Annotated in this window: 91 protein-coding genes, 1 tRNA gene, 1 other RNA gene and 1 pseudogene (2 of these 94 running past the window's edge); 36 read left to right on the top strand and 58 right to left on the bottom strand. The window is 57.9% G+C overall.

Annotated features, from left to right (window positions below):
- The 12 genes from glgC to cpdR1 form a co-directional block, all read right to left on the bottom strand.
- Positions 1 to 347, bottom strand: partial view of a glucose-1-phosphate adenylyltransferase gene (gene glgC / locus ASB66_RS16330; protein ID WP_060718285.1) — the start only. 919 nt of this gene lie to the left of the window's left edge; only the first 347 of its 1,266 coding nucleotides appear in the window; the start codon lies at positions 345 to 347; its stop codon lies beyond the left edge, outside the window.
- Positions 348 to 421: 74 nt separating this feature from the next.
- Complete coding sequence (glgB, locus tag ASB66_RS16325) at positions 422 to 2,671, bottom strand: 1,4-alpha-glucan branching protein GlgB (RefSeq protein WP_081089059.1); 2,250 nt, start codon at positions 2,669 to 2,671, stop codon at positions 422 to 424.
- The gene (locus ASB66_RS16320) at positions 2,671 to 5,139 is read right to left on the bottom strand and encodes a glycogen/starch/alpha-glucan phosphorylase (protein ID WP_060718284.1); all 2,469 of its coding nucleotides are present in this window, start codon (positions 5,137 to 5,139) and stop codon (positions 2,671 to 2,673) included. Before ASB66_RS16320 ends, glgB begins: the two co-directional genes overlap by 1 nt.
- Before the next feature lie 313 nt (positions 5,140 to 5,452).
- Positions 5,453 to 5,665, bottom strand: coding sequence for a hypothetical protein (locus ASB66_RS16315; RefSeq protein ID WP_060718283.1), 213 nt, complete (start codon positions 5,663 to 5,665; stop codon positions 5,453 to 5,455).
- Positions 5,666 to 5,759: 94 nt separating this feature from the next.
- Positions 5,760 to 7,046 carry a VWA domain-containing protein gene (locus ASB66_RS16310; RefSeq protein WP_188352315.1) on the bottom strand — a complete coding sequence of 429 codons (1,287 nt, stop codon included), beginning with the start codon at positions 7,044 to 7,046 and terminating at the stop codon, positions 5,760 to 5,762.
- Positions 7,047 to 7,250: 204 nt separating this feature from the next.
- Positions 7,251 to 8,129, bottom strand: a complete 879-nt coding sequence (locus ASB66_RS16305; RefSeq protein ID WP_060718281.1) for a transglutaminase family protein — start codon at positions 8,127 to 8,129, stop codon at positions 7,251 to 7,253.
- 14 nt (positions 8,130 to 8,143) lie between these two features.
- Complete coding sequence (locus tag ASB66_RS16300) at positions 8,144 to 10,534, bottom strand: circularly permuted type 2 ATP-grasp protein (protein ID WP_114386789.1); 2,391 nt, start codon at positions 10,532 to 10,534, stop codon at positions 8,144 to 8,146.
- Between the two features lie 260 nt (positions 10,535 to 10,794).
- Positions 10,795 to 14,139 carry a transglutaminase family protein gene (locus tag ASB66_RS16295; RefSeq protein WP_114386729.1) on the bottom strand — a complete coding sequence of 1,115 codons (3,345 nt, stop codon included), beginning with the start codon at positions 14,137 to 14,139 and terminating at the stop codon, positions 10,795 to 10,797.
- A gap of 233 nt (positions 14,140 to 14,372) precedes the next feature.
- Positions 14,373 to 15,800 (bottom strand): mannose-1-phosphate guanylyltransferase/mannose-6-phosphate isomerase, encoded by a 1,428-nt coding sequence (locus ASB66_RS16290; RefSeq protein WP_114386787.1) that lies wholly within the window; start codon positions 15,798 to 15,800, stop codon positions 14,373 to 14,375.
- Between the two features lie 271 nt (positions 15,801 to 16,071).
- Positions 16,072 to 17,214, bottom strand: coding sequence for a mechanosensitive ion channel family protein (locus tag ASB66_RS16285; RefSeq protein WP_060718279.1), 1,143 nt, complete (start codon positions 17,212 to 17,214; stop codon positions 16,072 to 16,074).
- 180 nt (positions 17,215 to 17,394) lie between these two features.
- Positions 17,395 to 17,469 (bottom strand) — tRNA-Val (locus ASB66_RS16280).
- A 264-nt stretch (positions 17,470 to 17,733) separates the two neighbouring features.
- A complete protein-coding gene (cpdR1, locus tag ASB66_RS16275; RefSeq protein WP_015917105.1) occupies positions 17,734 to 18,099 on the bottom strand; it encodes a response regulator CpdR1 in 366 nt (121 codons plus the stop codon).
- A gap of 299 nt (positions 18,100 to 18,398) precedes the next feature.
- Between cpdR1 and ASB66_RS16270 the strand changes: the two genes are divergently transcribed.
- Both ASB66_RS16270 and hisN read left to right on the top strand, forming a co-directional pair.
- Entirely contained in the window at positions 18,399 to 19,295 is an 897-nt protein-coding gene (locus ASB66_RS16270) for an N-formylglutamate amidohydrolase (protein WP_060718278.1), read from the top strand.
- A gap of 351 nt (positions 19,296 to 19,646) precedes the next feature.
- A complete protein-coding gene (gene hisN / locus ASB66_RS16265; RefSeq protein WP_060718277.1) occupies positions 19,647 to 20,420 on the top strand; it encodes a histidinol-phosphatase in 774 nt (257 codons plus the stop codon).
- Between the two features lie 130 nt (positions 20,421 to 20,550).
- Here the strand turns inward: hisN and ASB66_RS16260 are convergent, their stop codons facing one another.
- Complete coding sequence (locus ASB66_RS16260; protein ID WP_060718276.1) at positions 20,551 to 21,600, bottom strand: hypothetical protein; 1,050 nt, start codon at positions 21,598 to 21,600, stop codon at positions 20,551 to 20,553.
- Between the two features lie 214 nt (positions 21,601 to 21,814).
- Positions 21,815 to 22,822 (bottom strand): alpha/beta fold hydrolase, encoded by a 1,008-nt coding sequence (locus ASB66_RS16255; protein WP_060718275.1) that lies wholly within the window; start codon positions 22,820 to 22,822, stop codon positions 21,815 to 21,817.
- A gap of 420 nt (positions 22,823 to 23,242) precedes the next feature.
- On the opposite strand from ASB66_RS16255, the gene ASB66_RS16250 reads away from it, so the two are divergent.
- Entirely contained in the window at positions 23,243 to 23,710 is a 468-nt protein-coding gene (locus ASB66_RS16250; RefSeq protein ID WP_015917100.1) for an Hsp20 family protein, read from the top strand.
- Positions 23,711 to 23,805: 95 nt separating this feature from the next.
- Here the strand turns inward: ASB66_RS16250 and ASB66_RS16245 are convergent, their stop codons facing one another.
- Positions 23,806 to 24,852: a threonine aldolase family protein gene (locus ASB66_RS16245; RefSeq protein ID WP_060718274.1), complete on the bottom strand. Its 1,047-nt coding sequence runs from the start codon at positions 24,850 to 24,852 to the stop codon at positions 23,806 to 23,808.
- Between the two features lie 588 nt (positions 24,853 to 25,440).
- Here ASB66_RS16245 and gltB point away from each other — a divergent pair.
- From gltB to ASB66_RS16230, 3 genes are all read left to right on the top strand, one after another.
- Positions 25,441 to 30,162, top strand: a complete 4,722-nt coding sequence (gltB, locus tag ASB66_RS16240; RefSeq protein WP_060718273.1) for a glutamate synthase large subunit — start codon at positions 25,441 to 25,443, stop codon at positions 30,160 to 30,162.
- 87 nt (positions 30,163 to 30,249) lie between these two features.
- Positions 30,250 to 31,704, top strand: a complete 1,455-nt coding sequence (locus ASB66_RS16235; RefSeq protein ID WP_060718272.1) for a glutamate synthase subunit beta — start codon at positions 30,250 to 30,252, stop codon at positions 31,702 to 31,704.
- 355 nt (positions 31,705 to 32,059) lie between these two features.
- A complete protein-coding gene (locus ASB66_RS16230; protein ID WP_060718271.1) occupies positions 32,060 to 33,994 on the top strand; it encodes a HAMP domain-containing methyl-accepting chemotaxis protein in 1,935 nt (644 codons plus the stop codon).
- Positions 33,995 to 34,196: 202 nt separating this feature from the next.
- On the opposite strand, the gene ASB66_RS16225 is transcribed toward ASB66_RS16230, so the two are convergent.
- Both ASB66_RS16225 and ASB66_RS16220 read right to left on the bottom strand, forming a co-directional pair.
- Complete coding sequence (locus ASB66_RS16225) at positions 34,197 to 35,420, bottom strand: SGNH/GDSL hydrolase family protein (RefSeq protein WP_081089057.1); 1,224 nt, start codon at positions 35,418 to 35,420, stop codon at positions 34,197 to 34,199.
- A gap of 34 nt (positions 35,421 to 35,454) precedes the next feature.
- Positions 35,455 to 36,672, bottom strand: coding sequence for a lytic murein transglycosylase (locus ASB66_RS16220; RefSeq protein WP_060718270.1), 1,218 nt, complete (start codon positions 36,670 to 36,672; stop codon positions 35,455 to 35,457).
- Positions 36,673 to 36,929: 257 nt separating this feature from the next.
- Here ASB66_RS16220 and galU point away from each other — a divergent pair, with 257 nt between their 5' ends.
- The gene (galU, locus tag ASB66_RS16210; RefSeq protein WP_060718268.1) at positions 36,930 to 37,817 is read left to right on the top strand and encodes a UTP--glucose-1-phosphate uridylyltransferase GalU; all 888 of its coding nucleotides are present in this window, start codon (positions 36,930 to 36,932) and stop codon (positions 37,815 to 37,817) included.
- A gap of 61 nt (positions 37,818 to 37,878) precedes the next feature.
- Here the strand turns inward: galU and ASB66_RS16205 are convergent, their stop codons facing one another.
- Positions 37,879 to 39,390 carry an outer membrane beta-barrel protein gene (locus ASB66_RS16205; RefSeq protein WP_158544221.1) on the bottom strand — a complete coding sequence of 504 codons (1,512 nt, stop codon included), beginning with the start codon at positions 39,388 to 39,390 and terminating at the stop codon, positions 37,879 to 37,881.
- 191 nt (positions 39,391 to 39,581) lie between these two features.
- On the opposite strand from ASB66_RS16205, the gene ASB66_RS16200 reads away from it, so the two are divergent.
- Positions 39,582 to 40,577, top strand: coding sequence for a KpsF/GutQ family sugar-phosphate isomerase (locus tag ASB66_RS16200; protein WP_060718491.1), 996 nt, complete (start codon positions 39,582 to 39,584; stop codon positions 40,575 to 40,577).
- 241 nt (positions 40,578 to 40,818) lie between these two features.
- On the opposite strand, the gene ASB66_RS16195 is transcribed toward ASB66_RS16200, so the two are convergent.
- Positions 40,819 to 41,277 carry an NfeD family protein gene (locus ASB66_RS16195; RefSeq protein WP_060718266.1) on the bottom strand — a complete coding sequence of 153 codons (459 nt, stop codon included), beginning with the start codon at positions 41,275 to 41,277 and terminating at the stop codon, positions 40,819 to 40,821.
- A gap of 6 nt (positions 41,278 to 41,283) precedes the next feature.
- The gene (locus ASB66_RS16190) at positions 41,284 to 42,315 is read right to left on the bottom strand and encodes an SPFH domain-containing protein (RefSeq protein ID WP_060718265.1); all 1,032 of its coding nucleotides are present in this window, start codon (positions 42,313 to 42,315) and stop codon (positions 41,284 to 41,286) included.
- 197 nt (positions 42,316 to 42,512) lie between these two features.
- On the opposite strand from ASB66_RS16190, the gene queC reads away from it, so the two are divergent.
- The 4 genes from queC (at position 42,513) to ASB66_RS16170 (ending at position 45,628) form a co-directional block, all read left to right on the top strand.
- Positions 42,513 to 43,220 carry a 7-cyano-7-deazaguanine synthase QueC gene (queC, locus tag ASB66_RS16185; protein ID WP_060718264.1) on the top strand — a complete coding sequence of 236 codons (708 nt, stop codon included), beginning with the start codon at positions 42,513 to 42,515 and terminating at the stop codon, positions 43,218 to 43,220.
- A gap of 4 nt (positions 43,221 to 43,224) precedes the next feature.
- Positions 43,225 to 43,581, top strand: coding sequence for a 6-carboxytetrahydropterin synthase QueD (gene queD / locus ASB66_RS16180; protein WP_060718263.1), 357 nt, complete (start codon positions 43,225 to 43,227; stop codon positions 43,579 to 43,581).
- Complete coding sequence (gene queE / locus ASB66_RS16175; RefSeq protein WP_060718262.1) at positions 43,578 to 44,327, top strand: 7-carboxy-7-deazaguanine synthase QueE; 750 nt, start codon at positions 43,578 to 43,580, stop codon at positions 44,325 to 44,327. Before queD ends, queE begins: the two co-directional genes overlap by 4 nt.
- Before the next feature lie 125 nt (positions 44,328 to 44,452).
- Complete coding sequence (locus ASB66_RS16170) at positions 44,453 to 45,628, top strand: hypothetical protein (protein WP_060718261.1); 1,176 nt, start codon at positions 44,453 to 44,455, stop codon at positions 45,626 to 45,628.
- An 82-nt stretch (positions 45,629 to 45,710) separates the two neighbouring features.
- Here ASB66_RS16170 and ASB66_RS16165 read toward each other — a convergent pair whose 3' ends face one another.
- Positions 45,711 to 47,744 carry a methyl-accepting chemotaxis protein gene (locus ASB66_RS16165; protein WP_060718260.1) on the bottom strand — a complete coding sequence of 678 codons (2,034 nt, stop codon included), beginning with the start codon at positions 47,742 to 47,744 and terminating at the stop codon, positions 45,711 to 45,713.
- Positions 47,745 to 47,970: 226 nt separating this feature from the next.
- Between ASB66_RS16165 and ASB66_RS16160 the strand changes: the two genes are divergently transcribed.
- On the top strand, positions 47,971 to 49,215 hold the full coding sequence (locus tag ASB66_RS16160; protein ID WP_060718259.1) for a hypothetical protein: 1,245 nt from the start codon (positions 47,971 to 47,973) through the stop codon (positions 49,213 to 49,215).
- Between the two features lie 117 nt (positions 49,216 to 49,332).
- On the opposite strand, the gene hemH is transcribed toward ASB66_RS16160, so the two are convergent.
- The 7 genes from hemH to ASB66_RS16120 form a co-directional block, all read right to left on the bottom strand.
- Positions 49,333 to 50,367, bottom strand: coding sequence for a ferrochelatase (gene hemH / locus ASB66_RS16155; protein ID WP_060718258.1), 1,035 nt, complete (start codon positions 50,365 to 50,367; stop codon positions 49,333 to 49,335).
- A 275-nt stretch (positions 50,368 to 50,642) separates the two neighbouring features.
- A complete protein-coding gene (locus ASB66_RS16145; RefSeq protein WP_060718256.1) occupies positions 50,643 to 52,577 on the bottom strand; it encodes a 5'-nucleotidase C-terminal domain-containing protein in 1,935 nt (644 codons plus the stop codon).
- 183 nt (positions 52,578 to 52,760) lie between these two features.
- On the bottom strand, positions 52,761 to 53,129 hold the full coding sequence (gene omp10, locus ASB66_RS16140; protein WP_060718255.1) for an outer membrane lipoprotein Omp10: 369 nt from the start codon (positions 53,127 to 53,129) through the stop codon (positions 52,761 to 52,763).
- A 353-nt stretch (positions 53,130 to 53,482) separates the two neighbouring features.
- The gene (locus ASB66_RS16135; protein ID WP_060718254.1) at positions 53,483 to 54,925 is read right to left on the bottom strand and encodes a homospermidine synthase; all 1,443 of its coding nucleotides are present in this window, start codon (positions 54,923 to 54,925) and stop codon (positions 53,483 to 53,485) included.
- A gap of 185 nt (positions 54,926 to 55,110) precedes the next feature.
- Entirely contained in the window at positions 55,111 to 55,755 is a 645-nt protein-coding gene (locus ASB66_RS16130) for an aminotransferase class IV family protein (RefSeq protein WP_060718253.1), read from the bottom strand.
- The gene (locus ASB66_RS16125) at positions 55,740 to 56,957 is read right to left on the bottom strand and encodes an aminodeoxychorismate synthase component I (RefSeq protein WP_060718252.1); all 1,218 of its coding nucleotides are present in this window, start codon (positions 56,955 to 56,957) and stop codon (positions 55,740 to 55,742) included. The genes ASB66_RS16130 and ASB66_RS16125 overlap by 16 nt, the downstream gene beginning before the upstream one ends.
- Before the next feature lie 19 nt (positions 56,958 to 56,976).
- Positions 56,977 to 58,836 (bottom strand): M3 family oligoendopeptidase, encoded by a 1,860-nt coding sequence (locus ASB66_RS16120; RefSeq protein WP_060718251.1) that lies wholly within the window; start codon positions 58,834 to 58,836, stop codon positions 56,977 to 56,979.
- A 575-nt stretch (positions 58,837 to 59,411) separates the two neighbouring features.
- On the opposite strand from ASB66_RS16120, the gene ASB66_RS16115 reads away from it, so the two are divergent.
- Together ASB66_RS16115 and ASB66_RS16110 are read left to right on the top strand one after the other, a co-directional pair.
- On the top strand, positions 59,412 to 60,959 hold the full coding sequence (locus ASB66_RS16115) for a sigma-54-dependent transcriptional regulator (protein WP_060718250.1): 1,548 nt from the start codon (positions 59,412 to 59,414) through the stop codon (positions 60,957 to 60,959).
- A gap of 402 nt (positions 60,960 to 61,361) precedes the next feature.
- Positions 61,362 to 63,281 carry a peptidoglycan L,D-endopeptidase MepK gene (locus ASB66_RS16110; protein ID WP_060718249.1) on the top strand — a complete coding sequence of 640 codons (1,920 nt, stop codon included), beginning with the start codon at positions 61,362 to 61,364 and terminating at the stop codon, positions 63,279 to 63,281.
- Between the two features lie 319 nt (positions 63,282 to 63,600).
- On the opposite strand, the gene ASB66_RS16105 is transcribed toward ASB66_RS16110, so the two are convergent.
- From ASB66_RS16105 to ASB66_RS16095, 3 genes are all read right to left on the bottom strand, one after another.
- Positions 63,601 to 63,864 (bottom strand): DUF2312 domain-containing protein, encoded by a 264-nt coding sequence (locus ASB66_RS16105; RefSeq protein ID WP_015917069.1) that lies wholly within the window; start codon positions 63,862 to 63,864, stop codon positions 63,601 to 63,603.
- Positions 63,865 to 64,091: 227 nt separating this feature from the next.
- A complete protein-coding gene (locus ASB66_RS16100) occupies positions 64,092 to 64,403 on the bottom strand; it encodes a DUF1244 domain-containing protein (protein ID WP_041698200.1) in 312 nt (103 codons plus the stop codon).
- An 11-nt stretch (positions 64,404 to 64,414) separates the two neighbouring features.
- Positions 64,415 to 65,218, bottom strand: a complete 804-nt coding sequence (locus tag ASB66_RS16095; protein WP_060718248.1) for an N-formylglutamate amidohydrolase — start codon at positions 65,216 to 65,218, stop codon at positions 64,415 to 64,417.
- 512 nt (positions 65,219 to 65,730) lie between these two features.
- On the opposite strand from ASB66_RS16095, the gene ASB66_RS16090 reads away from it, so the two are divergent.
- Complete coding sequence (locus tag ASB66_RS16090) at positions 65,731 to 66,210, top strand: DUF1036 domain-containing protein (RefSeq protein ID WP_041697052.1); 480 nt, start codon at positions 65,731 to 65,733, stop codon at positions 66,208 to 66,210.
- On the top strand, positions 66,207 to 67,646 hold the full coding sequence (gene pyk, locus ASB66_RS16085; RefSeq protein WP_060718247.1) for a pyruvate kinase: 1,440 nt from the start codon (positions 66,207 to 66,209) through the stop codon (positions 67,644 to 67,646). The genes ASB66_RS16090 and pyk overlap by 4 nt, the downstream gene beginning before the upstream one ends.
- Positions 67,647 to 68,292: 646 nt before the next feature.
- On the opposite strand, the gene ASB66_RS16080 is transcribed toward pyk, so the two are convergent.
- From ASB66_RS16080 to ASB66_RS16055, 6 genes are all read right to left on the bottom strand, one after another.
- Positions 68,293 to 69,300: an alpha/beta fold hydrolase gene (locus tag ASB66_RS16080; RefSeq protein WP_060718246.1), complete on the bottom strand. Its 1,008-nt coding sequence runs from the start codon at positions 69,298 to 69,300 to the stop codon at positions 68,293 to 68,295.
- Positions 69,301 to 69,505: 205 nt separating this feature from the next.
- Positions 69,506 to 70,309, bottom strand: a complete 804-nt coding sequence (locus tag ASB66_RS16075; RefSeq protein ID WP_234613021.1) for a tetratricopeptide repeat protein — start codon at positions 70,307 to 70,309, stop codon at positions 69,506 to 69,508.
- A gap of 108 nt (positions 70,310 to 70,417) precedes the next feature.
- Positions 70,418 to 70,543, bottom strand: a complete 126-nt coding sequence (gene ykgO, locus ASB66_RS16070) for a type B 50S ribosomal protein L36 (RefSeq protein ID WP_003497670.1) — start codon at positions 70,541 to 70,543, stop codon at positions 70,418 to 70,420.
- 162 nt (positions 70,544 to 70,705) lie between these two features.
- On the bottom strand, positions 70,706 to 71,761 hold the full coding sequence (locus ASB66_RS16065) for a 5-(carboxyamino)imidazole ribonucleotide synthase (RefSeq protein WP_081089054.1): 1,056 nt from the start codon (positions 71,759 to 71,761) through the stop codon (positions 70,706 to 70,708).
- Positions 71,762 to 71,788: 27 nt separating this feature from the next.
- Positions 71,789 to 72,289 (bottom strand): 5-(carboxyamino)imidazole ribonucleotide mutase, encoded by a 501-nt coding sequence (purE, locus tag ASB66_RS16060; RefSeq protein WP_015917061.1) that lies wholly within the window; start codon positions 72,287 to 72,289, stop codon positions 71,789 to 71,791.
- A 16-nt stretch (positions 72,290 to 72,305) separates the two neighbouring features.
- Complete coding sequence (locus ASB66_RS16055; RefSeq protein WP_041697050.1) at positions 72,306 to 72,509, bottom strand: YdcH family protein; 204 nt, start codon at positions 72,507 to 72,509, stop codon at positions 72,306 to 72,308.
- Positions 72,510 to 72,850: 341 nt separating this feature from the next.
- Between ASB66_RS16055 and ASB66_RS16050 the strand changes: the two genes are divergently transcribed.
- Positions 72,851 to 73,024 carry a YdcH family protein gene (locus tag ASB66_RS16050; protein WP_015917059.1) on the top strand — a complete coding sequence of 58 codons (174 nt, stop codon included), beginning with the start codon at positions 72,851 to 72,853 and terminating at the stop codon, positions 73,022 to 73,024.
- A gap of 425 nt (positions 73,025 to 73,449) precedes the next feature.
- Here the strand turns inward: ASB66_RS16050 and ASB66_RS16045 are convergent, their stop codons facing one another.
- Both ASB66_RS16045 and ASB66_RS16040 read right to left on the bottom strand, forming a co-directional pair.
- Positions 73,450 to 73,710: an ArsR/SmtB family transcription factor gene (locus tag ASB66_RS16045; protein ID WP_060718245.1), complete on the bottom strand. Its 261-nt coding sequence runs from the start codon at positions 73,708 to 73,710 to the stop codon at positions 73,450 to 73,452.
- A 182-nt stretch (positions 73,711 to 73,892) separates the two neighbouring features.
- Entirely contained in the window at positions 73,893 to 74,660 is a 768-nt protein-coding gene (locus ASB66_RS16040; protein WP_060718244.1) for a sulfite exporter TauE/SafE family protein, read from the bottom strand.
- A gap of 350 nt (positions 74,661 to 75,010) precedes the next feature.
- Between ASB66_RS16040 and ASB66_RS16035 the strand changes: the two genes are divergently transcribed.
- The 6 genes and pseudogenes from ASB66_RS16035 to ASB66_RS16010 all read left to right on the top strand — a co-directional run bounded on the left by ASB66_RS16035 (position 75,011) and on the right by ASB66_RS16010 (position 82,383).
- Positions 75,011 to 75,673 carry a thiamine phosphate synthase gene (locus tag ASB66_RS16035; protein ID WP_060718489.1) on the top strand — a complete coding sequence of 221 codons (663 nt, stop codon included), beginning with the start codon at positions 75,011 to 75,013 and terminating at the stop codon, positions 75,671 to 75,673.
- A 299-nt stretch (positions 75,674 to 75,972) separates the two neighbouring features.
- Positions 75,973 to 77,022, top strand: a pseudogene (locus tag ASB66_RS16030) (tetratricopeptide repeat protein); the annotation flags it as partial.
- 413 nt (positions 77,023 to 77,435) lie between these two features.
- Positions 77,436 to 78,236, top strand: coding sequence for an inositol monophosphatase family protein (locus tag ASB66_RS16025; RefSeq protein ID WP_060718243.1), 801 nt, complete (start codon positions 77,436 to 77,438; stop codon positions 78,234 to 78,236).
- 184 nt (positions 78,237 to 78,420) lie between these two features.
- A complete protein-coding gene (locus tag ASB66_RS16020) occupies positions 78,421 to 79,434 on the top strand; it encodes a hypothetical protein (protein ID WP_060718242.1) in 1,014 nt (337 codons plus the stop codon).
- 3 nt (positions 79,435 to 79,437) lie between these two features.
- The gene (locus tag ASB66_RS16015; RefSeq protein WP_015917052.1) at positions 79,438 to 80,469 is read left to right on the top strand and encodes a peptidoglycan -binding protein; all 1,032 of its coding nucleotides are present in this window, start codon (positions 79,438 to 79,440) and stop codon (positions 80,467 to 80,469) included.
- A 255-nt stretch (positions 80,470 to 80,724) separates the two neighbouring features.
- Positions 80,725 to 82,383 (top strand): FAD-binding dehydrogenase, encoded by a 1,659-nt coding sequence (locus ASB66_RS16010; protein ID WP_060718241.1) that lies wholly within the window; start codon positions 80,725 to 80,727, stop codon positions 82,381 to 82,383.
- Between the two features lie 4 nt (positions 82,384 to 82,387).
- Here the strand turns inward: ASB66_RS16010 and ASB66_RS16005 are convergent, their stop codons facing one another.
- On the bottom strand, positions 82,388 to 84,190 hold the full coding sequence (locus tag ASB66_RS16005) for an ABC transporter transmembrane domain-containing protein (RefSeq protein ID WP_060718240.1): 1,803 nt from the start codon (positions 84,188 to 84,190) through the stop codon (positions 82,388 to 82,390).
- 190 nt (positions 84,191 to 84,380) lie between these two features.
- Here ASB66_RS16005 and rpmE point away from each other — a divergent pair, with 190 nt between their 5' ends.
- Positions 84,381 to 84,602 carry a 50S ribosomal protein L31 gene (gene rpmE, locus ASB66_RS16000; protein WP_015917049.1) on the top strand — a complete coding sequence of 74 codons (222 nt, stop codon included), beginning with the start codon at positions 84,381 to 84,383 and terminating at the stop codon, positions 84,600 to 84,602.
- A gap of 191 nt (positions 84,603 to 84,793) precedes the next feature.
- On the opposite strand, the gene rcdA is transcribed toward rpmE, so the two are convergent.
- From rcdA to ASB66_RS15985, 3 genes are all read right to left on the bottom strand, one after another.
- Positions 84,794 to 85,309, bottom strand: coding sequence for a protease adaptor protein RcdA (gene rcdA / locus ASB66_RS15995; protein WP_015917048.1), 516 nt, complete (start codon positions 85,307 to 85,309; stop codon positions 84,794 to 84,796).
- Between the two features lie 408 nt (positions 85,310 to 85,717).
- The gene (locus tag ASB66_RS15990) at positions 85,718 to 85,912 is read right to left on the bottom strand and encodes a DUF1192 domain-containing protein (RefSeq protein ID WP_060718239.1); all 195 of its coding nucleotides are present in this window, start codon (positions 85,910 to 85,912) and stop codon (positions 85,718 to 85,720) included.
- A gap of 3 nt (positions 85,913 to 85,915) precedes the next feature.
- Positions 85,916 to 87,199, bottom strand: coding sequence for an MFS transporter (locus ASB66_RS15985; protein ID WP_060718488.1), 1,284 nt, complete (start codon positions 87,197 to 87,199; stop codon positions 85,916 to 85,918).
- Between the two features lie 409 nt (positions 87,200 to 87,608).
- Here ASB66_RS15985 and ASB66_RS26490 point away from each other — a divergent pair, with 409 nt between their 5' ends.
- Positions 87,609 to 87,764, top strand: coding sequence for a hypothetical protein (locus ASB66_RS26490; protein ID WP_015917045.1), 156 nt, complete (start codon positions 87,609 to 87,611; stop codon positions 87,762 to 87,764).
- A gap of 119 nt (positions 87,765 to 87,883) precedes the next feature.
- On the opposite strand, the gene ASB66_RS15980 is transcribed toward ASB66_RS26490, so the two are convergent.
- The 7 genes from ASB66_RS15980 to ASB66_RS15950 all read right to left on the bottom strand — a co-directional run bounded on the left by ASB66_RS15980 (position 87,884) and on the right by ASB66_RS15950 (position 94,810).
- Entirely contained in the window at positions 87,884 to 88,210 is a 327-nt protein-coding gene (locus ASB66_RS15980; protein WP_060718238.1) for a hypothetical protein, read from the bottom strand.
- Positions 88,211 to 88,315: 105 nt separating this feature from the next.
- The gene (locus ASB66_RS15975; protein ID WP_060718487.1) at positions 88,316 to 89,473 is read right to left on the bottom strand and encodes an HPP family protein; all 1,158 of its coding nucleotides are present in this window, start codon (positions 89,471 to 89,473) and stop codon (positions 88,316 to 88,318) included.
- A 42-nt stretch (positions 89,474 to 89,515) separates the two neighbouring features.
- The gene (locus ASB66_RS15970) at positions 89,516 to 90,433 is read right to left on the bottom strand and encodes a PhzF family phenazine biosynthesis protein (protein WP_060718237.1); all 918 of its coding nucleotides are present in this window, start codon (positions 90,431 to 90,433) and stop codon (positions 89,516 to 89,518) included.
- 426 nt (positions 90,434 to 90,859) lie between these two features.
- A complete protein-coding gene (locus ASB66_RS15965) occupies positions 90,860 to 91,885 on the bottom strand; it encodes a class I fructose-bisphosphate aldolase (RefSeq protein WP_060718236.1) in 1,026 nt (341 codons plus the stop codon).
- A gap of 185 nt (positions 91,886 to 92,070) precedes the next feature.
- A complete protein-coding gene (locus tag ASB66_RS15960) occupies positions 92,071 to 93,273 on the bottom strand; it encodes a phosphoglycerate kinase (protein WP_060718235.1) in 1,203 nt (400 codons plus the stop codon).
- Between the two features lie 120 nt (positions 93,274 to 93,393).
- On the bottom strand, positions 93,394 to 94,218 hold the full coding sequence (locus ASB66_RS15955) for a TIGR00282 family metallophosphoesterase (protein WP_015917040.1): 825 nt from the start codon (positions 94,216 to 94,218) through the stop codon (positions 93,394 to 93,396).
- A 13-nt stretch (positions 94,219 to 94,231) separates the two neighbouring features.
- The gene (locus ASB66_RS15950; protein WP_060718234.1) at positions 94,232 to 94,810 is read right to left on the bottom strand and encodes a 5-formyltetrahydrofolate cyclo-ligase; all 579 of its coding nucleotides are present in this window, start codon (positions 94,808 to 94,810) and stop codon (positions 94,232 to 94,234) included.
- Positions 94,811 to 95,121: 311 nt separating this feature from the next.
- Between ASB66_RS15950 and ASB66_RS15945 the strand changes: the two genes are divergently transcribed.
- Positions 95,122 to 97,155 (top strand): methyl-accepting chemotaxis protein, encoded by a 2,034-nt coding sequence (locus tag ASB66_RS15945; protein ID WP_060718233.1) that lies wholly within the window; start codon positions 95,122 to 95,124, stop codon positions 97,153 to 97,155.
- A gap of 260 nt (positions 97,156 to 97,415) precedes the next feature.
- On the opposite strand, the gene ASB66_RS15940 is transcribed toward ASB66_RS15945, so the two are convergent.
- The 5 genes from ASB66_RS15940 to ASB66_RS15920 form a co-directional block, all read right to left on the bottom strand.
- The gene (locus tag ASB66_RS15940) at positions 97,416 to 97,901 is read right to left on the bottom strand and encodes a DUF4442 domain-containing protein (RefSeq protein ID WP_081089052.1); all 486 of its coding nucleotides are present in this window, start codon (positions 97,899 to 97,901) and stop codon (positions 97,416 to 97,418) included.
- Positions 97,895 to 99,046 (bottom strand): phosphotransferase family protein, encoded by a 1,152-nt coding sequence (locus ASB66_RS15935; protein ID WP_081089051.1) that lies wholly within the window; start codon positions 99,044 to 99,046, stop codon positions 97,895 to 97,897. Before ASB66_RS15935 ends, ASB66_RS15940 begins: the two co-directional genes overlap by 7 nt.
- A gap of 656 nt (positions 99,047 to 99,702) precedes the next feature.
- Positions 99,703 to 99,860, bottom strand: a non-coding RNA gene (gene ssrS / locus ASB66_RS15930) — 6S RNA.
- 64 nt (positions 99,861 to 99,924) lie between these two features.
- Positions 99,925 to 100,290 carry a cell division protein ZapA gene (locus ASB66_RS15925; protein ID WP_060718230.1) on the bottom strand — a complete coding sequence of 122 codons (366 nt, stop codon included), beginning with the start codon at positions 100,288 to 100,290 and terminating at the stop codon, positions 99,925 to 99,927.
- Between the two features lie 36 nt (positions 100,291 to 100,326).
- On the bottom strand, positions 100,327 to 100,596 hold the full coding sequence (locus ASB66_RS15920) for a DUF4164 domain-containing protein (RefSeq protein WP_060718229.1): 270 nt from the start codon (positions 100,594 to 100,596) through the stop codon (positions 100,327 to 100,329).
- Positions 100,597 to 101,027: 431 nt separating this feature from the next.
- On the opposite strand from ASB66_RS15920, the gene tkt reads away from it, so the two are divergent.
- The 5 genes from tkt (at position 101,028) to ASB66_RS15890 (ending at position 107,747) form a co-directional block, all read left to right on the top strand.
- Positions 101,028 to 103,004 carry a transketolase gene (gene tkt / locus ASB66_RS15915; RefSeq protein WP_060718228.1) on the top strand — a complete coding sequence of 659 codons (1,977 nt, stop codon included), beginning with the start codon at positions 101,028 to 101,030 and terminating at the stop codon, positions 103,002 to 103,004.
- 198 nt (positions 103,005 to 103,202) lie between these two features.
- Positions 103,203 to 104,210 carry a type I glyceraldehyde-3-phosphate dehydrogenase gene (gene gap / locus ASB66_RS15910; protein ID WP_060718227.1) on the top strand — a complete coding sequence of 336 codons (1,008 nt, stop codon included), beginning with the start codon at positions 103,203 to 103,205 and terminating at the stop codon, positions 104,208 to 104,210.
- 871 nt (positions 104,211 to 105,081) lie between these two features.
- The gene (locus ASB66_RS15905; protein ID WP_060718226.1) at positions 105,082 to 105,534 is read left to right on the top strand and encodes a hypothetical protein; all 453 of its coding nucleotides are present in this window, start codon (positions 105,082 to 105,084) and stop codon (positions 105,532 to 105,534) included.
- Positions 105,535 to 106,141: 607 nt separating this feature from the next.
- Entirely contained in the window at positions 106,142 to 106,681 is a 540-nt protein-coding gene (locus ASB66_RS15895) for a hypothetical protein (RefSeq protein WP_060718224.1), read from the top strand.
- 55 nt (positions 106,682 to 106,736) lie between these two features.
- Positions 106,737 to 107,747: a COG3904 family protein gene (locus tag ASB66_RS15890; RefSeq protein WP_234613031.1), complete on the top strand. Its 1,011-nt coding sequence runs from the start codon at positions 106,737 to 106,739 to the stop codon at positions 107,745 to 107,747.
- 487 nt (positions 107,748 to 108,234) lie between these two features.
- Here ASB66_RS15890 and ASB66_RS15885 read toward each other — a convergent pair whose 3' ends face one another.
- Entirely contained in the window at positions 108,235 to 108,876 is a 642-nt protein-coding gene (locus ASB66_RS15885) for a hypothetical protein (RefSeq protein ID WP_060718223.1), read from the bottom strand.
- A 168-nt stretch (positions 108,877 to 109,044) separates the two neighbouring features.
- On the opposite strand from ASB66_RS15885, the gene ASB66_RS15880 reads away from it, so the two are divergent.
- From ASB66_RS15880 to ASB66_RS15870, 3 genes are all read left to right on the top strand, one after another.
- The gene (locus ASB66_RS15880) at positions 109,045 to 109,587 is read left to right on the top strand and encodes a hypothetical protein (RefSeq protein ID WP_234613033.1); all 543 of its coding nucleotides are present in this window, start codon (positions 109,045 to 109,047) and stop codon (positions 109,585 to 109,587) included.
- A 326-nt stretch (positions 109,588 to 109,913) separates the two neighbouring features.
- On the top strand, positions 109,914 to 111,725 hold the full coding sequence (locus ASB66_RS15875) for a potassium/proton antiporter (RefSeq protein WP_060718222.1): 1,812 nt from the start codon (positions 109,914 to 109,916) through the stop codon (positions 111,723 to 111,725).
- A 137-nt stretch (positions 111,726 to 111,862) separates the two neighbouring features.
- Positions 111,863 to 112,735, top strand: coding sequence for an MBL fold metallo-hydrolase (locus ASB66_RS15870; RefSeq protein WP_060718221.1), 873 nt, complete (start codon positions 111,863 to 111,865; stop codon positions 112,733 to 112,735).
- 17 nt (positions 112,736 to 112,752) lie between these two features.
- Here the strand turns inward: ASB66_RS15870 and ASB66_RS15865 are convergent, their stop codons facing one another.
- Positions 112,753 to 113,256, bottom strand: a complete 504-nt coding sequence (locus tag ASB66_RS15865) for a pyridoxamine 5'-phosphate oxidase family protein (RefSeq protein ID WP_060718220.1) — start codon at positions 113,254 to 113,256, stop codon at positions 112,753 to 112,755.
- Positions 113,257 to 113,517: 261 nt separating this feature from the next.
- Here ASB66_RS15865 and ASB66_RS15860 point away from each other — a divergent pair, with 261 nt between their 5' ends.
- The gene (locus tag ASB66_RS15860; RefSeq protein ID WP_060718219.1) at positions 113,518 to 114,264 is read left to right on the top strand and encodes a YebC/PmpR family DNA-binding transcriptional regulator; all 747 of its coding nucleotides are present in this window, start codon (positions 113,518 to 113,520) and stop codon (positions 114,262 to 114,264) included.
- A gap of 96 nt (positions 114,265 to 114,360) precedes the next feature.
- On the opposite strand, the gene glmM is transcribed toward ASB66_RS15860, so the two are convergent.
- Positions 114,361 to 115,343: the 3' portion of a phosphoglucosamine mutase gene (glmM, locus tag ASB66_RS15855; RefSeq protein WP_060718218.1), read on the bottom strand. It continues 370 nt past the right edge of the window; 983 of the gene's 1,353 nt are visible here — the last part of the coding sequence; its start codon lies off the right edge, out of view — the gene reads right to left on this strand; it ends in the stop codon at positions 114,361 to 114,363.

The raw sequence follows: 115,343 nt of genomic DNA, 5'->3' as shown, positions 1-115,343 counted from the left end.
AAGACGGCATCGGCGGTGCCTTCATACCATTGCGTTTCAGAAACGCGCTGGCTGGCGGGCAGGATGTCGAAGCTTTCGTTGCGCTCGGGCCGCAGGAAATCCCAGCCGCGCTGCATGTGGCGGATCAACGAATGGGCTTTGTACTGGGTGGCGACGCCAATGCGGCGAATGCCTGAGTTCAGCGCATTCGACAGGGCAAAATCGATGATCCGGGCCTTGCCGCCGAAATAGACGGCGGGTTTCGCCCGCCGGTCTGTCAGTTCCTTGAGGCGGCTGCCCCGTCCGCCGGCCAGTACATAGGCCATGGCGTCACGCGCCAGCGGCTGAATTCTCTTTGTCGGCGTCATGCAATCTCCTCCCGCATGTCTCAAATACGTGTTCGTCCTAGAGATTGTCTGTTTCAATATGAACCTGACAAACTCTACTGTTCCAACTCCAGCATGATCACTGCCAGCGGCGGCAGTGACAGGGTCGCGTGCGCCCATGGTGCCTTGTCTGAGGCGGTTGCCGTATCAAGCACGGCCTCCACCCGCCCGCCATTGCCCTTGCCGCTACCGCCATAGATCTCGGCATCGGTATTGAGGATTTCCCGCCACCGCCCGGCCACCGGCAGCGGCACGTCGTAACGCTGGTAATAGACCGGCGTCAGGTTGGCGATAACAGCCACCGGCCTTTCACCGGGCGTCTTGCGCAACCAGGCAAACACCGATTGATCGGCATCCTCGCTGATCAGCCATTCAAACCCTTCGCCCTCACAGTCGCGGGCATGCAGGGCCGGCTTGTTGCGATAGGTAAAGTTCAGATCACGCACCAGGCGGCGCATGCCCTCATGCAGCGGATATTGCAGCAGGTTCCAGTCCAGCGACCGCTCCTCGCTCCATTCGCTCCACTGGGCAAATTCCTGGCCCATGAACAGTAGTTTCTTGCCGGGATAGCCCCACATGAAACCGTAATAGGCGCGAAGATTGGCGAATTTTTGCCAGTCATCGCCGGGCATTTTGGCAATCATCGAGCCTTTGCCATGCACCACTTCATCGTGGGAAATCGGCAGCATGAAATTTTCACTATAGGCATAGATCAGCCCGAAGGTGATTTCATGGTGGTGGTGCTTGCGATGCACGGGGTCGCGGGCAAAATAGCTCAGCGTATCGTGCATGAAGCCCATGTTCCACTTGAAGCCGAAGCCGAGGCCGCCTTCGTGGACCGGCTGGGACACTTTCGGCCATGAGGTGCTTTCCTCGGCAATGGTCATCACCTGCGGATGGGCGCCATAGATATGCTCATTCATCTTTTGCAGGAAGCGCACCGCCTCCAGGTTTTCCCGGCCGCCATATTCGTTGGGAATCCACTCGCCTTCCTTGCGGGAATAGTCGAGATAGAGCATCGAGGCGACAGCATCGACCCGCACGCCGTCCAGGTGGAACTTTTCCGCCCAGTAGAGCGCATTGTTGACCAGATAGGACAGAACCTCGATCCGCCCGTAATTGTAGATCGCGGTGTTCCAGTCGGGGTGGAAGCCCTTGCGTGGGTCCTCATGCTCATAAAGGGCTGTGCCGTCGAAAAAGCGCAACCCATGGGCATCGGTCGGAAAATGGGCCGGAACCCAGTCGAGAATGACGCTGAGGCCGACCTTGTGACAGCCGTTGACGAATCGGGCAAACCCCTCCGGCTCGCCGAACCGCGCACTAGGCGCGTAAAGACCTGTCGTCTGGTAGCCCCAGGAAGGGTCATAGGGATGTTCGGTGATGGGCAGAAATTCGATATGGGTAAAGCCCATCTCGGTGCAATAGGGGATCAGCCGTTCCGCCAGCTCGTCCCAGCTGAGGAAGGTGCCGTCGGGGCGTTTCTGCCAGGAACCGGCATGAACCTCATAGACCGAGATCGGCTGACGGCGTTTGTCAATGCTGCCCCAATGGGCCAGATGCGCCGCGTCCTCCCAGTTCTGGGAAAGCTCGGCGGCGGTGACGGACGCGGTTTGCGGACGAAACTCGCTGCGGCGGGCGAAAGGATCGGCCTTCAGCGGCAAAAGTTCGCCATTGACGCCGATGATCTCGAATTTATAGGCCGAACCTGGCCGGACATCGGGGGCGAAAATTTCCCAGATGCCGGTATCGCGCCGCAACCGCATCACATGGCGACGACCGTCCCACTCATTGAAATCGCCGACCACCGAGACCCGTCTGGCATTCGGCGCCCAGACGGCGAAATGAAAGCCATCAACGCCCTGATGCTTGATCGGATGGGCGCCCATTTTGTCGAACAGCCGCAGATGCGAGCCTTCGCGCAGGAAGTAATCGTCCATCGGCCCGAGAACAGGCCCGAAACTATAGGGATCGGTCAGCGACCATTCCACATCGCCCCGGCAGGCGCGGTAGCGGAGCGGCTGCTGGATCTTGATCGCCACCGGACCAGCGAAAAAGCCGGCGGGGTCGAGACAGGCCAGCTCTCCGGCAAGGCTGCCGTCGAGCGCGAGCGCGGTAATGCTTTCGGCACCCGGCACGAAACAGCGGGCAATAAAACCATTCGCGCCGGCATGAACGCCGAGCACCGAAAACGGATCGGTGTGCAGGCCCGAAACGATGGCTTCGATCTCGGCAGAAGGCAGATTGTCAGCTAAGGGCGGATGGCCGCTCTCAGCTGATGCCTGCGTCTGCCTGGTTGTTTTCTTCATCAGGCTCTCCAGATGTCGGCCGTATACTGTCTGATCGTCCGGTCAGAGGAGAACCAGCCCATGCGGGCCGTATTCAGAATGGCTTTGGATTGCCAGAGGGGCTGGTCGGTCCAGACCGCGTCCACCTGACGTTGGGCAGTGGCATAGGCATCGAAATCGGCAGCCACCATGAACCAGTCATGGTTATAGAGCCCATCCACCAGGCTGGCGAACCGGTCCCGATCGTCAGGCGAGAACACGCCGGACGCAATGGCGGCCAGCGCCTGTGACAGTTCGCGCGACCGTTCGATGATCGGGCGCGGGGTGTGCCCCTCGGCACGCACCTTGCCAACCTCTTCCGCAGTCATTCCAAAGATAAAGATATTGTCTTCTCCGACGTGATCGCGCATTTCCACATTGGCCCCATCAAGGGTGCCGATGGTCAGCGCACCGTTTAACGCGAACTTCATGTTCCCGGTTCCGGATGCTTCCATGCCAGCGGTGGAAATTTGTTCGGAGAGATCGGCAGCCGGCACCATGACCTCGGCCAGCGACACATTGTAATTGGGAATGAACACCACTTTCAGTAGGCCGCGCACCGACGGGTCGTTGTTGATCACCCGCGCCACGTCATTGGCCAGTTTGATTATCAGCTTGGCATTGTGATAGCTCGGCGCCGCCTTGCCTGCGAACAGCTTGACGCGCGGCGCCCAGTCGCGTTCCGGATGGGAGCGGATCTGGTCGTAGAGCGCCACGGTCTCGATGATGTTCAAGAGCTGGCGCTTGTATTCGTGGATACGCTTGATCTGGATGTCGAACATGGCAGAGGGATCGAGCCTGATGCCCATGCGGCTGGCGACCAGATTGGCCAGCTGCTCCTTATTGGCCCGCTTGACGGCGGCAAATTTCTGCTGGAAGGCGCTGTCCTTGGCAAAGGCATCCAAAGCGGTCAGCTTTTCGGCGTCGTCGAGGAAATTGTCGCCGATCGCTTCGCGGATCAGTGAGGTCAGGCCGGGATTGCACTGCATCAGCCAACGGCGAGGTGTGATGCCATTGGTCTTGTTGTTGATCCGGTCCGGGTAGAGCTTGTGCAGGGTGGCGAACACCGTTTCCTTCATCAGCTCGGTATGCAGGGCCGAGACGCCATTGATCGAATGGGAGCCCATGAAGGCCAGATTGCCCATCCGCACCCGGCGGTCGCCGCTTTCATCGATCAGTGACAGGCTGGTGATTTCCAGATCGGTAAAATTCTTCTGCTTGCGCGCTTCCACCAGGCATTTGGCGTTGATCGCGTAGACCAATTGCATATGGCGCGGCAACAGCCGCTCGAACAGCGGCACCGGCCAGCTTTCCAGCGCCTCGGGCAGAAGCGTGTGATTGGTATAAGAAAAGGTCTCGCGGGTCACGTCCCAGGCGGTGTCGAAATCCATGCCGTGGACGTCGGTCAATTGCCGCATCAGTTCAGCGACAGAGACGGCAGGATGGGTATCGTTCAGCTGGATCGCCACCTTTTTCGGCAGGTCGGTCAGCGCGTTGCCCTGTTGCAGGTGACGCCGGACGATGTCCTGAAGCGATGCAGAGCAGAAGAAATATTCCTGCCGCAACCGCAATTCCTGGCCAGCCGCAGTGGCATCGGCTGGATACAGCACCCGGGTCAGGCTTTCGGCCCGGTTGCTTTCGCGCAACGCACCAATATGGTCGCCCGCATTGAAGGCATCGAGCAGGATCGGGTCGATCGGTTGGGCCGACCACAGACGCAATGTGTTGATGCGCTCGCCGCGCCAGCCAACGATCGGCGTGTCATAGGCGGTGGCGATCACCCGTTCGCTCGGCTTCCAGACGTGGCGGATCTCCTCGCCGCTGGTGCCGTTGGAGGCGGTCTCGACGCCGCCGCCAAAACCGACTTCATAGGAGCTTTCGCGCCGCTCAAATTCCCAGGGATTACCGTGGGCGAGCCATGTTTCGGGCAGTTCCACCTGCCAGCCATCGGCCATCTGCTGGCGAAACAGGCCGTGCACGTAGCGAATACCATAGCCATAGGCCGGGATATTCACCGTCGCCATGCTTTCCATGAAACAGGCGGCCAGACGGCCAAGCCCGCCATTGCCCAGCGCCGCATCAGGCTCCAACCCGGCGATGACCCCAAGATCGACGCCGAGCGATTCCAGTGCTGCCTTGATCTCCTCGACCAGACCAAGATTGGTCATCGCATCGCGCATCAACCGGCCGATCAGAAACTCCAGCGACAGATAATAAACCCGCTTGGCATTGGTGGAATAGGTCTGGCGGGTGGATTCCATCCACTTGTCGATAATGCGGTCACGCACGACGAGAATGGTGGCGGTCAGCCAGTCATGCGGCTTGGCAACCTTCGCGTCCTTGCCGATACCATAGGTCAGCCGCTCGATGATTTCGGCGGCCAGCGTTTCCGGATTGGAGACGCGGGGCTTTGGAAGGGGGAGGTCGGCCTTTGGAAGAGTTTCATTCATGACTTCGCCACATGGTGAGGAGGAAAGGGCAGGGCGCGAGACCGATGGTCATGGGTTACCAACCACCGGCACATGCAATGTATGCATCCTTGGCGAATAGTTGCAACAGCGTATTTTTTTAAGGAGCAATCGTTGCTTCGTGTTTTTATGGCTCAGTTAAGCCCCGGATTATTCTTGAGATTATTGTGCGCCCGCACTTTGTGCGGATACTTCGGCCTTTGCGCCATCAGCAAAGCTTGCAGGGCCTGCATTTATCGCGGGATGTTGGTGATGGGCCGCAATACTGCGGCCAGCCCGCAAGCCATTCGCTCCGCTACTTGTCGGCCATAGACGGCAGAAAATCCTCGACCTGCTTCTTCTCGCCCGCTTCCAGCACCTCGATATGGTCCGCCCAGAATTTGGCGGCTTCCGCTGGCTCGCCTTCCCATTTGCGGGTATCGGTGATGTTGTCGTCCATCTTCAGTTTCCGGGTGCCGCCCAGTTCCAGATAGCGCTTTGCCAGTTTCAGCGAAGGTGTGTCTTCCATGACTTTCTCCTTGTGGTTCCAAGGAGGGTAAAGGCTGGCCAGAGGCGGAAAGTTCCAGACGTCTTGGCGTGGCTTGGCTTTGACCTTGCCAAAATCAATTCATCAGGCGGGTCGAGGTGGAGGTCGCTTTCTTGCCAATTTCCCCGAAGGCGGCGACAAGGCTTGCCGCATCGGTGGCCTCGTAATAGTGCGAGGCGTCGCTGGCGCAGGCACTGAGCAGCGACTTGCCATTGGCCGGTGCCATGAACGCAACCGTATAAATCTGGATGCCATCGGCCTTGATGCTGGTGCATTGGCTGCGCACGGCGGAGTCGATGCTGGAGCTCCAGCTGCTGCTGTTGCCGGTCATTTCCCCGTCCGTCATGAAGACGATGTAACGGCCAATCTTGCTGACGCTTGACACATTATGGGCGGTAATCTCTGTCTTGTTGGATGTTTGCAGCGCGCTATAGGCGGCACTCAGTGCGCCCCTGGCATCGGTCCCGCCGGTAGCGCTGAGCGCGTTGACGTAGGTGACGACATTGGCGGTTCCCCAGCTCATCGCCTGGGCGGTATCGGCACTGGCATTGTATGAATCGGCACCGGTGCGTACATATTCACTGTTTGGATCGGCCTTCTTGAGCTGTGCGGCCAGATCGGCGACGGCCAGCTTCAGGGATTCGATCTTCGTGTAGTTTTTCGTGCAGCTATAGCTCGTCGTCGTGGTCTTCTTGTTGCGGCCATAGCCAGACGTGGTGGTTGTGGTGCACGTCCCCGTGTAGGTCGTCGTCGTTTCGTCGTTCATCGAGCCTGACCGGTCAAGTACCAGATACATCGAGAGCGGGCTCTCCGATGCAGTGGTCGCGGCCTGGGCCTTGCCATAGGCTTTCAACGTCACCGTCTCCCACCCCAGGACCCTCGAAAGCGGGTTCATCGTCATGGTGTAGCTGCCTGTCAGTTCTACGTCATAGGAGGTCGATGAGCTGTTGACCTGGGTGGTCTTGACGGAAATATCCGGTTCCAGCTGTGTGATCTGGTCCACCAAACTGGTGTCCTCGTCTCTGGCCATGGTATTGGCCAGCTGCGAGGCAAGGAAGCTCTTGGCAAGGGCAATGGCGTCAGCCTCGCTCATGCCGTTGCTCATTGCCGAGGCGGCGGCAAGGGCTGCTGCATCCACAGAGCTTTGCAAGGCGCTTCTTGATTGCACCGTTTCCGTCGCATCCATCGCCAGACCTGCAACGCCGATGGAAACCGGCAGGAGAACCGCCGTCATCATGCCGAAATTGCCGCCGGTATGGCGCAGCAGGGGAATTGCCAAAGCGGCGGATCGCCGTACTTTTGAGGCAAGCAAACGACAGGCACGCAAACGAGGGCGAAGCGCCGAAATGACCATCATGTCCATCCGTGACGTTGATCCGGCACTTGTCATTTCCTGAGTGAAACGAAAGCACCGGTCGTGTTTCCTGCAACAGGACCGTGGCTTGACGATCCGCATCGCTGCTGAGGAATTGATAGGACACACTGCTTGCAACTGGCTTAATAGGGTTGCTCAAATGCAACCTATTCCTGAAATAGTGCGGTTGAAACGGAGGCGGTGCTCGCCTCGTCAGCCAATCGGAATCAGGTCCACCGCCTGGACGGTCGTGTGGTTGCCATAGCCTTTCAACACGCCGATAACAGGCGCAACATCGGAATAATCGCGGCCATAGGCGACGACGACATGGTCGGTGCCGGCGGCAATATTATTGGTCGGGTCAAGCTCGACCCAGCCGACGGTTTTGCCGCACCAGACCCTGACCCAGGCATGCATGGCGTCGGCGCCGGCCAACCGTTCCTTGCCCGGCGGCGGAATGGTGCGCAGGAAGCCGCTGACATAGCCCGCGGGAATGCCGAGGCTACGCAGCGCCACGATCATGATATGGGAAAAATCCTGGCAGACGCCCTTTTTCAGGGCAAAGGCCTGTTTCGGGGTGGTATCGACAGTGGTGGCCTTGGCATCGTATTTGAAATCCTTGTGGATACGGGCGCAAAGCTGTTCGGCGATCTGGCGCACCGTCATGCCGGGCTTCACGCCGGAGCGGGCATAGGCGGCGATATCGGGGTTTTCAGGCAGCCGTGGGCTCGATCCGGTGAAATGATGCGGGGAGGCTGGCTCCAGCGACCAATATTCGAAAAGCTCGACGGCAAGCCGGTCTGGTAGTGGCGAAAAATCCGCGGTGAACGGCTGGCTATCCACCTGGATACGGGCCTGAAGGCGGATATCCAGTTTGTCATGGGAAGACCGATAGGCAAAAGTCGTGGCCGGATGCGTGAAAAAATCGGCAAAACCAGTACGCTCATCCGGCTGCGGCTCGATGGAAATTGAACCGGCAATCAGCCTTTGCCGCTCCGGCAGCGAGATCGGCATGATGCGCAGGATGTGGCGTCCGCCAGCGGCGGCCACATCGTAGTCATAGCCCATATGCAGTGTCAGATCGTACAGCATCGATAGGTCTCTGCTCATCCGAGATAGGTTTGCGCCAAAAGATCAGACAGCAATTCCAGTTCTTTTTCCAGATGATTGTAGATATCAGGCGTCATCATTTCCGGCGTCATCACCGCCACGCTCGAATGCAGCCGGACGGTTTCGCGCAGGAAGCGCGACATTTGGCCGTTGACCTTGGCATTGGGCAATTGTTCCACTTCGTTGTGGATCTCGTTGAGTTGAAACAGGATGGAGCGCGGGTTGAGCGGGTCGAGCGCCAGAAGATCTGTCACGGTCAGGTGGGCGGTGTTGACATTATAGCGCCGCCGATGGGTCATGACATTGTCGCCGATCTCCAGCAGCATGTCGAGCGCACCGTCCGGTGCGTCCTGCCCCGCCATATGGCCAAGCAACCGGGTCATGTGCATGCCGCGCTCCAAATAGCGGCCGATGGCCAGGAACCGCCAGCCGGTGAAGCGATACATGTTTTCATGCACCAGACCGGCAAAGCCCGCCAGCTTGCGCAGCAGGATGGTCATGGCATGCGAGGCGTCGTCGCCGGGCTTGATCTTTTCATGGAAGCGGCGCGCGGTCTTGGCGAGATCATTCAGCGCCAGCCAGCCATCCGGCGAGAATCGGTCGCGGATATTGCTGGCTGAATAGACCGCGCTGTTGATATTGCCAAGCAGGCTTTCCGGCACGCCCTGGTCGGTATTGATGTCCAGTGCTTCCAGATAGTCGCTGACAAAGGCCAGAAGCGGCTGTTTCGGGTCGGCTGTTTCTGCAAAGCGGGCATTCCAGGCGCGCAGAATTCTGAGCGCCCCTTCGGCCCGCTCGATATAGCGGCCAAGCCAGAACAGGTTGTCGGCGGCGCGGCTGGGCAGGCTGCCCGGCATATTGCGGGTAAACTGTTCTTCGGCTGGCAGCAGCGTGATCCGCTCGACCGGCTTTTCCGAAACGATCCAGACATCGGCGGCAGAGCCTCCGGCCTGCATGGCCATGGCCGCCACATCGCTGCCGCTGCCGATCCGCCCAAACCCGCCGGGCATGATCTGCCAACCGTCCCTGGTGCGTGCCGCAAACACCCGCAGGCTCATCGGTCTTGGTTGCAGCCTGCCATCGACCATGGCGGGGGTGGTCGATAGCGTAACGGCTTCCTGACCGACCAGCTTGGCGCCGTCAGTTTCCAGCCAGCCGGCAATCGACTGCTGGGCGGTTTCCCGCAGGGTCGCGCCCAGCACCGACTGCCTGTTGTCATCGAAAAATGGCTGGCGCGAATAGGCCGGGCCGATCACCATTTTCTCGATATTGCGGGCGACGTGGTCGCGCTCCTGTTTTTGCCCGCACCACCAGGTGGCAATCGAGGGCAGCAACAGATCCTCACCAAGCATATGGCGACAGATGGTCGGCAGGAAAGCCATCAACGCCCGGGTTTCGAGAATGCCGGAGCCGAGCGCATTGACGAAGGTGACCGCATTGTTGCGCAGCGCCTGCACCACGCCCGGTGTGCCGATATGGCTAAGCTGGTTCAGTTCCAGTGGATCGGCAAAGGCCGCATCCAAACGACGCCACAGCACCCCGATCGGCTTCAGCCCGGCCACGGTGCGTACCATCACCTTGCCGTTGACCACGGTCAGATCCTCGCCCTCCAGCAGCATGATGCCGAGATAGCGGGCGATATAGGCATGTTCGAAATAGGTTTCATTGGCCGGGCCGGGGGACAACACAGCGATCCTGTCATCAGGGCTTTGCTTATGGCCCTGAAGCGCATCACGAAACGCCCCGAAGAACGAGGCGAGCCGGTGGACATGGGTTTCGGCATAGATGTCGGAAAAGGCCCGCGCCGTCGCCACCCGGTTTTCCAGCGCAAATCCAGCCCCGGATGGGGCCTGGGTGCGGTCAGCCAGCACCCACCAGGCACCATCTGGCCCACGGCCGATCTCGAAGGAACAAAAATGCAGGTAATGGCCACCCGCCGGCTTCACCCCGACCAGGGGCCGCAGGAATTCACCATTGGCGGCGATCAGTGCGGGCGGAATGAAGCCTTCCTGCACCAGCCTGTTATCGCTGTAGATATCGGCGACAACCCGTTCCAGCAATTCGGCCCGCTGCACCAGCCCTCGCGCCAGAACCTGCCATTCCGCATCGGCGATCAGAACCGGAATATGGGAGAACGGCCAGGCCCGCTCGGTGGGACCGGCAGACCCATAGGCGCGGTAGAAGACTCCGGCATCGCGTAGATAGCGGTCGGCACGGGCAAAGCGCTCGTGCAATTGCTCTTCATCCATGCCGTTGATGGCGGCGACGAAATTTTGCCAGACCGGACGGATGTTGCCATCCCGGTCCAGCATTTCATCGGCAGCACCGGGCAAGGCCCGGTAGCCATCGGCAAATGCCGCTCCGGGGTCCTTCTCCAGCCTGTCCATCTCAATGGCCGTACGCTTGGTCATCTTCATTCCTGCCGAAGCATGTCGTTCTCGTAAAACGGTTTCACATATTTACCGGAACGACATAGCTTCTTGTTGAAGCATGTCGTCTCCGTAAAACCGCTAGACACTTTTACGCAACATGCTTTCTCGCTGAAGCATGTCGTTCTCGCAAAACCGCTGCACACTTTTACGCGACATAGCTTCTTGTTGGCGCATGTCGTCTTCATAAAACCGTTTCACACTTTTACGCGACATGCTTAGATCCCGTGTGGTCGCCGCAAATCCAATGTGTGCGGAAATTCCGGCGAGACGGCTTCCGGCCACAGCGGATAAGATCCGGCTGTATGGCCCCAGGGTTCGAACCGCGCAAGCCGCCGGGCCTCCGCTTCATTACCATTCACAGGGAAAGTATCATAACTGCGACCACCGGGATGCGCGACATGATACACACAACCACCAATCGACCGCCCTGTCCATATATCATAAACGTCGAATGTTAGCGGTGTGTTTACAGGCAGGACCGGATGCAGCCCTGATGCCGGTTGCCAGGCCTTGTAGCGAACCCCGGCGACAGCGACGCCATTGGTACCGCTTTTCTTCAGGGGCAGGCGGCGGCCATTGCAGGCAATAGTGTACCGGTCGGGATTGGCGGTCTCCAGCTTGACCTGCAAACGCTCGACCGAACTATCGACATAGCGCACCGTGCCACCGATCGCACCTTCCTCGCCCATCACATGCCATGGCTCCAGCGCCTGGCGCAGCTCCAGTTTGCTGTCTTCGTATTCCACCTGTCCGACGAAGGGGAAGCGGAATTCGAGCTGTGCCGCAAACCATTCCGGCTTGAAGTCAAAGCCGTGTTCCCGCAGGTCTGACAACACTTCGAGAAAATCCTGCCAGAGATAATGCGGCAGCATGAAGCGGTCATGCAGCGCCGTACCCCAGCGCACGAAATTTCCACCGATCGGGTTCTTCCAGAACCGCGCGATCAGCGCCCGCACCAACAATTGCTGGGCCAGCGACATGCGGGCATTCGGTGGCATTTCAAAGCCACGGAATTCAACCAGACCCAGTCTGCCTGTCGGCCCATCCGGCGAGAACAGCTTGTCGATGCATATTTCCGAGCGATGGGTGTTGCCGGTGACATCGGTCAGCAGGTTGCGAAACAGCCGGTCGACCAGCCAGGGCAGGGGCGGGGCCGCGCCACTGTCTGGCATGGGAATCTGGGCCAGGGCGATTTCCAGCTCATAGAGCGTATCATGGCGGGCTTCGTCAAAGCGTGGCGCCTGGCTGGTCGGGCCGATGAACATGCCTGAGAACATATAGGACAAAGCCGGATGGCGCTGCCAATGCAGGACCAGGCTTTTCAGCAGATCCGGGCGGCGCAGGAACGGGCTGTCGCCGGGATTGGCACCGCCGACCACCACATGGTTGCCACCGCCGGTGCCGGTATGGCGGCCATCGATCATGAACTTGTCGGCGCCAAGCCGCGTCTGGCGGGCTTCTTCATAGATGATATCGGTGGTGGCCACGCAATCCTGCCAGCTATCGGCGGGGTGGATATTCACCTCGATAACCCCAGGATCGGGCGCGACGCGGATGACATTGATTCGCTCGTCCTGCGGCGGCGCATAGCCTTCGATGTGGATCGGCAGGCCAAGATTGCGCGCGGCGGTCTCGGCGGCGGCCACCAGTTCCAGATAGTCCTCGATCCGCTCCACCGGCGGCATGAAGACGCAGAGCCGGCCATCGCGCGGCTCGACGCTCATGGCGGTGCGCACCGCGCCGGTTATATCCCCAGCCGATCCTGAGATATTCTGTTCGTTGCGGTCCTGCTGGGTGTCGCTGGTCTTGCGCGATGCTTCCGACAGCGCCCGGCCTTCGCGGGTATCAGGTCCGAAATCCGGCAGTGGCGCGCGCGGAATGGACGGGTCAGCCGTGTGGATATAGGGATATTGCGAGGGGGGCACATAGGGCAGGGTGCCGAGCGGCATGCGAAAGCCGACAGGACTGTCGCCTGGAATGAGGAAAATCTTGCCGCGCCGGGTGCGCCATTTCTCGCTGATCCAACGCCGCCCGCTGGCCTTGGCGTTCCAGGCCTGGACCGGCAGAATATAGCCGGTCGGGATCGTCAAACCGCGCTCAAACACCTTGGCGATGCGGGCGCGCTCTTCCGGGCTTTCCAGCTTGGAATTGGACGGATCGACATTTTCCGGCAGGCTGCCTTCCTTGATGATCCAGGCTGCTGGATCTTCATAGGCCGGGAGGATCATGTCAGGCTCGATCTCCAACTCGGTGGCAATGCCAGCCATCAGCGCTTCGGCCTGCTCATGGCTCACATTGGTATCGGCCTGCTCGGTGGCGATTAGGTCCGGATTATGCCAGATCGGCTTGCCATCCTTGCGCCAGTAGAGCGAGAAGGTCCAGCGCGGCAGGCTTTCGCCCGGATACCATTTGCCCTGGCCGTAATGCAGGAAGCCACCGGGCGCAAAGCGGGTGCGCAGTTTTCGGATCAATTGATCGGCCAACGCCCGCTTCGTCGGGCCAACCGCGTCGGTATTCCATTCCGCCGACTGGAAATCGTCGATCGACACGAAGGTCGGCTCGCCGCCCATGGTCAGGCGCACGTCATGGGCCTTCAGATCGCCATCAACCTTCAGGCCCAGCGCATTCAGAGCTTCCCAGCTTTCATCGGAAAATGGCTTGGTGATGCGCGGATGCTCGGCAACCCGTGTTACCTTCATGTCGAAATCGAAATCGGTTTTGGCTTGCCCGAAATAGCCGCCGGAAATCGGCGCGGCGTTTTTGTAATGCGGGGTGGCGGCCAGCGGAATATGGCTTTCGCCGGTCATCAGGCCGGAGGTCGGGTCAAGGCCGATCCAGCCAGCGCCGGGAATATAGGCTTCCGCCCAGGCATGCAGATCGGTGAAATCCACCTTGGTGCCGGAAGGGCCATCCAGCGCTTCCAGATCCGGTTTCAGCTGGATCAGATAGCCGGAGACAAAGCGGGCGGCAAAGCCCAGATGCCGGAGGATCTGCACCAGCAACCAGCTGGTATCTCGGCAGGAGCCACGCGCCGAGGTCAGCGTTTCATCCGGTGTCTGCACGCCCGGCTCCAGGCGGATCACATAGCCGATTTCGCTTTGCAGGCGGGCATTGAGCCCGACGATCATGTCGACCGTGCCTTGGCCGGGCGTCATGTCGAGGGTCTTCAGATAGGCGTCGAGGGCGGGGCTGTCCGGCTCCGGCTTTTTGTAGATCGCCAGATCCTCGCGAATATCCTCCGGGTATTCGAAGGGCCAGGTGACGGCCTCTTCCTCCGTGAAGAAATCGAAGGGGTTGTAGATGCTCATATCGGCGGTGAGATCGACTTCGATCTTGAACTCGGTGACCGGATCGGGAAACACGAAACGGGCCAGATAGTTGCCGTAGGGATCCTGCTGGAGATTGACGAAGTGGTTTTCGGGCGTGACCTTGAGGGAATGGCTCAGAACCTTGGTTCTGGAATGGGGCGCCGGTTTCAGGCGAATAATCTGCGGCCCCAGGCGGATCGGCGTGTCATATTTATAATGGGTGAGATGATAAATGCTTGCTTTGATCGCCATGAAACCCCTCGTCCGTGATCCGGACCTAATGCCATTCTGATTGTGCCTGATCTTGTGCAATGCACAGAAATAAAGCAAGTCAGCTTCTTGGGAATTTGTTGGGCAGTGGTTTGGGAGGCTACAAACCGTCGCCCGAGCCACGGTTGTTGGCCCCTTTGCTCAAGGCGGCATCGAATGCTCTGTCGTGGCTGGATGCTCGGTACAAGGCTGAGCATCCAGCCACGTTAAAACCCTCAGGTCCGCCCAAACTCATCGATCAGCCGGACGATGTCGTCCTCACCCAGATAGGAACCGGTCTGGATTTCGATCATTTCCAGCATGATCTTGCCGGGATTGCCGAGCCGATGCACCGCCCCTTGCGGAATATAGATCGACTGGTTTTCGTAAAGCATCGTCACCTTGTCGTTGATCGTCACTTCCGCGGTGCCGCGCACGCAGATCCAATGTTCGGACCGATGGAAGTGCTTTTGCAGCGACAGTTTCTTCTCCGGGTGGACGAACAGCCGCTTCACCTGGAACCGGTCACCGTTGAGGATCGAGGTATAGCCGCCCCAGGGCCGCAGCGAGGTCGGGTGGGTCTCGGTGAGGCTCGCCGTCTTCTTGTCGCTGGCCAGAAGCTTGACCAGATTGCCGACTTCCTGGGCCTCGTCCAACCGACCAACGAAGACCGCGTCCTCGCTGGCAATCACCGCCACGCCGTCCATGCCCTGTACGGCCATGTGGCTGTTGCGGGAGATAACCAGTGAATTGCGGGTGTTATGCACAGTGGCATTGCCCTTGACGACATTGCCGTCGGCATCGGGCTCGCCGATTTTCCACACGGCGTCCCAACTGCCGAGATCCGACCATTGGATGGCGGAGGGGACGACAGCGGCATTGGCGGTTTTTTCCATCACCGCATAATCGAGGGAAATCGATGGGGCTGCGGTAAAGGCTTCCGTACTGAGCCGGATGAAATCGATATCCTTGGTGGCCTTGGCAACGGCCTCTGTCGCGGCTGCCATCACCTCTGGCGCGTAGCGTTCCAGTTCGTCGATGATATCTGTCGCGCAAAACAGGAACATGCCGGAGTTCCAGTAGTAATTTCCGGCATCGATCAGCGCTTGCGCCTTTTGCGCATCCGGCTTTTCAACAAACCGGCTGACGGCATGGGCGCCATTGCCGAGATCGGCTCCCAGTTCGATATAGCCATAGCCGGTGGCCGGTTCTGTCGGGGTGATGCCGAACGTGACGAGCTTGCCGCTTCTTGCGGCGGTGGCCGCAGCCGTGATCGAGGCGAGATAGACGGCATCGACGGTGATGGCGTGGTCGGACGCCAGCACGAGCAGGGCCGCATCAGGCCCGAACCGTTCCGCGACGACGCGGGCGGCGACAGCAATGGCGGCTGCCGTGTTGCGTGCCACCGGCTCCAGCAGGATGCCCGACAGCGCCACGCCCTGTTCGCGGGCCTGTTCGGCGACCAGGAAGCGAAACTCCTCATTGGTCACCACCAACGGCGCTTCATAGAGACTGGTATCGCTGACGCGCTGCAATGTGGACTGAAAAAGCGTTTCCTCGCCCACCACTTTCAGGAACTGCTTGGCGGCGGTGGCGCGCGATAGTGGCCACAACCGTGTGCCTTTGCCGCCTGCCATGATGACGGGGACGATTTTATCGGTCATTCTCGGTCCTTTCTGCAGAAAGCGCGCGGCCGCAATCCGGAAGGATCTGGTGGCGAAAGGCATGAAAGCGCTCCGGCCTCATAGCGGGTCTGGCGTGAAGGGGTTGTTGCATTTTTCTGCAAAACATCCAAGCGCTTCGTCGGCGACGAGCGCAGAATTCCTCGAATCGGGCCAGGATTGCCATCTCGATCAGGCAGAGGGTAAAAAATCGGCCTGAAAGGCCCATTATCGCCGACAACGGTTATTCCCGTTGCTATCGGTCGCCCAGATGTCAGGCGTCGATTTTCTCAGGTCGAGCGGTTGCGCCGGGCTGAATTGGTGCGAACGACCCATCCTTTAAACTCTCTGGCTTTTCCTGGTGAATGCGCAGGCGTGGCAAGGAGTCTGGATAATCTGTCTGAATGAAGTCCATCAGCTTTTCGCGCACATAGCAGCGCAAATCGAAAGCCTTTCCGGCGTTGGCGGCGGACACCAGAATCCGGATTTCCATCACCTGATCCTTCAGGTCCGTGACGGCAAGGTTGAAGACATTTCCATCCCATAACGGTGCTGACCTGACGATATCCTCAGTTTTTCGGCGCAGGGTGGAGACCGGAACGGAATAATCCATGTAGAGCATGACCGTGCCGATCAGCGCTGCACCTTCGCGGGTCCAGTTCTGGAAAGGCTTTTCGATGAAATAATTGAGCGGCAGGACCAGTCTTCGCCAATCCCAGAGCTTCACCACCACATAGGTGGCGGTTATTTCCTCGACATGACCGAACTCACCTTCAACAATCAGCGCATCATCGATGCGGATCGGCTGGGTGATGGCCAATTGCAGCCCGGCAAACAAATTTTTCAGCATCGGCTGCAAGGCGAGACCGAGAACGATACCCGCGACACCCGCCGAGGCCAGCAGGCTGACCCCATATTGGCGCACCGCCGGAAAAGACATCAGAACAGCTGCCGCCGTGAGTGCGACGATGCCGGTGGCGGCCACCCTTTCCATGATTCGGGATTGGGTAACGTGCTTGCGGGCTAGTAGATTGTCTTCGGCATCAAGCTTGAAGCGGCGAAGATAGACGGTGACCCAGATATGCAGGGCGGTGCGGGTCATCCATCCAACAACAACGACGAAGCAGAGCAACAGGGCATGTCGTCCGATGGTCGCTGCCGAATCGCTCAAAGGTGCGAGAGTGACGCCGATCGACAGCGTACAGGTCAGAATTGCAAGCCGCAGTGGCCGCCGGGTGCGTTGCACCAGCGAGCGCCAGAAAAGATCCCGATTTTCCGTCAGCCGTGTCAGGATGCGGAAGCCGAAGCGCTGAATTAACATGCCCGCCAGAAAAGCAAGAAGCAGGACACAAAGCGAAACAGCCCAATCCGGCATCCATGCGATGGCATGTTGCAATGTTTCAAAAATAGTCTGCATCCAAACCCATCTAGGGTGCAATGCGGTATAGAAAATAGGGAAAGGGCAAAAAAAATGCCCGGGAACGGTTCTTACAGACCAGCGCGGCAATGGCGAGCGAGGCAGTAGGCCACGATGAACCGGCCTACGGTCTTGATATGAACTAGGCTTGTCAACGCTATAAAAGGGAAGAAAGTCGGATGGTGGGCGTGACAGGGATTGAACCTGTGACCCCTACGATGTCAACGTAGTGCTCTCCCGCTGAGCTACACGCCCATCCGATGGCGGGGGTAAACCATGAAACCGCCGTTTCCGTCAATAGCTATTACGCGGTTTGGACCAAGAATTCGGCAAGCTTTTGTATCTGCTGTCTTTTCCGGGTTTATGCGCAGGCGCTTCACTGTGGTGATCTACCATGCGCCAGGATATGGCGCATGCATGGTTTGCCGCGCCGCTTGCGATGCGACGCATGATCGTCGCAAATCGCGGACGATCGGACGGTTCCAATCTGGGCGGCGCAGTCGCTGGAACCAGACGGCCTCAGGCGGCGGTCAGCAGCTTGTTGACCTCGTCTACCAGGTCGCGCAGATGGAAGGGCTTGGACAGGACCTTGGCATCCTTGGGCGCCTTGGAATCGGCGTTCAGCGCCACGGCGGCAAAGCCGGTGATGAACATCACCTTCAGGTCCGGGTCGAGTTCGGTGGCGCGGCGGGCCAGCTCGATACCGTCCATTTCCGGCATGACGATGTCGGTCAGGAGCAGCGAGAAGGGTTCTTCGCGAAGCCTGTCATAGGCGCTGGCGCCATTGTCATAGGAGGATACTTTGTATCCGGCCTTTTCCAGGGCTTTCACCAGGAAGCGGCGCATGTCGTTGTCATCTTCGGCAAGAAGTATTTTCTGAGTCATTGCTGGACCGTTACTCAACTGGGATCATGGTGTTAAGCTTTCCCAGATATTCCAGCCCGTGTAAACAGCAGGTGAAGACGGGAAAGCCGGGTGTGATTTTTCGCCACTACAGCGACCTGTCCGCGTCTTTGGCGGCGCAGACAGGTCGCTGTAGCGCATTATAATTGCTGCATAAGTGCTGCATGATTCTCTTACCATGCCGTATTCGGCTTCAAGATTAATGCAGTATGGACTTCGCGGTGGGCAACTGGCAACATATGTTTCATTATGAATTGCTGATTTGGTAAAGAAGGGGTGAGATGCAGCCGGAACGCGACGATTTCGAGCTGTTTGACGTGCGCGAACCCGAACAGCATAGCATTCCCTTTGTTTACAATTCCCCCCATAGCGGCAGAGATTATCCACAGGAGTTTCTCGCTCGTTCGCGCCTGGACAGGCTTTCCATCCGCCGTTCGGAGGATCACTTCGTCGATGAGCTGTTTGCGGCGGCACCCGATCATGGGGCGCCCTTGCTCTACGCGAAATTTCCACGCGCCTATATCGATGTCAACCGCGAGCCTTATGAGCTCGATCCGAAGATGTTTTCCGGCACCCTGCCGCCTTACGTCAATGCCCATTCGGTGCGCGTTGCCGGAGGGCTCGGCACAATTGCGCGGATTGTGGCCGAAAATATGGAAATCTACCGGGAGCGGTTGAGCGTGGAGGAGGGGATTGCCCGGATCGAGACGATCTACAAGCCCTATCACGCCTGCCTGCGCCGGCTGATTGCCCGCACCCATGCCCATTTCGGTGCGGCTATTCTGATCGATTGCCATTCGATGCCCGGCAATATCCGGTTGAGCGGCAGCGCCATTCGTCCTGATTTCATCATTGGCGACCGATATGGCACCAGTGCTTCGGCCGAACTGACCCATGCGGCCATGCAGGTGCTCAGCGATTTCGGATTTACGGCGGTGCGCAACAAGCCCTATGCCGGTGGCTTCATCACCGAACATTACGGGCGTCCCGCTAGGGGCCTGCACGCTCTACAGATCGAGATTAACCGCGCGCTGTATGTTGATGAGGCCACGTTGGAAAAACGACCGGATTTCGCCTTGCTTGCAGCCACGCTGTCGCGGTTCATCGGCCAGATGGCGGAGCTTTCCAAAGGCATTGCCACGCCCGGCCTCGGCGATGGCGCGCTCGCTGCCGAATAGAGCATTGTTCCGAAGAGTGGAAATCGGTTTTCAAGCCCTGCGATGCAAAGCGCGATAGGGCAAAAAAAACCGCGCTCGAGGCGCGGCAAGTCTAGGGAGGAAACACCCAAGGAGGGTATTTACAGTCGAAAGACTGTAAGATGTATAATATTTTGCATTGCACAAATGTCAAGGCAATTTTGACATTTTTTTAATCATGATTATTTTTTAAGCATTTGCATCAAGGAAATGCACGAATGGCGTGCAATTCGGCGCTCTGCCTGTCGTCTTGATAAATTTATGCTGGAGCGAATTCCGATCCGGCGTTTTATGCCGTAAGACACGTCTACATTCACCTACCGAGGAAGCCGCATGCGCCCCGACAAGACGTTTTTCGACAGCCTCGCCGAGGCCGCCAAGGCTGAGACCCTGCCACGCTTTCGCTCAATGCTCGATGTCGTCAACAAGGATGCGGGCGGCTATGATCCCGTTACCGAAGGCGATAAGGCAGCGGAAACTGCGATCCGCGTGCTGATTGAGGCCAAGTTCCCCGATCACGGCATTTTGGGCGAGGAACATGACAATATCGGCCTTGGCCGCGATTGTGTCTGGGTGATCGATCCGATCGACGGAACGCGAGCGTTTATTTCCGGTCTGCCCACCTGGGGAACGCTGATTGGTTTTCAGGAAAACGGTCATGCTGTGATGGGCATGATGGACCAGCCTTTTACCGGCGAGCGTTATTTTGCCGATGGGGAGAAAGCCTGGTACCGCGGGCCGGATGGCCAGCGGCAGATCGCAACGCGGGTCTGCACCAGTCTCTCGGATGCGGTGCTTTACACCACCTCGCCGGATATTTTTCTGGAAGACGAGCGCCCGCGTTTCGATGCGGTGCGGGCCAAGGTGCGGCTGACCCGCTATGGCGTGGATTGCTATGCCTATGCGCTGCTGGCGGCAGGCTTTGTCGATCTGGTGATCGAAACGGGGCTGAAGCCTTATGATGTCGGCGCGCTGATCCCGATCATCGAACAAGCGGGCGGGGTGATCACCACCTGGGACGGAGGCCGCCCGGAAGCCGGTGGCAAGATCATCGCGGCAAGCTCCATCGCGGTTCATCAGCAGGCACTGGCAATTCTGGCGGGTTGATCGCCGCCGGTGTCCATGCGGATCGTCCATTATGCAGCAAATAAACTGCTACAGCGTCCTGCGCCATATAATGGCGCAGGACGCTGTAGGGGCATTCTCAGGTCTGGCTCAGGTCTGGTGAGACCGGCGATTAGCCAAGTATGCCTGCTTGCGCTTCGATGGCCTCAATCTCGCTTGGAACGTCGCCTTGCGGCTGGTACTTCTGCAGGCCAGCATGGAACGGACATCCGGCAAATTTCGGATCGTCCTTGTAGAGCGAAACGTAATGCTCCGGAAACGCCTGATCAAGGGCTCGGATGCCGGCCTTGATGTCCGCCTTTTCATCCTTGCTCATTTTGTCGCGTGATTCGATATAGCTTTCCGTCGGATCGTCTAACTGGGTTTCCAGATACCAGAAGATCAGGCCCATCAATTTGGGCAGAACATCCTGCGCCATCGGATAGGCTGGTTCGATCTGCATGGTTTCAAGGGTTGTGGGCAGCGACATCGAGCGGAGCAGCTGGTGTCCGAGCCAATGCAATTCCTTGGGGAAAAAGCGGAAGACGAATTGCTCATAAATCGCCGTGGCGATGAGATTGCCGCGCTCGTGCTTCGGCCTATCCATTTCTTCTATCGCTTCGCAATAGCTGATCAGGCCCGCAAAATCCTCGGGATAGCCATGCAGCGGCTGATTGTTCTCGGCCACGAACAGCTTGGACATTTCCAGCCAAAACCGATGGGAGGCGATCTGTTCCTTTTCCGAAATGCCCGGCAGCCCCATGCGCAACCGGAGACGGTGCATGGTTATGGCCGTAAAGGCGCATGTATAGATATAATCTTCAGTATAGGAGAATCGACCTGGATATTTCTTGGCCCAATAGGCATGCAGGTTGTTAATGCCTTCGGCGGATTTCTTGGTGCGTTCATCATGGGGTCCATAGAACCACCACAAGGCGTTGGCGCTGCTGGTCTGTTCAACGCGACTCGTGGCACGATCAACCACCTTGCCGCCATCGTCGCGCCAGACAACTTCCGCACCCCATTCCGTCACCACGAAATTCGGAAAGGTCAGTGCGTAGATGAAGTTTTGCATAAAGTCGTTGAGGCCGTAGCTGCTCGACAGCCGCCAGATCCGCACATAGTCCTTCTCAGGATCGAGAGATTGAATTTCGTTCTGGATCCATTTCTTAGGCGCATTCATCGTATTTCTCCTCCCAGAAAGCAAATTGGGCGCTGAACGTCAGCACCCATCTTCACTAAACAATACGAATTCGTACATTATTGATGTTCTGAATTCTGTCAATTCGGATCGTTCGCCAGCAATAAAAATCCCTTAAGGAATGCCAGGAGAAGGGCCGGGAAACCGCGTGGGACGATCAACGATGGTTGTGGGATGCTTGAGGAGAGATGACGTGTCAAAGACCGACGAGTGCTGCCTCGCCGTCGATCTGCATTGGGTCACTGCCGGGAATGAAGGCATGGATGGCGGCAAGCGCCTGTTCGCGGTAGCGGTCCTGTTCCTGCAACACTTCATGACGGGCGCCGGGAATGGACAGCAATTGCGCGGCGCGGAAATGCCGGGCCAGATGTTCCTGCGCACTAAAGGGCACGACGCCGTCCAGCATCGGAGCAAGCAACAGAGTGGGGATGGTGATCCCCGTCAGGTGAGCGGGATCGTTGACCCGTCGGATGGCTTTTGCACATTCATGCAGCCAGCGGGCCGAAGGCGCACGGATCGAAAGCTCCGGCACGGCGGCAAAAATCGCCATATTGCGGTCGAAGCGGGCGGCATCCGAGGTCAGAACATTGGTGGCGAAGGTGTGCGGCTTGCTGGCTGATGACAAGGGTCGGTTGCCAAGCCCGAGCGTTGATGCCAGACGCGCTAGCGCAAACACCTTTGCCGCCGACAAAGCTTCACCATGCAGGCCGACAAAGGGGGCTGACAGGACCAGCCGTGAAATGCGCCCAGACAGCCGTGGCGCTGCGGCAAGGGCAATCAACCCACCGGTGGAATGGGCGATCATCGAGAAGGGCAGGCGGCAATCCGGCAGCACGACCTGCTCCAGGAACAGCTCCAGATCCTGCTCATAATCGGAAAAGCGCCGCACATGACCCCAGCGCTTTTCGCTATCTCCTCTGGATTTTGAGGACTTTTGCAGAAGTGTCCAGTCGGACAGGCCTTGGCCGCGCAGATCAAAGGTGGCGACCCAAAGACCCGCTGCGGTCAGGTCGCGGATGGTTTCAAAATATTTCTCGATGGATTCGCTGCGGCCATGCACCAGCACCACCGTGCCCTTAGCCGGGCTGATATCGCTCTTGAAGATCGCATAGCGCAGGCGAAGGCCGTCGTAGCTGGTGAAAAAGCCGGCGTGATGATTGTCAGGAATGGGATTGCCGTCCACGGCATGAAGCACGCTATCCATGGCCTTGCCTTTCCAAGCACAATCGTCAGTTTTTCATATCGCATATTTGCGCGCACCGAAATCGGGTCAAGGAAAAAAGCCGCCCATTGCTTCAAGACGATTGGGCTTTGAGACTAATGGGCGGCAGCAGGCACTGAAGACGCAGGGACGATATTCTTCAGCCACCAGGATCACTCCTGATAGGTGGACGCTAGTGCGGCCAAGGTGAACCGATGCCAAACCCGCCATTCATCAAAAATTCAGCCACAAAAAATCGGCCATCATGGTGCGTGCATGTCGAGGGGTCTTGAACTCGCAAATCGCCTTTCCCATCTCTTTGTTGCAGGCGCCGGAAGGGCCTGCACCATCCGGCAGACACCGCCACATCAGGGGTATCTGTCTTAGTCATTACCGCAACCGTCGCTTCTCAGGAGGACACCTATGCGTCACGTTGATTTTTCCCCGCTCTATCGCTCCACCGTTGGTTTCGACCGCCTGTTTACCATGCTGGACAGCCTGGGTCAGCCGGATCAGGCCCAGAGCTATCCGCCCTATAATATCGAGCGGACGGGCGACAATACCTACCGGATCACCATGGCCGTTGCCGGGTTCGATGAAACCGAGCTCAGCATCGAGGCCCATGCGCATGTGCTGGCGGTCAAGGGTGAAAAGGCCCAGGAAGACCAGGCCGAACAGACCGAGTTTCTGTATCGCGGCATTGCCAAGCGTGGGTTCGAGCGTCGTTTCCAGCTTGCCGACCATGTCGAGGTGACCAATGCTTCGCTGAAGAACGGCCTGCTGCATATCGATCTGCTGCGCAATATTCCCGAAGCCATGAAGCCACGCCGCATCGCGATTGCCAGCGAGCCGGTCGAAGCGCCCAAGGCCATCGAGTCTCGCGTCGTCTGATATAGCGTTCAGCGTTCGTGAGGAATGAAGAAGGGCGGCTTGGTGCCGCCCTTTTGTGTTTTTGGTGTTTATCGAAGCCGTCAGTCTTCAAATACTTAGAGAATCTCTAGAAACTGGTCGACGTCCTGCTCTGTCGTGGCAAAGCTGGTGACCAACCGGATCAAGACATTGTCCTGACCGACCAATCCGGGCTCATCACGGGGTGTCAGCCATTCGTAGAATTTCGCGCCGCGGGCTTCGGCCTGCTTGGCGGCATCCTTGCCGATCACTGCGAAGACTTCATTGCTCTCGGTCTTCCAGGCCAGACGGGCCTTGTTGTTTTTGCTGAGACCGGCGCGCATCCGGTCGGCCATGGCATTGGCATGGCGGGCCAGATCCAGCCACAGATCATCCTTGAAATAGGCTTCCAACTGGGCGGACACGAAGCGGGTCTTGGAAAACAGTTGCGCCGACCGCTTGCGGATATAGGGCATTTCCTCGGCCATGTCTGGGTTGAAGAATATGATGGCTTCCACACACCAGCAGCCATTCTTGGTGCCGCCAAAGGAGAGAATATCGACGCCGCGCTTCCAGGTCATTTCGGCGGGCGTCGCATCGAGCGCCACCAGCGCATTGGCAAACCGGGCGCCGTCCATGTGCAGGGGCAGGGATTTGGCGCGGGCAATGGCGCTGATCGCGGAGATCTCGTCCAGAGTATAGATAGTGCCAGCTTCGGTCGCCTGGGTAATCGTTACCGCCATGGGCCGACCCTGGTGGACGGAAGGCGTGTCAAAGCGCGAGACGGCGGTGTGAAGGGCTGCCGCACTCATCTTGCCGCCGCCGCCCTCAACCGGATAGAGCCGGCTGGCGTGGCTGAGATATTCCGGCGCGCCACCTTCGTCGGCATTCACATGCGCGTCGAAATGGCAGAAAGTGACGCCACCGGCCCGCGCCACACTGGCCAGCGCCAGCGAATTGGCCGCCGTGCCAGTGCCAACGAAGAACACCGAGACGTCGCGCTCGAAAATCTGGTTGAAATGCGCTTCGACGCGCCGGTCGAGATCGCTGGTGCCATAGGCGCTGGCATAGCCCGCCGCTTCCTTCATCAGACTTTCGGCAATGGCGGGATGGGCTCCGGCCCAATTATCGGATGCAAAGAACATGATGGCTTCCTGATTGGCTGTAACGCTTGTCTATCGGCGTGACTTTGACCCTAACGATTTTGCTGCCGTGTTCAATCCGGTCCAATCACCCGTCGCGGTCCGGACCGATTATCACCAGGGCGATTGTCTTCGTATTCCGCGCTCCGGTTTAGTTTCCTGCGCAAAGACCTCAACAGACGAAAGAATAATGCGGTAGATCGCCAAAAAAGACAGATTCTGTCGCGTCATCACCCGGCTTTTTAAGCTGATGGCTTGCGAAGCCGATTTGTTTCTGCCATATAGATTGCAGAAATAGGTCAATAAAACTGACATAATTTCGGAAATCGAGTGGCAGGTTTTGGTTTTCTGGGTCTTTCGTCCTCGCTCTCTTGCGCTATACTCACCGGGATATCTGCTTTTGCAGCGGTCGAGAGAAGCTGTGCAGAAAGGTCAGGTTTGTGACCTGTTTTGCATACGGCAAGCGGGGCGCCTCTAAAATCTGGCCCCTGGTTTGGGCAGCGACAAGCCCCCGTCGGTATTCGATTTTGTCAAATAGCTGTGTGCCGGATCGGATAGTTTCGACCGGACGGTTCAACTGGAGGGAAAGCGATGACGCATATGATGCCATCCGAAGCAATCGTGGCGGCCGATGCGGCGCAGGCGAACGCCGGTGCCGCTACGGTAAAGCGTTATGGTCTTCCGCAAAAGCAGGGCCTCTATGATCCGCGCAACGAGCATGATGCCTGTGGCGTCGGCTTCATCGCCCATATGAAGGGCGAGAAGTCGCACCAGATCGTCCGCGACGGCCTGTTCATCCTTGAAAACCTCACCCATCGCGGCGCGGTCGGCGCCGATCCGCTGATGGGCGACGGCGCTGGCATTCTGGTGCAGATCCCGGACCGGTTCTTCCGTGAGGAAATGGCTGCCCAGGGCGTCATTCTGCCCAAGGCTGGCGAATATGCCGTCGGTCATTTCTTCTTTCCCGCCGATGAAGAGCAGATCGCCCATTTCAAGAAGGTGATCACCGATGTCTGTCTGACCGAGGGCCAGCACCTGCTCGGCTACCGCGATGTGCCGGTCGACAATTCCTCGCTGTCCAAGGCCCCGGACATTGCCGCCACCGAGCCGCGCCATATCCAGGTGTTCATCGGCGCGGGCCGCGATGCCGCCAGCCAGGATGCGTTCGAGCGCCGGTTGTTCTTGCTGCGCAAGGTGATTTCCAACCGGATCTATGACGAATTCGGCGGTCAGGAAACCGGCTTCTATCCGGTGTCGCTGTCCTCCTCGACCATCGTCTACAAGGGCATGTTCCTGGCCTATCAGGTTGGCGCCTATTATAAGGATCTCGCCGATCCGCGCTTCGAATCGGCTGTGGCCCTGGTGCATCAGCGCTTTTCCACCAACACCTTCCCATCGTGGAAGCTGGCGCATCCTTACCGCATGGTCGCCCATAACGGCGAAATCAACACGCTGCGCGGCAATGTCAACTGGATGGCTGCCCGTCAGGCGTCGGTCTCCTCGCCGCTGTTCGGCGACGATATTTCCAAGCTCTGGCCGATCTCCTACGAGGGCCAGTCGGACACTGCCTGTTTTGATAACGCCCTCGAATTCCTGATCCGCGGCGGCTATTCCATGGCCCATGCGGTGATGATGCTAATCCCGGAAGCCTGGGCTGGCAACCAGTTGATGAGCAAGGAACGCAAGGCGTTTTACGAATATCATGCCGCGTTGATGGAGCCATGGGACGGCCCTGCCGCCGTGGCCTTCACCGATGGCCGCCAGATCGGCGCAACCCTGGACCGCAACGGTCTGCGTCCGGCCCGCTATCTGGTCACCGATGACGACCGGATCATCATGGCGTCGGAAGCCGGTACGCTGCCGGTGCCGGAAGAAAAGATCGTTAAGAAGTGGCGTTTGCAGCCGGGCAAGATGCTGCTGATCGATATGGAAAAGGGCCGGATCGTTTCCGATGAGGAAGTGAAGTCTGATCTGGCCGGAAGCCTTCCCTACCGGGAATGGCTGGATCGGACCCAGTTGATCCTTGAGGATCTGAAGCCGGTCGAGCCACGGGCGCTGCGCCGCGACGTGTCGCTGCTCGACCGTCAGCAGGCCTTCGGCTACACGCTGGAAGACACCCGTATCCTGATGTCGCCGATGGCGACCACCGGCCAGGAAGCCATCGGCTCGATGGGAACGGATACGCCGATTTCGGCGATGTCGTCGAAGTCGAAGCTGCTGTATACCTATTTCAAGCAGAACTTCGCTCAGGTCACCAACCCGCCGATCGATCCGATCCGCGAGGAACTGGTGATGAGCCTGGTATCCTTCATCGGCCCGCGCCCCAACATTCTCGATCATGAGGGGGCAGCCCGCGCCAAGCGGCTGGAAGTGCGCCAGCCGATCCTGACCAATGGCGATCTGGAAAAGATCCGCTCGATTGGCCATACCGAGGACCGGTTCGACACCAAGACGCTCGACTTCACCTATGACGTCGATCGCGGCGCCGAAGGCATGCCTGACATGCTCGACCGGCTCTGCGAGCGCGCCGAAGCGGCGGTGCGTGGCGGCTATAACATCATCGTGCTGTCGGACCGGCAGATCGGCCCTGATCGTATCGCCATCCCGGCGCTGCTGGCCACGGCTGCCGTGCATCATCACCTGATCCGCAAGGGCCTGCGCACCTCGGTCGGCCTGGTGGTGGAAACTGGTGAGCCGCGTGAAGTGCATCATTTCTGCTGTCTGGCGGGCTATGGCGCGGAAGCCATCAACCCCTATCTAGCCTTCGACACGCTGCTCGACATGCACAAGCATGGCGAATTCCCCAAGGAAGTCGATGCAAGCGAAGTTGTCTATCGCTATATCAAGGCGGTCGGTAAGGGCATTCTCAAGGTGATGTCCAAGATGGGCATTTCCACCTATCAGTCCTATTGCGGCGCGCAGATTTTCGACGCCATCGGGTTGAACTCCCAGTTGATCGATCAGTATTTCTTCGGCACGGCCTCCAACATTGAAGGCATTGGCCTCGCCGAGATTGCGCAGGAAACAGTGGCGCGCCATCATTCCGCCTTCGGCAAGGACCCGATCCTGGCGACTTCGCTGGATATCGGCGGCGAATATGCTTACCGCCTGCGCGGTGAAAACCACGCCTGGAGCCCGGATTCGATCGCCTCGCTGCAACATGCCGTGCGTGGCAACTCCCAGGAGCGCTACCGCGAATTCGCGGAAATGGTCAATGAGAGCGCCCTGCGGATGAACACCATTCGCGGTTTGTTCAAGATCAAGAAGGCGGCCGATCAGGGACGTCAGCCGATTTCGGTCGATGAGGTCGAACCGGCCGCCGAGATCGTTAAGCGTTTCTCCACCGGCGCCATGTCGTTCGGCTCGATCAGCCGTGAAGCGCATACCACGCTCGCCATCGCCATGAACCGCATCGGCGGCAAGTCCAACACGGGTGAGGGCGGCGAAGAGAGCGACCGTTATCTGCCATTGTTCAACGGTTCGCCCAACCCGGAACGCTCCGCCATCAAGCAGATCGCCTCTGGCCGGTTCGGTGTGACCACTGAATATCTTGTCAATGCCGATATGCTGCAAATCAAGGTGGCGCAGGGTGCCAAGCCCGGCGAGGGCGGACAATTGCCCGGCCACAAGGTGGACGCGACGGTTGCCAAGACCCGGCATTCCACACCGGGTGTCGGTCTGATTTCACCGCCACCGCATCACGACATTTACTCCATCGAAGATCTGGCACAGCTGATCTACGACCTGAAGAACGTCAATCCGGCTGCCGATGTTTCGGTCAAGCTGGTGTCGGAAGTCGGTGTCGGCACGGTGGCCGCCGGCGTTGCCAAGGCCCGCGCCGATCATATCACCGTGTCCGGCTTCGATGGCGGCACGGGCGCCTCGCCTCTGACCTCGCTGAAGCACGCCGGTTCGCCATGGGAAATCGGCCTGGCCGAAACCCAGCAGACGCTGGTGCTGAACGGCTTGCGCTCGCGCATCGCCCTTCAGGTCGATGGCGGTCTGAAGACCGGCCGCGACGTCATCATCGGCGCATTGCTCGGTGCCGACGAATTCGGCTTTGCCACTGCACCGCTGATTGCCGCAGGCTGCATCATGATGCGCAAGTGCCATCTCAATACCTGCCCGGTTGGCGTCGCCACCCAGGACCCGGTTCTGCGCAAGCGCTTCAAGGGTACGCCGGAACATGTCATCAACTACTTCTTCTTTGTCGCGGAAGAAGTGCGCGAAATCCTTGCCTCGCTGGGTTTTGCCAAGCTGGATGACATTATCGGCGCCTCGGAACTTCTGGAAAAGAATGACATGCTGGCCCATTGGAAGGCCGAGGGTCTCGATTTCTCGAAGATTTTCCACAAGGTCGATGCGCCCAAGGAAGCCACTTACTGGACGGCGCGCCAGCATCATCCGATTGAAGATGTGCTGGACCGCAAGCTGATCGAAAAGTCGATGCCTGCGCTGGAATCCAAGCAGCCTGTGGTGTTCGATGTCGATATCAAGAATGTCGACCGCTCAGCCGGTGCCATGCTGTCGGGTGAACTTGCCAAGCGCTGGGGCCATAAGGGTTTGAAGGATGACACTGTTCATGTGACGCTGAACGGCACGGCGGGCCAGTCCTTCGGAGCGTTTCTGTCGCGCGGCATCACCTTCGATCTGGTCGGTGACGGCAACGACTATGTCGGCAAGGGTCTGTCCGGTGGCCGGATCATCGTGCGTCCGCCGGAAAATGCGCGGATCGTGGCTGAACACTCGATCATCGTCGGCAACACCGTGCTCTACGGCGCCATTGCCGGGGAATGCTATTTCCGCGGCGTGGCTGGTGAACGGTTCGCGGTGCGCAATTCTGGCGCCATCGCGGTTGTCGAAGGCGTGGGCGACCACGGCTGCGAATACATGACGGGCGGCGTGGTGGTCGTGCTGGGCGAAACCGGCCGCAACTTTGCAGCCGGCATGTCGGGTGGCGTCGCCTATGTGCTGGACGAACAGGGCGATTTCGCCAAGCGCTGCAACATGGCGATGGTGGAGCTGGAGCCGGTGCCGGAAGAAGATGACATGCTGGAAAAGCTGCATCACCATGGCGGCGATTTGATGCACAAGGGTCTGGTGGACGTGTCAGAAGACATGACCCGCCATGACGAGGAGCGGCTCTACCAGCTGATCTCCAACCATCTGCATTATACCGGCTCGAACCGCGCCAAGCAGATCCTCGACAACTGGGCCGATTACCGTCCGAAATTCCGCAAAGTGATGCCGGTCGAATATCGCCGGGCACTGGAGGAAATGGAACGGATGCGCATGGGCGTTGCCGCTGAATAATTCGCCACCGCGCGATCCCGGCATCCGGGATCGCGATCACGCATGGCATGTCCGTGCAGTTGCAGGCTCATTGAGTAGGACGAGAATATGGGCAAGGTTACAGGTTTCATGGAAATCGACCGGCAGGTGGCGAAGTATCAGCCAGCCTCCGACCGCATCCGGCATTTCCGCGAATTCACCATTCCGATGTCGGAACCGGAAGTGCAAAAGCAGGCAGCGCGCTGCATGGATTGCGGCATTCCCTATTGCCACGGCCCGACCGGCTGTCCGGTGCATAACCAGATCCCCGACTGGAACGATCTGGTCTATAATGGCAAGTGGGAAGAGGCGATCCGCAACCTGCATTCCACCAACAATTTCCCGGAATTTACCGGTCGTGTGTGCCCGGCCCCTTGCGAAGAGGCCTGCACGCTGAACCTGGAAGATGCCCCGGTTTCGATCAAGACCGTTGAGCAGGCCATCGCCGACAAGGCCTATGAGCTGGGTTTCATCGTGCCGCAACCGGCCACGGTCCATACCGGCAAAAAGGTGGCGATCATTGGGTCTGGCCCATCCGGCATGGCAGCCGCCCAGCAGCTTGGCCGTGCCGGGCATGATGTGCATGTCTATGAGCGCGAAACCAAGCCGGGCGGTTTGCTGCGCTACGGCATTCCCGACTTCAAGATGGAGAAGAACTTCATCGACCGCCGCGTCGAACAGATGAAGGGCGAAGGCGTCACCTTCCATTGTGGCGTCAATGTCGGCGTCGACGTGACGGTGGAAAAGCTGTTGGCCGATTACGATGCCGTGCTCTATTGCGGCGGCTCTGAAACCCCACGTGAAGCTGGCATTCCCGGCGTCGATCTGCACGGCGTTTATGATGCCATGCCCTATCTGGTCCAGCAGAACCGCCGGGTCGGTCGTGAAAACATCGACAGCGTTGGCTGGCCCTCCGAGCCGATCATTGCCGGTGGCAAGCATGTCGTGGTGGTCGGTGGCGGCGATACGGCGTCTGACTGCGTCGGCACGGCTTTCCGCCAGGGCGCTGTGAAGGTTACCCAACTCGACATCCGTCCGCGTCCGCCGCAGACGGAAGACAAGCTGGCCGTCTGGCCGTTCTGGGCCACCAAGATGCGCACCTCCTCCAGCCAGGCCGAAGGCGCTGTGCGTGAGTTCCAGGTGGGAACGCTCGGATTCGTTGGCGAAGACGGCATGCTGACCGGTGTCAAATGCTGCCAGGTGGATGACCGTCGCCAGCCGATCGCTGGTTCGGAATTCATCATCAAGGCCGATCTCGCCTTCATCGCCATCGGCTTTTCCGGCCCCTTCACCGACAGCGTCGTCAAGGAGCTCGACGGCAAGCTGGACCTCAATACCGACCGGCGCGGCTCGACCAATGTTATCGCCAATGACAAGGACTACCGCACCTCCGTCGATAAATTCTGGGCAGCCGGCGACGTGCGCCGTGGCCAGTCACTGGTGGTCTGGGCCATCCGCGAAGGCCGCCAGGCAGCGCGCGCCATCGACGAGGCGCTGATGGGTACGACGGTTCTACCGCGCTGAGATTGGCCGGTTCCGAGTTCTATAAGGGGGGCTTTCGCCCCCCTTTTTTCGTAGGAATTTGTGGAGATCTCGCACGTTTGCCAATTGATTTCTAGGGGTAGAATGCAACTTAAGAGTTTTATTTTATTCAGAAATATCTATGCGTTATTTTGCATGGATTTAAGAAAATATCGAGCAATATCAATTGCAAACCCCGTATATTTGTAGTGATTTCCGGTTTGATCCAGCATATTTACCTTTAATAAATTAATGCCTTTTAAATCATGGATACAACCTATTGTAGCCCTCATGACGAGATGCTTTTCCTGTAGCAGCCTATCCAGATGTTTGGATTCCTGCCGACACGAGATCCCAAATGTCATTTCTCGACAATCTGAAAATTAAAACGAAGATTTTGTCTGTCGTGGTTTCAATTTGTGCATTGGGCATTGGCGCTTCTGTCATGCTGTCCCAAAGCTTGAATGCGGTTGATAAGGAGTATTCCGCTTTTATCGATCAGGACGCAGGTTCGCTTATGATGGTGGCGCGTTCAAGTCAGAGGCTGATGGCACTCGGCTATGACGCTTACCAAATCTTGGTTTATGACGATTCAAGTCCGGAAATTATCAGGGCGAAAAAGGACTATGATGAGAGCGTCAAGCGCATTATCGCCATGATCAATGAGGCAATCGCCCTTGATCCTGCGAAGGCCGACCGGCTCGCGGCAATTCGTACACGGTATGAGGCGATCATCACGATAACATCCAAAGTGATTGACCTGGATGCTAGAAAACAAGATACCGAGGCCCGCGCCGAATTAAGGCAGGCAGATAAGCTGATCGCCGAGACAGCTGACGAGACCCGCCGATGGGTGGTCGATGGTGCAAAAGAACTTTCCGATAAAAGTACGTTGATCTCGAATGAGACGCGCAATACAATTATTTCTACACTTGGCGGCCTGCTTGTCGCTTTCATTCTGGCGATTTTTGCCGCTTTGTGGATCGTCTCCCATGGCATTACCCGACCGATCGAACGCCTGCGGCTGCGCATGACGTCCCTGGCCAAGGGTGAAACGCGGGCTGAAATCGATGGTGCTGGACGCGGCGATGAACTCGGGCAGATGGCCGCCGCCGTCGCGGTGTTCAGAGACAATGCGCTCGACCGCGAGCGTCTGGAAGCCGAGGCCGAGGCCAGCCGTGGCTTGTCGGAAAAGGAACGGGCCGAGCGTGATGCGCAGCGGGCCAAGGATGCCGCCGACACCAAATTTGCCGTGGAGGCTCTGGCAGAGGGTCTGACGCGCCTGGCTGATGGGGATGTCAGCTATCGCATTACCGTGCCATTCGTGGCTGGCCTTGATGGGTTGCGGTCGAATTTCAACAGCTCTGTCCAGAAGTTGCAGCAAGCGCTTGTGACCGTCAGGCAGAATGCGCGTGGCATTGATGCAGGTGCCAATGAAATCCGCTCTGCCGCCGACGATCTTTCGCATCGGACGGAACAGCAGGCGGCTTCCGTGGAAGAAACGGCAGCAGCACTTGAGCAGATTACCACGACGGTCAAGGATTCGACCCGGCGGGCCGAGGAAGCCGGTTCTCTGGTTTCCAAGACACGTGACGGTGCGGAACGCTCCGGTGAGGTCGTGCGCAAGGCGGTTGCCGCCATGCAGGAAATCGAAAAATCCTCCAGCGAAATCAGCAATATCATCGGCGTGATCGATGAGATTGCCTTTCAGACCAATCTTCTGGCGCTGAATGCCGGTGTCGAGGCAGCCCGCGCGGGGGAAGCCGGCAAGGGTTTTGCCGTGGTGGCGCAAGAGGTACGCGAACTGGCGCAGCGCTCCGCCAATGCGGCAAAGGACATCAAAGGCCTGATCGTCTCTTCCGGGCAGCAGGTTCAGGCCGGTGTGCAGCTGGTGGCTGAAACCGGCTCTTCGCTCGAAACCATTGTTGGTGAGGTTCAGGAGATTAACCGGCATGTCACGGCGATTGTCGAGGCTGCACGCGAGCAATCGGTCGGGCTTCAGGAGATCAATACGGCAGTCAATACTATGGACCAGGGTACCCAGCAGAATGCTGCCATGGTGGAACAGACAACTGCGGCAAGCCACAGCCTAGCGAAGGAAGCGGCGACGTTGAGCGACCTGCTGTCGCGCTTCAAGCTTGAAGATCATGGCAAGGCTGTTGCGTTCGCGCAGACGAATGACGTTTCCGCATCTCGTCCCGCACCGTCGCCTGCTCGGAAACTGACGGAAAAGCTCCGGGGCGCCTTTCATGGATCGGCTGCGGTAAAAGAGAAGGATTGGCAGGATTTTTGACGAGAACCTTTCCAGGAAGACGGATGCCCCGTCTTCCTGGAAAGAACCACTGGGCGCGTGACGCGGTCTTTGACCGGTACCATTTTGGCTAGTTCGATACGTCTTACGTCAGCCCTTGTGAAACCGCCTTTGGTTTTCGGAGAGGACTAACGGTTTGCATTGGCGTCTGTCAGGTTTCATCTAAACCTGACAGACGCTCGTATTATTGTTTCGGCAAAGCCAAATTTATATTTGATGGGGACGCTAGCCGGTAATCGTCTACCCTGCCTTTTGGCGGTTCCGGCATGATGCCGGTCGAGACCAGAAGGTCGCGGGGCGAGGGGGGCGTTTGGGGAGCGGGCTTTTCAGCGCCGCCCAACAGGTGATCTGCGCCATCCAGCGCCGGATCGGAAATTTTCATCGGGGGAATACGGTCGGGGCCGTCAAGCTCTTCTGGCCCGGTCATATCCGGCAGGCTGGTCGCATCGAGCCGCACCAGCCCGGGGCTTGCCATGTCGCCCAGGAATTTGCGGGCGGATTTTTCCAGGTAGAAGGCCATCTTGCGCTTGCCGGCATCGGTCATGCTGATGCCATCGGGACCGCGCAACCGGGCCTGCTGGCCGTTGATGTCGGAGCCAGTCAGCACGAAGCCGCCGTCCGCATCGACGAAACCGTCCCAGATGTCGATAAATTCACCGCCTGCCGCTTCCGCCGCCTTGCGGTAGAGCGCGTTGAACTTGATCAGGTCCGCCGACATGCCCGGCGATTTCACCGGCGGCAGGCCAACCCAGATCAGCGGGATCTTTTTTGCCGTCACCAGCTTGGCGATGGTATCGATCCGCTTTTGATATTCGGCAAACCAGGCGTCTGAGGGAAAGCGCTGGTCGCCGCCACCTGGTGTCATCTGCTGGCGGTCATTGGCGCCAAGCTCGACGATCACCAAAGCTGGTTTGGTTTCCTCGAGCATTTTCGGCAATTGCCGTCGCCAGTCGAAATAATCGTCCCGCACCAGGCCGGAGGAGCCGTTGCTGCGGGTCTCGATGACAGTTCCGGGCGCATCGGCAAAGGCCTGCTGCAAGCCATCGCCGATGGCGCTGGCAAAGAAATCGCCGACAACAAGGATTTTCTGGGCATTGTCGATTTTGGCGGGAGCCGCCTCCTTTGGCGGGGCGGAAACCGGAACAGGACGTATCCGTGCCGGTGTGGCGGGAGCGGTGGCGGCAGGTTTCTTGCGGCTGCGCGGCCCTGCCGGACGTGGCGCGGCGGGATATTGCCGTTCATAGCGGCTGTCGTCCGAGCGGCTGCCGAACAGCATGTCGAGCAGGGTGCGGCGGCGGGGATAATCCTGTGCCAGGGCAGGGCCAACGACGCTTGTCGCAGCCACGACGATTGCAAGCGCAAAGGTCACATGTCGCCGCACGATCCGGTCTTTGTCTTTACCAGGCATGAGCAGTCTTCCCGTCACGGCCTATCGCTCCGAATCAATGCCGTCTGAGCATTTCCAGCAAGGGCTTGGACGGTTCGCCATCGCCCTGCATGCCCAGCCGCTGCTGGATGGCGGAAATCGCCGCTTTCGAGCCAGAGCCGAAATTGCCGTCCACTTCGCCATTATAATAGCCCAGCGCCTTCATCCGGGTCTGCAATTCGAATTTTTCCTTGATGTCCAGCGTGCCATCTGGACGCGGCCATTTCTGCTGCATGCCACCATAGCCGGCGATTTCGTCGGCAAGAAGACCGACGGCCAGCGCATAGGTATCGGCGGCATTGTATTTCTTGATGGTGAAAAAGTTGGATGTCATCAGGAAGCCCGGACCGTTGGCACCTGCCAGCAGCTTCAATTGCGCCCGCTCGCCAGGGTTGCGGAATGCCTTGCCGCCGGGGCGGGTGAATCCCAGTTTCTGCCACTGCGCCAGCGTCAGCGTTTTTCCGGCATATTTGCCAGCTCCCGCAGGCACCACGGCTTCATAGCCCCAGGTCCGTCCGCTGTCCCAGCCGTTCTTGGCCAGAAGATTGGCGGAGGTGGCGAGCGCATCGGGGATAGAATTCCAAATATCCTTATGGCCATTGCCATCCGCATCGACCGCATACAGCAGGTAGCTGGTCGGGATGAATTGTGTGTGACCCATGGCGCCCGCCCAGGAGCCAGTCATTTCCTTCGGGCTCACATCGCCGTTTTGCAGGATTTTCAAGGCGGCGATCAGTTGTTTACGGGCAAAACCGCCGCGTTTGGGATCGGCATAGCCAAGGGTGGCCAGCGCCTGCGGCACGTAATGCAGCCGGTCGTCCTTGGCGAGAACGGCCCCGTAATTGCTTTCCATCGACCAGATCGCCAGCAGAATATGGCGGTCAACACCGAAATATTTTTCCAGCGAGGCCAGCGTGCGGCCATGCTTGGCCAGCATTTCCCGACCGATTTTCACGGTATAAGGATTGACGCGGCTGTCGAGATAATCCCAGATTTCCGATTTGAATTCAGGTTGGTAAGCTGCCTTGCGCAGCACATCGGGATCGGGGTCCTTGATGCCGGCAAAGGCGCGGTTATAGGTTTGCGCGCTGATGCCCGAGGCGGCCGCCGTGGGATAGAAATCCCGGATCCATTTCTGGAAGCCGGCATCGGCATGGGCATGAAGCGGCGCAAGGCTCGCCATGAGGGAAAAGGCAAGCGCGCGAAGATGGCGCGAGGCGCGTTCTCTGGTCATTGGCATTCTCGTCCGTTCAGCTGGCTGTTGTCTCATCTGTCTATGCTGGTCGACACCGCCTGGTTGTGGCGGTGGGGCAATGCCCGGCTGGAATTGCGCAGGCATGGCCAGTCTGGTTCAGTCTATGACCATAGTCTCAACAAATTCTTTACCAATTTACCAAAATCGCAAACAGAATTGTAATTTCGTTGCAATTCTTTAGTAATCGGCGTTTGTGCGATTGCGTGCATATTTGAAAAATCCTCTAGGAGGGATGTGTGGGACAACTGAAAAAAATTCGTAAAGCCGTGTTTCCGGTTGCTGGTCTTGGAACTCGTTTCCTGCCCGCCACCAAGGCCGTGCCGAAGGAAATGCTGACTGTTGTCGATAAGCCAGTCATCCAATATGTGGTGGATGAGGCCGTGGAAGCCGGGATTGAGCATTTCGTGTTCGTCACCGGGCGCGGCAAAGGGGTGATCGAAGATTATTTCGATATCCAGTATGAGCTTGAACAGACGCTGAAATCGCGCAACAAAAATGCAGAACTGACACTGCTGTCCGAAATCCTGCCCAAGGCAGGCGCCACCAGCTTCACCCGTCAGCAGGAGCCGCTGGGTCTCGGCCACGCCGTATGGAGCGCCCGCGAAATTGTTGGCGACGAGCCTTTCGCTGTCCTGCTGCCCGATATGATCATGCGCGGCGAGACAGCCTGCATGAAGGGTATGGTCGATCTCTACAACAAGGCTGGCGGCAATATCCTCGCTGTCGAGGAATGTGCGCCCGACCAGGCCCATAAATACGGCATCGTCGGTGTCGGCGAAACGCTGGATGGCGGTTTCAAAATCACCCAGATGGTGGAAAAGCCAGCCAAGGGTACGGCGCCCTCGAACTTCTTCATCAATGGCCGCTATATCCTGCAGCCGGAAATCTTCTCGATCCTGGAAACCCAGGAGCGCGGCGCTGGCAACGAGATCCAGCTCACCGACGGCATGTTGAAACTGGCCAAGAGCCAGCAATTCGCCGGCTATCACTTCAAGGGCGAAACCTTTGATACGGGTGCCAAGGACGGGTTCATTCTCGCCAATGTCGCGTTCGCCCTGTCGCGTCCCGAACTTCGCGGTCTGGTGGAAGAGCCGATGAAGGCGCTGCTGGCTGCTTTGAAATAAGCGTTTTTCAGCAGAATGACATTTTCAAACGCCGTGCGTCCAACGCGCGGCGTTTTCTCGTTTACCGCCTCAGTTTCAGGCCGACGCCTGCCGTCAGGGTCTTGTCGTCGGAACTGCTGTCACTGGTGGATTTTTCCCAGGTGAGATCGGCGGTGAGATCCAGCCAGCGGTTGACCTTGTAAACCAGCCCGCCGCCCGCTGTGTAATACATGCCCGTACTCAGGCTGCCGCCGCGATAATTGCGCCAGGTGGTGCCGCCCGAAAGCTTGGCGATCAGATTGTCGCGCAATTCATGGGTGACGACGGCCGTCAGTGCATAGGCGACATCGCCGCTGACGCCTGCGGTGGTGGAGGGTTCAATGGAGGTGGCAAGACCCAGATCGACATTGGTGCCGCGCAACGGTGACCACGCGACATTGCCATCGACGGTCATCGCACCCAGATCGTCCAACCGCGTGTCGTCGAAACTGGCGAGCTTATAGCCAAGGGCGATTTCGCCGCGTAGCTTTTCGCCCATATCTGAGCTGATCCCGGCCTTGGCGCCGTAGATATTGCCGGAGCGGCGGTAGCCTGCGCTGTCCTCAGTCTGGTCATAGCGGGTCTTGCCAGCGGAAACCTCGACAAAGGGTGTCAGGGCCGGGGAGATTTCATAGCCGAGCCGCGAAGATAGAGTGACGGCATTGCGGTTTCGGTCGGAATTGGACAGCATGCTGCCATTGGCAAGCTTGGCATCGGTATAGACCCAGCGTTCGAAATCCAGCCCGACCGAGCCTTTCAACGGACCAAGCTGCCGTTCCAGCACGGCACCAGCACTGAACTGATTGACGCCGGATTGCACCGAGGCATTGCGCACGGCATTGGGGTCGGTGGTGCTTTCGCGGCTGAAGCCATAGCCCGCTGTCAACCGGGCGGCGATGTCATCGGCAAAATCCAGTCGCAATGCGGCATCGACCCGACCGGAGGGATCGCTGTCACGGTCACCAGCGATGCGTTGGCGCCATTGCCCGTCTCCGGTAATCACCAGTTGATGGCGTGACCAGTCGGAGGTCAGCGTACCCTTCAACCCATTGTCCCAATAGGTGGTGTTCTGCTTGCCGCTGCCGGTTGATTTGCGCTCGGTACTGATGCCTTGCGACAATTCCGGCCTGAGAATCATCGTGCCGACATGAATGCCGGTGCCGTCATCCTCGGTTTTGCGCAGCTGACGCCGTTCATCGACCGGCGATTCCCTGAGGTTGATGCGGTTGGCGTCCAGGGCGTCATTGGTGATACGGCGGAAACTGTCGGTATCCAGCGTGTCTTCGCGGTCGTCAGCCCTGGTTTTTGCCGTGGTCGATGACGTAGCGCTGCCTGCTGCCGTCGTGTCTTTGGTTGTTGCCGTGTCGTCGCTGCTCGCCGTGGAGCCGCGCAGGGTCGCAAGGCCCGCGCTTTGCTCTGTGGATCCCGATGTCACCTGTTGGGCGAGGGCGGGGCCAGCCATGACCAGCCACGCTGCCAGCAGGCCAGCGGACGACATCGGGCGAAAGCCCGCGCTGTGCTGCCGATCAGGGAAATGGGTCTGGCTATCCGTCATTGCGGCCTGTTGAAATCTATCTTTCGGCGGTGATGCCATTACCGAAAGGTAAATTCTCATGGTTAATTATTCGTTGCGATCAACGATTTGCACAGGTCAGCTTGCCAGAAACACCGGCCAGTCGTCATTTCTTACAGACTGTAGGCAAGGGTGAATGGACAGTTAAGTTCATTAGCGCTATGGACATTGCCATGAACAAGCTGGCTGTAAAACTCGTGGAAGCAAGCGCCATCAAGGCTGCATTGCGTGTCGTCGCAACCGAACAAAGCGGGCTGGCGGCTCTGGAAGAGGCTTTGGCAGGGTATCTTGCCGGACCGTTTTGCAACGCGATCGATGTTATCGGCAAAAGCTCGGGGCGGGTGATCGTCTCTGGCGTCGGCAAGAGCGGCCATATCGGCGGCAAGATCGCAGCGACTTTTGCCTCGACAGGCACGCCGGCTTTCTTCATCCATCCAGCGGAAGCCAATCACGGCGACCTTGGCATGATTGCCCGTGACGATGTGGTGATCGCCTTGTCCTGGGGCGGCGAGAGCACCGAGCTGAATGGAATCCTGTCCTTTACCCGGCGTTTTTCTATTCCGCTGATCGCCATTACTGCCGGTGAACAGTCCACTTTGGCGCGGGAAGCCGATATCGTGCTTTTGATGCCCAAGGTGCAGGAAGCCTGCCCGCATGGCCTGGCGCCGACAACATCGACCATGATGCAGATGGCGCTGGGCGATGCACTGGCACTGGCGCTGCTTGAGGCCCGTGGCTTCGGGCCGAACGATTTCAAGACCTTCCATCCGGGCGGCAAGCTGGGCGCGATGCTGACCCATGTTGGCGACATGATGCATATCGGCGAGGACGTGCCGCTGGTGCCGGAAGGCACATCAGTGCCGGAAGCCATTATCATGCTGTCGCAGAAGCGTTTTGGCTGCGTCGGCGTGACCGACAGCACCAACCGTCTGGTCGGCATCATCACCGATGGTGATATTGCCCGTAACCTCAACCGCAATCTCGGTGAGCGGATGGTGGAAGAGGTGATGACCCGTCATCCAAAGACGGTGCACACCGAAACACTTGCCACCACCGCGATGGCAATCCTCAACCAGCACAATATTTCGGCGCTGTTTGTCACCGATGAAGACGGTGTGCCCCATGGTATCATCCACTTCCATGATCTGTTGCGGATTGGTGTGGCTTGACGAGTGAGCGATAGCGTCGTCGGGTTCATACTGAGCCCATGGGCGTAAGAGTTTTGGTATTTCGGCTCCGCCGCCCCCTCTTGCCTCTGCCGCCACCTTCTCCCCGCTGGGGAGAAGGTGGCGGCAGAGGCAACAGCGTATTCGGATATCCTTTTCCGGTGGACATACGACTGCGGAGCAGAGACGATACAAAATATGACGTTTCGCTGAAGTCCCCGGTTTATTCTTTAAATAGGCCTCGTCAAACCGCATCAACCGTCAAATCTCGCCCATGGGCGGCGATGATCTTGACCTGGGTTCCAGTCTCCAGATCCGGTCCCGAAACCGTCCAGAACGTATCATCCAACCTGATCCGGCCACGACCCTCGCGGATCGGTTCCTGGAGTGTGGCGGTTCGCCCGACAAGGCTTGCGGTGCGCTGGTTGAGCAATGGCTCGTCGCTGCTTTTGGCGTCGGAGCGTACATATTTACGGCCGATCAGGATGGCAGCGATCGAAAAGGCGCAAAACACCAGCGCTTGAACCTGCCAGGGCCAGAAGGCATCACCCCAGAAAGCCAGAGATAGCAGGCCGGTGGCAATGGCACCCAGCCCGATCCAGATCATGAACATGCCAGGCATGACCAGTTCGACGGCCAGCAGCGCCAGTCCCAGCACCAGCCAGCTCCACGGTCCCCATTGATCGACCAGCGTGGCGAACATGGCGGTCTATTCCTCTGGCTTGGCGAAGGGATTGATCGCGGGCGTGGTGGTGACTGTGGTTTTTGGCACGCTTCTGGCTGAGGCAGCGGAAGAACGGGCAGGACTGCCGCCCGCCTGCGGCGCATCGCCGCCGAACACTTCGCGGGCGATGGCGCCAATGCCGCTCAGCGAGCCGATCAGCGATGAGGCTTCCATCGGCATCAGCACGATTTTCGAGTTGGAGGCGGTGCCGATGGCGGTCATCGCCTCGGTATATTTCTGGGCGACGAAGTAGTTGATGGCCTGGACGTCACCGGCAGCAATTGCCGCGGAGACGAGGGCGGTCGCCTTGGCCTCGGCTTCTGCCAGCCGCTCACGGGCCTCGGCTTCGCGATAGGCGGCTTCCCGCTGGCCTTCGGCCTGGAGAATTGCGGATTGCTTGGCGCCTTCAGCCCGCAGAATCTGGGCATTGCGGAAGCCTTCGGCTTCCAACACCTGGGCGCGCTTTTCGCGCTCGGCCTTCATCTGGCGGCCCATGGCATCGACGAGATCCTTGGGCGGCTGGATGTCCTTGATCTCGACGCGGGTAACCTTGATGCCCCAGGGCCGCACGGCTTCATCCACCACCCGCAGCAGCCGGTCATTGATGACTTCGCGGTTGGACAGCAGTTCGTCGAGATCCATCGAGCCCATGACCGAGCGGATATTGGTCATGGTGAGGTTGAGAATGGCGTTTTCCAGATTGGCAACCTGATAGGCGGCCTCGGCGGCGTTCAAGACCTGATAAAAGGCAACGGCATCGGCGGAGACGCTGGCATTGTCCTTGGTGATGACTTCCTGGGTCGGAACATCCAGCACCTGTTCCATCACGTTCATCCTGGCACCGATGGTCTCGATGAACGGGGTGATGATGTTGAGGCCGGGCTCCAGCGTGCGGGTATAGCGCCCGAAGCGTTCCACCGTATAGCGAAAGCCCTGCGGCACGGTCTTGATCCCGGCGATCAACACCAGGATGACGAAGCCCACCAGGGCTAGAACCAGAATATCGAAGCCGGACATATCTTCTCCCCGCAGCCATTTTGTTGAGTTCTATGTAAGCCTGGCCCCGCCCTGTTACCAGTGGCACGGATAATCTAGGGTCGTTGCCGTCGCAATTACCCGTCCGGGCGGGTTTGCAAAGCCGCGCTTCTGCGCTATCAGGGTCACGGTTTTCACCACCGGTCGCAGCCTACCCGGAAAAAACAAGGACTAGAACTATGAAAATACTCGTCGTCTGCTCTGGCGGACTCGATTCCGTTTCGCTTGCCGATAAAATGGCGGCGGAACATCAGCTGATCGGCCTGATCTCCTTCGATTACGGCCAGCGTCATAAAAAAGAGCTGGATTTTGCAGCACTCGCGGCCAAGCGGCTGGGCGTGCCGCACCAGATCATCGACATTACCGCGATTGGTGCGAGCCTGACCGGCTCGGCGCTGACGGATGATCTCGACGTTCCCGATGGCCATTATGCCGAAGAGACGATGAAAATCACCGTCGTGCCGAACCGCAACGCCATCATGCTGGCGATTGCTTTCGGGGTTGTGGCAGCGAAGAAGGCCGATGCGGTGGCCGTTGCCGTGCATGGCGGCGACCATTTCATCTATCCCGATTGCCGACCCGGCTTCATCGATGCATTCCAGACCATGCAGGCCCATGCGTTGGAAGGCTATGCCGACGTCAAGCTGCTGGCGCCGTTCGTCACGATTTCCAAGGCTGATATCGTTACCGAAGGGGCGAAATACGGCACGCCGTTTGAGCAGACATGGTCCTGCTACAAGGGCGGCGCGCGCCATTGCGGCCGGTGTGGCACATGTGTGGAGCGGCGCGAAGCCTTTCATCTGGCCGGTGTCACCGATCCCACCGACTACGAAGACCCGGATTTCTGGGTGAGCGCCACCTCTGGCTTTCAGGCCAGGGAGGTTTGAGACCATGTACCGGATCACCAAGGAGTTTCACTTTTCCGCCTCGCATCAGTTGAAAGGCCTGCCCGCTGATCATCAATGCGCCCGGCTGCATGGGCATAATTACATTGTCGAGGTCGAATTGTCAGGCGAGGAGCTGAATGAGCATGGCTTCCTGCGCGATTATCATGAGCTGAAAGTGTTGAAGACCTATATCGATGAGGTCTTCGACCATCGCCATCTCAATGATGTGCTGGGTCACGACAAGACCACGGCGGAATGTCTGGCCAAGCATTTCTATGATTGGTGCAAGCAGCGATTTGCCGAGACCTCTGCTGTCAGGGTCAGCGAAACCCAGAAGACCTGGGCGGAGTATCGGCCATGACTGCGCCAGAAACTGCGATCCGGGTCAGCGAAATCTTCGGCCCGACCATTCAGGGCGAGGGGGTGCTGATCGGCCAGCCGACCGTGTTCGTGCGCATGGGCGGCTGCGATTATCGCTGTTCCTGGTGCGATAGCCTGCATGCCGTGGAAAGCCGGTTTCGAGAAGAATGGCTGCCGATGAGCGTCGAGGCGATTTGGGCCGAGGTGGAAAACCTGTCGGGGGGCGTGCCGCTGATGGTGTCGCTGTCGGGCGGCAATCCGGCGATCCAGCCGCTGGGCGCGCTGATTGCCCACGGTCATTCCCGGGGTTACCGCTTCGCCCTGGAGACCCAAGGGTCGATTGCCCGCGACTGGTTTGCCGATCTGGATGTGCTGGTGATGTCGCCCAAACCGCCTTCGAGCGGCATGGAAACGGATTGGGATGCGCTTTCACTCTGTCTTGCGAAAGCCGCAGGGCGGGGCGCGCAGCAAAGCCCGCTCACCGTGTTGAAGTTCATCGTCTTCGATGAGGCCGATTATGCCTATGCCCGCGATGCCAGTGCCCGGCATCCGCATCTGCCGGTCTATCTCCAGCCCGGCAACCACACGCCCCCGCCGCCGGAAGATGATGACGCGCTGATTGACATGGATGGGATCATGACCCGGATGCATTGGCTGGTGGACCGGGTGGTCGAAGACCGCTGGTTTGCCGCACGGGTGCTGCCGCAACTGCATGTACTGCTCTGGGGCAACAAGCGCGGCGTGTGAGATATTTATCCATTTTGCGTCTTTTTCGTCGCATTATGACTATCTCTGTGGCATTTTCTTCCAGTGAGATGTCTGGAGGATTTGCAATGCTTGGAAGTTTGAAAAGCGCATTCTCAGCTAAATCATTGAATTTTAGGAATACTGGCAGGGTATCGGCAACTGCCGATGCAAAAGGCAAATACGACAAGAAAGATGCGCCATTGTCCGTGACGGATGTCGCGGCGGCATGCCTGGATGTGGCTTTCGGGACGGCCAATGGCGGCAACAGCACCGGCTATGCAGCCTTGGGACAAAGTGTCGCCGAAGCTGGCCGAAACGGATACAAGGCGCGGGGCAATGCCGGAACTTCCGTGCCGCCGAATCCGTTTTTCGTGGCACGTGGCCACAGCAGCGGGGACCTGACCAGTGAAAGCCCGGTGACGCTGAAATATATGCAGCGCCGACGGTACAAGGAAATCGGCAGCAATGCTGTTTCAATCGCCGGTTCGGTGTCGGTTGCAGCATCGATGGGCGCCTTGCCAATCAATGCCCTTTCCGTTGCCAAGCAGGTCAACAGTACGGCATCGACTGCCAGTCACCTGACAAAGCTGAAAATGCTGGCAAGCCGGGTGGACGCCGCAAATCAGGGGCAAACCGATGGCGTGCCGTTGTCGGATATTATTGCCGAAGTCATCAAGCGGAAGATTCACAAATCCGGCATAGAGGGTACGAAACTGGTGACGGGCTCGGTGCCTGTTCTGGGCGAAATCGCTACCGCATCCGTGAATGCCGGTATTAACGGCGCCACGTCGGCTTTCAAGACCTTTGACAAGGCGTTCCATGCCAAGTCATGCGCTCGGCTTGCCCTCGAAATTCATTGGCGCGCCTATCAGGAGCAATTCTCGGCCTATTGTCGGACACGCCGTTTGAACCCGGATGATTTTCTGCTTCGAGACGATTATCTTGCCCGTTCCCGTCCGCCGCGCTTGACCGGCATGAACCTCAAGACCGCCAATGAAGAATTGCGCAAGGCCGATAAGCCGCCACGGCTGACCGGCATGGGGCTTTCCCAGGCAAGGCAGGCTTTGGAAGAACATTCACCGCCGGCCTCTCGCTTGCCGTCCTCTGAGTTGAAGACCGTGGTCACAGAGGCGAGGAACAATTTCTATTTTTACCGGGATGCGGGGCCTGCGACCGAGTTGTTCAGTGAGATCTGTTCAAGACGGTCGGTGTTGGCCCTGCTCGGGTCCTATGATGTCGGAGCTTTGATCATGGAGCCTGGTGGTTGGGTGGCGCTTACCGACAAAATCGCTTCTCTGTAACCGCCAACCGTTCATTTTTGCCTTAAACCATAGTCAAATCAAAGAATTATTCTGACGATAGCACAGGCGCTTTGCCCTTGGCTTAAAACTCCTCCCAGTTATCCCGGGATTGAGCGGCAGCTGCACCACCGCCAAAGGCCTTGGCGACGGCCTTGACCCGTTCGCGGGCCGGTGACGGAGCCGGGCTGCGGGCGGTGAGGTTTGCCGAGACAGGCTGCGGGGCGCTGCGTCGAGGCTCAGGCGCAACCTGGCCTTGCTGACCGGACATCTTGAAATGGCTGAGCAGCCCGACCAGGCTCCGCGCCTCGTCGGAGAGTGAGTGGGTGGAGGCTGAGGTTTCCTCGACCATGGCGGCATTCTGCTGGGTCACCTGATCCATCTGGTTTATGGCGGCATTGATCTCATGCAGGCCGGTTGCCTGTTCCTTGGCCGCATTGGCGATGGAATGGATATGCTCGTTGATGGTCAGCACGCGGCTTTCGATCTTTGCCAGCGCTTCGCCGGTTTTTTGCACAAGTTTGACCCCGCCTTCGACCTCCTGGCCGGATTTGGTGATCAGCGCCTTGATGTCCTTGGCAGCATTGGCGGAGCGTTGCGCCAGTTCGCGCACTTCCTGGGCCACCACGGCAAAACCCTTGCCGGCTTCACCCGCGCGTGCGGCTTCCACACCGGCATTCAGGGCCAGAAGATTGGTTTGGAAGGAAATCTCGTCGATCACATTGATGATGGTGGAAATTTCCTTGGAGGCATTTTCGATCCGGCCCATGGCGTCCACGGCTTCGCGCACCACGACGGCGGACTGGGCGGCATTTTCCGTGGCTTCCGTCACGATCCGGCTGGCTTCCTGGGCGCGTTCCGAGGAGCTGCGCACCACGACCGTGATCTCATCAAGTGCCGCCGAAGTTTCCTCCAGAGCGGCGGCCTGCTTTTCGGTGCGCATCGACAACTCGTTGGTGGCATTGCTCAATTGGCCGGTGCTGCCGCTGATGGCGTCCGTCTTGTGGCGGATACCGGAAATCGTGTCGCGCAGGCGCTCAAAGGTGGTGTTGACATTGGCCTGCAATTCGCCGAAGGCGCCGCGGAACTGGCCTTGCATTTCCTGGCTCAGATCGCCGCTTGCGAGATTGGCGATCACTCGTCGAGTTTCCGTCACTCCGCGCTCGACGCTTGCGATCAGCTCATTGATATTGTTAGCGAAACGGTCAAGATTTGGGTCGTCATAATTTTTGTCGATCCGCTTGCTGAAATCGCCATCGGCGGCGGCTGCGACAACAACGGACATGCTGGATTGCAGGTCATCGCTTTTTGCGCGCAGGGCAGATTCCTGGGCATTCATGCGGGCGACCTCCTGGCCATTGCGCTTGAAGGTTTCGACCGCCAAGGCCATGTCGCCGATTTCATCCTTACGGGTGGCGCCGGGCACGTCGGTGTCGAAATCGCCATTGGCGACACGCTTGATGGCCGTGGTGAGCTGGACGATCGGGCGGCTCAATTGCTTGACGCCGATATAGATCCCGAGGCCGACGCCGATCAGGATCGAGACAACCGTCACCGAGACGATCAGGATCATCATGGTTGTCTGGAAACTGGCGACCGATGCCGTCACCGCCTGGAGTTCTTTCTTGTCAGCGCTGACGACGGCATCCACCTCAGTCTGGAAGGCTTTGCGATTGGCACGGTTGGCCTCGTTATTGCCCTGCTCATTGGCGGCCTGCGGACCAACTTCGGCACCCAAGCGGACTGTTTCCGTGCGGAATGTCCGGAATTCCGCTGCCTTGGCAACCATGGCTTGGAAGGCCTGCAGCTGGGTTTCCGGTATCATTTCCCGCCAGGTTTGAAGCGTGGCATCCATGTCATCGAGGCTTTTTGTCAGCCCTTTGCCGAACTTGTCGGCATCTTCCTTCGATTTCGCCGCGTAGATACCGCGCGATTCCATCACCACCGAGGTGATCAGGCGGTTGAGCCGCTCACCCTGGAAGGCGCGCTCGGACAGATTGAGAACCTCTGCGGTCTTGCTGTCATATCGCAATGTCACGAAAATCCCGATCGCCCCGATCAGGGATGCGGCAAAGCCGAGAATGAAAACAAGTAGATATATTTTTCCATTAATACGCATAGATTCCTCCTCCGCTGGGGCGCGGCAATCTCCCTCGATAGGTTCAATGTAGGGTGGAACAATTAATTATTGCTTTGGAAATCCATCTGACTTTCGCTGTCCCAGAGGGTGGCACAGCCCTGAATTGTCCTTGCAGATCCGGCCTAAATGAGAATACAATTATAAATGGATGTAATTTAAATCACATCCATAGGTGTTTTTTCTTATTTTTGGAAAGGAGATCTCGATGAAAAAATATCCTGTGATTCTCATCACATCTTTAATAGCAGTGATGTCGTTTGCCTGTTCTGGTTTGGCGCAAACTGTTGCCGATCCGGCGATGACGGCGCCAGACGAAAATTCCTGGGCATTGTTCTTGTCTGTCAATGCAAAGGCAAATACCGCAAGCAATAATAATGCGCTCTTTGAAACCTGGGCGAGTGATGCAGACACCTTCACGCCCGCTCCTGTCTGGCCTCAGGGTGGATCACCGAAGAGCCTAGTACCCAGGGCTCTCAGTCGTCTTTCGCATGGAGCGCCGATAAAAGCACTGTTGGTGCCTGGCGGAAACGGCGAACAGCCTGGCACGCCAATTGAAGAAGTGCGCCGCAACCAGGCGTCATTCGATTATATCGTCAGCAACAATCTTTATAAGGTCTCTGGCCTTAAAGCTGCGTTCAGTAAATCAGATAGTATTATTTCTTTTCCGACGGATGCGATCGAAGTGAAGGCAAACTGGGTCGCGGTCGATGGGCTGAAAGCCTTCAACGGCTTCAGCGGAACGGCTGCGGATGCCAAGAAGCTCTACCATGTTAATACTGCGGGCGGAAAAGACTACGCCCTGGTCGCCATGCATCTGATCTCCAAGCAGGTTCCAAACTGGACCTGGGCAACCTTCGAGCATCAGGACAATCCCGGACGGTGTGATGTCATCGGTTGCACGGACAGTTTCGGGGCTGTGCCATCCGTCCAGCCACCGTTATCCCAGGTAGAATCCAAAACGCCATATCCTGCCTGCGCCAAGACGCCAGCATTGAAAGCGCTGTTTGCAGGCGCGGATATCGATCCGGCTTACCTTAACTATTGCTTGAAGGGCAGCCAGACGGATACGACAACCGCGACCGGCCTGACCGTGCGCCTCGGTAATTCGGTCACGGAAAACGGCTTTGTCGCCTATTCTTCCTGCATAACCTGTCATGGCCGTGCCGGAGCTGATTCGAGTGGTAAGATGACGTCATTTGCTGGCTTCGATTTAATTTCCGCCAGTCAGCCATTAACGAGCAACGCAGGAAATGCGCCAATTGGACCGATCGAGCCTTCCTGGTTCTGGGTTCCGGGCAATCCGCCTGCGCTCCCTATGCTAGCGGATAGTACCTCAGATCTGACACGGATTGCTTTGGCTGTGGATTTCGTATGGTCCATTCCGTTCTGCGCCATCGATGATACGGCATCTCCGCCACAAACAAAATCGACGTTCTGTGCCACCAAGTAACGTGTATTCAAGCATCGAGCCGGAAAGGGGAAGCCGGTTTTCGGCTCGATGCTAGAGTTTCCCTTATCGGTTCACGAACGCCGGTTCCTACCATTCCGCCCGATCTATTGGCGGATCTCAAACCCAGCCCTGCAACTCGCGGCGCACGACATTTTCCAGCACGCGCATGCCGTCCGGACTGTCGTTCAGGCAGGGGATGTGGCTGAATTTTTCACCACCATTGTGGTGGAAGATTTCGCCTGCTTCTCCGGCAATTTCCTCCAGCGTTTCCAGGCAATCGGAGACGAAGCCGGGATTGATCACGGCAATGCGCTTGACGCCATCCTTGGCCAGTTTTTCCACGGTCTTGTCAGTATAGGGCTGTAGCCATTCCTCAGGCCCGAATCGCGACTGGAAGGTGACCATCAGCTTTTCCTTCGGCCAGCCCAACCGCTCACGCAGCAGGCGTGCGGTCTTGTAGCATTGGCAATGGTAGGGATCGCCCTTCATGAAATAGGACTTCGGAATGCCGTGGAACGAGGTCAGCACCAGTTCCGGTTCCCAGTCGAGGCTTGCGAGATGGGCTTCGATGGAATTGGCGAGAGCATCGATATAGACCGGATCGTCGCTATATTGCGGCACGGTACGTAGGGCTGGCTGCCAACGCATCTTGAGCAGCGCTTTGAAGGCTTCGTCATTGACGGTGGCCGTGGTGGCTGCGGCATATTGCGGATAGAGCGGAAACAATAGAATCTTTTCGCAGCCGGCCTTTTGCAGCGCGTCCATGCGCGATTTGATCGATGGCTGACCGTAGCGCATCGCCCAATCCACCACGACATTTGGCATATCGGTGAGCGATACGGCCATTTTCTCGGCCTGGTTGCGGGTATAGGTGCGCAGATAGCTCTCGTTCAGGTCGTTGTTCCAGATCTCGGCATAGGCCTTGCCGACCTTGCCGGGGCGGGTGTTCAGAACGATGCCATAGAGAATGGGATACCAGAACAGTCGTGACCATTCGATGACCCGCTTGTCGCTGAGGAATTCCCTCAGATAGCGGCGCATCGAGGTGTAGTCGGTGCCATCAGGTGTGCCGAGATTGACGAGCAGCACGCCGACCTTGCCGAAATTGACCTTGGGATGTTCGGCAGGAAGATGGTTGACGATCGCGCTCATATTTGGACTACCTTGGTCAAGAATTCGATGCTGATGTTACGCTTTTGGACCGAGATGAGATCACTGTCCAGAATGAAAAATGGCCCGGATCGCTCCGGGCCGGACCTTTTGTCGCATGTGGAAGACCTGAATACCAAGTCTCGAAGATGCTACCGCATCCTCGCCTTGAAAATATTGCAAATATCTCAAATGCATCAGAGGCTTGAGATATTTGCAAAGGGAATACCAAAGGCCATTTTCAATGACCATTGGCATAAGTCTCCCACAACCGAAAGTTACTTTGCCGGAACGGTCAGAACTTCACCGATCTCGATATGGTCGGGATGGCGCAGCGTGTTGGCACCGGCAATCTTCTTCCAGTCCTCGCCATTGCCATAGGTCGCCTCAGCGATCTTCCACAGGCTATCACCCTTGACCACGGTATATTGCGTCGGCTGAGCGGCGGCAGGCGGTGCGGAGACGGCCGGTGTTACGGGTGCCGGAGCTGCGGGCGCAGGGGTTGCCGGAGCAGCAGGCGCCGTTGGGGCAGGTGCGGTGGCAGCCGGTGCCGTGGCTTGGGCAGCCGTCGCCGTCTTCGGCTGGGCAGCCGGAGCGACATAGCCGGCTGGCGTGACTTCGCTGACGCGGCCATCGGTAAACGGCTTGTAGGGCGAATTCTTGGCCAGGAAGTCGGCTGTCACATCGGCGAGATCCGGACCGTAATCATAGGCGTTCTGCCCGGCTGTCGCGAAGATCTTGTAGCCGTCGCCGCCGGAGCGCATGTAATTATTGGTGACGACGCCGTAGAGCTTGCTGGTATCGAGCGGCACGAAGCCGTCGCCATCCTTGACCTGTACGTCAACGACCCGGCTGCCGACCGGCTTGGAACGGTCGAAGCTGTATTTCAGACCGGCGACCTGTGCGAACCGGCCTGCACCGTCATCCACCTGGCTCACGCCATTTTCAAGCGCCGCAATCACATCGGAGCCCTTGAGCTGGAAAGTGGCAAGCGTGTTCTGGAAGGGCAGGACGGTGATGACCGAGCCCATGGTGACCTTGCCGCCGCCAATCGAGGCGCGCAGGCCGCCGCCATTCTGGATGGCAATGCTGATGCCCTGGCTGCGGCTATGATCCAGCATGGCCTCGGCCACCAGATTGCCCATGGCGCATTCCTTGGCGCGGCAGGAGGTGGAGGCGCCATCGATCGGACCAGCGCTTTCACCGATTTCCTTCTGGCGCAATTCCTGGATAGGACCGGCCAGTTCCTTGACCTTGGCGGTCATCGCTTCATCAGGCTTGAATTTCGAATCGATCAGGATCGGATCGCCCTTGGCGCTTTTCACCACGCCGTTATCGTCGAAAACCACAGCCAGGTCGCCCAGATATTTGCCGTAGGAGGCCGCTGTCACCACCGGCACTTTGTAGCCGCCGGGATTGTCCACAAGCGTTGGGTAAGGGCCTTCGGCTTTCGGATCGGTGTTTGACAGCAGCGTATGGGAATGGCCGCCGACCACGACGTCGACATCCGGGATCTTGGCGATCTCCATGTCGCGGTGATAGCCGACATGGGTGAGCGCGATGATCTTGTTGACGCCTTCGGCCTTCAGTTTCTTCACTTCCTCGGTGATGGCAGCGACATCATCGGTGAATTTCACATTCGAACCTGGCGATGCCAGTTCCACAGTTTCCGGGGTAACGGCGCCGACGATGCCGATCTTCTGGCCGCCGATTTCCAGGATTGTGGAGGGCTTGAACTTGTCCTTCAGTTTCGATTCGGCATTGGCTTCCAGATTGGCGACCACGACCGGAAACTGCACCTTGTCGAGGAAGGGACCGATGGCCGTCTCACCATCGTCGAATTCGTGATTGCCAAGCGTCATGGCATCGAACTTCAAGATGTTCATCACATCCAGTTCAGCGGTGCCCTTGTACGTGGTGTAGAACAGCGATCCCTGGAAATTGTCGCCGGCATTCAGCGACAGGACATTCTTACCAGCTAGTGCCGCACGGGTCTGGTCGAACGCTGTCTTCAAACGGGCCGCGCCACCAAAGCACTGGTTCTTGCTTTCTTCATCTGCCGAGCAGGTCGAATCATATTTATTGATCGACTCGATCCGGGAGTGAAAATCGTTGATATGCAGGATGTTCAGTTCGAAATCGGCAAAGGCCGCACCCGACGACAAAATCAGCACCGAGGCGCTCAACAGGCCAAATTTAAATCTTCTTAACATCCGTAACTCCTGATTTCATGGAACACCCGCTCTGGTTACCCCTCTTTTATGACGTTCTTATCGGGCTTTTGCGGAAGGCTGCATGTTTCCATCGCGCTTGGTTTATCGCAAGCGAAAATACGCCAGAACAGCAAAAAGCCGGCCCATGGACCGGCTTTGCCAAGCTTTGGATGCGTTGAGGCGTCAGATCTTGCGGCGTAGCGAGAAATTCGACCCGGCATCGGTGGTGCAGTTCAACTGTTCTGGCGAAACCAGCGCGCAATTGACCCGCGATTGGGTCTTGCGCACCAGCGAGGTCATGTTGATCTCCACGAGCGTCGGCGAGGTATTGGTGTAGGTGCCGGAGGCCAGAAGCGCATTGGTGTCGCTGGAGCGGGTGGCAAATGTGCCGCCCTGGAAGGTGGAAACGATGCCGTTTGGATCGACCCAGGCTCCGTCGACGCCCTGTGGCCTCGGTGCATTATAGGCCTCCTGGCGCGGCGGTGGTGGACCCATGCAGGAGGACACGGCAAAGGCCGCGACGAGCAGGGATGCGATGCTTTTGACCTTCATGACAGTCTCCATCCGGCAGACATTGCCGCCGCCTATGTCTTCGGCCTCAGACCGGTCGTATCAACCGGAGAGGCCTCTTGCTCTTTATCTTCCCGGTTGATGACAACCGGTATCCGCATCCTGAAATGCCGCCGGGGCCGATCAGGCTTTATCCTGCTGACCATGCCGCGAAGATCGGGTGAAAGCAAGGCTTCCAACCTGTTCTCGGGCACTTGAACACAGTCACGGCATTGTTGTTCCACAGCGGGATAAAAAGCGTGACACGGCAGTGTCGGCGACGCGCGGTCTTTCAATGCGCGGCGCCATTGTTTCAACCTGGCAGACGGATATTTCCGTCCGTCACTTGGTTGCGCTTAGCGCACCAGGATATTCTTGAACTGCCAGGCGTCCTTGGTGTCCAGATCTTCCGGGAACAGGCCGGGACGGCCGTCGAGCGGGGTCCAGTCGGTGTAATGGCCTTCGACCGGGCCGAGATAGGGCGACTGCACTTCCAGGCAGCGCTTGTAATCGACCTCGTCGGCTTCGACGATACCAGCCTTCGGGTTTTCGATGGCCCAGACCATGCCAGCCAGAACGGCAGAGGTTACCTGAAGGCCCGTAGCATTCTGGTAAGGGGCGATGCGGCGGGTTTCTTCCAGCGACAGGCGCGAACCATACCAGTAGGCGTTCTTTTCATGGCCGTAGAGCAGCACGCCCAATTCGTCGATGCCATCGACTAGCTCGTTTTCGTCGAGAACATGCAGGACCGGCTGGGCGGTGCCGCCATTGCCGAACATTTCATGCAGCGACAGAACCGCGTCATTGGCCGGATGATAGGCGTAATGGCAGGTCGGACGATAGGCGACTTCGCCATCCTTCTCGACGGTGAAGTAATCGGCAATCGAGATCGATTCGTTGTGGGTGACGAGGAAGCCGTATTGCGGGCCGGGCGTCGGGCACCAGGTGCGCACGCGGGTATTGGCGCCGGGCTGTTCCAGATAGATCGCCGCCTTGCAGCCCTTCTTGTGCTTCTTGGCGTTCTTCGGCATCCAGGTTTCGTGCGTACCCCAGCCGAGTTCGGCTGGCTGCAGACCTTCAGAAATGAAGCCTTCCACCGACCAGGTGTTCCAGAACACATTGAGCGGCTTCGGGGTCTTGGCGAGCTGGGTGTCGCGCTCGGCAATGTGAATGCCCTTGACGCCGACCTTCTTCATCAGCTTGGCCCAGCCTTCGCGGTCATCGACCGAGGGCTCGTCGAATTTCAGGCCGATCTCGTTGGCGATATTGACCAGCGCCTGCTTGACGAACCAGGAGACCATGCCCGGATTGGCGCCACAGGTGGAAACGGCAGTGGTGCCGCCCGGGTTCTTCTTCTTTTCCTGGCGAACGGTTTCGCGCAGCGCATAGTTGGTGCGCTCAGAGTTCTTCATGTTCTTGTCGAAATAGAAGCCCAGCCAAGGCTCAACTACGGTGTCGATGTAAAGCACGTCCAGCTTGCGGCACAGCTTCATCAGGTCGAGCGAGCCGGTATCGACCGACAGGTTAACGCAGAAGCCCTGGCCTTCGCCTTCGGTCAGAAGCGGCTTCAGCAGGTCCTTGTAGTTTTCCTTCGTGACATGCGCCTGAATGTGCTTGATGCCATGCTTGGCCAGCAGGTCGGCCTCGTCGTTGCGCGGGTCGATGACCACCATCCGGCTCTTGTCGAACTTGAAATGGCGTTCGATCAGCGGCAGGGTGCCCCGGCCAATCGAACCGAAGCCGATCATCACGATCGGACCGGTGATCTCGCCGTAAACCGGATAGGTCTGGGTGGTCATTCATTTTCTCCTTGGAAGGCCGTTTTGCCATAGGCGCATGATTTGCGAACACGGCTTTGATATGGCCGGGTTCCGTATCTTCCCTAGAGCATAATTCAACGACAGAATAAAGACGCTGCGAAGACAGCTTTTATGGCAGTACGGTACAAGTCGAGGATATTTGGAAGAAAAATGGTTTGTCCGTGTTACGCCACAGCCCTCTGCTGTTCTTCCACCAGTTCGGCGCGGATCAGGCCGCGCAGGCTGTTGCCGACGAAGATTGCCCGACCATTCAGGCTTTCCGGTTTCAGCACATCGGCGCGGGCCTTGCGTTCACGGATCAGCTCGGCGCGCAGGATGCCGGGAATGAGGCCGCTGGATAGCGGCGGGGTGATCAGCATGCCATCCAGACCCTGCACGAAGACATTGGTAAACGTGCCCTCGCAGATTTCTCCCCGCTCGTTCAGCAGCAGAACTTCATCGGCCTCCTCGGTGGAAAACTCGGCGCGGGCGGCCTCATAGGGATCGCGCCGCGAGGTCTTGTGGCGGTAGAGCGTGTCCTCTGAATTCAGCCTGGTCTTTTCGGCGATGCGAAGACGCCAGATGGTGTTTTCGCCAATTGGTTCGAAGCGAACTGCTGCTGCTTCCAGCTTGCCGCGAAAATTCATGGCGAGGCGCACGCGAAGCGGGGTGTCGCCACTCACCACTTCTTTTAATGCCGCTTCGGGCTTGATCGGCTGGCGAAAGCCCAGCGCATCGGCGGAGCGCGAGAGGCGCCGCAAATGCTGGTCGAGCCTGATGAAGCCCTGGCCTGGCTCCCAGCGGAGCGTTTCAATCAGCGTGAAATCCATTGATCACCTACCGCAAAGCGCGCCTTGAGCAGACATTCCTGATATTCCTGTTCAGGCTTCGAATCAAAAACAATCCCGCCACCGACATTGAAAACCGCCCGGCGGCTTTTGAAAAGCCCCTGTTGCTCAGGGAAATGGTCTGAAATGGTCGGTTGATCAAATAAAGTCAGGGTGCGGATGGCAACGGAGAACTGCATGGGGCCTGCCGGATCGCAAAAGCCGATGGCGCCGCAATAGATATCGCGGGGCTGGACCTCCAGCCGGTGCAGGATCTGCATGGCGGCGAGCTTCGGTGCGCCGGTAATCGACCCGCAGGGAAACAAGGCTTCAAGAATGTCGCCAAGCCCAATTCCTTGCAAAAGCCTGCCGCGCACATGGCTGACCAGTTGATGCAGGGTCGGATAGGTCTCGATGTCGAACAGTTTTGGCACTGTCAGGCTGTCAGGCTCGATGATCCGGGAGATGTCGTTGCGCAACAGGTCAACGATCATCCGGTTTTCGGCCTGGGTCTTTTCATCGGCCAGCATTGCCGCCTTGATTGCCTCGTCCTCGGCATCGTCAGAGCCGCGGGCCGCCGTACCCTTCATCGGATGGGTCTCGATAAACCCGTCGCCGTCCACCTTGAAGAACAGTTCCGGCGAGCGTGAGACGATGGCCGGACCGCCCAGGTCCACCAGCGCGCCGTAAGAGACCGGCTGACGGGCGATCAGTGACCAGAAGACGTCGCGAGGGCTGCCCCGATAGGCCGCCTCGATGGGCATGGTCAGGTTGGCCTGGTAGCAATCGCCATGCCTGAGATGCCGATGAAGGGTTTCAAACTGCTGCCGATAGGTTTCGAAATCCCAGGCTGCAACCGGGTTTTCCAGCAGGTGGGTGTTGCTTTCGGGGTGATGTGGGTGTCCCAGCGGATGAGAAGGATCGGCTGGCGCGTTGAAGATGCCAAACTGGAGGAGCGGTACGTCCCGCCCATCAGGGATCAGCGGCCTCAGCTTGTCTTCAAACACAAAGCCCGCTTCATAGGCCAGGGCGCCCGCCAGCCAGTAGCCTTCCTTGCGGGCACGTTCCAACTGGGCAAGCGCCGGCAGAACGTCACCGCCCCGACGAGCGACGACGATATCCACCGGATCGGTAAACACCAGCGTTTCACCGCTTTTGTCATTCCGAAACAGGATCGACGGTTGAAACGGTTCGGATTTCGCCATCTTGGCTCGATCTGTCCGTTCAGACTTTGGCGTCAAGCGCTTCCAGCTCGTCAATCAGCCCTTCGATCATCGACAGGCCCTTGGCCCAGAAGGATGGGTCGGTGGCATCCAGACCGAACGGCGCGAGAAGCTCGGAATGATGCTTGCTGCCGCCCGCCTTCAAGAGGTCGAAATATTTCTGTTGGAAGCCCTGTTCGGCATTCTGGTAGACGGCATAGAGCGAATTGACCAGGCAATCGCCAAAGGCATAGGCATAGACATAGAAGGGCGAATGGATGAAATGGGGTATATAGGCCCACCAGGTTTCATAGCCCTCGGACACCTTGATGGCCGGACCAAGGCTCTCTTCCTGCACCGATAGCCACAGTTCGCCGATCTTTTCCGCCGTCAACTCGCCCTCTTTGCGGGCGGTGTGCAGTTTGCGCTCAAATTCGTAGAAGGCAATCTGGCGCACGACCGTGTTGATCATGTCCTCGACCTTCTGGGCCAGCATGGCCTTGCGCTCACGCGCATCCGTGGCCTTTTCCAGAAGCGCCCGGAAGGTCAGCATCTCGCCGAACACCGAGGCGGTTTCGGCCAGCGTCAGCGGCGTCTGGCACATCAGCGCGCCCTGTTCGCGGGCGAGAACCTGATGCACGCCATGACCCAGTTCATGGGCCAGCGTCATCACGTCGCGCGGCTTGCCGAGATAATTGACCAAAACATAGGGATGGGCAGACGGCACGGTCGGATGGGCAAAGGCGCCGGGTGCCTTGCCGGGGCGGGCTGGCGCATCGATCCAGCCGCCATCGAAGAAACGTCCGGCAATCTCAGCCATGTCAGGCGCAAAGCCGCCATAGGCCGATAGTACGGTCTGGCGGGCTTCGTCCCAAGGAATGATCCGGTCGATGCTGTCGGGCAGGGGGGCGTTGCGGTCCCAGAAATTCATCTGCTCCATACCCAGCCACTTGGCCTTCATCTTGTAATAGCGGTGCGACAGGCGCGGATAGGCATCGCGCACCGCAGCCGCCAGCGCATCGACCACCGGACGCTCGACGCGGTTGGACAGATGGCGGCTATCGGCAATGTCGGCAAAGCCGCGCCAGCGATCGGAGATTTCCTTGTCCTTGGCCAGCGTATTGGTGACCAGCACGAAAACCCGGATATTGTCCTTGAAGGTCTTGGACAGCGCCATGGCCGCCTTTTCGCGCAAGCTCGGATCGGCCTCCTGCAACATGGTCAGAACCGGCTCCAGCGTCAGTTGTTCGCCGTCGATCTCAAACCGCAGGCTGGCCAGGGTCTCGTCGAACAGCCGGTTGAAGGCCGCCGAACCGGTCTGGGATTTTTCCAGAAACAATTGTTCGAGCTTGTCATCCAGCTGGTAGGGCTTGTCTTGCCGCAGATCGATCAGCCAGGGCTTGTAATGGGCGGTGGCCGGGTCACGGGCAATGGCGGCATCGATCACCGCATCGTCCAGCCGGTTCAGCTCCAGGGTGAAAAACAGCAGATGGGCAGCAAGTTCCGTCAGCCTGGCCTGCACATCGCCGAAGAATTTGCCGTTTTCAGGCTTGGTCATCTCACTATAATAATAAAGTCCGGCATAGGAGCCGATTTTGCCGAGCAGGTCTTCGAGGTCTTCGAATTCCTTCAGCGCGGCACCCAATCCCTGATCTGCGTCCTTGGTGGCGGCATCTTCCAGCCGCCCCTTCCATTTGGTCTCGAAGGCCAGGCTCATCTCGCTGGCCTTGGCGAGGTCGGCCTTGAACAGATCCGAGGAGGGGGCTGGATAAAGATCGGTGAGCTGCCATTCGGGCAGCGTGCCGAGGCCTTGGCTTAGCGCTGATACGTTTGCGGATTCGGCTGCCGTAAGGCGGGTCTGGTTAACGGGGCTGAAAGGCATAATGGCACCCTTGAGGTCTTTCGGGCCGCGCCGTCACCAAAATGGAACAGGCGCCGGTCCGATGCGTTTGGCATGAGATATTCCCAGTCATAGCATGGCGAAGGCGCCCGACAACAGCATATGGCAGATCTCTGTGCATTTCAGCGCTTGCCATTCTACCCGTCGATCTGGCATTTTAGGAAAAAGACGTCTGTGCCGATATTTGACAAAATCGAGGCACGGAGGAATTGGACTGTGTCTAAGGCCGGGATTCCCTGGCTTTTTGCAGTCTTTTTTTTAAGGCATTGTATCGAAGCGGACAGTTTGGCGGGCTATAGATAAAATCCTAGCAAATGTTGGAACCTGTTTTTCAAAACTCCATGGCATTTTGCGGGACAAGGACGACGGTTACAGCCTTTGCTTGCTGAGGGACTCTGGAATGCAAAGCATTTCCAGGGGTTGTGGCCGGGTTCGGAAAAGGCCGGGTTCGGAAAGGCCGAATTTGGAACAGGATCGCGTTTTTGATCCTGCCGCTTACGGACATGGTCCATTGTTTCAACCGGCGCCAGACGCCATAAGGACTCGGGGAGCTAAAATTGACCGCTCATATTCTCGTTGTCGATGACGATCCGGTTCAACGCCGGTTGTTGAAGGCCGCTGTCGAAAGCCAGGGGCATGTTGCCCATCTGGCCGAGGACGGAGAGGCAGGCCTTGCCTATTTCCGTCAGCATAAGGCGGAGATTTCCGTCATCCTGCTGGATTTGATGATGCCGGGCGTATCCGGCCTCGATTTTCTGGTCGCCATCGGCGGTCAGGAGGCGGAAGTGCCTGTCATCGTCCAGACCGGTCAGGGCGGCATCGATACTGTGGTGCAAGCCATGCGGGCTGGCGCCTTTGATTTCGTCGTCAAGCCGGTCTCGCCGGAGCGAATCGCATCGGCCATTGGCAATGCGCTGCGTGTCGACCAGCGCGACGCCAAGACGCGGCCTGCACGCCGGTCACGCACCGGGGCTGTGCATTTTTCCGATATTATTTCGGCAAGCCCGGCCATGACCCGGGTCATCGACCTGTCGCGCCGTGCGGCCCAGTCGAATATCCCTGTGGTGCTGGAAGGCGAATCGGGCGTTGGCAAGGAAATGGTCGCTCGGGCCATCCAGTCGGGCAGCGACCGCGCCTCGCGGCCATTTGTCACGGTCAATTGCGCTGCCATTCCCGCCAATATGGTGGAAAGCATTCTGTTCGGCCATGAAAAGGGATCCTTCCCCGGTGCGACCGAACGCCATATCGGCAAATTCGCCGAGGCCGACGGCGGCACGCTGTTCCTCGATGAGATCGGCGAATTGCCGCTCGATACCCAGGTCAAGCTGCTTCGGGCCGTTCAGGAAGGCGAAATAGAGGTTATCGGCGCCCGCCAGACCCAGAAGGTCAATGTGCGGCTGATCTCGGCCACCAACAAGGATCTGATCGAAGAGGTCAAGGCTGGCCGCTTCCGCGAAGATCTTTATTACCGCCTGAACGTTTTCCCCATCACCATTCCCGCCCTGCGCCGCCGCAAGGAGGACATTCCCTTCCTGGCGCGCGCCTTTACCGAACGGTTCTCGGCGGAGCAGCGTCTGACCCGTACCCTGTCGCTGGGTGCTGGCGCACTTGCGCTGCTGACGGCCTTCGATTGGCCCGGCAATATTCGTCAGTTGGAAAATGCCATTTACCGGGCGGTGATTCTGGCCGAAGGCACGGATCTGACGGAAAGCGATTTCCCGCAGATCCTCGCACAGATCCCAGGTGGTCTGGCACAGGAGAAATTCTGGACGGGCGCACCGGGCACGGCGGAAAGCCAGCCGGAACAGGTGGCGCCGCGCGGCGCAGACCGGCCGGAACTGGCCTTTATCGACCGGCTCCCGGCCCCCCGCGCCGAGGATCCGCGCCCGGTGGCATTGGACAATGTCATCGTCAGCATCGACGAGAGCGGCAATGTCCGGCAATTGGCGGAAATCGAGGAAGAACTGATTCGTTTCGCGCTGAAATTCTATCGGGGTCAGATGAGCCAGGTGGCACGCAAGCTGGGAATCGGTCGCTCGACTCTGTATCGCAAGCTGAAGGATTACGGGATCGACCCGGATAATCCGCAGAAGCACGCTGCCTGAAAAAGGTGATATCCGGGTTTGTTTCAGCGCCCGGCTGAAGATTTGAACACGCCGCGCACCTGAAAGGGTGGGCGGCGTTGGCATTTTGGGCTATAAGGGCGCCGGTTTTCGCATCGGACAGTGCGGGATGACAATATCGTGTGTCCCGCAGAAACGCCTGCTGGTTCGATAGTTGTTAACCCCCGGGTAAGGATGATTGATTACTGGTTGTCAATGGGTTGTTATGAATTGGTTCACCATATATGAATCAATTTGAACGATGTGGCAAAATTGCCATGTGGATACCGTATTTCACAGTCATGTGATAAACGAGCGATGTGACTTTTCTGACGGGGACGGATTTTGCGGATATCTGGTGCATTTGTATCGCCCTCAGGGCCTGGGCGGGTTGACCGCACGGCCATGATTTGGGCGAACATATCCAAGCTGTTCCTGACGGCTCTGGTCCTGATGACGATCGCCTTTTCCGCCCTTTATGCCACGACCGGTTCTGCTGCTGCGGAAACGCGCTCGCTGAAAATCCTTTTCGTCCATACCGGCGAGAAGCAGGAAATCACCTTCAAGCGTAATGGCCGTTACGATCCCAAGGGCTTGCAGCAGCTCAACAATATTGTGCGCGACTGGCGTCGCAACGAAGCGACCAAGATGGACCCGCGCCTGTTCGACCTCGTCTGGTCGGTTTATCAGAAGGCGGGCGCCAGCGGTTATATCTATGTCGTTTCCGGTTATCGCTCACCGGCCACCAATGCCATGCTGCGTTCGCGCTCTTCCGGCGTCGCCAAGGAAAGCCAGCACATGAATGGCACCGCCATGGATTTCTTCATCCCTGGCGTGCCGCTGAAAAGCCTGCGTGATATCGGCATGAAATTCCAGGCGGGCGGCGTGGGCTATTATCCCAATTCCGGCTCGCCTTTCGTGCATATGGATGTGGCGGGCGTCCGCTCCTGGCCGCGCGTTCCGCGCAGCGAGCTGGTACGAATGTTCCCCGATGGCAAGACCCTGCATATTCCCGCCGACGGCAAGCCGCTTCCCGGCTATCAGGTGGCGATGGAGGAATATAAGAAACGACTGGGGTCTGAACAAATATTGATGGCGGATAATAAATCGTCGCCGCGCGGCAGGCCGCGAAATCTGATGGCCATGCTGTTTGGCAGCGGTGATGAGGACGAGGGCGACGAAGATTCAGCCCCAGCCGCACCGGTGCGGGCATCGGCTCCCGCCGCCACGCCAAGACCTGCCGAGCTGACCAATCCAACGCCAACCAGTCCGATGCCTGTGGCTGTGGCCTCCGCAGCGCCTGATATCGCTGCTCCCGTTCCGCAATCGCGTCCTTCCCTGCGCCAGGGTGACGATAGTCTGGCTGTGGCGCTTTATTCTCCTGGCGGGCGCAATGCTGCCGAGGATGCTCTGCAGAAAGTTGCGGGCAATCCGTCGGGTGACGCTTCCGCGCAGCAAAGCGGCTATGAAGATTTGGCCGCATACAAGGTTCCCGTGCCGACCCTGCTTGGGCCACGTGGTATGAAGGGTGACGCCGAGCCTGTCATGACCGCGTCGCTTGGATCGCCTGATGATAGTAACCCTATTGCCCAGCATATTCCGGTCCCAGCTGGCCGTCCGGCGCTTGCCGATGCCATGGCGGCAACTCTGCCGCAACAGCGTCCACAGGTGAGCGACGAGCCGTCCACGGTCGAAGAAGCCATGCTCTCTCCAGCTGCCGCCGAGGCACTGCAACAGAGCCAGGATGGCGCGCCGCTGAAGACCGTGGTGATCCCGCGTGACCGCCCAGCGCCTTCCGTTGCTCCAGCGGTTGCTGAAGTTCGGCCAGCGGCTCCCACTGAGAGACCTCAGCCTGTCGTCGTCCCGGCGGTGCAGCCGAAAGCCGTCGCCGTTCTCACCCAGGGACCGCTTCCCGCTCAAGCTAAAACCTCTACTCAGGGCCAGCAACAGGTTGCTTCGCTTGCGCAGCCGTCCCGCGCCAAGCCGAGTGCGGGCCAGTTTGGCGATGTTTTTGACCAGCCCAAATCGGCAAGCCGTGCAGGTGAAGCTTCGCTTCCTGTCAAGGGCGGACGCCCTGGACCCAGTGAAGCGGATGCAGCCAGCCGTGGTCTGACGGGTGGCACCGAGTTGACCCGCACGATGATTTCGCAATGGGCGATGAACAAGAACCGGATTGAGCCTTCGGCAAATCCCGTTCCCAACAAAGCCGGTCGCGGTGGCCGTGTGGTGACCCAGGCCATCACCGCACCGGTCGAGGCATCGCAGACCGGCTTTACCCCCGGCGCCCAGGCCATCGATCCAGGCCGCTTCGGCGCGGTCCGGTAAGTATATCGAGCCTTCCTTCGGACTGGCCTACATAAAAAACCCGCGTAACCGCGGTTTTTTTCCTATCTTCAGGTAAAGGCTTTATTGGTCTCGCATCTCCCGTCGCATTTTTTCAAGAGGGAGAAGCTGTTCAGGCCCCTAAAGAGGGGGCTACTGCATAATTCTTTAAACGGGAATTGGTTTAGAGAGAAAATTATGCAGCAGATATAAAGCGCTACAGCGAACCTTTGTGCGCCATATAGGCGCATGGCGCTGTAGCAGTTTTTGTTTGCGGACCGGAGGTTTCCGAAGGCCGGTTCTAAACTTCCGGTCCGATGTTTCAGCCTTCTGGCGGGTTCTCGATCATTCCCAGCGCATGAAGATAGGTGTCGAGGATCAGGTCTTCCTCCATCCGCTCCTGCTCATCCTTCTTGCGCAAGGCGATAACCTTTTTCAGGATCTTGGTGTCGAAGCCCATGCCCTTGGCTTCGCCATAGACGTCCTTGATATCGTCGGCGATGGTCTTCTTTTCTTCTTCAAGGCGTTCGATGCGCTCGACAAAAGCGCGAAGTTGGTCACGGGCGACGCCATGAGCATCAGACATGGGGATCTCCTTGCTGGGGATGGTCATTTGAGTGGGGGTGACGTGCCGTGAACTCTGCGCCACGTCAAGTTCTTTTGCATGGCGCAAAGCCCCGGGCCTAGGCGGATGGGTCTGCGAAATATCAGGTAAAACCTTGTCGGGATTGGATAATACCTTGAAACCTCCATGATGTCGTGAGGAAGGCTGGGTAAAATTATCCGTCTCCGGTGCTATTTCTATAGCTGCTCTTAAGGCTCGTCTTGGGGGCGTGAGGCTTCGAAATCCGCCTTCTGGGCCTCGCTGGCCTGTTTCTGATGCCGCAATTTCCATTGCTCATAGGGCATTGCATAGACGTGATGGCGCGCCTCGTCGCGGGTCATTTCGACCCCCTTGGCGTCGGCGGCGTCCTGATACCAATTGGCCAGGCAATTGCGGCAAAACCCGGCCAGATTCATCAGGTCGATATTCTGCACATCGCTGCGTTCACGCAAATGCGCCAGAAGACGGCGAAAGGCCGCTGCTTCCAGTTCGGTTTGCTGTTCCTTGGTCAGTTCGCTCATCTCTTGTCCGATCATTTTTCGAAGGCCGGGTAAGGTCCGGTGCGGGATGGAAATTGCCGCCATTCGTGAAGGGCAGGATCGCCGTTCAATGCGGCAAAAATCGGCTCCAGCCGGTCTGCCCAGGCGGCGATGCCGGCTTCGTCGCCGATCAGGTCCTGGCGCACTTCCAGCAGCGCATGGGGCATGCCTGAAATCATACAATGGCGGTAGAGTGTATCGCCCTTCAAAGCACCGTCATAGGGCTCATTGTCGCCGACGAGAATGTCCCCCGGCAGACTGAGCGCGTCGATCAGCGGTCGCACGGCGCGCTCATCGCTGTCCCAGAGCACGGCGGCATGCCAGGGGCGGGGCACGCCCTTCCAGGCAGGCGTATAGGAGTGCAGCGACAGCACCAGCGGTGCCTTGCCGCTGGCAGCTGCGGTCTCAGTCAACAAGCGTTCGACAGCATGGTGGTAAGGCCGATGGAAGTTTTCCACCCGATACTGCCATTCCTGCGCGCTGATCGGGTGATTGCCGGGAATGACCGCGCCGTCGGAAATCTTCATGACCAAGGTCGGGTCATCCTCGCCCCGGTTTGGGTCGATCAGTAGCCGGGAAAAACAGGACATGGCAGCAGGCACGCCGAGCCGCGCCGCCAATTGGCGGGTCAGGCTTTCCACGCCAATATCATAGGCGATATGCCGCTGATAGGCGCTATCGGGCAGGCCGAGTGTTCCATAGGCCGGAGGCAGCCGGTTCATGGCGTGATCGGCAAGCAGCACGAGGCCCAGGCTGTTGTCGCCGGCTATCGTCTCATAGGGTTTGAAGTCATTCATGGCTGACACATTTATGTGATGGGATTGGCTATTATGGGGGATGCGTGTGAAGCATCTTTCGCCGATTATTCTAGGAGATCTCTTTTTATTCTAAGAGGGCTCCTGGGTCGAATTTGGACCGGTTGCCGCGCAGAAGCAGGATTATCCCCTGTTTTTCAAGGCTTGAGACTTACGGGTTTCATCAAATGCACAAAAGATGCCGTCGCACTTCAAATTTGCCGCAGAATTCCTTAAATCGGGTTGGATTTAAGGAATTCTGCGGCAGGCGGATTTAAAAGGATGCTTCAATGTCGCTTAACGCCTTATGATCATTCGTGTGATATCTGCTATTGCGGTTCAGGCCTGCGGTGCGAGAAGGATCTGGTTCGCTTAGAAGCGTGCTAGCGTCACCATACAGTCAAACTCACCCCTCATCATCCACGTGGGGATTACAATCGATTAGACTTGCGTTGACTTTCTTGGTCCATAGTCGCAAGAAGGCAACACAGAAAAATGGAGTTCCGTCGGAAGCCGTGCCTCATTCCAACACACTCTCTTCCGTTACAGGTTCCGGGCGTCTTGCACGTCTCGGCCTGTTTTTGACCATTGTATTTTCACCGATTGCTTATGCCGCACCCGCGCAGGCGGATTTTCGCGTTTGCAATGGTTCGGCCAATCTCGTCGGCGTGGCCATTGGCTACCGGGCGGCGGAAGGCTGGATCAGCGAGGGCTGGTGGCAAGTCCCCGCTTCGACCTGCGCAACGCTGATCGAAGGCGAGCTGAAATCGCGCTACTATTATCTCTACGCAGAAGATGCCGCCCGTGGTGGCCGCTGGACCGGCAATGTCAACATGTGTGTGGCGGAAAACGAGTTCAAGATCGTTGGCGTCGGGGATTGTTTCAAGCGCGGTTACCAGCAAATGGGTTTCAAGGAATATGACACGGGCCGCCAGGGGAGCTGGATGGTTCAGTTGTCCGACACGCCCGGCACGCAGGAAGGCCAGAAGCAATGAAGCGTAACCGCAAAGTCAAAATTCTCGCAACGCTTGGACCGGCTTCGCAAGATGAAGCCATGATCCGCAAGCTGCATGAGGCTGGCGCCGATCTTTTCCGTATCAACATGAGCCATGCCAGCCACGATGTGATGCGCACGCTGATCCAGCGTATCCGCAATGTCGAGGCTGCTTGCGGGCGTCCGATCGGCATTCTCGCCGATTTGCAGGGCCCCAAGCTGCGGGTCGGCAAATTTGCCAATACCTCGGTGGAACTGAAGCCCGGCCAGACCTTCACCCTCGACAGCAACGAGGCCCCTGGCGATGAAAACCGGGTTTATCTGCCGCATCCGGAAATCCTTGAGGCCGTCAAGGTTGGCCATCGCCTGTTGATCGATGATGGCAAGCTGCATCTTCGTGCTGAAAAATGCGACGGCAAGACCATTGTCTGTAGCGTTGTGTCCGGTACCAAGATTTCCGACCGCAAGGGCGTCAGCCTGCCCGATACGATCCTCGCCACCGGCGTGCTGACCGACAAGGACCGCGCCGATCTGGATGCTGTTCTGGCCACCAATGACGTCGATTGGGTTGCGCTGTCCTTCATCCAGCGTCCCGAGGATCTGTCCGAGGTGCGCAAGATCGCCCGCGGACGGGTCGGGCTGATGTCGAAAATCGAAAAGCCGCAAGCGCTGGAACGGATCGACGAGATCATCGAACTGTCGGACGCCCTGATGGTGGCGCGTGGCGATCTTGGCGTGGAAATGCCGCTGGAGGCCGTTCCCGGCATCCAGAAACAATTGATTCGCGCCTGCCGCCGTGAAGGCAAGCCGGTGGTCGTGGCCACCCAGATGCTGGAATCGATGATTTCAGCGCCGGTTCCGACCCGTGCCGAAGTCTCCGACGTGGCGACAGCCGTGTTCGAAGGCGCCGATGCCATCATGCTGTCGGCTGAATCTGCTTCCGGCCAGTATCCGGTCGAAGCGGTCTCGACCATGGCGTCGATTGCCCGCACCATCGAGCGCGAACCGCACTATCCCGGCATTATCTATGCCCAGCGCCCGCAGCCGGAAGCAACCGGCGCTGACGCGATTTCGCTGGCGGCCCGCCAGATTGCCGAGACCCTGAAGTTGACGGCCATCGTCTGTTACACGTCGTCAGGCAATACCGGGCTTCGCGCTTCGCGTGAGCGTCCGGAAGTGCCGATTCTGGCGCTATCGCCGGTGGTTCAGACGGCCCGCCGTCTGTCGCTGGTCTGGGGCCTGCATTGCGTCGTTTCCGAAGAGCCAACCGATCTGGATGATATGGTCAACAGGGCCTGCCGCATCGTGGTTTCGGAAGAGTTTGGCAAGCCGGGCGACCGGGTGATCATTTCCGCTGGTGTGCCATTGGGAACGCCAGGCGCCACCAATATGCTGCGCATCGCCTATATCGGTCCGGATGGCCTGTCTGGCGTCTGACATTGCTAAGCCCCGCAAGGCGAAGATGCTGACGTATCCTCGCCTTGAAGGCCCTTATGCCGTAGAGGTATTTTAAAAGGGAATGTGAGGGGTCACCTTCAGTGACCGTTCTGACCGTCCATGTATCCGAGAAATTCTAATGCCGCTTGTCATGGATGACGGGCGGCGTTTTTCGTCACATGGCTCTGCCAGAGGGCGATTGAGCGGGCTGAAACCTGCGATTCGATCTGGGTAAAATCCGGTGGGAACAGCAATAGATGACGTGTCCTGGGTTTTCTAAAATCCAGGGCCGCTGCCGTCATGCTTTGAGACTACGGCACCATTCCATTGTGAAATTCCATCGCTTCGCGGGATTATGCAGTATTTCCTAATATTAGGAATTTATAAAAATTCCCTCGTAATATCGATAGATCAAAATAATAAAGCCGCCTTGGGAGGGGCGACTTTATTACTTATAAATTATTTAATAACTCAGAAATATAAATAGACTATAAATTCGTCTTTGATAATATTGTAGTTCTAAATTGGTTTGTTATTATGCCTATAGTTTTGCGCCAATTTGATTGTGATGTCAACAACACAATCCTCTTGGTTGTAGATAGCCAATGTCGGTGGTTATCGAGCTCTTAAGTAGCTGTCAATTTTATCAGTTTGTTGACATTTCAAGAGCGTCACCGATTTTCCTGGCCAAAGACCCAAGATCACGGTCGTGGCCGGCTATTTTTTCAATGGCGGCAACGGCAAGGTCTGTGGCGCAATAGTCCGGCTTGTGTCCTAAATGTCGCACCCAGATAAGCTCGGCGCCTGCAATGTCGCGGGCAAGACCGACTGAGTGAATATCAGCCAGAACGATGGCATCACGGTCACCGGTGACGATCACGGTGGGCGTCCGTATTTCCGGGTAGCGAGGTGACATGCGGGTGACATAGGTGTGCAAGCCGCACACGTCGATGGCATTGTGACGGAAGGTGCTGGGCCGCAGAACCAGGGTAGGGGCGGTTCGGGCGATATAATCATCCGGACTTGGATTGGGAGCAAAGACTGCCCCGATGGCCCCATCCATCTTGGCAAGCCCTGCCAGGGGCGCAAGGGTGCGGGCAAAGAGGGGGCCGATGATTGGTGTTGCGGTCAGATGATAATGCCAATCGACACCGCCGGGCCACGGATGGGTGGCAGGGGCGAGAAAGAGCAAACCCGCCGTCTTTTCTGGATGGAGAACAGCAAAGCTTGCCGCAATAGCACCGCCAAAGGAATGGCCGATGATAATGGCCCGTGACAGGCCAAGGGCGTCCATGGCCTCGGCAATGGCGTTGGCTTGGCCATCGGGTGTGTTGTTTTCCGGTCCGCCACGCGGTGAATAGCCATGGCCCGGCCGATCCACGAAGATCAGATCCGCGCGTCCCTCAAGTGCCGGACGAAAGGCCTCGGCCTGATCGCGCAGATTGCCGCTGGCGCCATGAATGAACAGCAGCGGCGGCAGATCGGCGCTTTCAGATGCCGGAATATGCAGAAGGTTGAGGTGGCTGTCTCTTATCGGGACGAGCGTGCCAATATTCGGATTGTCGTCAGTGATCTGTCTTATTTTGACTGTGGAAAACAACCAGGCTACAATCAGAGGTGTAATGATAATGACAAGGATCAAGATTGCAGGCATGGGATATGGGTTCCTGCTGCGTCATTTCATGAAGCCGACTCGCTATAGGGTGAACTGACACAGAAAATTTTTGAAACAGCAGCGTCTTTCAGCTGCTTGATGGAGCATAGGGCGCGGTGGAGCGTGAAAGGTAGATAGTCTTCGATTTTGCGCATTCCACCATCCATCTCCGCAAATCGCGTTGGATGTCCCTCGCACATCATAATTATGTCCGGGCGCCTGCCAGTTTCTCGGAAAGCTCGGTCACGGTCCTCTGGGCGGCGCGGTCGGCGGGATAGATGGCGAGGTAGCGCTGCCAGGCTTCCAGCGCCTTTTGGTCGCTACCGGTCTCTGCCAGAATATTGGCGAGCATTTCCAGCGCGCCGAAATGGCGCGGTTCGATGGCCAAGACGTGATTGAGATCGGAAATCGCCTTGCGGTAATTGCCCTGGCTATAATGCAGGCTGGCGCGGTGACCCCAGCCATTGGCATAATCGGGTTGCAATACGATCGCCTGATCGAGGAAGTCCAGTGCTGCGGCGTTTTTCTTGTCCTTGATCGCCTTGTCGGCCCATTGCATCAGCAGATTGACGGTGGGGCTACCGGAATTCGACCAATCCGCCATCACGGCAGCGGCAATCGCCTTGGCGGCTCCCGGCTGGCGTTCGCGTCTCAGCTGGGTCAGCAATTCGTCCGCCGGCTTGCCAGACAGCGCCGCTGTGTCGCTGCGGTCTTCCAGGCGTTCAACCTCGCCCTGCTGCGGAGATGGGTCTTGCTGTGGAGATAACGGCGGCTGGCCATCCTTGTCCGCTCTCGGCTCACCCGTCTCAGGATGGTTCGGCTCAGGCTTTTGAAGGTCCGGCGTGAAGGGCAGGGCAGGCGGCATAGGCTGGCTGGGTGCCGCGTCTGGCCCGTCCTGCGCAAAAGTGATGTCCTGCGCAAACGTCTTGCCGGCAGGCCCGGCGAGGGCGCTGGCAACCAGAATACAGGCCGTGAGAATCAGGTGAGTGAACAAACGAACAGAGCGCATGCAGGTAATCTACCGTGCATGCGCTCTGTTTCAAACCGAATTCTGCGATTTACCGAAGTCCAGACATCACAGCGAGGTGATGCCGCTCTCCCGCAGGAGAGATTTCGATCAGCCCTGACGGGCCTTGAAACGCGGGTTCTGCTTGTTGATGATGTAAACGCGGCCCTTGCGGCGAACCAGACGGTTGTCGCGGTGACGTGCCTTAAGCGCTTTCAGCGAATTCTTGATCTTCATTTTTAGATCCGCATGGTTGCCAGGGAACCGTCTGGTTCCGCCGGGATGTATATCGACGAAAAACGCACCGCTGGGCGCGCTGTTTCAGGGTTGGTGGCACATACCCCGGCTTAACCCGGCATGTCAACCGGAAAACCAGGCATTTTGCCCGTTGATGGCAGGTTATTCCCGGTTCCTGACCTCGGTGACATGTCCCATTTTGCGGCCGGGCCGTGCTTCAGCCTTGCCATAGAGATGGACGAGCGCACCGGATTTCGCCATCCAATCTGGAACAGCCTCAATGTCGTCGCCGATCAGATTGGTCATGACGCAATCGCCGTGGCGGGCCGGATCGCCCAGCGGCAACCCGGTAACGGCGCGGATATGCTGTTCGAATTGCGAGATCACGCAAGCAGCTTCCGTCCAGTGTCCGGAATTGTGGACCCGGGGGGCCATTTCATTGGCGATCAGGCTGCCATCGGCCATCAGGAACAGTTCGAGACCCACCACGCCGACATAATCGAGGCCGTTCAGCAGCTTTTCCGCAGCGCTTTTGGCGGCAGCGGCGGTCTGCGGCGTAATCGACGCAGGCACGGTGGAGGTGTGCAGGATGCCGTCGCGGTGAATATTTTCGGCTGGATCGTAGCAGGCGATTTCGCCTGATATCGAACGGGCGGCGATGATCGAGATTTCCCGTTCGAACGGCACGAAACCTTCGAGAATCAACGGCACGGCACCCAGTGCCTGATAGCCGCCGCTGGCATCGTCCCCCTTGCGATAGACGCGTTGGCCCTTGCCGTCATAGCCGAAGCGCCGGGTTTTCAGCACGCCTTCGCCGCCGAATTCCGCCAATGCCTGCTCCAGGTCCGTCTGGCTGTCGACGGTGCGAAATGGGGCGGTGGCAATGCCATTGTCGTTGAGGAAGCGCTTTTCGCTCAGCCTGTCCTGGGACACGGCGAGTGCCTTGGCAGGGGGATAGACCGGCACGGTGCGCGCCAGGGCTTCGGCGGCGGCGACCGGCACGTTTTCAAATTCATAGGTGACCACGTCGCAGTGGGCGGCCAGTTCGGCAAGGGCTGCCTCGTCAGCGTAATCGGCGATGATCTGCCGGTTGGCAACCTGGGCGGCCGGACAGTCGGCCTGCGGTTCCAGCACGATGGTTTTCAGCCCCAGCCTTGCTGCGGCCATGGCAAGCATGCGGCCAAGCTGGCCGCCGCCGATAATTCCAATGGTCTTCACGCGTGTGATCCGTACAGTTTATAAGCCTCAGGGAGCTTCGTCGGTGGGATAGTCGGCAACGGCGGCAGTCTGGTTGTCGGTCCAGTCGTCCAGCCGGTCGGCGAGATCGGCATCCTGCAAGGCCAGAACTCTGGCTGCGAGCAGTGCGGCATTGACGGCGCCAGCCCGGCCGATGGCGAGCGTTCCGACTGGAATACCGGCCGGCATCTGCACGATGGAATAGAGACTGTCGAGGCCGGACATGGTTTTTGACTGGACCGGCACGCCGAAAACCGGAAGCGCCGTCATCGAGGCGACCATGCCGGGCAGGTGGGCGGCGCCGCCAGCTCCGGCGATAATCACCTGAAAGCCTTCGTCGCGGGCACCCTTTGAAAAGGCGACCATGCGGTCGGGGGTACGATGGGCCGAGACGATGCGGGCCTCGTAGCTGACGCCAAGTGCGTCCAGGGTATCGGCAGCATTCTTCATGGTTTCCCAGTCGGACTGGCTTCCCATGATGATGGCGACGGGCGGTCTTTCATCCTGCATCGGCGGCACCCTTTTCTCAGGCAATGATATCGGGAATGAGCTGATCTTCCAGTTTGGTCAGCCTGTCCTTGATGGCAAGCTTTTTCTTCTTCATCCGCTGGATCCGCAAGGCATCGCAGCCGACCTGAACCATGGCGTTGATCGCAGCATCATAATCCTCGTGTTCCTGACGAAGGCGTGCGAGTTGAAGCCTTGTATCCGCGTGGTCCTGATCCGGCATCCGTCTGTCCCCATCTTGTCGCTGGCTGCATCTATTTCTGATGCATGGTGGAATGGCGCAAGCTCCTATCACCAAACGTCGGTAACGGGAAGTTAGCCCTTTCGCATAATTTCATCGGGATCGGGTGCGTCTTGATGCGCATCAATTTTCTTTGCATTTAGAGAGGCCTAACGCACGGAAGTGACCCGAGGTGGAAAGCGTCACCTGTGCCAACATGAAATTGCCCTCATAAATTCAGGTTTTCGCCTTAGACATCGGCGATCGATCGTGTCACACTGCTGTCGCAAACCAAGAAGCTCCAGCGATGGATGCTGGAGGTTGAAAAGGAAGGATAGAATCAAATGACCATTCAGGCTCATATTGAATCGCTTGCCAAGAAGCATGGAGTTTTGGAGGAGAAACTACATGCCGCCCTTTCCTCTCCCTCGACCGACGACAAGGAAATTCTGGAACTCAAGCGCCTCAAATTGCGCCTCAAGGATGAAATGGAGCGCCTGAAGTCGACACGACATTAAAGGCTGGATGATGCCTCCTTAAATCGGGCCCGATTTAAGGATTTCAGACAGCCAACAGGCCCTTTGCATCGTCAGGTGGCGGATTATTTGTCTCACTTACTGTGTGCGTTTTACAAAACGCACGGTGATTTAGCGTTACCGCCACTGTCTTGATACTCTTTCCATAATCCAGGAGCGCCAAAACATTGCCGCTCTTGAGCGAAACCAGGCTCCGAAGCGCCGATTGCCTTCGGGGCCTTTTTCTTGGGCTGTTTTCGGGAGTGGAATCGCTCCGTACGATTTATAAAACGCGCGGTGCTATAAACGATAGAGACTGCTGAGAGCCGCTGTCTGGAACGAAATATTCGCGCCTGCCATGACGAAATTGGCACGGCGTTATTGTCAGGCACGGTCCGTGCGCTAATCGACCCTAATCGATCCCACCGTCAATTCCAGAACTGGTCCAGCCACAGGTTCAGCCGGTTGAAGCCGGAATTGTTGACCGAATAGATCCGCTTGGTGCCCTGGGTGGCGACGGTCACCAGATTGCAATCCAGCAGGGCCTTCAAATGTTGTGAGACGGCCGGCCGGCTGATCGGCAGGCCCTTGGCCAGATCGTTCACCGTGCGGGGTGCACGGCGTAACTCTTCCAGCAAATGGCGTCGGTTGGGATCGGCAATAGCCGAGAATGGATCGATTGTCGTCATATGCGCAGGCTATGATACATCCTGCCATCCGGCAAGCGCAATTGTGCGATGCGAAAATGCAATTTTATCGGGATTTTGATTGTCGTCAATTTTGCAATCCCCTTCTGTGGCAAATATCTTATCGCAAGTCTTGAGATGTTTGCAAAAGCAATAGGATGCCGCATCTTCAATGGCTCATCGTATTACAGGAAAAATAAACCATCCCAAAACAGTTTCAGTCCGGCAATCAGCGTCATGGCATAGATCAGCGGATAGAAGGTCTGCGCCTTCATGCGCCGCACCACCATGGCTCCGGCCATGGTGGACAGCAGTGCCACCGGCAGCAGGCTGAGCGACAGGGTGAAATTGCTGAAATCCAGCTGGCCGAGCGCCATATAGGGAATGACCTTGATGGCGTTGAGGCAGGCAAAAAACCGCACGCTGGTGCCGGTATAGGTTTTTGGATCGAGCTGTAACGGCAGGGCATAGATTTCAAACGGCGGGCCGCCAGCATGCGCGACAAAGCTGCCATAACCGGCCAGCGTACCCCATCCGGTTGCAGCCACGGCCCGCTGCGGTTTTGCCGGTCGTGCATCATGGCCTTCGCCGCGCAGGCGGCGCTGAAAATAGCGTCCGGCAAACACCACCGTAATGGCACCGAGCACCAGCCGCATGGCGTCAGCCGGGATCAGCGCCGATGTGGCCCAACCAAAGGCGATCCCGGCAATGGCGCCGGGCAGAAGCAGGAAAAAAGTGCGCCAGTCGCCGTGGTGGCGCCAAGCGTGCAGGGCGACCATATCCATGACCAGCAGGATCGGCAGGAAAATTGCCGCAGCCGTCATCGGCGGCACGACGAGCGCCAGGATCGGCACACCAAGCAGACTGAAAGCGCCGCCCAGGCCGCCCTTGGACAGGCCGACCAGCACGACGGCGGGAATAGCGGCAAGCAGGAATGAGAGATCTGGCAGCATGAATGTCTGAATTTCCGCGATGGTGTCTTGGGGTGCTGGTATCTGTAGGGATGGGTATCTTCCCCAGAAGGCGGCGGCTGTCTCTGACAGTTGGTGTTGATCCTTTCGTCAGTCCGGTCTATCGACTTCCTGCAAACATGGCGAGATCCTTTCGCCGCAGAGAGAGTGCCAACAAAAACGAGAGCAACAGAGGCTTCGGCATCATTCTTTAAATCACAATCGGTTTAAAGAGAAAATCATGCCGCAGGCATGACGTGCTACAGCACCTTATATGCCCTATATAAAGGGTGCAGGGCGCTTTGGCCCGGATCGCCTCCCTTGCTCTTGCCATGAAGAAGACGGAAATCGCCATGTCCAAGTCGCCCAAGTTCCAAAGCCGCTGTCGGCTCGTTCTTATCACGCCGCAGATTGCCGATGTGCAGATGCTTGCCACGACTGTCGGCAATGCCTTGAAGGGTGGCGATGTCGCCTCGGTGATCATCCCGCAATATGATTTCGATGACGACACGTTCCAGGCCCAGGCCGAAGCGGTCGTGCCACTGGTTCAGGCGGCGGGTGCCGCTGCCATTATCGCCGACAATAGCCGGGTTGCCGGTCGCGCCAAGGCCGATGGTCTGCATATCAGCGGCGATGTCGAGGCGCTGGCCGAGGCGGTGGAAAAATTCACCCCGAAGATGATTGTCGGCTCCGGTGCGGCCCGCGACCGGCACCATGCGTTGGAGGCTGGCGATGCCGACCCCGACTACATGTTTTTTGGCAAGCTGGACGGCGATATCAAGCCGGAAGCGCATTCGAAAAACCTGGCCTTGGGCGAATGGTGGTCGTCGATGGTGGAGATCCCCTGCATCGTCATGGGCGGTTCAGATCCGCAATCGGCCCTGGCCGTTGCTGAAACCGGCGCGGAATTTGCGGCGCTCTCCAGGGCGGTGTTTGACGATCCGGAGGCAGCCGCCACCGTGGTTGCTCAGGTAAATGCTTTGCTTGACGAAAAAGCGCCACGGTTTGAGGATTGAACGCCTCAATGACATTTGCCCTACCTCGTCTTGTCTTGCCCCGTTTGGCTAAATTCCAGTTGCTGCCTGGACGATCCGTCTGTGCCAGCCTGGTTTTGGCATTGGCTTGTCCGACGGTCATGGATATCGGAGCTTATGCGCAGGTTCCGCCTGCTGCATCCTCGCCCACTGCGGCGAAGCCTGAGGTAAAGACGGATGACGGCAAATCAGGTGAGGCGGGCAATCAGTCCGCCACTGAGACGCCATCGGAAAAGACTGGCGAGCAAGGGCGAGGCCCAAAGCCGGGGAGCAATGTCGAGGTGCCGGTCGCTCCCGATGATAAAACGGCTCCCGAAAACACACCGGGCTCTGATGGGACCAATGGTTTTATCAGGCCAAGCGAGCTTTCCGGTCCGGTGTCGGGGGAGGATGCTGGCAAGGTCCAGCGGCCGGGTATCAAGGATGCGGGACCGGTCGGCGGCATTACGCTGATGGAGCGCATGGGCATTCCGCTGCCGGATCTGCCGCCGGAAAAGCCCTATACCGGCAAGGTCGATCTTGCCTATGGCGCGTTCCAGCGCGGGCTGTTTGCCACCGCTTTCGACTATGCTCTGCCGCTTGCCGAGAAGGGCGATCCCGCCGCGCAGACATTGCTTGCCGAGTTGATGACCCGTGGTCTGGCGGTCAAGCGCGACATGAAGGGAGCGGCCTTCTGGTATGCCAAAGCCGCCAAGGACGGCGATCCGGCGGCAATGTTCAAATATGCGCTGATGTTGATCGAAGGGCAGTATGTGACGCCGGATCGGAAGCTGGCCGATGACTATATGCGCCGGGCAGCGGAAGCGGGCAATGCCTCGGCCCAGTTCAATTGGGCGCAATTGCTGGTTTCTGAAAATCCCGGCAAGAAGGGACTACTGCTGGCGCTGCCTTTCTACGAGCAATCGGCGGAACAGGGTATCGCGGATGCGCAATATGCCGTCGCTCAGATCTATCGCAACCTGCCGGACGTGCCGGCGGAAAAGCGTAAGCTGGCGCGCGAATGGCTGGTGCGGGCGGCGCGTGCCGGGTTTGATACCGCCGAGCTTGATATCGGCATCTGGCTGATCAACGGCATTGCCGGGCCGCAGGATCTGGAACAGGGCTTCAAATGGTTGCGGATTGCCGCCAATCGCGGCAATGTCGCGGCTCAGAACCGGCTGGCGCATGTCTATGTGGCGGCGCTGGGCACCAGGCCTGATCCGGTTGAGGCGGCGAAATGGTATGTGTTGTCGCGCCGGGCGGGCCTTGCCGATCCGGCCCTTGAGGATTTTTATTTGGGCTTGCCCGATAGCCAGCAGAAACAGGCAATCGAAGCCGCCAACAAATACCGAACCGGCCAGCGCAGGCTGGGCCGCCCGGTATCGAAGGCGCAGGGCTCCACGCCCGGCAAAAACGGCGCCAGGGACGAGGTCAGCGACATCATCAGCAAGGCTGCAAAGCCGGTGACGCCACCGCCCATCGACCCGACCGGGCTTCCGGGTGTCTCCATGCCGCCAGTCGGGGGGCAGATGCAAAATGGCGTCCCCAAAAATGATGCAGACAAGGATGAAAATCCCGGCGATGGCACCGATGTGCCGGATCAGCCACCCGCCGCGCCCTGAATTGCGCAGGGACTTGAATTGCGCCGGATTTTGTGGTCTTGAACCGCTCAATCTTTGCACGCCGCTAAAAGGGCCGCGCCCAGCCTCCATCCGGTTGATCGCGGATGACGGCCTGCTGCATCATTCAGTCTAAGGAAACCGCTATGGCTCGCTCAGCCCTTCTCAATGTCATGGTCCAGGCCGCCGTCAAGGCCGGGAAATCCCTGTCGCGCGATTTTGGCGAAGTGCAGAACTTGCAGGTTTCGGTCAAAGGCCCCGGCGATTTCGTTTCCCAGGCCGATATGAAGGCTGAAAAACTGGTGCGCGAGGACCTGCTGAAGGCCCGCCCCACCTATGGCTTCCTTGGAGAAGAGGGCGAAGAGATCAAGGGGACCGATGGCGCGCATCGCTGGATCGTCGATCCGCTGGATGGCACCACCAACTTCCTGCACGGCATTCCGCAATTTGCGGTCTCCATTGCCTTGGAGCGCAATGGTGAAATCGTCGCTGGCGTGATCTTCAACCCGGCCACCGATGAGCTTTACACGACCGAAAAGGGTGGCGGCGCCTTCCTGAATGATCGCCGCATTCGCGTTGGCGCCCGCAAGGCGCTGTCGGATTGCGTGATCGGTTGCGGCATGCCGCATCTGGGTAAGGGCAATCACGGCAAGGCACTGTTGGAACTGCGCCATGTGATGGGCGAAGTGGCCGGCGTGCGCCGCATGGGGGCAGCCGCTCTGGACCTTGCCTATGTCGCCTGCGGCCGGTTTGACGGTTTCTGGGAAACCGGCCTGCATGCCTGGGATATCGCCGCTGGCCTGTTGCTGATCCGCGAAGCGGGCGGCTTCGTCAGCGATATGTCGGGTGGAACCGATAGTCTTGACCGTGGCGACATTGTCGCGGGCAATGAATATATCCAGAAGGCGCTGCTGGACGTGGTCAAGCGGCCCTTGCCGAAGGCGTGATCGGCGATAGCGCCAGCATGGCTTTTTCGGCGCTTTCGCAAAAGCGCCGGTTTTCGCTTCAATTCGACATGAATTTGAACTAGCCTCCGTCCACTTCATGCTGCCTGGGCCGAGCCTTTCAGAGGCTTGGCTCGTGGTTCGCGTAAGGGATTGACCGCTTGCCTGTAATGGAGACGTGCTGCCAATGACGGATGTGGATGTGGACGCCCCGGACGCTGAACCGGCCCGTTACGGCTCGAAACTGTCAAGCCCGGCACCCATTATTCTGACGATGCTGATCTTTCTGATCCTCGTCGGTTTCATTGCCGCCATCCTGTTTCGGCAGGCCGAACAGGCATTTTACACCAATCCGGGGCTGAATGGTCTCATTCTCGGGGTGTTGGCCGTCGGTATCATTCTGATTTTTGCCCATGTGGTCGGGCTGATTTCGGAAGTCCGCTGGTTCAACCATTTCCAGCGCTCCGGCACGGCCGATAAGTCCGGACGCGAGCCGAAATTGCTGGCGCCGATGCGCTCACTGCTGGGCAATCGCCGCTCCACTGGCCTTTCGACGACGCTGTTGCGTTCCATTCTCGACTCCATCGCCACAAGGCTGGACGAAGCACGCGATACCTCGCGCTATCTGATCGGCCTTCTGGTGTTTCTTGGCCTGCTCGGCACATTCTGGGGTCTGATCGGCACGATCAGTTCGATCAGCAATGTTATCCAGACATTGGATGCCGGCTCCGGCGGGCAGGGCAGCGATGTGCTGCAAACCCTGAAAAACGGACTTTCCGCACCGCTCGCCGGCATGGGTACGGCGTTTTCCTCGTCGCTGCTGGGCCTGTCCGGCTCGCTGATCCTCGGCTTTCTTGATTTGCAGGCTGGCCGCGCCCAGAACCGTTTCTATACGGAACTGGAAAACTGGCTGTCTTCCGTCACCGATACCGGCTCCGATCAACCGCTTCCATCTGGTGTTTCCGGCCAGGATATGGAGCGCTTGCTGGAACAGATGAAAAAGATCGCCCAGCAGCCTGCCTCCGGCTCCGACCGTTCGGCGGCAGCACTGAGCGGTTTGTCGGATGGTATTCAGGGGCTAGTGAAGAACATGCGCAATGAGCAACAAATGCTGCGTGACTGGATCGAAGCCCAGCAGGAAGACACCCGCGCCATGCGCAAGGCGCTGGATCGGCTGAACGACAAGCTCGGGAGCAAGTAGACCATGGCCCTGGGGCGCAACCGCAAGCGGGATCGCGGCGCCGATTATTGGCCGGGCTTTGTCGACGCCTTGTCGACGCTGCTGATCGCCATCATGTTCCTGCTCACCGTCTTCGTGGTGGCGCAATTCGTGCTCAGCCGGGAAATTTCCGGCAAGGACGAGGTTCTGAACCGGCTGAACAACCAGATTGCCGAATTGACGCAAATGCTGGCGCTGGAAAAAGGCGGCAAGCAGGACCTGGAAGACGCGCTGGCCAATCTGCAATCCTCGCTGGATACGTCCGAGAAGGAACGCAGCCGCTTGCAATCGCTGCTCGATACAGGCGCTGGAAATTCAGCCCAGGCCCAGGTGAAGATCGGTGAGTTGAGCGGCAAGCTCGATGAGCAGCAGCAGGTCAGCGCTCGCGCCATGAGCCAGATCGACCTGTTGAACCAGCAGATTGCCGCACTTCGGGCCCAGATTGCCGCTGTCGAACAAGCTTTGCAGGCCTCGGAGGCTAAGGACCAGAATTCACAGGCGAAAATCGCCGACCTCGGACGGCGGCTGAATGTGGCATTGGCCCAGAAGGTGCAGGAACTCAATCGCTATCGCTCCGACTTTTTCGGACGCCTGCGTGAAATTCTGTCGGACCGGCAGAATATCCGCATTGTCGGCGACCGTTTCGTCTTCCAGTCAGAAGTGCTGTTTCCCTCCGGCGGTGCCGACATGAACCCGCAAGGCCAGGAGGAAATGGTCAAGCTCGCCAATGCGCTGATCGATCTCGCCAAGGAAATTCCCCCCGATATCAACTGGGTGTTGCGCGTCGATGGCCATACGGACAATGTCCAGCTCTCAGGCAATGGCCGCTATCCCGACAATTGGGCACTGTCGGCTGCCCGTGCCGTCTCGGTGGTCAAGTTCCTGATTTCCAAGGGTGTCCCTGCCGACCGGCTGGCTGCTGCCGGTTTCGGTGAATTCCAACCGATTGCTCCTGGTGATACGCCTGAAGCTCGCGCCCAGAACCGACGGATCGAGCTGAAGCTGACGGAGCGGTGAGACGGGCAGATGAATGGGTATGGCGCTTGGCTCTGCCCTTCGTCCGCCTGCCGATATTTTCTGCTCCCATGTCCAATAAAGGAGCGACAAAGTTAGGCGAACTGCACGCCCGATCGGAGCTTTTAAACCTCTCGCCAAACAAGAGCTTTTGAAGAGCACAACCTGTCTTGCGCTTGCTCTATTTTGACGTTCGCGTAAAAGTAATTTTTTCTGCTAGGGAGAGAATGGCAGCGAAATTGTGCTTGGGAGGGCGTGATGGACGAGTTCGACGTGATCGTGGTTGGCGCTGGGCTGGCGGGGTTGGTTGCGGCAACCGAGGCGGCGGGGCGCGGATTGTCGGTCTGTGTCGTCGATCAGGAGGGGGAGCAGAACCTCGGCGGGCAGGCTTTCTGGTCGCTGGGCGGCTTGTTCTTCATCGACAGCCCCGAGCAACGCTTGATGCGGGTGCGTGACAGTCTGGCCTTGGCTGAGCAGGACTGGTTTGGCTCGGCGGGCTTTGACCGGCCCGAGGATTATTGGCCGCGGCGCTGGGCGCTGGCCTATTTGGAATTTGCCGCGGGCGAAAAGCGGGCATGGCTACATCGGATGGGCATGCGCTGGTTTCCAGTGGTCGGCTGGGCGGAGCGTGGCGGGCAGCTTGCCGATTGTCATGGAAATTCGGTGCCGCGCTTTCATGTCACCTGGGGGACAGGGCCGGGCGTGCTGGAACCGTTTCTCAAATTGGCCAAGGCGCTGGCCGAGGCCGGGCGCATCACCTTCCGCTTTCGCCATCAGGTCGATGCGCTGGAGCGCCGGGACGGGCGGGTGACGGGTGTGTCCGGCACAGTGCTGGCCAATGATGCCGTTTTGCGGGGCGAAAAGAGCAGCCGTGAGTCCTTTGGCGATTTCACCTATTCCGCCCAGGCCGTCATCGTTGCGTCCGGCGGCATTGGTGGCAACCATCAACTGGTGCGGCAGAACTGGCCGGTTGATCGGTTGGGTCAGCCACCTGCCACCATGGTTTGCGGCGTGCCTGCCCATGTCGATGGGCGGATGATCGCCATTACCGAGCAGGCGGGCGGCAGTGTCATCAACCGTGACCGCATGTGGCATTATACCGAGGGTGTGAAGAATCACGACCCGATCTGGCCGGATCATGGCATTCGCATCCTGCCCGGCCCGTCCTCCTTCTGGTGCGATGCGGATGGCAATCGGCTGCCATCGCCTGCCATGCCAGGGTTTGATACGCTTGGCACGCTGAAAATCCTGCGCGAGCGCGGCAGCGATTATAGCTGGTTCATCCTGACCGAGGCGATCATCAAGAAGGAATTTGCGCTGTCGGGTTCGGAGCAAAACCCGGATCTGACCGGTCGCAATATCCGCCTGTTGCTGAAGCGGCTTGGCAAGCGCCCGACCGGTCCGGTCCTGGCCTTTATGGAGCGGGGGGAGGATTTTGCCGTCAGCACGGATCTGGAGGAACTGGTGGCGAAAATGAACGCGATCAGCGGTGAGGCTCGGCTGGACCCTGCCCATCTCCGCCGCCAGATTGAGGCGCGGGACCGGGAGATCATCAACACCTTCAGCAAGGATGCGCAAATCACCGCCATCAGAGGCGCACGTCACTATCTCGGCGATAAACTGATGCGCACTGCTGCACCGCATCGGCTGCTCGATCCGGCCAAGGGGCCGCTGATCGCCGTTCGCCTGCATATCCTGACCCGCAAGACGCTGGGCGGCTTGCAGACAGACCTTGAGGGTCGGGTGCTGGAAATGTCTGGCGAGCCGGTGCCTGGCCTTTATGCGGCAGGCGAGGTTTCAGGCTTCGGCGGTGGCGGAATGCACGGCTATAACGCGCTGGAAGGCACGTTTCTTGGCGGATGCCTGTTTTCCGGAAGGGTGGCTGGCCGCAATGTTCTCGCGGCCCGCCCGTCCTGATGGGTTACTTCGCTTCTGCCAGGAAATCCTGCGCTCCGCTCTGGAATTGCAGCCGGGCCAGCCGGGCATAGATGCCGCCCTGCTGGATCAGGCTTTGATGGGTGCCCTGTTCCACCACCTTGCCGTCATCGATGACCAGAATCCGGTCGGCCTTCAGCACGGTGGCCAGTCTGTGGGCAATGACGATGGTGGTGCGCGATTTCATCAACTCGTCCAGCGCCTTTTGCACCAGCGTCTCGCTTTCGGCATCTAGCGCCGAGGTGGCCTCGTCCAGCAGCAGGACCGGCGCATCCTTCAGGATAGCGCGGGCAATGGCGATGCGCTGCCGCTGGCCGCCTGACAGCGTGATACCACGCTCACCAACCTGTGTGTCAAAGCCATGGTCCAGCCGGTCGATGAATTCCGTGGCCTGGGCGGCGCGGGCAGCAACGATTACTGACTCGCGGCTGGCATCGGGGCAGCTGAAGGCAATATTATCGTGGATCGTGCCGGAAAAGATCGTCACGTCCTGGGGTACGATAGCAATGCTGCCGCGCAATGCCTCCGTTGACACCTCGCGCAGATCACTTCCATCCAGACAGATACGCCCGCTTGTCGGATCGTAGAAGCGCAGGATCAGCGAGAAGATCGTGCTTTTGCCTGCGCCGGACGGGCCGACGATCGCCACGGTTTCCCCGGCATCGACGGCAAAGCTCAGGCCTTTAACGGCGGAGCGTCCCGGGCGGCTTGGATAGGAAAACTCGACATTCTCAAACCACACTTCACCCCGCGCGGGAGTAGGTAAAGGCTTTGGATGGTCAGGCGATTGCACGGCGGAGACCTCAGCCAGCAGTTCCGTCAGCCGTTCGGCGGCCCCGCCGGCCTGCATCAATTCGCCCCAGACCTCGGACAATTGGCCGAGCGATGAGGCGGCGATGACGGAATAGAGCAGGAACTGGCCCAGGGTTCCCGCTGACAGCGTTCCGGCCAGCACGCTTTGGGCGCCATACCAGAGCACCCCGACAATGCTGCCGAACACAAGCGTGATGGCAACCCCGGTCAGGATGGCGCGCGAGCGGGTGGCGATGCGGGCGGCCTGGTAAGCCTGTTCGACAGCAGCGCCGTAACGGGCGCTGGCAGCAGCCTCGCCGTTGAAGGCCTGGACCGTGCGGGCAGCCCCGATGCTTTCGCCAGCAAAGGCTGCGGCCTCCGCCAGCCTGTCCTGGGCAAGGCGGGAGCGGCGCCGCACCGAGCGGCCAAAGGCAATCAGCGGAAAGACGATGACGGGAATGGCAGCCAGTACCATCACCGACAGTTTGGGGCTGGTATAGATCATCATGCCCATGGCGCCGAAACACATGATGATATTGCGCAGCGCCACCGAAGCGCTGGCGCCGACGGCGGATTTGATCTGGGTGGCATCGGCTGTCAGCCGCGAGACGATTTCGCCGGATTGGTTGACGTCGAAAAACGCAGGCGACAGGCGGCTGACATGATCGAACACTTCGCGGCGGATATCCGAGACGATCCGCTCGCCAATGGTGATGACATAATAATAGCGCAGCGCGCTGGACGCGGCCATGATCAGCGCCAGAACGATCAGCATGGCAAAATACTTGTTGATGAAACCGGCATCGGCAGAGGCCATGCCGTGGTCGATCATCCGGCGCACGGCCAGCGGCAGTGCCAGCGTGGTGACGGCGGCGAGAGCCAGAAACACCAGGGCGGCCAATGCCATGCCGCGATACCGCATCAGGTAAGGGTTGAGCCTGGCGAGAGGCTTCAGGCTACGGCTCGATTTTGCCTGGCGTTCTTGGTTTTCCGACACTGATCCCTACTCCGCCCCTGCCATCCCAGCTTATGCGCTGGGGGCCTTGTTATCCTCGCGACCTTCATGTATAGGCAGCCCATCAAATTGGGAAGCCCGCGACATTACCAGTCTCCGGCTTCATGTATTGAATTGGGTCGGCTGACGCAATTGCGGCAAATAGACCCCCCGGCACATCAGGAAGACCGTCATGAAGGCTAACATTCATCCCGAATACCACAAGATCAAGGTCGTCATGACCGATGGCACCGAGTACGAAACATTTTCGACCTGGGGCACCGAAGGTCAGGTCATGAACCTCGACATCGACTCCAAGTCGCACCCGGCCTGGACCGGCGGCAACCAGCAGCTCATGGACCGCGGCGGCCGTCTCTCCAAGTTCAACAAGCGTTTCGGCGGCCTCGGCCTCTAAGTCATCGCTTGCATGTCTTCCAAAAAAGCCCGGTCCTCGACCGGGCTTTTTTGGTTTGTACGGCGCTGTAACACGTTAAGTCTGCTGCGTACCAAAACGAAAACCCGGCTCTGCAGGGCAGGGCCGGGTTTTAAAAATCCGAGATTACCATGCAGAACGCGTCCGTCTGCATGGTGTCTAAGCAAAGACGCTCAGTTGGCGTTGAAGGCCGTGCGCAGCAGGTTCAACTGGGCCTGAACGCTGTTCTCATTGTCCGGCACGATGGATGTGTCATTCGGGCGATAGATTTCGCGGTCCAGCAGGGCAATCCGGTTCTGCAGGCGCAGCGAGCGTTCGATCAGGTCGCGGAAGGATTCCGGCAGGTCGTTCCAGCCTGGCGCATTGCGGTCGACGTTGAAGCCGTCGAGGCGCACCTTGCTCTTTTCGGAAATCACCTGATCGCGCGACATTTCGCCATTGTTGACGGCGCGTTGCAGAAGCAGCCAGGAGGCCATCTGCATCAGGCGCGTGGTCAGGCGCATGGATTCGGCTGCATAGAGCACGGAGGCCATGCGGGGCAGAACCTTCGCAGCCGAACGGCCGGGGCCGTCAAGATATGCGGCGGTTTCTTCGACCAGCCCCATGCCCTCTGCATAGGTTGCCTTGAACTGCGACGACGAAGCCGCGCGCCCGGCAAAGCTGACCGTATTCAATCCAAGTTCCGACATCGACATTTTCCCTGTCTTACGCATCACTTATTGACGTAGCGCGGCGGTTAACGAAGTCCAGCGCCAATTCCATGGGCGAACGATGCTACCAATACCCCAAATGCGCAAGTCGTTTCTTAAGAAAGGGTTAATTCCCACAGTTTTAGGTAAAGTCGAAAGGCATAAAAAAAGAGCCGCAAAAGCGGCTCTCAAGGTAAAACAGGGAGAAAAATCAGACCAAATCGCCATTTGGTGAAACCGTCTGAATCCAGAAGAACCGGACAGGTTATACATTCGCATAAAATGCTTAATATTGCGTTAATACTGCATCGGGATAGATCAAAACGGCGTTGCTTGTCGCCGCGTGGGAGGGTTTTCGAGCCGATCTTTACCATGATCCGTAGCTGTAATATTTTGAACCATGACCTGCTACTTTAAAGGGCGAAACAGCGATTCGGCTGCTGCTTTTCCCGCCATTTTGCTAGATTTTTCCGTTTCGAGACGGACGATTTCCTGTTTTAGCAAAGTGATTCGTGTCTCGAGTTCGCTTGCTGACAGGAGAGAAAGGTCGCAACCGATCTCGTGTTCCGGTGGTTTGCGTGGGCGATCGGGGTCTTCCATCATGGCTCATGCCTCCTTGTTTGCGGGCTCTTCACCACTGATGTCCATGCGTTCAGCCCTTGGGTCAAGTGTCGCCGATTGCGGAGTGGCCATCATGGTCGAGACCGGACCATGGCCGGTGGAAAAATTCTCTTTTTCCTCTGAGGTGAGGGTGGGGCGCAACCGGCTGCGGAAAATCGCATAGGCGACCAGCAGAGCATGGGCGACGGCTGTGACCCCAAACAAGGCATAGGGACCGAACAGCGTCATGACAGGACCGCCAATGGTCGGGCCGATAATCGTACCGATACCAAACAGCAGCAGCAGTCCGCCGGATACTTTGACGAAATCGCCGCTGTCAGCAAAGTCATTGGCATGGGCGACAGCAATCGGATAGAGCGAATTGGCCGCAGCCCCATAGAGCGCCACAAGCGGAATCAGGATAAGGGCCGCCTGTGGCCGTATCACCAGAATCAGCAGGGCGGCCAACAGGGCGACCGAGGCAATGCCGGCCAGAACATAACGCCGGTCGGTGTGATCGGACAGGCGGCCCGCTGGAAACTGGGCGGCGGCACCGGCAAAGATCGTGATGCTCAACATCCCCGCGATCATCACATCCGGCAGGCCGACGCGGGCCCCGAACACCGCCACCAGAGTGCCGTAAGCGCCGTTGGCGATGCCGATCAGCAGGATACCGACAAAGGACACCGGCGAATTTCGATAGAGTTTCGGCAGATCCAGCTTGACGGATTTCAACGGCTGCGGCGAGGCGGCGTTGGACATGGTGGTGGGCAGCATGGCCAGGCAATAGAGAATGCCACAGATCATGAACAGGGTCGGCGTGTGGATATTGCCGAAGGCCACCATCATCTGGCCGCCGACCACCCCGAACAGGGTGACGGAAATGTAGAAGGAAAAGATCGAGCCACGGCTCTCATTGCTGGCCCTCTCGTTCAGCCAGCTTTCAATGATCATCGAGGTGCCGGCGGTGCAAAAGCCGGTCAGCGTTCGCAAGGCGACCCACGAATATTGCTCGACGACCAGGCCGGTGATCAGTGAAATGATGGCGATGATGGCGATGAAGCAGGAAAAGGCCCGGACATGGCCGACCCGCATCACCAGCTTGGGCGCAATGAAACAGCCAAGCACAAAGCCCGCCGCCCACGACGTGCCGAGCAGGCCGAGAACCTCGTTGGAATAGCCTTCGGCGGAGCCGCGCACCGGCAGAAGCAGCCCGTGCAGGCCATTGCCGAGGAACAGAAAAAGCGTGCCAAGCAACAGGGAGAGAACAGGAAGCAGGTTTCGGGTCATGCAAATCACTTCGGAACGGGTCGAGGCGAAGGCCAAGCGTGGCAGGGCGCGGAATGCGTGGGGCCATTATTCCCCGGAATGGGGTCGATTTATGAAATATCTCAAACTGTTGTTACTGTGACGTTACAGCAGGTGATTTTCGAGCTATACCAAGGGTCATTGAAAATGACTCTTGGTATTCCCTTTGCAAATATCTCAAGCCTCTGCTGCGTTTGAGATATTTGCAATGCCTTCAAGACGAGGATGCGTGAGCATCTTTGAGACTTGGTATTATGGGGTATGGCGCAAACCGCCATATGATGGCCAAGCAAAGCCTGCTTCCCTTTGCCCGTTGATATCAGTATGACCGCGGACAAGCGCTTTATTCCTGCTAAAATGCGTTGGCTTCGTAGAGGTAGCAACCAAAGACATGAACAAGGCAATATCCGCCTTTCTGATCCTGGCGATGGCCGTGCAACTGATCCGGCCGCTCGGCTTGCCATTCCTTCGAAAGCGCAGCGACTTCTGGAAGCTTGCCGTGCTGGCCTTTATTATTTGGACTGTAACACTGCTGGTGCGGCCTTAAGCTGTGGTGCGAGCTTTAGGATCGTTTTTCATGCTTGAGGTCTGTGGTTTATCGCAAAACCGCTGCAATTTTTTACGCTGCCTACAGCGCCGTGTACCAACTATGGTGGATGACTGCATTCAGAATTTTTTGGGGCAGATGAAGGCGAGATATTTAGCCATAAGTCCAGTGGTTTCAATTGCGGGCATATAGGCCGTTACCTCGCATGATGCGCGACTTCCCTCGACAGCATCGCATTGGGCAATCCCACCATTGCTGCTGCGTGGAAGCGCCTGGTCCAATCGTTCCAGATCTGCCTTGGCAAGATGAGCTCTAAATTGGTCCAGCAGTTCGAGTTGATCTGCTGGCGCGGTATCGGTCGCCTTGGCTTGCGCGCAGGGGGTTGGTGGGGCAGGGAAGTCTGGCGTTTGTGCTGCAGCCAACATGATCGCCATCACAAAAAGCATCGCCTCTCCTCCAAAACAGGACCGCCCGTAAGCGAATGGAAATGAATTTTTATGGCCTTAATTTGCTGCTGGCTCGATATGAAAGGTCATTCTCAATGATTTTTCCTATTTCGCTTTCTGGTTCGAGGCCTGCACCATGGCCATCAAAACATCCGTTTGAGCGATCATGCCGATCAGCTTTGCCTGGGCGTTGATCACAGGCAAATGATGCAGCGCCGCTTCGGCAAAGGTGACGATGGCTTCAGAAAGCGGTGCATCTGGCGTGACGGTGCACACCGGTGTGGTCATGATGTCCTTGACCGTGCCGTTTGGCGCAGAGGCACCTTGTAAGGCCAGCGCCAGCCGTCGGCCAAGACCGATCATCGGCTTGCCCCGTGACCAGCTCGCCTTGTCCATCAGGTCAGTCTGGGTGACGATGCCGAGAATGGTGGCGTCTTCGGCGGTCACCGGCAAAGCCTTGACGCGGCTTTGGCGCAGGCGGTGTAGCGCTTCGCTCAGCGTCGTATCCGGGGAGAGGGCGGCAATGCCCGCAATCATCACCGCGCCGCAGGTCGTATGGCTGCTGCGACGGCGATAGGCACGCAGCTCCGTGCGGCGCAGGATATCCTCCAAGTCGTCGCGGTCGATGTCGAGAAAGGCATCGTAATCCTTCAGGACGTCATCGAGATCGCGGCGCTGGAAGCCTGTGGTTTCGGCAATGCCGGGCGTTTGCGGCAAAGCAGGCTTGGCGCGATGCGGATAACGACGGCCTGCAAGCCGGTTATAGAGCAGCGCGCTGGCCAGAAGCAGCAGGGAGTTGCCAGCCACCGGCCAGAGCACGAAGCCATAGCCGAGCGCATGAATGCCCGGACCGCCGAGCACGGCAGTCAGCGCGATGGCGCCGCTTGGCGGATGCAGGCAGCGCAACGCAATCATCGCGGCAATCGCACCGCCGATGGCGAGCGCGCTGGCAAGCAGCAGATCCGGCACCCATTGCGCCACGGTTACACCAATCAGTGCGGCGCAAAGATTGCCGCCCAGGATTGACCAGGGCTGGGCAAGCGGACTGGTGGGGACAGCAAACAGCAGCACGGCGGAGGCTCCCATCGGTGCGATCAGCACCGGCAGGCTTGCAGCTTGCTCCGGCAAAAAATATCCCAGCAAAAAAGCACTGATGACGCCGGTCACCAGAATGCCCAGCGCCGCGCCGAGGGCGGAGCGGGTCTGTTCTGAAGAACTGATCGGCGTCACGTCCGGGATCAGATGCTTCCATACGTCCCGCAGACCTGATTGCATTGCTGATTTTCCGTTTCTGTATGGCGTGGATCAACGATCGATGCTGAGTGTTCCCTGCATGACGGTGACAGCGTGGCCTGAAATCTCGGTTCGGATGATGGTGCCGCCCACTTTCTGGACGGTGACTGTTATCAGGCTGCGGCGGCCCATTTCAACACCCTGTTCGATGACCAGCGTCTGGTCAAGATCGGCTTCCGGTGCCTGCTGCGCCAGATAGGCGGCAAGTGCCGCTGAGGCGCTGCCGGTGGCCGGATCTTCCGCAACATTGTCGAAAGGCGAAAACATCCGGGCGTGGACATGGTTTTCCGACATCCGGCAATAGAGAAAGGTCGCGCCATCCGTTTCCTGGTCGGCATGGATTTCGACCAGACGGCCGAGAGCGGCAAGATCAGGCTTGCTGCGGCCAAGGGCGGCGAGATCGGTCAACTCCGCTGCGATGAATGTCAATCCGACAGAAATAAAGGCCGGAGCATGGTTTGCGGTTTGAATGTCACTCTCAGCCAAGCACATGGCGGCGGCCAGATCGGCCGTTGCCACCGGGCCGCTGACGAAAAGAGGCTGGGGTGCACGGATGCGGGCGTTCACCAGACCATTGTCATCGCGGCTCAGCTGAACGGTGACGAGACCAGCTTTTTCCTCAAAGCGCGGATCATCGCCAAGGGACTGGCCGAACAAGGTCGGTTGTCCGGCAAGGGCGATGGCTGTGCCAACATTGGGATGACCGGCAAAGGGTATTTCCATGACAGGCGTGAAGATCCGCACCTGCGCGGTATTGGCCGCGTCTGTCGGAGGCAGGACGAAGGTGGTTTCAGAATAGCCGAATTCGGCGGCAATGGCCTGCATCGTCACATCCGACAGCCCGCGCCCATCGAGAATAACCGCCAGAGGATTGCCGCGAAACCGCTCAACGGTAAAGACGTCGAGAGTGATGAAAGGAATGGAGATCATGGCTGGCCTTCTTGCAGGTGATAGAGTTTGTCAGGGAAAAGTGGAACCCGGTTTTCCCGAAAAGACAAACGAAAGCAAAAGAAACGAGTGTCTGTCTGGTTCAATCTGAACCTGACAGACACTGGTGGTCCGATTCCGACATTTGCCTCCGTTTGCAGCACCCTCGAGAGCAAATGTCGGAATCTTGAGGACCACTAGCAAGTCTCTGTTTCTAGTGGAATTTAAGAATTTGACATTTGATCCTCGAGGGTGCGGCAAGGGGGTATCAAATGTCAAATTCATTCCACTAAGTGATGAACAACCGTGATCTCGATAGCAGTGGCGTCGCCGAAATGAAGATGAAATCCTGTCAGAGTGACAAGAAAAAGCCCCACCGGGTGCGGTGGGGCTTCAAGATGCAGGATCAAATGTGTTCGATGGTTGCCCTCAGGCGGCCTTTTCCAGGTCCTGTTTCCAGGTGCCAGTCGCGGCCAGGCTGTTCATGCGGGCGCGGTGGGTGAAGGCACGCTGACCGGCGGCGACGTTTTCGCTGCGGCCGCCCCATGTTTTAATGGCGCTATCCTGAAGGGCGCGGCCATAGGAATAGGTCAGGGTCCAGGGCAGGTCGTAACCGGCATTCATGGCGGAGAGATGCGCGGTTGCTTCCTCTGTGCTCTGGCCGCCAGACAGGAAGGCGATGCCGGGAACGGAGGAAGGAACCGTGGCCTTCAGCACCTTGACGGTCGCGGCAGCCACTTCATCCACGGAGGCTTTACGGGCATTCTTGCCGTCGATGATCATGTTCGGCTTCAGGATCATGCCTTCGAGATTGACACGGGCGTCGTAGAGATCCTGGAACACAGTGCGCAGCACCCATTCCGTAACTTCAGCGCATTTGGCAATGTCATGGGTACCCGGCGCGCCATCCATCAGCACTTCCGGCTCAACGATCGGCACGATACCTGCCTCCTGGCACAGGGCGGCGTAATAGGCGAGTGCCTGGCTATTGGCTTTGATCGAGCCCCAGGTCGGCAGGCCATCGGCAATGGCGATAACGCCGCGCCATTTGGCAAAGCGGGCGCCGGCCTTGTAGTAATTGGCGAGACGCTCACGCAGACCGTCCAGGCCTTCTGTCAGCGTTTCGCCAGGAAAACCGGCCATTGGCTTGGCGCCGGTGTCGACCTTGATGCCGGGGATAGAGCCAGCGGCCTTGATGAGATCGACGAAAGGCGTGCCGTCGGCAGCTTTCTGATACAGGGTCTCTTCATAGAGAATGACGCCGGAAATGTATTTTTTCATTGCCTCGTCGGAGCGAAACAGCATTTCGCGGTAGTCGCGGCGGCTGGTTTCGGTCGATTCGAGGCCAATCGTGTCGAAACGCTTCTTGATGGTGGACGTGGACTCGTCCGCTGCCAGAAGGCCCTTGCCATCAGCCATCATCTTGACGGCGATGTCTTCAAGTCTCTCACTCATGTCCTATGCTCCCAAAAACGTTACCACTGGTTATCGCGTAACAGATGTTGTTCGGGAGGAAAATGGGGCGTTAAGTCATTGAAACGATTGAAATCACTTCAATCGTTTTAAAATTCAATCTTTTTTAAAAGAAATTCAGGTGCGGCATTTGTTCCATGCCACACCTCACATTTTTCGCCCGTTGGTTAAGCTGGACGGGTCAACACGGCAACGCCGGGCAGTTCCTTGCCTTCCATCCATTCCAGGAAAGCGCCGCCTGCGGTTGAGACATAGGAAAAGTCATCGACAACGCCAGCATGATTGAGCGCCGAGACCGTGTCGCCGCCGCCAGCCACCGAGACCAGCTTGCCAGCCGCGCTGCGCTCTGCGGCGTGTTTTGCGGCAGAGACCGTGGCGGTATCGAAGGGGGGAATTTCAAAAGCGCCCAGTGGGCCGTTCCAGACCAGCGTTGCCGCCTTGGTGATCCAGTCATTGACGACTGCCACCGATTTCGGACCGACATCCAGCATCATCGCGTCGGCTGGAATGGCCGAGACGCTGACGGTCTCATTGGCGGCATTGGCCTTGAACTCGCGGGCAACGACGCCGTCGACTGGCAGCACGATGGTGCAGCCAGCGGTTTCTGCTTCGATCATGATCTGCTTGGCGGTATCGGCCAGGTCGTGTTCGCACAGCGACTTGCCGACATCGATCCCCTGCGCGGCGATGAATGTATTGGCCATGCCACCGCCGATGACAAGCGCATCGACCTTCTTGACCAGGTTCATCAGCAGGTCGATCTTGGAGGACACCTTGGCGCCGCCGACAATGGCGACCACCGGATGGGTCGGCTTGCCAAGGCCCTTTTCCAGCGCTTCCAGTTCGGCCTGCATGGTGCGCCCGGCATAGGCAGGCAGAATATGGGCGAGCCCTTCCGTGGAGGCATGGGCGCGGTGGGCAGCGGAAAAGGCGTCATTGACGTAGATGTCGCCGTTCTTGGCGAGTTCGGCGGTAAAGTCGGCGTCGTTCTTTTCCTCGCCCTTGTGGAAGCGGGTGTTTTCCAGAAGCAGGATATCGCCGTTGTTGAGCGCAGCAACCGCCCTTTCGGCCGGTTCGCCAACGCAGTCTTCGCCAAACGCGACCGCCTGGTCCAGCACTTCCTCGACGGCGGAAATGATCTGCGACAGCGACATATCGGCAACCGGCTCGCCCTTGGGACGACCGAAATGGGCCAGCAGGATAACCTTGGCGCCCTTGGCCGACAGTTCCTTGATGGTTGGGGCGACGCGCTCGATGCGGGTTGCATCCGTCACCTTGCCGCCGGAGACGGGCACGTTCAGGTCGACGCGCAACAGTACGCGCTTGCCGGCGATATCGGTGAGATCGTCAAGTGTCTTGAAAGCAGGCATGGTGAGTTTCCCGTGTTGAATGTCGTTACGGTGCTGCGCGGGACCTTACACCGGTCCCGGCAAGAGGCAAGATTGATCGGGCTGTTGCCCGGCGCAATCAGGGATACGAAGCCGGAGGCTTCACGCCCAGAAAGCGGGGATGGTCTCGGTGAGGCGCGGGCCGATGCGCAAGGGGGCGATCTTTTCGGCAAGGCCTGTACTGTCGGAAATCTCGACGCCGACGCCGCAGATTGTTGCCGGGCCATGGGCTGCTTCAAACCGGCCCTTGGGCATTTTCGAAATGAACCGGTTCAGCGGCTCTTCCTTTTCCATGCCCAGCGACGAATCATAATCGCCGCACATGCCCGCATCGGACATATAAGCGGTTCCGCCATTGAGAATCTGGTGATCGGCGGTTGGCACATGGGTGTGGGTGCCGACCACGAAACTGGCACGGCCATCGACGAAATGGCCGAAACACTGCTTTTCACTGGTGGCCTCGGCATGAAAATCGAAGATGATGGCGTCGGCCTGTTCCTTCAGAGGGCAGGCGGCGAGGATAGTTTCCGCCGATTTGAACGGATCGTCCAACTCGGGATGCATGAACACCCGGCCCATGATATTGGCGACTAGCACGCGCGCGCCATTGCGGGCATAATAGAGACCGGAGCCTTTGCCTGGTGTCCCCGCCGGATAATTGGCCGGGCGAAGGAACTGGTCGTGGCGACCGGAAAAGGTGATCGCTTCCTTCTGGTCCCAGACATGGTTGCCAGTGGTGACGACATCTGCGCCGGCATTGATGGTTTCGAGGAAAATATCCTCGGTAATCCCGAAGCCGCCAGCGGCATTTTCGCCATTGACGATGACGAAATCCAGTTTCAGGTCGGAGACCAGGCCGGGCAGCTTTTCCCAAACCGCCGTGCGGCCTGTCTTGCCAACCATGTCGCCCAGAAAAAGCAGCCGCATTCCTTAAATCCAGTCAGGTCTTGAAGTTCTTGTATCCACTTTCCGTCAAAATGGCATGCAAAGCGACGTCATGGGGTTCGAAAGGCACATCTGCCACTTCCTGACAGTCAAATGCAATGCCGATCAGAAGCGGATCAAGGCCTTTCTGATGCAAACGGGCAATCGCACGGTCGTAATGGCCTGCGCCATAGCCGATCCGGTTGCCATGCCGGTCGAAAGCGGCCAGCGGGATCAGCAGAACTTGCGGATCGACAACCTCTGCCTGGGGGCCAGGACCGCGCGTGCCAAAACCTGTATCGATCAGCGGGTCGTCCGCGCGCCATTGCCGGAAGCAGATGGTCTGGCGATCCAGAACCACGGGCAGGCAGAGATAGGCACTTCGTTGGCGCAACATCTCCATTAACGGTTGCGTGTCTACTTCGGAGCGGATCGGCAGGAAGCCGGAAACCATGGTGCCTGGGGTAATCTCGATGGCGCTGGCACCGTGATGGGCAATTGCGGTCGAATGATCGGCGCGAATATGCGCAGGAATTGCGTCCCGACGGGCAAGGCTTTGTTGTCGCAAATGGTTTTTTGTACTGTCCAAGGGCATCTGTTCTCTCTGTGGTAGCAGTTGTTTAACCATAACCGCTCTTTGTTTTGCAAGAGCAGGTCAGGATGGAACAATTTGCGTTTTAGTTATAAGTAATTTAGTCTTGTATTTATGTTGTTGTATAATCAAATAATTGCACTTTTCTGCTGATAGATGCGCGCTGCAAGCGTCCCGCATTGGTGCTATTTCCCTTGGACTGGGACGTAAAGGCCTTGGCGGTGAAGGGCTTGAGAAAGGTTTGTGACAATCTTGCCTTAACACTCGTCAAATATTTTGGGCTTAAGGGACCATAAATATTTGAGGGTTTGGCAATGAAATTTCTATCCCGTTTCGGGTTGGTCGGGACAATCACTGTGGTGACGACCCTGATATTGGTTGTATCTCTGGGCGCTGTTGCCTGGACGATTTCGGGTCAGGTTCATGAGCGTGTGACGCAGCAGGCCATCGACAGCCAGAACAGCAGTCTGCGGGTCGCGGCCACGTTGCTGGAGCGCGATGTGCCTGGCGTCAAGGTCAGCTGGGGCAGGGATGGCAATGTTGAACGCATTTCGGCGCAGACGCTGCCGGGGCAATTTGCCAATCATGACACGATCGATTCCATTGGCCGGATGACGGGCCAGACGGCGACGCTGTTTACTCTGGATGAAGCGACCAAGGGTTACATTCGCCGCACCACCAATATCATCAAGCCGGATGGCCAGCGCGCCGTCGGCACGCCGCTCGATCCAACGGGTGCCGTCTATTCGTCCCTCATCAAGGGTGAGACGTATCGTGGTCAAGCCGCCATTCTCGGCACTGACTATTATACGATCTACAAGCCGATCATCAATTCCTCCGGTTCTGTCATCGGCATTCTCTATGCCGGTGTGCGTGTTGCCGAAATTGCCGGTATCAGCGATCAGATGGCGCAAGCCGTGGCGATTACCGCGGGTATCGCCTTGTTGGTCTCCCTTCTGTTGATGGTGTTCATCACTCGCAAGACCATGCGCCCGATTCCAGAACTGACGGCGGCGGCCTCCAGTCTTGCTGATGGCCGGACCGATCTCGAAGTCCCGCATCAGGGCTTGCGCAACGAGATAGGCGCTCTGGCGCGGGCACTGGAAGTTTTCCGTCAAGATGCGCTCAAGAAGCTGCAACTGGAACAGGACGCAAACGAAACACGGGCGCGCAACGACCGGGAACGGGCCGAGCGTGAAGCTGAAAAGGATGCGGATGCCGCCAATATCCGCAACTGTGCCGACATGCTGGCGGTTGCCATGAATCGCTTGAGCACCGGCGACCTGACGACTCGGATCGACCAGTCGTTTATCCCTGAACTTGAGCCGCTCCGGGTCGATTTCAACAATTCGGTCAACAATCTCAGCCTGGCCTTCGCCCGTTTGCGCAACGAGGCGATGTCGGTCGAGGCCAGTGGCAATGAAATGCGCAGCGCCGCAGGCGCGCTTGCCAACCGCACCGAGCAACAGGCTGCTTCGCTGGAAGAGACCTCGGCAGCTCTGGAACAGGTCACCGGCACGGTGCGCAGCGCCGCCGACCGTGCGCAACAGGCCGCAGTTCTTGCTGCCGATGCCCAGGTCAGCACTGAAGGCTCTTCTAAGGTTGTGGCCGATGCAGTTTCGGCCATGGGCCGGATCGAACAGGCCTCGAGCGAGATTTCCAAGATCATCAATGTGATCGACGAAATCGCTTTCCAGACCAATCTTCTCGCGCTCAATGCTGGTGTCGAGGCAGCACGCGCTGGTGAAGCGGGCAAGGGCTTTGCTGTCGTGGCCCAGGAAGTGCGCGAGCTTGCCCAGCGCTCCGCCAATGCCGCCAAGGATATCAAGGCGTTGATCAGCAAATCCGGCACGGAAGTGGCTGGCGGCGTCAAGCTGGTGCGTGAAACCGGGGATGCGCTCGGCGCGATTTCCCAACAGGTATCGATGATCAACGGCCTGATTGCTGAGATCGCCACCTCGTCTCGTGAGCAGAGCACCGGCTTGCAGGAGATCAACACCTCCGTCAACCATATGGACCAGTTCACCCAGAAAAACGCCGCCATGGTGGAAGAAACCACCGCCGTCACCCATAAGCTCGCCGAAAGCGCCACCACTTTGGTCAGCTTGATTGCCGAGTTCAAGGTGCCGGGAGAGGCCCCGGCCCAGCATCGCATGGCGCCGCAGGCATCCTACAAGCCCGAGCCCTCTACTGCTGCTCCCCGCAGCCGTCCGGTGGCCGCTAAAGCTGGTTCCGCAGCATCTCGTCCTGTCACGTCGCCCGCCCGCTCGATGATGGGCAAACTCGCTGGCGCCTTCGGCGGCGGCTCCAGTGCCGCTGCTGCGGGCGCCAATTGGGAAGAGTTCTAGAGCATCGGACCGAAAAGTGGGAACCGGTTTTCGGATAAATCCGATGCGCAAACAAAAACTTAGAGCATCGTGCTGGTTCCGATTTTCTGTACGATGCTCTAAGGTCGATATAGGGTGTGATGGGTGGTGGACATGTACGCCGCCCACTGCACGGCCTTTAAAATGCACAGGCCCCTGCACTCAATACGATGAAGGGGCCTGTATGATGAAAGGGCCTGTACGATGAAAAGATTAGATGCGAGTGACGGCCTGCATCGATCTCAACTGGGTTTTGGCGGCCGCCAGACAACGACGACGCAACCATCGATAACGCGTTTGCCAAGACTGTCCACCACATGGACGGCGACGCTCAGCTCGCCTCTAGCGGACTTTCCAATGGATGCGATTTCATCCTGATGAAGACCCGCGAAAGCCTTGATGGAACCGACGGGCCTTTTCCTAAAGTTGACGTGAACGTTTTTAACAACCAGGCTTGCCTTGTCGATGACATGTTGCGCCACCAGCACTCCAGCGGCATATTCGCAAGCAAGGCTAGACGCCATCGCGTGAACGCATCCTTGGCGATCACGCAGCCGACGATGGTTTTTCAGCGCGATGACCACCTCATTCGACGTAACATCCACGACTTTCAAACGGTTTGTCCGAAAATAGATGCTGTATCTGCCGAGAATGATATTGAATATTTTGTATCGGATATTTCGGGGCAAGTAGCCAGGATTCTTGAGTAATTTAAATAAATCTACCATATATAATCATATTCGGTTGTGCGGGATTTATAAATTGCTATCCTGCATTTCCAGTAGAAGTAATTTATTATTTTCCAGGAGCCTTTGAAGAAAATATAGTCGTTATGAGCATGGCGCCGACCAGCTTGGTAACGGTGATAAAGGGCCAATACTTGTAGTGAAAGCTTGAAAAGCGAAAAGACATGGTAAAAGGCCCAGTCACTGGGATCGACGCCGCTTTTTTTGATATATATATTCCATATCTCACGACGCGTAAGCATGCCATCTATGCTGGTCGGCTGCCATTGATAGCGTCTTAGCAGAAAATTATCGGTTGGCTCCACCCAGAAATGCAGCATGGTTGCAAGGTCCATCAATGGATGCCCCAGCCTGGCCATTTCCCAGTCGAGAACGCCGATGACCTCCCTTGGGCATTGGGGGTCAAAGACAAGGTTGTCGAGGCGCCAATCGTTATGGATGAGGCATAGCTGTTCTTGACGAGGCTGATTGTCTTGCAGCCATGCATGGACATGGGCGAAATCGGGCGTATTCCATAAGCGAAGCCGCTTATGCTTTCGAAACAAATCAGCCAGTTGCTGGCCTATATGGACTTCATCGACACGCATCGTCTCGCAGCCGATGGCATTCACGTCAAGTTGGTGCAATTCGATGAGCTTGTCGACGACATTGCGGCAAAGCGATTGTGCCTCTGTGCGATCAAGTTCAATTGATTGTGGCCAGACTCGACGAGGTATGACGCCGGCAATCGGCTTCATGACATAAAATGGCGTGCCAATGACTTTGGGATCTTCGCAGAGGCTCACCATGCTTGGCACTGAGTACCAAGGGGACAGCGCTTTTTGTAACGCGTATTCCCGTCCCATTCGACTCGTCTGACGAAGGTTTTTCTCGCCCTGCATTGGTTGTCGCAAGATCAAGCTGACGGCTGGATAATCCAACTGGTAGGTTCGGCAGGAGAGGCCGCCAACATAGCGCTTGACCACCGGGGTGCCGGAAACCTCGACCCCTTGGGACTGCAACCAGTATGTCACGGCAGTGGCATTGAGGCTGCCATCCCTCTTGGGCAGTGTTAACGAATATGCATCGTCGAGATTATCGGCATATGGAGTTCCAGCCGAAGTAATTTCTGATATTGCTCTCACCATTGAGGTAAAAATCCATGATAAAAAATTAAAATTTTCAGTTTTTTCGATTTAAATTGATTCTGTTTGAATAATTTTACTAACGTAGACTTCATTTATATGACGATATCCTGGATAAATCAATAAGTGTATGTCCGACAGTTATCGTGATGGGTCGTGGCGGTACCTTTGACTTGGACGATCTGGTCGTTCCAGCTCGGCACCATCTTATCCCAAGGCATCGAAGATGCTGACGCATCCTCGCCTTGAAGGCATTGCACATATCTCACATGCAGCAGTCGCTTGAGATATTTTCAAAAGGAATACGATGGGTCATCTTCAATGACGCTTTGTACTACCGCTGTCCTGCTTGCTCGGATATCAGTTGGGCGAGACGGAGTGATCGGCGCCGATAAAGCTGAGCAGGACCTGGGACACTGGCCTTGATCGCCTGCCATTGTGGATTGGCGCGCGCCATATGTGCGATCAGGCTGCCCGCGCTCGCTGTGATCGGCAGGGCGGGCGGACTACGCTCGATGAAGCCCAACAGGGCTTCGGTCTCGTTCTGGCGAAAATCAGGAGGCTGGTAAATCGGCGTTGTCTTAATGGCTGTCCTGCCACTATGTCGGGAGCCGGAGGTCCCGCAAGACAAACATGCCATCTATCAAGACAATCAATGAGTGCGGTCCACGCAACCGATGGATTTTTGCGATCCTGGGAGCCTACAAAGTAGGTGGGCGCCGTATGTCCGAACCCACGGGTCCGAACAGGGACAGCTCCCTCAAGATCGGGTATGGCCCCAGGGATTGTGTGTTCCTGTCGAGAGGCGCAGACCGCAAATCATATATAGGCGCAATCTTGGCCATGCGCCAGTGCGGCATGCGCGTGCAGCCATGTTTATTTCAATGGTGGTGGCCGTCTGGCGCCGCTGCCGCAGCCTGCGGCTTTTCGGTCAGTTTGCGGGTCAGGCCGTTGAGGCGTTCCGTCAATTCCATGATAGCGGCGAGGATGTCGTCTTCACGGCCTATAGCGCCGGCGGAGGTGGCTTCGGCGGCTGATATCCGGCGTTTCAACTCCGACAATTCGTCCATCACCATGATGCCCGCCATCACGGTAACGCGCAGGTCGCCGATTTCGCCGAACTGGCTTTTGAGGTGGCTGACATAACGGTCGAACTGGCTGGCCAGATCGGTCAGGTGGTTTTCCTGCCCTTCCTCGCAGGCCATGCGATAGGCTTTTCCATCGATAGTGACCGTGACTTGTGCCATGTCTGTCGAATGATCCCTGAGTGAGGCGAGGCTGGCCTAGCGGTCCAGTACGGCCCTGATGGTTTCCATTGCGGTGACCAGGCGGCGCGAGACTTCGCGATTGACCTCTTCCAGCCGGTTGGCCCGGAATTGCGATTGGTCAAGTTCCTGGGCAAGGCGGGCGCGGTCGATATGGACGCGCTTCACCTCCTGCTCCACCTCGCCATTGGCGCGTTGCAGTTCCAATCGCATGTCTATGGCATTTTCCAGGCCGGAAATGGCCTGTCTCAATGCGCCGAGCGCGGCTTCCGCTTTATCCGTCGCCATGTCTCTTTGCCCCGGCTGATGAAGTTTTCAGGCTCTGGTCGAACCGGAAAGCCTCCAGATGTTCTTGCTCGTCTATGTCGTTTCGGAAAACCGGCCTCATTTTTCCCTGACAAACTCCAAAAGGCAAGCCGAATCGACCCCTTGGCCCCCATAGTTCTCACGCGACATTAGTCATTGCCTGTCGCTGGCGTCAACAAACCCCGGCTTTTCGCTGTGTCATGCTTGTGGACGAGTAGACCCGGCTTCATCCTTGGCGCGCATCAATACGAGACAATGATCAATATTAAGGCAAAAACTGAAATAATGCCTTCCACGCAATCACCCGGCCTCAATTTATTGACTTGCCCGTCCTAGATGTTAAGGATCACCCACTTTCTGACGTTCGCCCGAACGGCGTTCGTCCATCGAGACCCGGAACAGGCGGAACAGTCATGATTTCTCCCGAAAAGCACAACCGGATGGCCAATGCGATCCGATTTCTGTCCATGGATGCGGTCGAAAAGGCCAATTCCGGCCATCCCGGCATGCCGATGGGCATGGCCGATGTCGCGACGGTGCTGTTTACCCGCTTTTTGAATTTCGATCCCAAGGCGCCCAAATGGGCCAATCGAGACCGTTTTGTGCTCTCGGCTGGTCACGGCTCTATGCTGCTCTATTCGGTGCTTTACCTGACCGGCTATGAAGACATCAGCATCGACGACATCAAAAATTTCCGCCAGCTCGGCTCAAAAACCGCAGGCCACCCGGAATATGGCCATTTGTCAGGCATCGAGACGACGACCGGCCCGCTCGGCCAGGGTGTTGCCAATGCCGTCGGCATGGCGATTGCCGAAAAGAAGCTGGCTTCCGAATTCGGCAGCGATCTGATGCATCACCACACCTATGCCATCGTTGGCGATGGCTGCCTGATGGAAGGCATCAGCCAGGAAGCGATTTCGCTGGCCGGTCATCTGAAGCTCAACAAGTTGATCGTGCTCTGGGACGATAACGGCATTTCCATCGACGGCGCGATTTCGCTGGCCGACAGCACCGACCAGCATGGCCGGTTCCGCGCTTCGGGCTGGAACACGATGGCGGTTGACGGTCACGATCCGGAAGCGATTTCGGCAGCTCTTTCCGCCGCCCAGCTTTCTGAAAAGCCAACGATGATCGCCTGCAAGACGGTGATCGGCTTCGGGTCTCCCAACAAGGCCGGTACTCATAAGGTGCATGGTTCGCCGCTCGGTGCCGACGAAATTGCTGCCACCCGCAAGGCGCTGGGCTGGGCCGACGAGCCTTTCCACGTGCCCGCCGATGTGCTGGATGCCTGGCGCGAAGCCGGTGCGCGTGGCGCGGCCACACGTGCCGAATGGGAAAAGGGTCTGGAAACCTCCGATCACAAGGCCGAGTTTACCCGCCGCTTCGCTGGCAAGCTGCCTGATGGATTCGATGCTGCCATCGACTCCTATAAGAAGAAGCTGGCCGAGACCAAGCCAACGCTCGCCACCCGCAAATCCTCCGAGGATGCGCTGGAAGTGATCAATGGCGTGGTGATCGAGACGCTTGGCGGTTCCGCCGACCTGACCGGCTCCAACAATACCAAGACCAGCCAGACGGCGTCGATCACGCCGACCGATTTCTCGGGCCGTTACGTGCATTGGGGTATTCGTGAGCATGGCATGGCGGCGGCCATGAACGGCATCGCCCTGCATGGCGGTCTCATTCCGTATTCCGGCGGCTTCCTGATCTTCTCGGATTATTGCCGTCCGTCGATCCGTCTGGCCTCCTTGATGGGCATTCGCGTCATTCACGTTCTGACCCATGATTCCATCGGTCTTGGCGAAGATGGCCCGACCCACCAGCCGGTCGAGCAGATGGCCGCCTTGCGCGCCATCCCCAACCTGATGATGTTCCGCCCGGCGGATGCCACGGAAGTGGCGGAATGCTGGCAGATCGCCTTGACCCACACGGATCGTCCGTCTGGTATCGCGCTGACCCGTCAGAACCTGATCGCGGCCCGCACCGAATATTCGGCGGAAAACCTGTCGGCCAAGGGCGGCTATGAGCTGCTCGGCGCTGACGATGCCAAGGTGTCGATCTTTGCAACCGGGTCGGAAGTCGAACTGGCGATCCAGGCGCGGGAAGCGCTGGCCACCAAGGGCATTGCCGCCCGCGTCGTGTCCGTACCGTGCTTCGAACTGTTCTTTGAGCAGCCAGAGGAATACCGCAACGCGGTGATCGGCACGGCTCCGGTGAAGATCGGCGTCGAAGCGGCGATCCGTCAGGGCTGGGATGAGATCATCGGCTCGCACGGCACCTTTATCGGCATGAAGTCCTTCGGTGCTTCCGGCCCCTACAAGGAATTGTACAAGCATTTCGGCATCACCGTCGAAGCGATTGTCGAAGCGGCTGAAGCCAAGCTTTCCTGAAGAGGCATTAAAAGCGGGTCTGGCGGGCCCGCTTCTCTTCGGGCTTGCCTGAACGCCTTGACCACATGAGTGCCTTTACCCAATGCCTGGGGCTGCCCAAGGCGAGAACCACTTGGCCATCGTCGCGCTGTTCCAGATCATCACCGCTCCGGGGGCCACCCAGCAGCCCGGAGCCATCCGACAAGCGGGAGTTATGCAATGACTGTGAAAGTTGCCATTAACGGCTTTGGCCGTATCGGCCGCAATGTGCTGCGCGGTATCATCGAATCCGGTCGGACCGACATTGAGGTCGTGGCCATCAACGATCTCGGCCCGGTCGAAACCAATGCGCATCTGCTGCGCTACGACAGCGTCCATGGCCGTTTCCCCTCGACCGTCAAGGTCGAAGGCGACAGCATCATCATCGATGGCCGCGCGCCGATCAAGGTGACCGCGGTTCGCGATCCCAAGGATCTGCCCTGGAGCAACGTCGATATCGCGCTGGAATGCACCGGCATTTTCACCGCCAAGGAAAAGGCATCGCTGCACCTGGCCAATGGCTCGAAGCGCGTGCTGGTCTCGGCGCCTGCTGACGGTGCCGACAAGACCATCGTTTACGGCGTCAACCACAACACGCTGACCAAGGACGACCTGGTCGTTTCCAACGCGTCTTGCACCACCAATTGCCTGGCACCGGTTGCCTACGTGCTGCAAAAGCTCGTCGGTATCGAAAGCGGCTACATGACCACTATCCATTCCTACACCGGCGACCAGCCGACGCTGGATACGATGCACAAGGACCTGCACCGCGCCCGCGCTGCTGCGCTGTCGATGATCCCGACCTCGACCGGTGCCGCCAAGGCCGTTGGCCTGGTTCTGCCGGAACTGAAGGGCAAGCTGGACGGTTCTGCCATCCGCGTTCCGACCCCGAACGTTTCGGTTGTTGACCTGAAGTTCATTCCCGGTCGCACGGTCACCAAGGAAGAAATCAACGCCGCCATCAAGGCTGCGTCGGAAGGCGAGTTGAAGGGCATTCTCGGCTATACCGAAGAGCCGCTGGTTTCCATCGACTTCAACCACGACAGCCATTCCTCGACCTTCTCCGGCGACCAGACCAAGGTTATGGACGGCGGCAAGCTGGTGCGCATCCTGTCCTGGTACGACAACGAATGGGGCTTCTCCAACCGCATGGCCGACACAGCCGTCGCCATGGGCAAGCTGATCTGACAGCCTGTCCGATAATCGCCGCTGGCCGGCTGCAAATGGCAATTTCTGCGCTTACCTAGGCTCACGTACTTGAGTTCGCTCCGCTCCGGTTCTCGAAATCACCATTTTCGCCAGGCCATCGGCAATTCTTGAACAGACTGTAAGCAGCTTCGCTGCCTGGATGATATGATGAAAGCGGATCGGGAAACCGGTCCGCTTTTTCTTTGCTCGGCATAGGCGCGAGCCTTTTACCGTGAGGTTTACCCCCCTCTGTCCTGCCGGACATCTCCCCCTCAAGGAGGGAGATCGGATAGGCGTTGGCTCTCATGCCTTAGAAAAGGCCGGGATTTCCGAAACCTTCTACAGACAATAGAAAGCGAGTGGCCATCCCCGGGCCGATCTCCCCCCTTGAGGGGGAGATGCCTGGCAAGGCAGAGGGGGGGTGAACCTAACGGCACAACCTTTCCATCGTGGCCATACCGAATGCAGCCATTTTCTGACATATATTCAACCCGCTAACCCTCCACCATTCCGCCTGATAATTTCAACGGAAGCCCCTCAAAATCCGCTTCCCCTCTCCACCCGTTATACGCTAAACCAGTTGCGGGACCAGTTGTAACGCGCTGGTTCTGGAGTATCGAAACTCCTCAAACAGCGGCCGGTGTCGGTCGTTAAATGACACCCCTCAGCCATAGGTTTGTGGCTGAGGCGGTGGACTATGTCTATACGGTCCACTCTCCACCCTTCTATGGTCGGGGAGGCCTTGGTGCATGTCCAGAGCTTCGGCTTAAAGGCCAAGGCAGTCGTCTGTTTGCGGCTTTCGAACTCCCCGATCACCAGAGGGCAAAATCCTCCGGTGATCGCTTGGCGCACAAGTGGGGAGGAATGGACGATGGCCGATTATAATGTCTGGGCCGATATTTTCGATACATGGCAATCCATGGCCGATTGGGTGAAGGCACTCGCCATCATCACACCACCGGTTTTTGCAATGGGCGTGCTAGCCCTGCTGCTGCGCTACCGGCTGGCGCTGCGGCGAGACTCGCCACGCCCGGTCGCCTTCGACCTGCTGGAACCCCAGCCGGATGACCCACCAGCCAGCATCGACATCACCATCCTCGAAGCCACCACCGACCTTCAACACCGCCTGGAAGAAGCCCGCCGCAGGCTGATACCGCCAGACGACCCGGCGCGCAGCAACCTGGAAACCCGCCAAAAAATCGAGCAAATCATCCTGGAAGAATACCACCGCAAATCCGATCCGGCTGATGCCCTGGCTCGGGTGCGGCGGTTTTTGAGGGAGGAGGGGGGTGGAGAGCGGGGGCGGCCTGAGGTGGAGGATTGAAGTTTCGAGTTTGGCCTATAATAGCATCGGACGCTTTATCATGCGCTACAGTGTACGATTCGGTGGTTTTTCGGCATCGTTGCCCCCATTCAACTGCCAGTACCTGAGCCACGGATATTAAGGAGATAATGACGGATGTTTCCGGAATGAGATAGCAAATGCCAACAGGAACGTCTTTGGAGGTCAGAGCGGACGAGCTGGTTTTGGATGCACAAGCTAAATAATCGAATTACTTGCTTTTAGGTTAAATTATTAAGATTTTTTAATTCTATACAGTGATGATACGTCACAGTGCGCTTGATTTGCAGTCATTTTCCAGCACACTGAGTGTCTCTACGCAACATGATGAGCACAGAAAATATGCCGAAAAACTTCAAAGACGTTTCTTTGTCTCAATATCGAGACTGGATCGAGTATCAAGAACGCATTCTGGCTAGGGTCGAGGCCGGTGAGTTTCCATATACACCGACAGTATTGGCAGACTTTAAAAGTCGCCATGAAAACGCGCTACGCGAGCTTATGCGGCTGCGAGATTTTTACGCGGAAGTCCTACCGAACGAGTGAGGCTGGATTAACATGGCAGACTATCGCGAACTGGGAGTTGCGTATGAGCACAGGTGACTGGGCGTTAGTCGTCAGTATTTTCTCGTTCATCGTTTCCCTTGCGGGATTTATTTGGAATGTTTGGTCAAAGTTCATTTATCCAAAGGCGAAAGTCCGAGTTTCATTCTATTCCGGTTTTGTAATGGGTGAGGGCTTTGATGGCGTCGAAATGCTAACTCTCAACGCGACGAATTACGGACCAGGTGCGATTACTCTTCATCTAGCAGTCGGAAGATCAAGAGTCTCGCGGTTCAAGAAACTTGAGAGCTTCATGTTAAATCCGCTACACGATTTCCCAGCGCAAACAAATTTCACGCTAGGTCCATTCAGTGGCGGTCTACCAAAGAAAGTTGATGTAGGAGAGAGCTTTAGCGCATTCTTTGTTAAAAAACATGCCGCGATCGCTATCAAAAATGTTGTTGACGTAGGCTTCACCGATACTTTTGGTAGATGCCATTGGGCACGCAGAAGGGCTGTTGCAAAGGCTCGGTCTGAGGTCAAAGAAGCCTTTGCGGCTGACAGTGAGACTCCCATTCTGGAATGATCCGCCGTAGTGATATGGGGATCAGCAACTATTGGCTAACAAGGCGCTATGGCCGATGAACTTCGAATATTCGAATCCGCAAACGGACATAGAAGGATTTTTGGGAGGCTTTTTCCATATCAGTGCCTTTGGGCGAATTGAGGAGGGCGATGATGAGAAATTCCAAGGGTTTCTCGAGCGCGCTGCACCTCCGCCCAGAACTTCTGTCTACATTAACTCTGGAGGCGGTCATGTTGAAGCAGCGATGGCTATCGGGCGATTGATCCGTAAGGCCTGGTTCTCAACGTCCATTGGCACATATACCCTAGATCCGCAGCAGTCTGACGAGTTAATCATTCCCCGGAAGTTTGCATCAGGAAAATGCATAAGCGCGGCGACGCTGATGTTTCTTGGAGGGAGGCTTCGTTATTACCCAGATGGATCAGAGTTTGGCGTACACCAATTTTCATTTAAGAATCCGACGCCAGAAATAATCGAGCGTTCTCAGCGGCTTTCGGCGGCAATAGCGGCCTACATCGCAGAGATGGGCATTCCCGCCGCTTTCTTAGAGCTTTCTGCGAGCACACGCGGAAACCAAGTAACACTTCTCAGTGAAGAACAGCTAAAAGGGCTGAAAGTCATTACGGGAGGTATGACGGAAACTACCTGGGGTGTCGAAGTCCATCAAGAAGCTATGTGGGTCCGGGGAGAAAGAGACTCTCTATGGGGGCACGGCAAGGTCATTCTAATATATTCGAAAACAGATGGTTTCTCTTTTGCAGCTATGGTGGAAACCATGGGAAGGGACGCGGAGCTAATTAGCTTCCCGCTAGTCGAGATCGTCGTGAACGGTGAAGATATTAGGATTGACATTTCGAACCGATGTATGCGCGCCCCATCTGGGATCTATACCATGTTCATGGCTAGCCTTTCGAAGAACGAAGCTTGCTTGCTAGCTCACTCTAAGAGCTTCGGGATTGGAATTCGTAGTTCAGCGCAGGCGGAGATGTTTCTCGGTATCGCGGCAGTCTCCACAGACGGTGCTGAGGGAAAGCTACAAGGGTTGTATAAGCTGGGTGCTACCTGAAGCAAAGCATGATGGCTTTAATGACGAAATGAACGCCCAAAATGGCCGCTCCGCGGTGCCATTCCGGTATGACTTGCCACCCAATTCCGCCCGCAGAATACAAACCGCAAAGATTTTTATGTGTGGCTTACCCCCCTCTGCCTTGCCATGTCGCATTTATGCTTCGAAAATATCGGAAATCGCAACGTTATCCGTTGAAACGGGCAGTTACGTCTGTCCGATCTCCCTCCTTGAGGGGGAGATGTCCGGCAGGACAGAGGGGGTATGCGGCAAACAAAAACGCTTGTGTCGTGGACCGTAGCCCCGCTCGCCATTTTCCCCGGTATCGCCATAATTCGTTTTGTAATTTCGTCCCAGTCTGAGCAATAGTATTGCTGAGGGAATTAAGCGCGATTGTGCAGTCTCGCTTCATGCCACAATGTCGGATCATGCTGTCTTTGGACCGGAATGGGTGTGTGCTGGGATGGTGGTGTGGGGGATTGAGGGGTTAACTGGCTTGTTCAAGCTCTCGAAGGTATTCTTTGCCGCTGATCGTGGTCCATCCCTCTTTAGGGGAGCGACTAATGGCAGCATCTTCAGGAGAAAAGTAAACTCCGAAGAAGTCACAGTTTGAATCGAATAACTTCAACCTGCTGCTGAGGGGCGCATCTTTTAGCTGATTTTTCAGCGCCATCTCATTCTCCGCGTTCATCAAGAACGGTATCCGAAGGCATCCAATACAGATATCGAGGGTCGGAAAATTCGGCCGCGCACAGATGCCGACATTCACTTTATCCAGGTCCCATAAGCCGCTTCGCAGAAAACCTGACACCGGCATGTCCGCCATCGGAAAGTCGTTGCGCATGCGGACATCATGACTGAAGCGAGTGCTCCTTCCCTTATGGCGGCCAACGTCTGATAGTTTAAACCAGGCCAATGGGTACGGCTGTTCGGGTTCAAAGCATAATTCCAAACCGCCCGGATAGAACCAGTACAGTGGAACTGGCTGGTAACTGGTGTTTGCAATCCAACTCTTCGGCGGCCCTAATCGATTTGCGACATCGAGAAGCGGCTGTCCGAAATATAGGAATTCGACTGCCGTCGAACACAGGCTCTGTTTTAGCGAGATGGTAATCGGTTCTTTCCGCATGTAGTTGTCTCTCAAAGGTCGACACTGGCCGCTTTATTCGGTCTGATGGAATAATTGCAGTGGTGACGTGGTTAAACCGTCATAATCGGCGGCAGATTATGGTGACAACAACTTGCCTGAAGCGGTATGAATGCAGAATGGCGGCGCGGCCAAGTGCGAAGACGTTCCGTGCTGTTGGCTGCGAAAGGTAAATGGAAAATGTTGCCGCTCAACGATCCCCGCTGGAAAGAACTTCGGCACGCTTATGGCGACGCCACTGACCTACCACAACTGCTTCAGGCGCTGGATTCGTCAACAGAAACAATGACGGGCAAAACGGAGCTGTGGTTCAGCCTGTGGTCACGTCTGTGCCATCAGGGCGATGTGTACACCGCCTCGTATGTAGCGGTCCCTCACATTATCCGCATCGCCGGCCAAGCGAAAGGGCCAATCAATTCATCCTTTTTCCAATTGCCAACAGCTATAGAAATCGCTCGCAAGACAGGCATAGCACCAGAAATTCCGAAAGTTTATGCCGAAGATTATCATCGTGCGATCAGTCAATTAGTCGAGATTGTCTATCTTCACCTGAAAGAGGATTGGGACCAAGAAACGCTCTTGGCCGCAACTGCGGCACAAGCCGTTGCGAAGGGACATGTGGCTGTGGCTAATGCCCTGCTGAACTTGACGGATGATTTAATCGCCGAAATCAACAGCGGAGAGCTCGAGTAGCCACTCCTTTGGATGCCTTCTGGTCAATCTCGACGTCCAATTTACGAGGAAGCTTTGTTCGTGTCGTTCCATGAGCTGGAGGTTCGTGCGCGAACTGCGGGGCTTACGAGCCAATCACTGCGCCTAACCACCCCCATTTTTCCCCTTCTCGCCATAATTCGTTTTGTAATTTCGCCCCAGTCTGAGCCATAGTATTCCTGAGGGAATTCAAGGCGATTCTGCCGTCTCTCTTCATGCCACAGTGTCGGATCATGCGGTCTTGGGCGCCGGAATTGGTAGTGTGCTGGGATGGCAGGGTAGGCCGTGCGCAAGAAAGGGGCGAAAGGTTGGAACATTTCTACATCGTCACGCTGGTTCTGACGGCGCTGATCCTGTTTGCGGCTTTTTCCAGCCTGATCGCCTTTCGCTTTGGCGCGCCGCTGCTGCTGTTGTTTCTGGTGATCGGGTTGATGGCCGGGGTCGATGGTCTCGGCATTCATTTCGACAATCATTCCGTTGCCTATACCATCGGCTCGCTGGCGCTGGCCGTTATCCTGTTTGATTCCGGCTATACAACCTCGTTGCAATCCTTCCGCCAAGCGGCAGGGCCGTCGATCATGCTGGCGACGGTCGGGGTCTTGTTGACGGCAGGCCTGTTTGGTCTGCTGGCCGCCTGGCTGTTGAAACTGTCGCTGCTGGAAGGAATGCTGCTTGGCTCCATCGTCGCCTCCACCGATGCGGCGGCGGTGTTCTTCCTGTTGCGCATTGGCGGCATCAATATCCGCGACAAGGTGCGCTCCTCGCTGGAAGTGGAATCCGGCACCAATGATCCGATGGCGATCTTTCTCACCCTGGCGCTGGTGCAGATGGTGTCCACCGGCAAGGATCACACCGGTCTCGACTGGAGCCTGCTGCGGATGTTCGTCGAGCAGATGGGCATGGGCCTGGCGCTCGGCCTGATCGGCGGGGCGATGATGGCGATGATCGTCAAGAAAATCCCGATTGATCGCGGTCTGTTGCCGATCATCGTACTGGCCATGTCGATGGTGATCTTTTCCTATACCGGCGCTATCGGCGGCAGCGGCTTTCTGGCCGTCTATGTCGCGGGCATCTATGCCGGTAACCGCAAAATCCCCGGCAGCGCTTCCATTGCCCGCTTCCAGGAGGGCATGACCTGGCTGGCGCAGATCATCATGTTCCTGGTGCTCGGGCTCCTGGCCACGCCATCGCATTTCATCAAAATTCTGTTTCCGGCAGTGGTTCTGGGCCTGTTTCTGGTGTTCATCGCCCGGCCAGCGGCAGTTTGGCTGTGTCTCATTCCCTTCGATTATACCCATCAGGAAAAGCGGTTCATTTCCTGGGTCGGCTTGCGTGGTGCGGTCTCCATCCTGCTCGGCATTCTGCCGATCCTCGGTGATCTCAAGGGTGGTGAGGTCTATTTCAACACCGCCTTCATCGTGGTGATGATCTCGCTGCTGCTTCAGGGCTGGACCATCAAGCCGATGGCCAAGCGGCTCGGTCTGATCATCCCGCCGCGCATAGGCGCGATCGACAAGGTGGAACTGGACCTGCCGGGCGCCGCCCATCACGAGCTGCTGTCCTACCGCGTCGTGGCGGGCAGTCCGGTGCTGAGCGGCGCACGCATTCCGCGCTGGGCGATGCCATCGCTAGTCATCCGCGATGGCAAGTCGATGCGGTTTCAATATGCGGGGCGGCTCCGGGAAAACGATCAGGTCTATCTGTTCATCGCGCCGGGGTATTCGCGGCTGCTCGACCGGTTGTTTGCCAGCAAGGCGCCTGTCGATGAGGACGATAGCGAGTTTTTCGGCACTTTCACCATTTCACCCTCGCGCCCCGCCGCCGAACTGGATGCGGCCTACGGACCCGGGCTTTTGAACGAGACCGACCGGCAAAAAACCGTTGGCGAACTGATGGAAGCGCGCCTCGGCGGCAAGGCCGAATATGCCGACCGGGTTCGTCTTGGCCATCTAATTTTGATCGTCCGCGATCTCGGCGAGACCGGCCATATTTCCTCCGTCGGCGTCTCGATGGAAGCTGTCGCGCCAACCGATAACGCGCCTGCCTTCCTCAGCCTGACCGGCACAGCCCATTGGCTGGCGGGCCTGCGCCATAAGCTGCGAGCGGCTGTGCAGAAGTAGCGGCTAAGACCGACCCCGATGCCGGATCGCATGGGGCCGGTCACATTTCAGCATAAATTCCATGCGGCGCTTTTATACGGCGCATTCTTCGGCTACTTTGGTGTGCATATGCAACGCTGGCAGGAGCTGAGGCGGGCATGATGACGCGAATGCTGGTGATTTTCGGTATTCTCAGCCTTCTTCCGGGCTTTGCCCTGGCGCAGGATAAAAGCTCTGCCGCCCGCCCTCCCGTCAGCCGTCCCCCTGTCAGCCAATGCCAATTGGTGGCCAACCAGCTTCCCGGTGCTCGGTTTTATCCCGTTGAATATGCCAGCGCTGGCACAGATAAAGAGCCACTGCGCCTTGCGGCCCTGGCGGAAAACGTCACCATCACCTTTCTCGGACATTCCACCTTCGAGATCGAAACGCCGCAGGGCCTGACGATCGACACCGACTACAGCGGTTACCTACGCTCCGCGCGGACACCGGATGTGGTGACGATGAACAAGGCCCATTCCAGCCATTATACGCTGACGCCCAACCCCAGTATCGCCCATGTCCTGCATGGCTGGAACGACGCGAAGCCGGGCGAGCCGGTTCACCACAACCTTGTGGTGGGCGATGCCTATATCCGCAACGTTCCCACCGATATCCGCAGCTGGGGCGGTGATTTCGAGCCGAATGGCAATTCGATCTTCATTTTCGAGGTCGCCGGGTTGTGCATTGGCCATCTCGGCCATCTGCATCATGAATTGACGGACAAACAGTTCGCCGCCATTGGCCGGCTAGATGTGGTGATGGTGCCTGTCGATGGCGGTTTGACGCTGGGCAGCGACAGCATGAGCCGGATGGTGAAGCGGCTGCGCTCGGCATTAATCCTGCCCATGCACCGGCGTGGGCCTATCGTCAATGACTTTGTCGGGCTGTTTGGTCCAGGTTTTGATGTCAGGATTGCCGAAACCAATGCTGTGACAGTGTCCATGCGCAGCCTGCCAAAAAAGCCGCTGATCCTGGTGCTCAGCGGCTTCTAAACGGCAAATAAAATCCGTTAGGCAAACGTCAGATGGTGGTGCTGTCCCACATCCGGTAGTTTTTCGCCGTCAATGTTGGCCTTGGCGATTTCCCAGCCGAATTTCAGTGGATTACCGGTAGAGGCCCAGACTTCGGCATCGTCGATATGCAGGGCGAGCATGGTGAGATCAGGGTCTTTCTTGCCGTTGTGATACCAGGCCTCGACCACCGAGCTCCAATATTCATCGATCTTACTCGGATCGCGGCGCACATCGATAACGCCGGACAGGCTGGCGTGGTAATCGTGGTTTTTGCCGACCACGCAGAAATGCGCCCGGCTGCCGGGGCGGATATTCTGGACAAAATCTGAATCGGTCCGGGTGAAAAACCAGATCGTATTGGTTTTCGGGTCGCCGTAAGGCGCCATCGGCTGCATATGCAGGGTGGAGCCTTCCAGACCGAGCATGCCGGCGTGAATGGCTTCGATTTCCTCCCAAAGCTGGCGGGCGGGCTCTTCGCGGGCTTCCGTGAGATTGACCATTGGCTTTCCTCTCTTCTTGCTGGTGTTCTTCAGCAGGGCAACGGAAGGAAAGCCTTATTGTTCCAGGGCAGAAGGGCTCTTCGCACCTTCGCCCCCTTGAATGGCAAGCAACAGGGCCTTATAAGGGCGCCAATTCGCGGCTGCATGGGCATGCGAGCCCAATCCGGTTCCAGATCATGCAGCAGAGAGAGCGTTAAAGCGCGCCTGACGGATTACGACCGATACCGCAGGATGCCACAAATCAGATGTCGCAGGAGTGCCATGGCCGGCCATTCACAGTTTAAAAACATCATGCATCGCAAGGGCAAGCAGGATTCCGTGCGATCGAAAATGTTCTCCAAGCTTGCCCGTGAAATTACGGTGGCGGCCAAGGCCGGCTTGCCCGATCCGACCATGAATGCCCGCCTGCGTCTGGCCATCCAGAATGCCAAGGCGCAATCGATGCCGAAGGACAATATCGAGCGCGCCATCAAGAAGGCGTCGGGCGCCGACGGCGAGAACTATGACGAAGTGCGCTACGAAGGCTACGGCCCCGGCGGCGTCGCCGTCATCGTCGAAGCTCTGACGGATAACCGCAACCGTACGGCGTCCAATGTCCGCTCGACCTTTTCCAAGGCCGGTGGGGCGCTGGGCGAAACCGGCTCGGTTTCCTTCTCCTTCGATAAGGTTGGCGAAATCGTTTACAAGGCCAGCGTTGGCGATGCCGATGCTATCATGGAAGCGGCCATCGAAGCTGGTGCGGAAGACGTGATCAGCGACGAAGACGGCCACACGATCATCTGCGGTTTTGAGGATATGAACGAAGTCTCCAAGGCGCTGGAAGCGACGCTTGGCGAAGCGGAATCCGTCAAGGCCGTCTGGAAGCCGCAAAACACCGTGCCTGTCGATGAGGACAAGGCGCAGTCGCTGATGAAGCTGATTGAGACGCTGGAAGACGATGATGACGTGCAGAACGTCTATTCGAATTTCGAGGTTTCGGAAGAGGTGATGGCAAGGCTTTCGGCTTGATGCGATCCATGACGCGCTATTGAAAGCGTAGAAAAGAATTCAGTACAAAAAGCCCGGCTGTGATTAGCCGGGCTTTTTCAGTTGTAAAGGTGAGGTTTAAGCTGCTTCGCGGCTGTTGGCGATCACGCCGATGAGGTCGTTGACGATGCGCTCGATCTGGCTGCGGTCGTCGCCTTCGGCCATGACACGGATCAGCGGTTCGGTGCCGGAGGGGCGGATCACCAGACGGCCATTGCGGGCCAGTTCGCTTTCGGCATCGGCAATGGCCTGCCGCACGAAACTGTCTTCCAGCGGCTTGCCGCCGGAAATGCGGACATTGCGCAGCAACTGCGGCACGGGATCGAAGCGATGGCAAATCTGGCTGACCGTTTTGCCGGTGCGCTTCACCGCCGCCAGGATTTGCAGGGCGGCAACCAGGCCGTCGCCAGTCGTGCCGAAATCCGACAGCACGATATGACCCGATTGCTCGCCGCCAATATTGTAATGGTGCTGGCGCATATGTTCGACCACATGGCGGTCGCCAACCTTGGTGCGGGCCAGTGTCAGGCCCTTGCCGCCCAGAAAGCGTTCGAGGCCGAGATTGGACATCACGGTGGCGACAATGCCGCCGCCTTTCAGGGTCTGGTCATTGGCCCAGCTTTCGGCAATCACCGCCATCAACTGGTCGCCATCAACGATGGCGCCGGTTTCATCGATGATGATCACCCGATCGGCATCGCCATCAAGCGCGATGCCGATATCGGCGCGCACCTCATGGACTTTCTTTTGCAACGCGGCCGTATGGGTGGAGCCGCATTCGAGATTGATATTGAGACCATTCGGTTCGTTACCGATGGTCACCACCTCGGCACCCAATTCCCAAAGCGCCGTGGGCGCAACCTTATAGGCAGCGCCGTTGGCGCAATCGATGGCAATCCGCAGTCCGCTCAAGGTGACATCGCGCGGCAATGTGCGTTTGACGAATTCGATATAGCGGTAGATGTCGCCATCGACGCGCTTGGCCCGGCCGATATCCTCGGCTCTCGCCAAGGGGAGGGGCGCTTCCTGGTTCAGCAAGGCTTCGATTTCAGCTTCCAGCT

The sequence above is a fragment of the Gillisella vitis genome (assembly GCF_001541345.2).
In the GTDB taxonomy this organism is placed as follows: domain Bacteria; phylum Pseudomonadota; class Alphaproteobacteria; order Rhizobiales; family Rhizobiaceae; genus Allorhizobium; species Allorhizobium vitis.
This window is presented reverse-complemented; position numbering and strand designations above follow the sequence as displayed.

Bases quoted from the DNA above. Each gene is read 5' to 3' on its own strand.
- ASB66_RS15885 (WP_060718223.1), bottom strand. From the start codon at position 108,876: ATGCGGAAAGAACCGATTACCATCTCGCTAAAACAGAGCCTGTGTTCG.
- queD (WP_060718263.1), top strand. From the start codon at position 43,225: ATGTACCGGATCACCAAGGAGTTTCACTTTTCCGCCTCGCATCAGTTG.
- ASB66_RS16165 (WP_060718260.1), bottom strand. From the start codon at position 47,744: ATGCGTATTAATGGAAAAATATATCTACTTGTTTTCATTCTCGGCTTT.
- ASB66_RS15960 (WP_060718235.1), bottom strand. From the start codon at position 93,273: ATGCCTGCTTTCAAGACACTTGACGATCTCACCGATATCGCCGGCAAG.
- ASB66_RS15895 (WP_060718224.1), top strand. From the start codon at position 106,142: ATGAGCACAGGTGACTGGGCGTTAGTCGTCAGTATTTTCTCGTTCATC.
- ASB66_RS16310 (WP_188352315.1), bottom strand. From the start codon at position 7,046: ATGGACATGATGGTCATTTCGGCGCTTCGCCCTCGTTTGCGTGCCTGT.
- ASB66_RS15905 (WP_060718226.1), top strand. From the start codon at position 105,082: ATGGCCGATTATAATGTCTGGGCCGATATTTTCGATACATGGCAATCC.
- ASB66_RS16020 (WP_060718242.1), top strand. From the start codon at position 78,421: ATGACGGATGTGGATGTGGACGCCCCGGACGCTGAACCGGCCCGTTAC.
- ASB66_RS16235 (WP_060718272.1), top strand. From the start codon at position 30,250: ATGGGCAAGGTTACAGGTTTCATGGAAATCGACCGGCAGGTGGCGAAG.
- ASB66_RS15955 (WP_015917040.1), bottom strand. From the start codon at position 94,218: ATGCGGCTGCTTTTTCTGGGCGACATGGTTGGCAAGACAGGCCGCACG.
- ASB66_RS16315 (WP_060718283.1), bottom strand. From the start codon at position 5,665: ATGGAAGACACACCTTCGCTGAAACTGGCAAAGCGCTATCTGGAACTG.
- ASB66_RS15935 (WP_081089051.1), bottom strand. From the start codon at position 99,046: ATGGTGAGAGCAATATCAGAAATTACTTCGGCTGGAACTCCATATGCC.
- ASB66_RS16015 (WP_015917052.1), top strand. From the start codon at position 79,438: ATGGCCCTGGGGCGCAACCGCAAGCGGGATCGCGGCGCCGATTATTGG.
- ASB66_RS15865 (WP_060718220.1), bottom strand. From the start codon at position 113,256: ATGGTCAATCTCACGGAAGCCCGCGAAGAGCCCGCCCGCCAGCTTTGG.
- ASB66_RS16105 (WP_015917069.1), bottom strand. From the start codon at position 63,864: ATGTCTGATGCTCATGGCGTCGCCCGTGACCAACTTCGCGCTTTTGTC.
- ASB66_RS15940 (WP_081089052.1), bottom strand. From the start codon at position 97,901: ATGGTAGATTTATTTAAATTACTCAAGAATCCTGGCTACTTGCCCCGA.
- ASB66_RS16250 (WP_015917100.1), top strand. From the start codon at position 23,243: ATGCGTCACGTTGATTTTTCCCCGCTCTATCGCTCCACCGTTGGTTTC.
- ASB66_RS16305 (WP_060718281.1), bottom strand. From the start codon at position 8,129: ATGCTGTACGATCTGACACTGCATATGGGCTATGACTACGATGTGGCC.
- ASB66_RS15925 (WP_060718230.1), bottom strand. From the start codon at position 100,290: ATGGCACAAGTCACGGTCACTATCGATGGAAAAGCCTATCGCATGGCC.
- ASB66_RS15860 (WP_060718219.1), top strand. From the start codon at position 113,518: ATGGCCGGCCATTCACAGTTTAAAAACATCATGCATCGCAAGGGCAAG.
- hemH (WP_060718258.1), bottom strand. From the start codon at position 50,367: ATGAGCGCGATCGTCAACCATCTTCCTGCCGAACATCCCAAGGTCAAT.
- ASB66_RS15990 (WP_060718239.1), bottom strand. From the start codon at position 85,912: ATGATGGAAGACCCCGATCGCCCACGCAAACCACCGGAACACGAGATC.
- gltB (WP_060718273.1), top strand. From the start codon at position 25,441: ATGACGCATATGATGCCATCCGAAGCAATCGTGGCGGCCGATGCGGCG.
- ASB66_RS16130 (WP_060718253.1), bottom strand. From the start codon at position 55,755: ATGGATTTCACGCTGATTGAAACGCTCCGCTGGGAGCCAGGCCAGGGC.
- ASB66_RS16205 (WP_158544221.1), bottom strand. From the start codon at position 39,390: ATGACGGATAGCCAGACCCATTTCCCTGATCGGCAGCACAGCGCGGGC.
- ASB66_RS16050 (WP_015917059.1), top strand. From the start codon at position 72,851: ATGACCATTCAGGCTCATATTGAATCGCTTGCCAAGAAGCATGGAGTT.
- ASB66_RS15945 (WP_060718233.1), top strand. From the start codon at position 95,122: ATGAAATTTCTATCCCGTTTCGGGTTGGTCGGGACAATCACTGTGGTG.
- ASB66_RS16075 (WP_234613021.1), bottom strand. From the start codon at position 70,309: ATGCGCTCTGTTCGTTTGTTCACTCACCTGATTCTCACGGCCTGTATT.
- ASB66_RS16270 (WP_060718278.1), top strand. From the start codon at position 18,399: ATGCAGCCGGAACGCGACGATTTCGAGCTGTTTGACGTGCGCGAACCC.
- ASB66_RS15870 (WP_060718221.1), top strand. From the start codon at position 111,863: ATGATGACGCGAATGCTGGTGATTTTCGGTATTCTCAGCCTTCTTCCG.
- ASB66_RS16195 (WP_060718266.1), bottom strand. From the start codon at position 41,277: ATGTTCGCCACGCTGGTCGATCAATGGGGACCGTGGAGCTGGCTGGTG.
- ASB66_RS16025 (WP_060718243.1), top strand. From the start codon at position 77,436: ATGGCTCGCTCAGCCCTTCTCAATGTCATGGTCCAGGCCGCCGTCAAG.
- ASB66_RS16120 (WP_060718251.1), bottom strand. From the start codon at position 58,836: ATGCCTTTCAGCCCCGTTAACCAGACCCGCCTTACGGCAGCCGAATCC.
- ASB66_RS16285 (WP_060718279.1), bottom strand. From the start codon at position 17,214: ATGCAGACTATTTTTGAAACATTGCAACATGCCATCGCATGGATGCCG.
- ASB66_RS16230 (WP_060718271.1), top strand. From the start codon at position 32,060: ATGTCATTTCTCGACAATCTGAAAATTAAAACGAAGATTTTGTCTGTC.
- ASB66_RS16220 (WP_060718270.1), bottom strand. From the start codon at position 36,672: ATGACCAGAGAACGCGCCTCGCGCCATCTTCGCGCGCTTGCCTTTTCC.
- queC (WP_060718264.1), top strand. From the start codon at position 42,513: ATGAAAATACTCGTCGTCTGCTCTGGCGGACTCGATTCCGTTTCGCTT.
- ASB66_RS15985 (WP_060718488.1), bottom strand. From the start codon at position 87,199: ATGACCCGAAACCTGCTTCCTGTTCTCTCCCTGTTGCTTGGCACGCTT.
- pyk (WP_060718247.1), top strand. From the start codon at position 66,207: ATGAAGCGTAACCGCAAAGTCAAAATTCTCGCAACGCTTGGACCGGCT.
- ASB66_RS16100 (WP_041698200.1), bottom strand. From the start codon at position 64,403: ATGAGCGAACTGACCAAGGAACAGCAAACCGAACTGGAAGCAGCGGCC.
- ASB66_RS16245 (WP_060718274.1), bottom strand. From the start codon at position 24,852: ATGTTCTTTGCATCCGATAATTGGGCCGGAGCCCATCCCGCCATTGCC.
- tkt (WP_060718228.1), top strand. From the start codon at position 101,028: ATGATTTCTCCCGAAAAGCACAACCGGATGGCCAATGCGATCCGATTT.
- ASB66_RS16295 (WP_114386729.1), bottom strand. From the start codon at position 14,139: ATGGCGATCAAAGCAAGCATTTATCATCTCACCCATTATAAATATGAC.
- ASB66_RS16300 (WP_114386789.1), bottom strand. From the start codon at position 10,534: ATGGACAGGCTGGAGAAGGACCCCGGAGCGGCATTTGCCGATGGCTAC.
- ASB66_RS16045 (WP_060718245.1), bottom strand. From the start codon at position 73,710: ATGACGACAATCGATCCATTCTCGGCTATTGCCGATCCCAACCGACGC.
- ASB66_RS16190 (WP_060718265.1), bottom strand. From the start codon at position 42,315: ATGTCCGGCTTCGATATTCTGGTTCTAGCCCTGGTGGGCTTCGTCATC.
- ASB66_RS15890 (WP_234613031.1), top strand. From the start codon at position 106,737: ATGAACTTCGAATATTCGAATCCGCAAACGGACATAGAAGGATTTTTG.
- ASB66_RS26490 (WP_015917045.1), top strand. From the start codon at position 87,609: ATGAACAAGGCAATATCCGCCTTTCTGATCCTGGCGATGGCCGTGCAA.
- ASB66_RS16145 (WP_060718256.1), bottom strand. From the start codon at position 52,577: ATGTTAAGAAGATTTAAATTTGGCCTGTTGAGCGCCTCGGTGCTGATT.
- rpmE (WP_015917049.1), top strand. From the start codon at position 84,381: ATGAAGGCTAACATTCATCCCGAATACCACAAGATCAAGGTCGTCATG.
- rcdA (WP_015917048.1), bottom strand. From the start codon at position 85,309: ATGTCGGAACTTGGATTGAATACGGTCAGCTTTGCCGGGCGCGCGGCT.
- ASB66_RS15970 (WP_060718237.1), bottom strand. From the start codon at position 90,433: ATGATCTCCATTCCTTTCATCACTCTCGACGTCTTTACCGTTGAGCGG.
- ASB66_RS16290 (WP_114386787.1), bottom strand. From the start codon at position 15,800: ATGACCGATAAAATCGTCCCCGTCATCATGGCAGGCGGCAAAGGCACA.
- purE (WP_015917061.1), bottom strand. From the start codon at position 72,289: ATGCAGGATGAAAGACCGCCCGTCGCCATCATCATGGGAAGCCAGTCC.
- ykgO (WP_003497670.1), bottom strand. From the start codon at position 70,543: ATGAAGATCAAGAATTCGCTGAAAGCGCTTAAGGCACGTCACCGCGAC.
- ASB66_RS16080 (WP_060718246.1), bottom strand. From the start codon at position 69,300: ATGCCTGCAATCTTGATCCTTGTCATTATCATTACACCTCTGATTGTA.
- ASB66_RS16095 (WP_060718248.1), bottom strand. From the start codon at position 65,218: ATGAATGACTTCAAACCCTATGAGACGATAGCCGGCGACAACAGCCTG.
- ASB66_RS16040 (WP_060718244.1), bottom strand. From the start codon at position 74,660: ATGCTGCCAGATCTCTCATTCCTGCTTGCCGCTATTCCCGCCGTCGTG.
- ASB66_RS15950 (WP_060718234.1), bottom strand. From the start codon at position 94,810: ATGCCCTTGGACAGTACAAAAAACCATTTGCGACAACAAAGCCTTGCC.
- ASB66_RS16260 (WP_060718276.1), bottom strand. From the start codon at position 21,600: ATGAATGCGCCTAAGAAATGGATCCAGAACGAAATTCAATCTCTCGAT.
- ASB66_RS15920 (WP_060718229.1), bottom strand. From the start codon at position 100,596: ATGGCGACGGATAAAGCGGAAGCCGCGCTCGGCGCATTGAGACAGGCC.
- ASB66_RS16055 (WP_041697050.1), bottom strand. From the start codon at position 72,509: ATGCCGGATCAGGACCACGCGGATACAAGGCTTCAACTCGCACGCCTT.
- ASB66_RS15965 (WP_060718236.1), bottom strand. From the start codon at position 91,885: ATGAGTGAGAGACTTGAAGACATCGCCGTCAAGATGATGGCTGATGGC.
- ASB66_RS16160 (WP_060718259.1), top strand. From the start codon at position 47,971: ATGAAAAAATATCCTGTGATTCTCATCACATCTTTAATAGCAGTGATG.
- ASB66_RS16320 (WP_060718284.1), bottom strand. From the start codon at position 5,139: ATGAATGAAACTCTTCCAAAGGCCGACCTCCCCCTTCCAAAGCCCCGC.
- ASB66_RS16225 (WP_081089057.1), bottom strand. From the start codon at position 35,420: ATGCCTGGTAAAGACAAAGACCGGATCGTGCGGCGACATGTGACCTTT.
- ASB66_RS15980 (WP_060718238.1), bottom strand. From the start codon at position 88,210: ATGCTTTTTGTGATGGCGATCATGTTGGCTGCAGCACAAACGCCAGAC.
- ASB66_RS16200 (WP_060718491.1), top strand. From the start codon at position 39,582: ATGAACAAGCTGGCTGTAAAACTCGTGGAAGCAAGCGCCATCAAGGCT.
- ASB66_RS16135 (WP_060718254.1), bottom strand. From the start codon at position 54,925: ATGACCACCCAGACCTATCCGGTTTACGGCGAGATCACCGGTCCGATC.
- gap (WP_060718227.1), top strand. From the start codon at position 103,203: ATGACTGTGAAAGTTGCCATTAACGGCTTTGGCCGTATCGGCCGCAAT.
- ASB66_RS16010 (WP_060718241.1), top strand. From the start codon at position 80,725: ATGGACGAGTTCGACGTGATCGTGGTTGGCGCTGGGCTGGCGGGGTTG.
- glgB (WP_081089059.1), bottom strand. From the start codon at position 2,671: ATGAAGAAAACAACCAGGCAGACGCAGGCATCAGCTGAGAGCGGCCAT.
- ASB66_RS16255 (WP_060718275.1), bottom strand. From the start codon at position 22,822: ATGGATAGCGTGCTTCATGCCGTGGACGGCAATCCCATTCCTGACAAT.
- cpdR1 (WP_015917105.1), bottom strand. From the start codon at position 18,099: ATGACTCAGAAAATACTTCTTGCCGAAGATGACAACGACATGCGCCGC.
- ASB66_RS16125 (WP_060718252.1), bottom strand. From the start codon at position 56,957: ATGGCGAAATCCGAACCGTTTCAACCGTCGATCCTGTTTCGGAATGAC.
- omp10 (WP_060718255.1), bottom strand. From the start codon at position 53,129: ATGAAGGTCAAAAGCATCGCATCCCTGCTCGTCGCGGCCTTTGCCGTG.
- ASB66_RS16035 (WP_060718489.1), top strand. From the start codon at position 75,011: ATGTCCAAGTCGCCCAAGTTCCAAAGCCGCTGTCGGCTCGTTCTTATC.
- ASB66_RS16110 (WP_060718249.1), top strand. From the start codon at position 61,362: ATGATTTGGGCGAACATATCCAAGCTGTTCCTGACGGCTCTGGTCCTG.
- hisN (WP_060718277.1), top strand. From the start codon at position 19,647: ATGCGCCCCGACAAGACGTTTTTCGACAGCCTCGCCGAGGCCGCCAAG.
- queE (WP_060718262.1), top strand. From the start codon at position 43,578: ATGACTGCGCCAGAAACTGCGATCCGGGTCAGCGAAATCTTCGGCCCG.